Source organism: Streptomyces sp. RKND-216 (assembly GCF_004795255.1).
Classification (GTDB): Bacteria; Actinomycetota; Actinomycetes; order Streptomycetales; family Streptomycetaceae; genus Streptomyces; species Streptomyces hazeniae.
This window is the reverse complement of the sequence record NZ_SSBQ01000002.1, coordinates 3,064,254-3,178,332: the sequence shown is the minus strand read 5'-3', so window position 1 is coordinate 3,178,332 and position 114,079 is coordinate 3,064,254. Positions and strand designations below refer to the sequence as shown.

Below are 114,079 nucleotides of genomic sequence, written 5' to 3'. Positions count from 1 at the left end.
TCGACGATCATGCTGTTGCCGGTGTTGCGCGGGCCGCACTCGCCGCTGGCGGCGACCCAGCAGGTGTTCTCCATGGCGCGGGCGGCGATCATGACCTCCCAGTGGCGTTCCTTCGCGGGGCCGCGCACCCAGGCGGCCGGGAGCGCGAGCAGTTCGGCACCCTGGTCGACCAGCAGCCGGGCCAGTTCGGGGAAGCGGATGTCGTAGCAGGTCATCAGGCCGACGCGGGTGCCGGCCACGTCCAGCAGCACGGGCGCCTCATCAGCGGGCCGCACGTGGGCGGACTCCTGGTCGCCGAAGGCGTCGTACAGGTGCAGCTTGCGGTAGCGCGCGACAAGTCGTCCGTCCCGGAGGGCGACCAGGGTGTTGAAGACCCGGCCGTCCTCGGAGGGTTCGTGGACGCCGACGACGACAGTGGTCGTCCCGCCCTCGGTGGCTTCGGCGAGTGCGGAGACGAAGGGGCCGTCCAGCGACTGGGCGACCTCGCGGATACGGTGGCGGTCCTCGGTGAAGCGGGCGAGCACGCCCTCGGGAAGCACGAGCAGGTCCGCGTCCGCCCGCCGTGCTCCGGCGACGAGGTCCTGGCAGCTGGCCAGGTTCTCCTTCCAGTCCGGACTGGCGGTGAACTGTCCGACGGCTGTGCGCATGGGGATCTCCGTCCTCGGCCGTCCCGCCCCCCGAGGCGGGACGGACGCTTCAGTGGTCTGCGCCGACCGCGGACGCGGATACGGCGGGGGCGGCGAGCGCCGGGTCGGGGAAGAGGGCCGCCGGGTCGATCGGCTCGCGGCAGACGTCCTGGTCCCGGAGTTCTTCACAGAAGGCGCGGATCATGGCGGCGTTGTCCTCCACTCCGTACGGCATCCAGTCGTCGCCGAAGAGCAGGGCCGACTCGGTGAGCTCGCGCAGGAGCCAGGGCGTCGTGTCGGCCAGGACGCGGCGCCGCCGAACCCAGCGGCGCTTCGACTGCTCCAGCGCCGCCAGCAGCACCCCGGGCAGCTCGGGGTGGGCCTCGGCGACCTCCCGCCGCAGGGTGACCAGGTGGATGCCGGGCACGAAGCCGTGCCGGCTGAAGTACGCGCGTTCCGCGTCCGCGTGGTCGGCGAGCAGGTGGCGGAAGCGGCTGTCGTGGGTGAACAGTTCCGACGGCATGAAGGGGGTCAGCACGGCGTCGAGCCGGCCCGCGGCCAGTTCCTCCTGGAGGGAACGGCCTTCGTCCAGCACGGACACGTTCGGCGGCAGCGGGCGGCTGCCCAGCCGGTCCTTGCCGCTCTCGCCGGCGGTGAGTGGGCCGACCCGCCAGTCGACGGACCCGATGCCGACGCCTTCGGCGCGCAGGAGGGCGCGGGTCCAGGTGTTGCCGGAGTCCGGCCAGCCGGTGAGCCCGACCCGCTTGCCGTCGAGTTCGGACAGCTGCGTGAGCGGACTGCCGGAGCGCACGAGCACACAGCGGTGGCGGAAGCCCCGCATGACGAACGCCGGAATGCCGACGAGCCGGTCGTCCCCGGCGGCGCGGGCCTGCACGTAGCGGCTGAAGGACGTCTCGCCGCCGTCGAGGTCCGGCTCGGCGAGCACGTCGGGGGTGGTGTCCCGCGCCTCGACCCGGAGGGTGAACCCGGGGGCGGTGACCTGCCCGGAGGCGAGCGGCACCAGGTGGTCCCAGTCGCGCAGCCCGAGGCGGATGACGGGTGAGGACACACGCACTCCTTGTGTCGTCTTTCATGGGGCTTCGCGACGATGCGCCAGGAAGGCACCGAGGTATCCCCGGACGAACAGGAGGCTATTGTTCAGAGTCAGCGGCATACAAGACTCGTTTTGTTACCGGACAAAGGTTTTCCCGAGGGTGACCCCGCAGCTACGCTGCGGACGGCAGTTGGGGCACAGGGAGTGATGTGACGGAAACCCAGAACGCGGCTGGCGAGAAGGACGCCGCGGCGCACGACCGGATCTCCGCGGAGACCCTGGCCGCACGGCTCGACGATCCCAGCGCGCGCGGCATAGCCGGGACGATGACCGACCTCATCCGCGGCGGCGAACTGGCTCCCGGCCTGTCCCTCCCGACGGTACGCGCGCTGGCAGTACGCCTCGGGGTGAGTCCGGGCACGGTCGCCGACGCCTGGTCCGTCCTGCGCAGACACCGCATGATCACCACGCGGGGGCGGCGCGGCAGCGTGGTCAGCGGCCCTCCGGCGGTCATCCACCCCGTGCGCTACGAGCGGGTCGGCGACTTCGGCGACCACCTCACCCAGGACCTGGCCATCGCCGCACCCGACCCGGCCCTGCTGCCGCCGCTGGAGGCCGCCCTGGCCTCGGGAGCCCGCACCCCCCAGCTGCACCGCTACTCCCGGACCTCCCTCACCCCCGCGCTGCGGGAGGCCGTCGAGCCCTCCTGGCCGTTCCCGCCGGAAGCGTGGCTGGCGGTGGGCGGCGGCTACGAGGGCGTCCACCTGCTGTGCCAGGCGCTGCTGGTGCCCGGGGACCGGGTCGCCGTCGAGGACCCCACCGCACCCCGGCTGCTCGACATCCTGGACGCACAGGAGGTGCGCACTCTCCCGGTCGCCTGCGACGCCGACGGGCCGCTGCCGCACTCCCTCCGGCAGGCGCTCGCCGACCGGCCCGCGCTCTTCCTCTTCCAGCCGCGGGCCCAGACGCCGCGCGGCTGGTCGCTCACCGCCCGACGGGCCGCCGCGATCGCCTCGGTGCTGGAGTCCTCCCCCAACACCGTGGCCCTGGAGGACGACGGCATCGGACCGCTGGCCCGGGACCCCGCCGCCAGCGTCGGGACCCACCTGCCCGCCCGCACGGTCGTGGTGCGCTCCTACTCCAAGGCCTACGGGCCCGACCTGCGGACCGCGGTGATCGGAGGGCCGCAGGACGTCGTCGAACGGGTGCGCGTGCTGCGGACGTACGGCACCGGCTGGACAAGCCGCATCCTCCAGGACACCGTGGCCCACCTGCTCCGCGACCCGGCGACGGAGGACCGGGTGACCGAGGCGGCGCACCGGTACGCGCTGCGCCGCACCGGACTGGCGGAACGTCTGGCCGCACACGGCGTACTCACGGACAACCGGGACGGGCTCCAGCTGTGGATGCCCGTGGCCGACGAGACCTCCGCTCTGGTGACGCTGGCGGCCCGGGGCATCACGGTCTCGCCGGGAAGCCGGTTCTGCGTCGGGCCGCAGCTCCCGCACGTGCGGGTCGCGACCGCACGGCTGCCGGAGGACGGTGCGGCGCTGGACGCGACGGCCGGCCTGCTCGCCCTGGCGGCCCGCGCGGTCCGCACCCCCTAGCGCCGGGCAGGGCGTAGGCCCTGGCCTAGCCTTGCCGGTATGACCGACTGGGACTCCCTGGAGTGGGTCCGGGCCACCGACGACCCGGATCCGGACGCCGAATGCATCGAGATCGCCATGGGCGAGGACGACCTGGTGCACCTGCGGCAGAGCGACGACCCGCAGAACGTCGTCACCACCACCCGGGTCAAGTGGGACGCGTTCGTACTGGGCGTGCGCAACGACGAGTTCGACCACTTCGTGGAGGGCGTCGAGGGCTTCGTCCCCGGCCCCAACGCCCACAAGTACGGCCCGGACGCGGTCCGTTCACCCGAGGGCGAGGGCGCGTAGCGGCGTGCGGGCATGACGGCGACGCGCGCCGGCGCGGGGATCAGAGGTGGCCGTGCAGACAGCCCCAGGTCAGGAGGCCGATGGTGGTGTCCACGTCGATGCCGCAGGCCCTCTGCGCGCTCCTGACGGCGCTCGCGGTGCCGGGACCGAAGATGCCGTCGATGTCCACGTCGTAGCCCCGGACGTGCTTCAGGAGGCACTGGGCGTGGGACACGGCGGCGCCCGTGTCCCCCTGGAAGAGGTCCGGGTGGCTGCCGTTGGAGTTGCAGGCGTCGCGTTGAGCAGCGAGGCCGCGGGAGCGGGCCTCGCGTCGGCGGCCGGAGCCGCCGGAGCGGACAGCATCAGCGCGCCGGTGGCGGTGGGGGCGCTGGTGGCGAGAGCGACGGACTTCCGGAAACGCATGGTGATTCCCCCCCTGTTGTCCGGAACGGGTGCGAAGCGGCCGGGTCGGCTCGTGGACTTCGCGTCCGCTGCGTTCGGTTCGTTCAGCACGGAACGCTAGGCCGGGTCCCGGCCGCGGCAGGGCCTTTGCGACGTGGCGCACAGGCCCTGCGAGGTCGCGGACCGCCGCGCTCAGGTGTGCCGTGCACGAGCGCGGTGCCCAGCGCCGTGCGGGAGCGCAGAACGGCGCCGCCCCGCCGTTCGGTGTCGACGAGTCCCGCCCGGCGCAGGGTCGTCGCGTGGCGGCTGGCGGCTGAGGGGGAGACGCGCAGGGGGTCCGCGAGGGCGGTGGTGGTGCGTCCGGTGTCCAGGGAACGCAGCACGGCGGCCGGGTGGGCCCGAGCAGGCCGTCGAGGGCCGCGCCGGCGGCAGCGACGGGTCGGCCAGTGCGAGGGGATGGTCGTGCGGGAAGAAGCTGGGCACCAGGGTCAGGCTGCGGCCGTCCAGCCGCAGGTGCTGCGTGGTCGGGTGGTCGACCTCCAGGACCGGTGGTCTCCAGCGGGCGCTCGGCCCCGGGGCGCCCAGCACCGCTTCGCCGCCGTTGCGCAGCACACGCCGCGCGCGGTCGTTCCGGTCCCGGCGGACGTCGGCCGCGGCCCTGTCGGCGTGCGGAGCGAGGGCGACCGCGTGGTAGCGGCGCAGCGCGTCGCCGAGCCGGTGCAGCGCGCGGGGTCTGCCCGCGGCGAAGTCGTCGAGCCAGGTGGGCGGTCGCGGCATGCCGGACGCGAGCCGGCCGATCTCGGTGCGCAGTCTGCCCTTTCCGGTGGACAGCACCCTGTCGATGCCGGGCCCCACGTCGAGCGGATGGCCGTCGTCGTCCGAGGAGGTGAGGAAGTCGGGGAAGTAGAGCTGCGCGGAGCGAGTGTGGTGAGGAGCCGGAAGTCGGCCCCCGCCCCGGCTGCCGCGAGACCGGCGCCCGTGCGGCGGCGCCACGCGGCGAAGAACGGGTCCGGCCGGATCATCTGATGCAGGCCCAGAACCGTCCCCCAGAGCGGGTCAGCCCGCTCCGCCAGGCGCAGCCGGGCACGGTCGTCCGCTGTGAAGTGAATGTGCAGCACGTGTGTGTCCCCCCGTTGCTGTGCCGCTGACACTGCGTGAACGCGGCTCGCCCCACTGCCCCGCGTCACGGGGTGGCCCATCAGAGGATTCCGGATGTCGCGGACATCGCCGGGCTGGATGTTGAGGGGCTGGCGTCGAGGCACCTGAGTACGGGCTCAAGGGCCGGATCGGCCCTGGGCGTACACGGGGAGCGCGTCGAGCGGCAGTTCACCCCGAAGGGGTGGCGGGAGGGGTATCGTCCGGGCGCCGGGACGGGGCGAGACCGTCGCGCCGAACGTGCCGGTAAGGGTCGCCCAGTAGTGGCCGCCGACGGGTTCGGTGTGCAGCGCCCACGTTCCTGCGGCGGGGCCGGTGACCGGGCGCGGGTCCACGACCAGCAGGGCACGGACGCCTGCGCGTGCGTAACGGTCGACGGCGGCCGGGACGCCGGTGGTGAGGGTGGCGTGGCGCAGGACGACCTCGACGGCGAAATCCACATCCTGTGGATGAAGGGCCGGGTCGTCGGAACCGAGGAATCCCACAGGGCAGACCGCCAGGTCCGGGACGGCGATCGTCCCGGTGACGGACAGCGCGATCCCTGCCTGCTGGACGAGTGTCCGCCCCGGCGGAAGCAGGGGGCGCAACGACGTGTCCAGCACGCCGACGAGCGCAGCGTGCTTGCCGCACCGCGACGTGTCGGCGGCAGGACGTGCCACGTCCAGCTCGACGCGGATGCCGGTGAACCGTCGTACGAGGTCCGCCGCCCGCTGGAGACGGGGCGCGTCCAGCCGGACCGTACGGGCGCGTGCACGGGTCGTACGGGCAGCGGTCATGCGGCGGCGCCCGGGGCGTGCTCGAGCTGGAACCAGAACGACTTGCCGGGCCCGGGACCGTCCAGGCAGAAGCCGTAGCGGCTGGCCAGTGCGGCGATGAGCAGCATGCCGCGCCCGTGCTCGGACTCCTCGGCCGGCGTGTCGATGTACGGAACGCCGGGAGCGGCGTCCTGCACGTGGACGCGGAGCGCGCCGTGAGCCAGCCACTCGCCGCACAGGGTGACTGGCCGCGTGCACCCGGCCGTCACCGAGGCCGTGACCGCGTTCGTGGCCGCCTCCGACGTGAGGAGCACGGCCGTCTCCGCGAGTTCGCGGAGTGCTCCTCCGGCAGCCCGTCGCACGGTGTCGAACGATGTCCGCACCAGCTCCCGGCACGCCCTGACCCAGACCGGGTCCGGCGGGAACGTGAGCGCGAAGTCCGCCCCGACGGCGGTGAAACGCGCCCCTGTCGACGTGATCGTCGGACACATGGTGATGCCTCCTTCGTCCGGTTCGGCCGGTGACCTCGCCGCGCCAACTCGCGGTGCACTTCCGGCCCTCAGACATGAAGCTAGAGCAGATTGGGTTGCAGGCTGTACCCTCGAAGGGCTTCTTCGCTCCTTCGAGTGACAACGCTGTGACTCGTAATGCCGACTTGGCCAGAAGTGCTAGGAGGTGGCCATGGGACTTCGAACGCACCCCACCCAGCGACAGCGACGATTGGGCGCCGAACTGCGCCGCCTACGGCTGGAGAGCGGCCTCTCGGCCATCGAGGCCGGTGAGCATGTGCAGCTGGGTGGGCCACACTTGAGCCACATCGAAGCTGGTCGGACTGCAATCCCAGAGACGAAGCTCCGCAGCCTGGCGTCCTTGTACGGATGCAAGTCTGCAACCTATGTTGATGCTCTGGCAGAGATGGCCACGGCGAAAGCCGGTTGGTGGCGCACGTTCACCAGACATGTGGACGCCAGAGCAAGGGACTTGGCGGAACTCGAAGCCACTGCAGTCGGCGTTTACGGCTTCGAGACCGTGCATATGCCGGGGTTGCTGCAGACGCCCGAGTACGCGATGGCGCTCATCGGGTCTTTCACAGACGACGCAGATGCTGCTGAGCGCTTCTACGAGTTCCGCCTACGGCGGCAGGAGGTCCTGATCGGGCCATCCGCCCCCCACTACCACGCCGTGATCCACGAAGCCGCCCTACAGATGCGCTATGTGGACACCGACATTCTGCGGAGGCAGCTCACCCACCTGATTGAGGTCTCAGCGCTGCCACACGTGACAGTACAGATCGTGCCCTTCCGGTCGGGCCTACTCCCGGCCGTCGGCGGGCCGTTCGTCCTCTTTCGCGGCCCGGACCGCCGACTCGACACGGTGTACCTGGAGCACGATGTCGGCTCCGAATTCCTCCATGAACCCGAACACCTCGCGCGGTACGACGAAATCTTCGACAGCCTCTCCACGCTCGCCCTCCCTCCCCTCAGGCCAGCGGCCGAACGTGAGTTCACCTCCGAGCGCGACTCCCTTAGCCTCGTACAGCATCTGCTCTACGTACTGTGAGGCATCGTGACCATGAATCGCTGGCAGAAGTCGTCGTTCAGCAGCGGTGACGGGAACACCAACTGCGTCGAGGTCGGCAGGAGAGGCGAGAGTGTCCGTATTCGGGAGAGTGACGAGCCGGGCACTGTCCTCGCCCCGTCCACGGGCGCGCTGCACGCGCTGCTGAAGCACCTCAAGGCGGGCGACGCCCGCATCCGTTGAGGCGCCGGGTCAGTCCCGGCGGCGGACGTCCCAGAACTCGACCTTCTGGGCGCGCCAGCGTTCCCACAGGCGGGCCTGGCGGCCCGCCCCCACGTCGGCGGCGACCAGGAACCGCAGGTCGCCGTCCGTCAAGGGCAGCACAGTGAGGAACCGCAGGGCGACGCTGCCGTCCTCGCCGAGGAACGGCGACACCTCACGGAACACGGGGTGTGCCCCGAACAGCAGGCCGTGGATCGCCGTGCCCGGGATCAACGGCGCTTCACCACCCACCATGCGGTCCTGCCCGGTCGGCGGTCGTTCCTCGCCGCCCTCCCCCAGCACGTACTGCGCGGCGACGTTCACCAGCCGAACGGCCTCCGCCTCCTGGCCTGTCTGGAGGGTGCAGATGAGTTCGATCGGCTCGGACGCCTCGATCTCCTGAAGGTGGAGCCCGGCCGTCACGGCGGACACGATCGGCAGCGGCTGCCGCTCCGGGTAGTGGAGGGTGACGCCGTAGCCCCGGTCGTCCGGCGGCGTCCACCGCCGCTTCGCGGGCCCGAGGTGCCGTACGACGTGCGCGGCAAGGCCGCCGAACTCATCGCTGTCCGTCATGAACGCCGAGACTAGGCGATCTCCCGGTTACTGGTGGCGCCTGTGAGAGCCATGGGACGGATGTGCGGACACGAAGCGCAACTCTTCAGAAGAGATGACCGCCTCTGTGGAAACGCGGGACCCACACAGCCGATACGACCGCTAACGTCATGTGAGGAGACAATGTACTGACGGCGGTTGACCGGTTGAGGCTAGGGGGCACGTCCGGCATGAGCATCGGCGGCGACGAGTACGACGAGCAAGGTCGTACCAGCGGGGCAGGCACGTCCACGCGGCGTGCTCCGGCACGGGGCACCCGCACCCGCCTGCCCGGCGAGGACGGAGACGTCTACGGCGTCGGCAGACGACCCGCGGGGCGCCCGGGCCGCAGCCTTCTGATGGTCGTGAGCGTGGTGGTCCTGCTGATCGCGGCGATCGCGTTCGCCAACCGGAGTGGATCTTCCGGCTCAGAGGGCGAAGAGAACGACCCCGGCGGTGGTCCTGCCGCCCAACCCACCGCACCCAGCGGCCAGATGCCCGTCCAGACCGAGGACGGCACCACGGGCATCCCCTCCGGCTTCCCCCAGACCGAACAGGGCGCCCAGAGCGCCGCCGCGAACTACGCCGTGGCGCTCGGCGGCGACCGGATGTTCAACCGGGACAGCAGGCACCAGATCGTGAGCGCGATCTCCGCCCCGTCCGCCGTCGAGGAAATCCAGAGCGGCTTCGACGCAGACTACAACCAGGCACTCAACGACAGGATCGGCCTCGATACAGCAGGTCGAGCCCCTGAGGGGTCCACCTTCGTCAATCGGACGACACCCGTCGGCGCCAAGGTCACGTCCTACAACGGGAACGACGCCACGGTGGAGGTCTGGTGTTCCGGACTCTTCGGACTCGCCGGTGAGGATTCAACCAAGCCTGTCACCGCGAACTGGTTCACCGTCACCTTCAAACTCAGCTGGGCAGGTTCCGACTGGAAGGTAGCAGCCTCCAGCCAGGAGAGCGGCCCGACCCCGGTGAGTGGAGACAACCCGATCTCCACGGCGGACGAGATCGGTTCGGCGGCCGAGCAGTACGGAGGCTTCACCTATGCCCGCTAACCGCATCGGTCGCATCGGCTCCCTGGTCGTCGCGGTCCCAACCGTGCTGCTGGCTGCGCCGACCACGGCACTGGCAGCTCCGAGCCCTTCTCCCAGCGAAGACCCGTGTGAGCTCGTCGCCGGTCCTGCAAAGGACTACTGCTCCAGTGAAGGCGGGAACCGGGAGGCGCCCGGGGGTGGGGACACTCTCATGAGCCCCGACGGCGTACTCGACCCGCTCGCCTCGTTGGCGAACGGCTGCGCCGAGGCCGCCGCGTGGACGATCCGCCGGCTCTCCGACCTCGTCAACGAGACGACGAAGGTCGACTTCACGAACCCCGCCTTCCTCCGCCAGTACGCCATCGTGTTCGCCGCCTCGACGATCCTGACCCTCGTCCTGTGGCTGCTGGCCGTGGCCAAGCGGGCCGTCCGGGGCGTGCCCTTCGTGGAGGCGTTCACCGAGGCCGTCGGCTTCCTCTGGCTCGTCGTCCTCGCGTCCGCGTTCACGCCGCTGATCCTCTACACGGTGGTGACGGCGACCGACGCCGTGACGGAGGCCGTGTCGTCCGGAACCCGTGACGACACGAACGCGTTCTTCGGGACGTTCGCCGAAGCCCTGGAGAAGGGCAACGACATCGGCGGCGGCCCGATCATGCTCATCGTCGTGTCGCTGATCTCCATCCTCGCGGCGGGCGTCCTCTACCTCGAACTCGTCATCCGGGCCGCGCTGCTGTACATCGGCGCGCTGCTCGGCACCGCCGTCTACGCCGGGCTCGTCGACAAGAACCTGTGGGGCCATGTGCGCCGCTGGGCGGGCATCATGATCGCGGTGATCCTGGTGAAGCCCGTCATCATGATCGTGCTCAGCCTCGCCGGCGCACTCGCGGGCGAGAACGGGCCGAACGCGTTCTCCGCCATCGTCTCCGGGCTGGCCATCATCCTGCTGGCCATCTTCGCCTCCGCGATGATCTACCGCTTCGTGCCCGGCTTCGGCGACGAGATCGTCAACCACCGCAACGCCAGCCAGGACGCCGCCTCCCGGCAGGCCGCCGCGGTCGTCTCCTCGCCCGCGACGATGCTGCGACAGGGCATCACCACCCACGGCGCCCGCGGCGGTGGCGGCAGCTCCGCCGCGAGCGCGGACGAGGGCCGGGGCGGGGGCGGCTCCCGCCCGTCGAACCCCGCCTCCGGCGGCGTCGCCGCCCACAGCACCCGCGACAGCGACGGGGGGTCGTCCGCACCCGCGCCGCCCCCGCCGCGCAAGGGCGACCCGTCCCGCACCCCGCACAGCAGCCGCACCGCCCGCGCGGGCAGTTCGGGCCGCACCGGAGGTGAGCGCGGATGACCACCTCCACGCACCTCGCGGCGCCGCGCCGCACGTACATGATCGGCCGGGCCCGGCCGAACGCGATCGTCGGCAAGAACCGGGAGACCGGCGAGATCGCCCTGATCGTCGCCGGCGCGTTCCTCGGCATGATGAGCGGCCTGCTCATCCCCGTACTCTCCGCCCGCATCCCGGCGCTGGTCGGGTTCCCGATGCTCGCCCTCGCCGCCGTGTACGTGCCGTACCGGGGGCGCACGTTCTACAGGTGGTTCGAGATCGACCGTTCCTACCGCCGGCTGCTGCGCAGCGGCGCGACCTACCGTTCCGGCGCCGCCGAGGCCGGCGTTCGGCTCAACGGCCACGAGGTGGACGTCGTGCCGCCGCCCGGCGTCGGGCGCATCACATGGCTCAGCGCGCCCTTCGGGCCCGACGAGCTGGCCGTGCTGCTGCACGCCGACCGTCGCACGGTCACCGCCGCCATCGAGATCGAAGGGCCCGGCGTCGGCCTGCGGGACAGCGAGGATCAGGAGGCGCTGGTCGACCGCTTCGGCGTGCTGCTCAAGCACGTCGCCAACGGCGACGGCTTCGTGACCCGCCTCCAGATGCTCGCGCGCACGCTGCCCGCCGACCCCGACGCGCACGCCAAGGACGTCGCCGTGCGCGGCGACGACCGGGCCGCCGGATGGCTCCAGGAGTCCTACGACGAGCTCCAGTCGATGGTGTCCACCTCCAGCGAGCAGCATCGCGCCTACCTCGTCGCTTGCATGCACTACGGCCGTGAACTCGCAGCGGAGAGCGCCGCGATCGCCAGGGCGGCGCGCGCCTCGGCGGGCGGCGGCCGGCGCATGACCAAGGACGAGGGCCTGGCCGTGGTGATGGCCCGCGAGCTCACCGACATCTGCGCCCGTCTGGCCGAGGCCGACATCCGGGTGCGGCAGCCGCTCGGGCAGGCCCGCCTGGCATCGCTGGTCCACTCCATGTACGACCCGGACCACCCGATCGACCACATCCAGGCCATGTCCAAGCGGAACGCATGGCCGGCCGAACTCGACGCCCGCGAGGCGACGTACATGCAGGCGAAGACCCGGGAGTCGGCCACCCGCGCGCCCTGGTGCCACGCGACGGCCTGGGTCAAGGAGTGGCCGATGACCCCCGTCGGCGTCAACTTCCTCGCCCCGCTGCTCGTCCACACGCCCGACGTCATCCGCACGGTGGCGGTGGCGATGGACCTGGAGCCCACCGAGCTGGCCATCGAGCGGATGCTGACGGAGAAGACCAACGACGCCGCCGAGGCCAGCCGCGCCGCCAAGATGAACCGCACCGTCGACCCGCGCGACATCGCCGCGCACAGCCGCGTCGACCAGCGCGGCGACGACCTCGCCAGCGGCGCCGCCGGCGTCAACCTGGTCGGCTGGATCACCGTCTCCTCCCGCAACCCCGAGGCCCTGGCGCGGGATCGGCGCACCATCCGCGCCTCGGCCGGCAAGGCCTACCTGAAGCTGGAGTGGTGCGACCGGGAACACCACCGGGCCTTCGTCAACACGCTGCCGTTCGCGACCGGCATCCGGCGCTGAGAAGACGAGGGGACTCCCTGTGGCACTCGACCCGCTGAACGCCGTCACCGAAGCCTTCACCAGCTTCCTTTTCGGCAAGACGGAGACCACCCGCCTCCCGGTGCGCACCTCCACCGGCCAGGCGCAGGCCGTGTACCTGCCGACGGCCGCACCCGGCCTCGGCGACTCCGGCGTGATCATCGGCCGAGAGGTGTACAGCGGCAAGGGCTACATCTACGACCCGTTCCAGCTCTACGGCCAGCAACTGCCCGCCCCGCACTGGCTGGTGCTCGGCGAGTCCGGCAACGGCAAATCCGCGCTGGAGAAGACGTACGTGCTGCGGCAGCTCCGCTTCCGCGACCGGCAGGTCGTCGTGCTGGACGCCCAGGGCGAGGACGGCGTCGGCGAATGGAACCTCATCGCCGAGGAGATGGGCATCACCCCCATCCGCCTCGACCCGACGGCCGCCCTCGACCAGGGCATCCGCCTCAACCCGCTGGATCCGGCGATCACCACCACCGGGCAGCTAGCCCTGCTGCGCACCATCATCGAGGTGGCCATGGGCCACGGCCTCGACGAACGCTCCGGCTTCGCCCTCAAGGTCGCCCACGCCTACGTCAACGCCACCATCGCCGACCGGCAACCCGTCCTCACCGACATCGTCGAGCAGCTCCGCCACCCGGAACCCGAGTCCGCGAAGGCCATGAACGTGGCGCTGGACGACGTCCGCGCCTGGGGTCTGGACGTGGCGCTGGTCCTGGACCGCCTGGTCGACGGCGACCTGCGCGGCATGTTCGACGGCCCGACGACCGTCGGCATCGACCTGGACGCGCCGCTCACCGTCTTCGACCTGTCGCACATCGACCGCAACTCCATCGCCATGCCCATCCTCATGGCGATCGTCGGCGTGTGGCTGGAGCACACCTGGATCCGCCCCGACCGGCGCAAGCGCATCTTCCTCGTCGAGGAGGCGTGGCACATCATCAACAGCCCGTTCGTGGCCCAGCTATTCCAGCGTCTGCTGAAGTTCGGCCGTCGGCTGGGCCTGTCGTTCGTGGCGGTGGTCCACCACCTCTCCGATGTGGTCGACGGCGCAGCCGCCCGGGAGGCGGCTGCGATCCTCAAGATGGCCTCCACTCGTACCGTCTACGCCCAGAAGGCCGACGAGGCCCGCGCGACCGGCAAGGTCCTCGGTCTGCCCCGCTGGGCCGTGGAGATCATCCCCACCCTGTCGCCCGGCATAGCCGTGTGGGACGTCAACGGCAACGTCCAGGTCGTCAAACACCTCGTCACCGACACCGAACGGCCGCTGGTCTTCACCGACCGCGCGATGACGGAGGCCGCCGCCGCACCGCCCTCCCCCTCCGACGTCCTCGAAGCGGAGCTGGAGGCCGAGGCGGAGGCCCGCGCGCTCGCCATGGAGCACGTCCCCGGGCACGGCGGCCACGACCCGGCGTCCGGGGTGGCGTGAACGTGCCCGGCGGCCGTACCGGTCCGGGAGCGGCGGGTGCCGCCGTCGGCGGCGCCCGCGGCATCCCCGACGGACTGCTGCTGGGTCTCCTGGGGCTCCTCCTCGGCCTCGCGGCGCTCACCTGGACGGCGACCGGCCTGTCGGCCTGGCTCGCCCACGGCAGCTGGCCCGACGGTCTCGACTTCCCCCGCACCCCACTCGCGATACGCGAACTGGTCACCGACCCGAAGGACCTGGCAGCCGCCTGGCCCGGCGTTCCGGACGGAGCGCTCTCCGGCTACGGGCTCTTCTGGGGCCTCTTCATCGGCCAGCTGATGGTGCTCACCGTGCTCGCCGTCTTCCTCATCGGCACCGTCACCCGCTGGCGAGCGGTCCGCGCCACCCACCGTGAGGACGCCCGCGTGTCACGGCCCGGACCGGACCTGCGCAAGCACGCACCCGGCCCCGTGCCGGCACCACGCGCCGAACGCCCCGCCGACACGGCAGAACCGCCCGCAGCCACCGGGACCGTACCGGCCCCCGGCACCGCACCGCCCGCTGCGGCCTCGACGGGGACAGCCCCGCCTCCCGGGCGCGGCCCGTCGGTGCACGGCCTCCTCGTCGGCGCGGGACGGGACGAGGCGGCAGAAGCGGTCCGCGACGCCGAGGGCGCCCTCCTGGTCGTCACCGCGGATCCCGGACTGTGGGCGGAGGCCGCCGGAGCCCGCGCCAAACTCGGCCCCGTCCACGTCTACGACCCGGAGCAGTTCACCGACGCGCCCACCCGCCTGCGCTGGGCCCCGCACCACGGCTGCGAGGACATGACCGAGGCGCGCTCCCGCGCGGCCGCCCTGCTCGCCCCCGTCCGCAGCCCGGCCCGGAGCGACGCGGCGGTACACGACGCCGCGGAGACCCTGCTGCGCTGCTGGCTGCACGCGGCAGCCCTCGACCGGGAGCCGTTCCGCCAGGTGCACCGCTGGTCCCTCACGGGCTCCTCCCGGGACGCCCTGCGCATCCTCCGCACGAACCCGGCCGGGGCCTCCGGCGCCTCCGGAGAACTGGAAGCCGGCCTCACGGCCTACCCGGAACGACGCGAGGAGGCCACCAAGTTGATCCGCCGCGCGCTGAACTGCGTCTCACAACTCCATGTACGCAACGCCAGCACCCCGCCGCGAATCGATCGCCTCGCGTGGGAATCGTTCGTGTCCGAGGGGGGAAGCCTCTTCGTGGTGGGCGAGTCCCTGGAGGACCCGCACCGGGGAGACCCGGCAGCGATGCCCCTGCTGACGGCGCTCACCTCAGCCGTGGTCGGGCACGGCCGCCGCATGGCCGCACGGTCATCCGCCGGCCGGCTCGACCCACCAGTCACTCTGGTGCTCGACCACCCCGCGACGGTGGCGCCGCTGCCCGAGCTGCCGTGGCTCCTGTCCGACGGCGCGCCGGCGGGGCTGGTGACCCGTGCCCTGGTGCGCTCGGAGGAACAGCTCCGCACCTGGTGGCCCGAGTTGGCCCCTCATCGCCCCTGAGCCGCCGGCGGCGGACGTTCCAGCACCATCTCCCACTCCAGTGCCGAGGCGTCGTTCGGGTCCGGCTTCGACGCTCCCGTCCGGGCGAACCCGTAGCGCCGGTAGAACGCCTCGGCCCGCGGGTTGCCCTGGTGCACGTCGAGCCGCATCCGGACGACGTCCGTCCGCGCCCACGCCCACGCCTGAGCCGTGTCGAAGAGCCGCTCGGCGAGTCCGTCGCCGCGGTGCTCCGGACGCAGGTAGACGGCGACGACGTGCGCCTCGCCGTCCTCCACGAACACCACCAGCATGCCCGCCCACGAACCGTCGGGCAGCTCCGCGGCCAGCGTGGTGATCGGACGGCCGTTCCGCGCCTGCCCCGCCCGCCCCCGCCAGAACGAGGGCGGCTTGCCCGCCGCGACCTCGTAGCGCTCGTTGAAGGCGACCGGCGCCAACGGGTCCGCGAGCGCGGCGAGCCGCAGCTCCCGCAACCGCCGCCAGTCCTCGGCGTGCGCCTCCCGGATCCGGTACTCCATGCAGCCATCGTGCCCCCTGGCCCGCACCGGCGCCGCCCGGCGCGGTAACGGTACTGCCAAGATCACACATCTCGGCGAAGGCGCCTCTAGCGTCCGTGCCATGGGAGCCGTGGATCTGAGCACCCTGACCGGCCGCGCCCTCGAAGCGCGGATCAGCCGCGGGGTGGCAGACCGGTGGGAACACTCGACCGTGGACTTCGTGCGCTTCCGGCCGACCGATGTCACCCGCTACGTACTGCGGCCGGACCGGGTGCACCGCTGGGCACCGCTGGCTCCGAGCCTCTTCCACCTGGCTCTCGTTCACGTGCATTCCCGCACACCGGTCGAACGGGCGGAGGCGCAGGTCATCCGCCGGCTCTGAGAGCACGGGCCCACAAACACGTCGACCCCCCCAGACAGAGTCTGGGGGGTCGACGTTCAATGATTGTTCGGCGGCGTCCTACTCTCCCACGAGGTCCCCCTCGCAGTACCATCGGCGCAATAAGGCTTAGCTTCCGGGTTCGGAAAGTAACCGGGCGTTTCCCTCACGCTATGACCACCGAAACACTATGAAACACACAAACACCGGGAGAACAACCGCAACCCCCACACACCACCAAAGGCGGGCAAGGAATTACGGGTTCTCGACCTGGTTGTGGTCTCAGAACCCACACAGTGGACGCGAGCCTCTATGGACAAGCCCTCGGCCTATTAGTACCGGTCACCTCCACCCATTACTGGGCTTCCAGATCCGGCCTATCAACCCGGTCGTCTACCGGGAGCCTTAACCCCTCAACGGGGGTGGGAGTCCTCATCTCGAAGCAGGCTTCCCGCTTAGATGCTTTCAGCGGTTATCCCTCCCGAACGTAGCCAACCAGCCATGCCCTTGGCAGAACAACTGGCACACCAGAGGTCCGTCCGTCCCGGTCCTCTCGTACTAGGGACAGCCCTTCTCAAGACTCCTACGCGCGCAGCGGATAGGGACCGAACTGTCTCACGACGTTCTAAACCCAGCTCGCGTACCGCTTTAATGGGCGAACAGCCCAACCCTTGGGACCGACTCCAGCCCCAGGATGCGACGAGCCGACATCGAGGTGCCAAACCATCCCGTCGATATGGACTCTTGGGGAAGATCAGCCTGTTATCCCCGGGGTACCTTTTATCCGTTGAGCGACGGCGCTTCCACAAGCCACCGCCGGATCACTAGTCCCGACTTTCGTCCCTGCTCGACCCGTCAGTCTCACAGTCAAGCTCCCTTGTGCACTTACACTCACCACCTGATGACCAACCAGGCTGAGGGAACCTTTGGGCGCCTCCGTTACTCTTTAGGAGGCAACCGCCCCAGTTAAACTACCCACCAGACACTGTCCCTGATCCGGATCACGGACCCAGGTTAGACATCCAGCACGACCAGAGTGGTATTTCAACAACGACTCCACCCAAGCTGGCGCTTGAGCATCACAGTCTCCCACCTATCCTACACAAGCCGAACCGAACACCAATATCAAGCTATAGTAAAGGTCCCGGGGTCTTTCCGTCCTGCTGCGCGAAACGAGCATCTTTACTCGTAGTGCAATTTCACCGGGCCTATGGTTGAGACAGTCAAGAAGTCGTTACGCCATTCGTGCAGGTCGGAACTTACCCGACAAGGAATTTCGCTACCTTAGGATGGTTATAGTTACCACCGCCGTTTACTGGCGCTTAAGTTCTCAGCTTCGCCATCCCGAAGAATGACTAACCGGTCCCCTTAACGTTCCAGCACCGGGCAGGCGTCAGTCCGTATACATCGCCTTACGGCTTCGCACGGACCTGTGTTTTTAGTAAACAGTCGCTTCTCGCTGGTCTCTGCGGCCACCCCCAGCTCAAGGAGCAAGTCCCATCACCAGACGTGGCCCCCCTTCTCCCGAAGTTACGGGGGCATTTTGCCGAGTTCCTTAACCATAGTTCACCCGAACGCCTCGGTATTCTCTACCAGACCACCTGAGTCGGTTTAGGGTACGGGCCGCCATGAAACATCGCTAGAGGCTTTTCTCGACAGCATAGGATCATCCACTTCACCACAATCGGCTCGGCATCAGGTCTCAGACACAAGCCAGGCGGATTTACCTACCTGACGTCCTACACCCTTACCCCGGGACAACCACCGCCCGGGATGGACTACCTTCCTGCGTCACCCCATCACTCACCTACTACCAGCTCGGGCCACCGGCTCCACCACTCCGACTTCATCCGAAGAATCCACCGGCGGCTTCACGGGCTTAGCATCACTGGATTCGATGTGGGTCGCTTCACAGCGGGTACCGGAATATCAACCGGTTATCCATCGACTACGCCTGTCGGCCTCGCCTTAGGTCCCGACTTACCCTGGGCAGATCAGCTTGACCCAGGAACCCTTAGTCAATCGGCGCGCACGTTTCTCACGTACGTATCGCTACTCATGCCTGCATTCTCACTCGCATACCGTCCACAACTCGCTTCCACGGCTGCTTCACCCGGCACACGACGCTCCCCTACCCACCCACACGGTCGTTGGACCTATTGTGTGAGTGACACGACTTCGGCGGTGTGCTTGAGCCCCGCTACATTGTCGGCGCGGAATCACTTGACCAGTGAGCTATTACGCACTCTTTCAAGGATGGCTGCTTCTAAGCCAACCTCCTGGTTGTCTCTGCGACTCCACATCCTTTCCCACTTAGCACACGCTTAGGGGCCTTAGTCGATGCTCTGGGCTGTTTCCCTCTCGACCATGGAGCTTATCCCCCACAGTCTCACTGCCGCGCTCTCACTTACCGGCATTCGGAGTTTGGCTAAGGTCAGTAACCCGGTAGGGCCCATCGCCTATCCAGTGCTCTACCTCCGGCAAGAAACACACGACGCTGCACCTAAATGCATTTCGGGGAGAACCAGCTATCACGGAGTTTGATTGGCCTTTCACCCCTAACCACAGGTCATCCCCCAGGTTTTCAACCCTGGTGGGTTCGGGCCTCCACGAAGTCTTACCTCCGCTTCACCCTGCCCATGGCTAGATCACTCCGCTTCGGGTCTTGAACACGCTACTCAACGCCCTCTTCGGACTCGCTTTCGCTACGGCTCCCCCACACGGGTTAACCTCGCAACATGCCGCAAACTCGCAGGCTCATTCTTCAAAAGGCACGCAGTCACGACACAGCAAGCAAGCTTGCTGTGCGACGCTCCCACGGCTTGTAGGCACACGGTTTCAGGTACTCTTTCACTCCGCTCCCGCGGTACTTTTCACCATTCCCTCACGGTACTATCCGCTATCGGTCACCAGGGAATATTTAGGCTTAACGGGTGGTCCCGCCAGATTCACACAGGATTTCTCGGGCCCCATGCTACTTGGGTGCCGCACAAACGAGTTGCAGATGTTTCAGCTACGGGGGTCTTACCCTCTACGCCGGGCCTTTCGCATGCCCTTCGCCTACACCCACAATTTATGACTCGCCCAGCCGCCGGCAGACAACTGAAGTACGGTCCCACGACCCCGCATGCGCAACCCCTGCCGGGTATCACACACATACGGTTTAGCCTCATCCGGTTTCGCTCGCCACTACTCCCGGAATCACGGTTGTTTTCTCTTCCTGCGGGTACTGAGATGTTTCACTTCCCCGCGTTCCCTCCACACACCCTATACATTCAGGTGCGGGTGACAGCCCATGACGACTGCCGGGTTTCCCCATTCGGACACCCCCGGATCACAGCTCGGTTGACAGCTCCCCGGGGCCTATCGCGGCCTCCCACGTCCTTCATCGGTTCCTGGTGCCAAGGCATCCACCGTGCGCCCTTAAAAACTTGGCCACAGATGCTCGCGTCCACTGTGCAGTTCTCAAACAACAACCAGCCACCCATCACCCCGAGCAACAACCCGAGAACACTGGGACCGGCACCAGAGGAAGACGACCACACGGCCGCACCCTCAGACACCCAACAGCGCGCCCGACACCCACCCCGAACCCCTCTCGCTTTCCACGCCGAAGCAGTACTCACAAGAAAGACCCGAAGGCCGATGCCGAATAGTCAACGTTCCACCCATGAGCGACCACCGCCGGACACGCGCCGGCGTAATGGCTCTGGACCACCAGACCACAAAGGCCCGGCAGCCAGCTGCTCCTTAGAAAGGAGGTGATCCAGCCGCACCTTCCGGTACGGCTACCTTGTTACGACTTCGTCCCAATCGCCAGTCCCACCTTCGACGATTCCCTCCCCACAAGGGGGTTGGGCCACCGGCTTCGGGTGTTACCGACTTTCGTGACGTGACGGGCGGTGTGTACAAGGCCCGGGAACGTATTCACCGCAGCAATGCTGATCTGCGATTACTAGCGACTCCGACTTCATGGGGTCGAGTTGCAGACCCCAATCCGAACTGAGACCGGCTTTTTGAGATTCGCTCCACCTCACGGCATCGCAGCTCATTGTACCGGCCATTGTAGCACGTGTGCAGCCCAAGACATAAGGGGCATGATGACTTGACGTCGTCCCCACCTTCCTCCGAGTTGACCCCGGCAGTCTCCCGTGAGTCCCCAACCTCCGAAGAGTTGCTGGCAACACAGGATAAGGGTTGCGCTCGTTGCGGGACTTAACCCAACATCTCACGACACGAGCTGACGACAGCCATGCACCACCTGTACACCGACCACAAGGGGGCGACCATCTCTGGCCGTTTCCGGTGTATGTCAAGCCTTGGTAAGGTTCTTCGCGTTGCGTCGAATTAAGCCACATGCTCCGCCGCTTGTGCGGGCCCCCGTCAATTCCTTTGAGTTTTAGCCTTGCGGCCGTACTCCCCAGGCGGGGAACTTAATGCGTTAGCTGCGGCACGGACCACGTGGAATGTGGCCCACACCTAGTTCCCAACGTTTACGGCGTGGACTACCAGGGTATCTAATCCTGTTCGCTCCCCACGCTTTCGCTCCTCAGCGTCAGTATCGGCCCAGAGATCCGCCTTCGCCACCGGTGTTCCTCCTGATATCTGCGCATTTCACCGCTACACCAGGAATTCCGATCTCCCCTACCGAACTCTAGCCTGCCCGTATCGAATGCAGACCCGGGGTTAAGCCCCGGGCTTTCACATCCGACGCGACAAGCCGCCTACGAGCTCTTTACGCCCAATAATTCCGGACAACGCTCGCACCCTACGTATTACCGCGGCTGCTGGCACGTAGTTAGCCGGTGCTTCTTCTGCAGGTACCGTCACTTGCGCTTCTTCCCTGCTGAAAGAGGTTTACAACCCGAAGGCCGTCATCCCTCACGCGGCGTCGCTGCATCAGGCTTGCGCCCATTGTGCAATATTCCCCACTGCTGCCTCCCGTAGGAGTCTGGGCCGTGTCTCAGTCCCAGTGTGGCCGGTCGCCCTCTCAGGCCGGCTACCCGTCGTCGCCTTGGTAGGCCATCACCCCACCAACAAGCTGATAGGCCGCGGGCTCATCCTGCACCGCCGGAGCTTTCCACCACCAGACCATGCGGCCGGTGATCATATCCGGTATTAGACCCCGTTTCCAGGGCTTGTCCCAGAGTGCAGGGCAGATTGCCCACGTGTTACTCACCCGTTCGCCACTAATCCACCACCGAAGCGGCTTCATCGTTCGACTTGCATGTGTTAAGCACGCCGCCAGCGTTCGTCCTGAGCCAGGATCAAACTCTCCGTGAATGCTTCCCGGATATCCGGGTCGACACATCACGAGAGCGGAACCGCCGGAGGAATAACCCGACGATCCACAGCGTCCTCGCTGTTGTGTTTCAAAGGAACCACGCCCCCACAAAACAGGGGGACGGGGTATCAACATATCTGGCGTTGACTTTTGGCACGCTGTTGAGTTCTCAAGGAACGGACGCTTCCATCGGAACCCTTTCACAGGATCCTCCGGGCGCTTCCCTTCGGTGTTTCCGACTCTATCAGATCTTCTTTCCCGATCTGACCCCCTGTCGGCGGGGCACTGCTGGGTCCTGCTTTTCCGCCTTGCGGCGTGTCCACCACGTTAGAGGATTTACCCGCCGGCTCCAAATCGAGCCTTTCGAAAGAAATTCCGGCATGCCGAAATCGCTCCCGATGGGAGATCGCACTGCGTAGTGGATGCCGTCATACGACGGCGGAATCGGTCACCCGGAGGACCAAAGGCCCCCGTGGCAACCCGATGAACATTACGCATCCGGTTGGTCCGTGTCAAACGCCCTCGGCGGGGCGCGCGCTTCAGCCCAGGTCGGTCAGGCGGCCGCTCGCGTCCGGCTGTGCGTCCTCGACCCGGCGCAACAGACGGGTCAGGAGCTCACCGAGCACGGCGCGTTCGGCAGGAGAGAGGTCCTGGAGCAGTTCCTCCTCGAAGACAGAGGCGCTGCGCATGACCTCCAGCCACTTCTCCCGGCCCAGGTCGGTCAGTCCGATGATCACGCGGGTGCGGTTCTCCTCGTCGCGCTCGCGCGTGACGAGCCCGGTGGTGAGCATGCGGTCGATGCGGTGGGTCATGGCCGCCGCGGTGAGGCCGAGACGTTTGGCGATCGTGCCGGGCCAGAGCTGGTAGGGGTCGCCGGCCATGACCAGCTCCTTGAGCACCTCCCACTCGGCGCTGCCCAGCCCGAGGGTGCCGAGCTGCCGCCCGTAGGCCACGCTCATGCGCCGGTCCAGCCGGGAGAGCGCGTTGACCACCTTCTCGACCTGGGGGTCGAGGTCGCGGAACTCGCGCTGGTAGATGGCGATCTGCTCATCGAGGGGCGGCTGGTTGTCCGGCGGCATGGTGTCGAGTATCGCACGAACCCGATTAGCGTCGAAGACCTGCGATGTGTAGTGTTTAGCTTCGAACTTTAGCTCTGAAGTATCCGTCTTCGAAGCCCACCCGCACGTCCGGGAGCCGGACTGCGTCCTTCCGTGTCGCGGTCGTCTCCCCGCTGCGGGCACGGGCTTCGACCTGCCTGGGAAGGTGAGTGTGACTCTCGAGAAGGGCGCGAACCTGCGCCGCATCCAGCTCGGCAACGCACTGTCGGCGTTCGGCAGCGGCTTCACCGTGCCGTACCTGTTCCTCTATGTGGCTCAGGTACGCGCGCTCGGTTCCGGTACGGCCGGCGCCGTGCTCGCCGTTTTCGCCGCCGCTGCGCTGCTGGTTCTGCCCCTGGTGGGGCGGGTCATCGACCAGCGCGGGCCGCTGCCGGTGGCGCTGGTCGGTGTGGGCGCGACCTCCGTGGGTGCGCTCGGGGTGGGTGTGTCCGACACCGCGCCGTCCGTCCTGGCCGCCGCGGCGCTGATGGGCGGTGGCATCGCCGTCATCCAGCCCGCGCTGGCGACCATGATCGTCTGGTCTTCGACCACGGCCACCCGGTCACGGGCCTTCGCGACCCAGTTCCTCCTGCTCAATCTGGGCCTGGGGCTCGGAGGGCTGCTGGGCGGGCAGATCGTCGACGAGCACCAGCCCTCGTCGTTCACCCTGCTGTTCTCGATCGAGGCCGTGATGTACCTGGTGCTCGGCGGCGTGCTGCGGACCGTGCGGCTGCCCAAGCCGGGCGGTGCCACCACGGGGATGTCCACCACGGAGGCGGACCGGCCCGGCGGCGGATGGCGGCAGATGCTGTCGCACCGGGCGATGCTGCTGCTCTGCGTCATGGGCTTCGTGCTGTTCTTCACCTGCTACGGGCAGTTCGAGTCCGGCCTGGCCGCCTACGCGGTCGAGGTCACCGGCATCTCGACGTCCACCCTGGGCGTCGCGCTCTTCGCCAACACCTCGGTCATCGTGGTCGCCCAGTTCGTCGTGCTGCGGCTGGCCGAGGGCCGGCGCCGCAGCCGGATCGTCGCCCTGGTCGGTCTGGTGTGGACGGTGGCCTGGCTGGCGGCCGGCGTCTCCGGCCTCGTGCCGTCGGGCCAGGCGGTGGCGACCGCGCTGCTGATCTCCACCTACGCGCTGTTCGGTCTCGGCGAGGCGATGCTGTCGCCCACCGTCGCTCCGCTGGTCGCAGACCTGGCGCCGCAGCGCATGGTCGGGCAGTACAACTCGGCGTTCGCCCTGGTGAAACAGCTCGGTGTGGCGGTCGGCCCGGCCGTCGGCGGCCTCATGGCCGCTCAGGGCCTGCACGCCGCGTACATCGTGATGCTGGTGCTCTGCTCGCTGGGCATCTCGGTGCTGGCCCTGTGGATGGGGCGGCACCTGACCGCGGAGCAGGACAACCCTTCGGTGGCCGGCGGCTCGCGGATCATCCGCACGGGCGGCCCCTCCGTGCAGCCGGGGGCGGACACGACGGAGGGGCACGCGGCGCCCCCCGCCGGTGCGACCGCGGTGGTGCACACCGCGAGTTGACCCCGCCGCATCCGGGGCGGGGGCGCGCCGCGCGTACGGTCAGCTGCCGGCGGGCAGGGCGAATTCGCACCAGACGGCCTTGCCGCCGCCCTGGGTGCGTCGCGAACCCCACGACGAGGCGACCGTGGCGACGATGGAGATGCCGCGCCCCGCCTCGTCCACCGGGTCGGCGCGGCGGCGCCTCGGCAGATGGTCGTCCCCGTCCGTGACCTCCACGATGAGCCGCCGGTCGGTGCGCCGCAGCCGGAGCCGCATCGGCGGGGTGCCGTGCTGGAGAGAGTTGGCGACGAGTTCGCTCGCGGCCAGCACTCCCAGGTCCTGCACCTCGGTGGAGAACCGCCAGGAACTCAGCACGCCGGAGGCGAACGCGCGGGCGCGCGGCGCGGCTTCCTTACCGCCGAGCAGGTCGAGGGAGGCGCCGCGGAAGAGCTCCGCGTCGTGCCCGGTGCGTTCGGGGTGCTGGAGGACCAGCACGGCGACGTCGTCGTCGTGTTCGGCGGTGATGCGCAGGGCGCGCAGCATCCGGTCGCACACCACCTCCGGGGGCCCGGTGGCGCCCGCGAAGGCCCGCTCGAGGACGGCGAGCCCTTCGTCGATGTCCGCGTCGCGGCGTTCGACCAGGCCGTCGGTGTAAAGCAGGGCCGTGGCGCCCTCTTCGAGCGCGAGCGAGCCCGAGGTGTGCAGCCAGCCGCCGGTGCCCAGCGGCGGGCCGGTGGGGTCGCTGGCGGACTGCACCGAGCCGTCGGCCGCGCGGACCAGTATCGGGAGGTGTCCGGCGGAGGCGTAGTACAGCCGGCCCTCGCTGGGGTCGTGCACGGCGTAGACGCAGGTCGCGATCTGGCTGGCGTCGATCTCGGAGGCCAGACCGTCGAGCAGCTGCAGCACCTCGTGCGGCGGCAGGTCCAGTCGGGCGTAGGCCCGTACGGCTGTGCGGAGCTGGCCCATGACGGCGGCGGCCCGGACACCCCGCCCCATCACGTCGCCGATGACGACGGCCGTCCTGCCCGCGCCGAGGGTGATGACGTCGTACCAGTCGCCGCCGACGGCGGCGTCCGTCCCGCCCGGTTGGTAGGTGGCGGCGACGCGGAGTTCGTCGGGCTGCTCCAGTTCCTGCGGGAGCAGGCTGCGTTGCAGGGTGACGGCGGCCTCGCGCTGCCGTCGTTCGCTGCTGCGGACCCGCTCGGCCGACTCGACCTGGTCGGTGACGTCGGCAGCGAAGATGAGCACGCCGCCGCCGCCGGCCGCGGGGATGGGCGTGCAGGTGAAGGTGTAGTACGCGGTGCTGCGCGGCCCGTGCGCGGGCGCCACGCGGCGGGACTTCACCGTGCGAGGGCGCCCGCTGCGCAGGACCTGGTCCATCAGCGGCAGGAGTCCGAGCTCGTCGAGTTCGGGCAGTGCGGTGCGGGCGGGTTCACCGCCTCTGCGCGGGCCGAAGACCTCGGCATAGGCGTCGTTGACGTAGGCGATGCGGTGGTCCGGACCGTGCACCACGGCCACCAGGGCGGGGACCTGCCCGAGAAGGTGGTGCACGGTGAGCGCCTCGATGGCGCCGGGCAGCTCGGGGTCCGCGCCCTCCGGCCCGCCGCGCCGACTGCGCCCGGCCCGGCCCTGCTTGGGGCCGTTGCGCTCTCCCCGGCCCGTGTCACCTCCGTGCGGTTCGCCGTGGCCGGCGTCGGTGCGGCCGGATTCGCCGCGGGCGGCCGGGACCGTGCCGGAGGCACCGGTCTGCGAGCCGGACGGCTGCCGCACTTTCGTGCCCTTGGCGGCCTGCGCGGCGGCGGTGCGCCGCTGGGTGCCGGGCAGTCGGGCGCTCCAGCGCGTGAAATTCACGTCGTCCGAATCCTCGCATGTGTCCTGAGCGTCGCCGCGTCGCGCGGTGAGCGCCGGTGTCGTCGTTCTTGCAGCGGCCGACGTGTCCGTCACCGTGTGCCGGTGCCGCCTTCACCCATGGTCACACGTCCAGTGTGACCCACCGCGCTGACACCCCTGGCGGGCGCGGACGGGCGGCTCGTTCCCACCGCGGCGCCGGATGCGGACCGTTCAGCTCGCCTCGGGGTGGCGGCCCGTGCCCGCCGCCAGTTCGAACTCCGCCCTGGGGTGTTCGAGTGAACCGAGCGAGACGATCTCCCTCTTGAAGAGACCGGAGAGCGTCCACTCGGCGAGCACCCGGGCCTTCCGGTTGAAGGTCGGGACACGGCTCAGGTGGTACGCGCGGTGCATGAACCAGGCAGGGTAGCCCTTCAGCTTGCGTCCGTACACATGGGCAACGCCCTTGTGCAGACCGAGGGAGGCGACCGAACCCGCGTACGCGTGGCGGTAGTCGGCGACCTCGCCGCCGTTGAGGACGGCCGCGACGTTGTCGGCGAGTACCCGGGCCTGGCGTACGGCGTGCTGGGCGTTGGGGGCGCACTCGGGCTTCCGCTCGGAGCCGTCGGCGTTGCGGCCGCCGCCGTTGCCGTTGCCGTTGCGTTCGGCGGCCAGGTCGGGGACGGCGGCGGCGTCGCCGGCCGCCCAGACGTGGTCGGTTCCGTCGACGCGGAGCTGCGCCGTGCAGCGCAGCCGCCCGCGGTCGTTGAGGGGCAGCCCGGTGGCGGCGAGGATGGGGTGCGGCTTGACACCGGCGGTCCACACGAGCGTGCGGGAGGGGTGGCGGGAGCCGTCGCTCAGCACCGCGACGCGCTTCTCGCACGTCTCCAGGCGGGTCTCCAGGCGCACGTCGATGTTCCGGGCGCGCAGCTCGCGCAGGGCGTACCGGCCCATGTCCTCGCCCACTTCCGGCAGGATCCGGTCGCTGGCCTCGACCAGCAGGAACCGCAGGTCCTCGGGCTTGAGGTTGTGGTAGTAGCGGCAGGCATAGCGGGCCATGTCCTCCAGTTCGGCGAGCGCCTCGACGCCCGCGTAGCCGCCGCCGACGAACACGAAGGTGAGCGCGGCGTCGCGCACGTCCGGGTCGCGCGTGGAGGAGGCGATGTCGAGCTGCTCCAGGACGTGGTTGCGCAGCCCGATGGCCTCTTCGACGTTCTTGAAGCCGATGCCGTGCTCGGCGAGGCCGGGCACGGGGAGGGTGCGGGACACGGATCCGGGTGCGAGGACGAGTTCGGTCCAGGTCACCTCGAGCGGACCGGAGCCCTCCTCGGCGGTGGCGAGGGTCTCCACGGTCGCGACGCGGGCCTCGGGGTCGATCGTCTTGACCTCGCCGACGACGACCTGGCAGTCGGGCAACGTGCGGCGCAGCGGTACGACGACGTGCCGCGGCGAGATGGAGCCGGCCGCCGCTTCGGGAAGGAAGGGCTGGTACGTCATGTATGGCTCGGGGTCGACCACGACGATCTGGACGTCGCCCTTCCGGAGCCGCTGCCTGAGTTTCCGTTGCAGGCGCAGCGCGGTGTACATGCCGACGTATCCGCCGCCGACGACGAGAATGCGCTCAGGTTCGTTCGTCACTCGTCCATGACGCACCCCGAGCGCCATGTTTGTCCACAGGTCCGCGCGGATTGTGTGACAGATGGAGGCAGAAGTTCCGCTTGCTTGCGGCATTCGGGTGAGGTGGGATCTTCGCAGCTCAGAGACGAGATTCGATGATCGTCCGGAGGGCGCGGGGAGGGCGGTGAACGCGCCGGACGAGGTGGTGAAAGCGGCGCACGAAAATTGCCCCTTCTCTCTTGACGTGGGCTCAACTATGTTCGTAAGCGGACGGGGGCGGCTTCCTATGCGTTGTCCGTAGGGCAAGACCACACATGGGGCGGGGGTCTCCGGGGGGAGACACCATCACCGGGGGAAATACATGAGTTTTCAGGGGATTCAGGGCTCTTCTTCACGTTCCGCTCCGCTGCGGGTGGACGCCCAGCGCAATCTGGAGCATGTGCTGCGGGCGGCGCGTGAGGTGTTCGGCGAGCTGGGGTACGGCGCGCCGATGGAGGACGTCGCCCGCCGGGCGCGCGTCGGGGTGGGGACGGTCTACCGCCGGTTCCCCAGCAAGGAGGTGCTGGTCCGGCGGATCGCCGAGGAGGAGACCGCGCGGCTGACGGAGCAGGCGCAGACGGCTCTGGGGCAGGAGGACGAGCCCTGGTCGGCGCTCGCCCGCTTCCTGCGGACGTCGGCGGCTTCGGGAGCCGGGCGGCTGCTGCCGCCCCGCATACTGCGCGCCGGGGCCGCGCGCGACGCCGCGCGGGAACGGACCCTGGTGCCGTCCCCGCGCGACGCCCCGGAGCAGGACGGCGGCAGAGCGGGGCGGTCCGGGCAGCCGGACCTGCGGCTGGTCGAGCGGGTCCCTGCGGGGGGCGCCCCGGCCGGCCGCGAGGAGGCCGGACCCGACGGGCTCGGCCCGGACGAGACCGACCCGCTGGGCGTGGAACTCCTCGACGTCGTCGGACAGCTGGTTGAGCGCGCCCGCGCCACGGGCGGGCTGCGCGAGGACGTCTCCGTCGGTGACGTGCTGCTGGTGATAGCCACAGCGGCGCCCACGCTGCCGGATGCCGCGCAGCAGACCGCCGCTTCGGCCCGGCTGCTGGACATCCTGTTGGACGGACTGCGCGCCCGGGACTGACGTCGAACATGCCCCGGAAGGGTGAACGGCCCTTTCCCGAGCCCTACTCGGGGGCCTCCGCTGTGGCAGGCTGTGCCGGATCACCGGAGTTCGCGCGGCAGCAGCCGGTTCGGGGGCGTGCGGGATGGGCGTTGAGGGCGACGGGCAGCCGTCGGACGGCGAGCTGCGCCGGGGCGGGACGGGCGAGTCGACGGTCCCGCCCGTGCCCGGGCAGGGAGGCCCGGTCGACGCCGTTCCGCCGGGCCGCTCCGCACCGCCCGGCGGCGGGGACGCCACCACGGGAGGTGCAGGGCCCGACGGCGCGGAGGCGGACCAGGCACCGGCAGGGCGTTCCGTCCCGCAGCAGCGTGAGTGGCGCGGCGCGGGGCGTTCCGAGTCCGGCGGCAGCCCGGCGGAGTCCGACTCCGCGCTGCTCCGCCGGATGCGGGGCGGGGACACCACCGCGTACGAAACGCTCTACCACCGCCACGCTGCGGCCGTCCGCCGCTACGCGCGCACCTGCTGCCGGGACGCGCACACGGCGGAGGACCTGACCAACGAGGTGTTCGCCCGCACCCTCCAGGCCGTACGGGCGGGGGCGGGCCCCGACACGGCGGTGCGCGCGTACCTGCTCACCTCGGTGCGCCGGGTGGCCGCGGCCTGGGCACGGACCGCGAAGCGGGAGCACCTGGTGGAGGACTTCGCCGCCTTCGCCCAGTCGGCGGCCGGGGTCTCACGCACCGTGCCGGGGGGTTCGTCGCCGGACGAGGAGACGTTGTCGCTCGGCGCGGACGTGCGGGCGATGCAGGAAGCCGACCGGACCATGGCCGTGCGGGCGTTCCGCAGCCTGCCGGAGAAGTACCAGACCGTGCTGTGGCACACGACCGTGGAGGAGGAGTCGCCCAGGGACGTCGCCCCGCTGCTGGGACTTTCCGACAACGCGACGGCGGTGCTCGCCCACCGCGCACGGGAGAAGCTCAAGCAGGCCTACCTCCAGGCACACGTGAACCGGGCCAGGACAGAGGGCGGCGCATGTGCCAGGTACGCCGACCGGCTCGGGGCCTACGCGCGCGGCGGCCTGCGCATGCGCGCCGAACGCGGGCTGCGCAGGCACCTGGAGACGTGTGCGGCCTGCCGGACGGCGGCGCTCGAGGTCGTGGACCTCAACGCGCAGATCAGGCTGCTCGTGCCGGTGGCCTTCCTGGGCTGGTTCGGTGCGGCGGGTGGGGCGAAGGCGCTCGGCCTGCTCACGGGCGGCGGCGCGGTCGCCGGGGCCGCGGCGACCGGCGGTGCGGCGGGCGCGGGCGCCGCGGGTGGCGGCGCCGTCGCCGAAGGCGTGGGCGCACCCGTGAAGATCGGTGTCGCGGCGGGCGTCGTGACGGCGGCCGGGGTAGCCGTGGCCCTGACCCTGATCGGTGACGACCAGCCGGCCCCCGCACCGCAGGCCAAGCCCTCCGTCGCCCCCGCCGCCCCGTCGCCCCCACCCCGCTCGCCGCAGCCTGCGCCCGAGCCGGAACCGCCCCGGCCCGCCGCCCCCGTGGACCGGCCGGGGGCCGAGCCCCCGGCCGCCGCGCCGCGCCCGGCCCCGGGGCCGTCGTCCCGTCCACCGCGGCCCCAGCCCGCCCCCGAGCCCCCGGCGCCCTCTCCCCCTTCGCCCACCCCGACTCCGACGTCTCCGCCGCCCGCCCCGGAGACCTTCCGGCTGGAACGGCTCGGCTGGGACACCGCACGGCCCGGCCCTCGCGGAGACGCCCCCACCTTCCGCGCCGGAGAGAGCAGTTGGCTGTGGCAGCGCTACGGCGGCGTGCGCGTCCCTGCCCCCTCGTCGGTGACCGTCGACCTCAACCGCAGCTGCACCTCCTACGACGCCCTGGCCCGCGTCGATCGGCTCACGCTCACCGACCGTGCCGTGCGCTTCGCCGTCTTTGGTGACGGGTCACGCCTGTGGCAGTCGCAGCCGGTCCGGCGCGGCGCCACGCCGGTACCCGTCCGGGTACCGCTGACCGGGGTGCGGACGGTACGGCTGGTGGTGCAGCCCGTGAGCCCGCAGGGTCCGGCCGACCGCCTGCTGCTCGCCGACTGGGCGGACGCGCGGATCAGCTGCCGTTGACCGTACGGCCCGCCGGGCGCGGCTCGGAAGTGTGGTCGGGGGCCTCGGAGCCGCCGCCCGCGCCGGCGAGTGCGTCCAGCAGCCGTACGGCCTCGTGCACCTCCAGCGCCGGACTGCCGTGTCCGCCCCCCGTTCGCTGCGGCCGCCCGCGCCCGCACCCACGCGTCCTCACGCCGTTCGGGCACGCTCGCGGCCAGTGCTCCGCGCATCGCCCGCCCCGCGTCCGCGAGGCGCAGCGCCTGGGCGGGATGCCCTACCTGCACGGCGATCACCGCCGCGTCCAGCAGCACATGGGCCACCAGCGCGTCGGGGGCGGTGCCCCGCTCCACGAGCCGCAGCGCATTCCCCACCTGCGCCAGGGCCTGCCGGGCCCTCCCGGCGAGGGGGGTGATCCGTGCCCCGAGCGAACCGATGGCGATGGACAGCACGTCGGGCGGCGAGCCGTGGCAGGCGTACGCGCGGGTCTGCTCCCACAGCGCGCGCCCGCGCTCCGCATCGCCGCGCTCCAGGGCCGGCAGGGTGCGCACCAGCGAGGCGTACGTGCGGGCGTCGGCGACGCCGAGGCGTTCGCCCTCCTCCTCGGCGTCGCAGCGTCATTTTCTCCGCCTGCCCGCTGTCTCCCTGCCGGTACCCAGGTCTCGGCGATGCGGGCGAGCAGGAACGGCATCTCCAGGAAGGCGCCGAGTTCCTGCGCGTACCGCAGCGCGGTCTCGATCTCGGCGCGGGCCCGCTCGTAGTGCCCGCGCGCCGTCTCGATCTCGGCGCGGAGCCCGCAGACCTGCCCCAGCAGCCAGCGGTCGCCGGTCGTCCCGGACAGTGCGTCGATCTCGGCGAGGTCGGCGGCGGCGCGCTCGAACCCGCCGGGGGTGCCGAAGCGCAGGTGCGCCCGGAAGAGGAGCACGATCCCGAGCTCCCACGGCCCGGCCAGCGCACGGCAGTTGGCGACGCTCACGTCCATCAGCGGCAGCACGGCCTGCGGTCCGCCCTCCAGATACGCGGAGAACGACCACAGCAGGCCGGGGAACCGGGTGCTCTCGGGGGTGGGTGCGCTGAAGGTCTCCAGCCACCCGGTCCCGCGAGACGCTGCCGGGGCGGCTGGAGCGGGGTGAGGCGTCGTCCTCAGCCCCGGCCGGTGGCCGTGCCACGCCCGCCGGGCGGAACACCCCGGCGCCCGACCGGACTGCCGCGCCGCAGTGGGAAGAGCCGACACCTCGTCCTCGCCTCGCCGGCCACGCCCTTCGGGCCATGCCGAGGAGCCCGCACGGACAGCGCATGCCTCCACCGCGGCGGCGGGAGGACCCGAGGGCGGTACGCGGCCCCGGCCGCCGGCCGTCCGGTCCGACGACAACGGAAGGGCCGCGCAGCTCTCGCGGCCCCGGAGCGGGTCAGAGCATGGGGCGGTCGGGGGTGGGGGTGACGACGGCGGTGGCGGCGCGCTGGCGGGGGGCGTCGGCGCCGGTCCAGCAGGTGCCGCGGCGGGCGATCAGGCGCTGCAGCCAGATCTCCGTGGACACCAGGTCGGCCAGCCCGTCCAGCGGGACGCGCTCGCCGTCGGCGGCGGCCAGGAGTGCGCGGCGGACGACGCGGGCCTCGATGAGTCCGGCCTCGGCCAGCAGCGGGGCGGTGAAGAGGTCGGCGAGCGGGTCGGCGGCGGCGCGGAGACCGGCCCGCGCGGAGGCGTGCTGGCTGGCGTGCGAGGGGGCGCCCCACCCGGAGGGCACGTCGTGCACGCCGGCGCCCGCCAGCACCGCGCGCAGTACCGACGCGCGGGCGCCGGGCTTCACGCGGGCGGCCTCGGGAAGTTCGCGGCAGGCGCGCACGACCTGGTTGTCGTAGAAGGGCGCGTGCAGCCGCTGGTTGCGGATCTCGGCGGCCTGTTCGAGCACGCGGTGGTCGGCGGCCTGGCGGGCGAGTGCCGCGCGGGCGCGACGTTCGCCGGGGCGTTCGACGATGGGCCGGACACGCGCGGCGCCCTCCAGCAGCAAGGAGACCTCGGCGAGAGCTTCGCCGGTCATCCAGCGGGCGGCCGGTCCGGGACGGCACCAGGTGAGGGCTGCCAGCGAGAGGTCCAGGGTGCTGGTGCCGCCGGTGCCGCGCGTTCCGGCGGACGAAGGGCCGCCGCGGGCGCGGGGGATGCCGGCGGCGGCGCCGGTGACGCGTCCGTCGCGGAGCTGGGCGGCGGCGGCCTCGACGCCCTCGCGGTAGGGGGTGCGGGCGAGGCGGCGCGCGGCGCGGTAGACGGTGACGGGGACGAGTACGGAGCGGCCCGCCCCCGGGACGGCGCCGGTTGCGTGCGCCGCGTGGGCCGGGTCGGCGGCGTCCGCTCCGTCGGCCCGGTCGCGTTCGGCGGCGCGTTGCGCGGCGCGGAGACCGGCGCGTTCGGCGCCTTCGGCGCGGGCCAGCGCGGCGACGGGCCGCAGCAGGTGGCGGCGTCTGCGGTCGAGCAGCAGGTCGGCGAGGCGCGCGGGGTGGGCGTCGAGGACCTGGCGGGCGCCGAGACCGACGAAGTGGTCGGCGCTGCCGGCGGCCAGGCGTCTGCGGTGCCGTTCGGCGGCGACGAGGGAGGGCCCCGGCTCGTCGGTGAGAGGGCCGCTTTCCAGATCGGCGTACGGCAGGCACTCGTCGCCGCCGGTGACGACGATGTGGTGCAGGCGGGGGTTCTCGGCGAGGAGCCGGGCGCGTTCGATCTCGGCTGCGCGGCCTTCGGCCGCGCCGGCGGCGGTCAGGTCGTTGAACGTGACGGCCAGGAGGCGTTCCCCGGCCGACGCGGTGCCGGTGCCGTGGACGGTGCCGGGCATGCCGGGCAGCCCGGCGGCGAGCAGCGCGAGCGTGGCGGACGCGGGGCCGCCGGACAGGTCGGCGCCGATGCCGGGCTCGGGGGCGCCGCGCGCGGCCCGCCGGTCGGCGGGACCCATGCCGGGCACCGGGCCGGGGTCGCGTGGCCCCGGGGGCGTGAAGTCGTGTTCGGAGGCGTGCCGGGGTGCCGCGAGCCGGGCGCGTACGGCCGCGACCAGCGCGTCGCGCACACCGGCGACGGCGAGGTCGGGGTCGAGCGGCGGCGGGGCGGAGACGGCGAGCGAGGCGGTGGGTTCGTAGCCGACGATCTCGCGGCTGCTCTCGCGCAGGACCAGCGCGTGGCCGGGGGGCACGCGTCGCACGCCTGCGTACGGGGTGCCGTCGCCGAGTGCCTCGGGCGCGTCGGGGCAGGCGAGAAGCGCGGCGAGGTGGGAGATGTCGAGTTCGGCCTCGATGAGGTCGGCGAGCGGGAGGGCAGCGGTGGCGTAGGCGGTGCCGCCCGCCCAGGGGGCGTGGAAGACGGGCCGCGCGCCGGCCAGGTCGGCGGGGACGGTGGTGCGCCGTCCGATGCGGACGACCACGGTGTAGCTGCCGGGCCAGGCCGTCAGGTGGCGCAGCGCGCCGCCGCGCGCGGTGTACAGGCCGGCCCGCAGCTCCTCGTCACCGGCGCCACAACTACCCAGCACCGCGAGGCGGTTGCCACCGTCGCCGTGCACGACGCGGACCTCGTCGGGTCTCCAGTCGCCGACCGCCCACAGCGGATCGCTCTCGCCCGGTCCGCCCCACAGCAGTTGCCCGCCGACGGGGCGTACCGTTTCGCCGCTCACCTCGCCGGGGACACCGGCGAGCCCTCCGTACGCCCCGGCAGGGCCGTACGCGGTCCCCGTCCCGTGACCGCCGGAGCCGTACGACCCGCCTGGTCCGTAGCCGCCGGAGCCGTGGCCCGCGTGGCCGTAGCCGCCGGAGCCGTACGCTCCCGCTCCCGTGGGGCCCGGGACGCCCGCGGGACGCGCCGCAGGGCTGTTCCAGCCCACCAACCACCGCATGGCCGCCCGCCTCCGCCCGTCAGGTCCAAGCTCGAACAGGTCCGCAGGCTCGCAACGTTCAAGGTTCCGGTGCTGCTGCCAGCCGCTTGTAGCGACCATGCTGCCACGCCTCGGGCGCATCGGAGGGGGATAGGGGGCGCACGTTTGCGTGACGTGCACCGCTCGCGCGCCCACCGACGTGGGGGGCGGCGGGTGGAATATGCCGGGGGAGTCGACCGGTGTCATTTCGGCCAGATTGTCGGCCCGGGAGGCACCCACCGCCCCCCGGACCGCGCCGCCGCCCGCGGGGAATGGGGTCGGCGGTCTCCCCGGCCCGCCGGTGCAGAGCGGCGGGCCGACCCACGCGGGACCCATGGAAGCGCTTCCGGGCCTTCCACCCAAGGCGCACGGGCGGGCGCACGGCCACACTCCGGGGGCACGTGACGGGTACGTGCCCGGGGCCGTGCGCCACGGGCACGAATACGCCAACCGCCGCCGCTCCTCTTAACGGTAGGGATGCGGCGAACTACTGTGGGTGCAGTACTTTCCCGCGCCACGGCGTGGCGGGAGTCCCCGGCCCGCCCGGCGAACCGGTCGGCGCGGGCGGGGAGTTCCGCGTGTGCCGGATGCGCGGCCGTCGCTGTGTCAGGGGTGCCGCATGTCCAGGGAGCAACGCGGGCCGAACGATAAGCTCGGCACCGTACTCACCCTCGCCGGGATCAGCAACGCCGGACTCGCCCGCAGGGTCAACGACCTGGGCGCACAGCGGGGTCTGACGCTCCGCTACGACAAGACGTCGGTGGCGCGGTGGGTGTCGAAGGGCATGGTGCCTCAGGGCGTCGCGCCGCACCTCATCGCCGCGGCGATAGGCAGCAAGCTGGGCCGGCCGGTGCCGCTGCACGAGATCGGGCTCGCCGTGTCCGACCCGGCGCCCGAGGTCGGGCTGGCCTTCCCGCGCGACGTGCGCGACGCCGTGAAGTCCGCGACCGACCTGTACCGCCTCGACCTGGGCAATCGGCGCGGCGGCGGCATCTGGCAAACGCTCGCCGGTTCCTTCGCGGTGAGCGCGTACGCCACCCCCACCTCGCGGTGGCTGATCACGCCCGCCGACAGTTCGGTGGCACGTGAGCCCGCCCAACTCGCCGATGCGGCAGCAGACCGCGAGGACCCGTCCGCCCCACGGCAGGAGGCCGCGGGCCAGGGCGACGCGTCGGCAGCCGCGTCGCTCCGGGTCGGCCACACGGACGTCGCCAAGCTGCGCGAGGCCGCCGAAGAGGCACGTCGCTGGGACTCCAAGTACGGCGGCGGCGACTGGCGTTCGTCGATGGTCCCGGAGTGCCTGCGGGTGGACGCCGCCCCGCTGCTGCTCGGCGCCTACTCCGACGAGGTCGGCCGTGCGCTGTTCGGCGCCACCGCCGAACTCACCCGCCTCGCCGGGTGGATGGCCTTCGACACCGGACAGCAGGAAGCCGCCCAGCGCTACTACATCCAGGCGCTGCGCCTGGCCCGCGCCGCCGCGGACGTGCCGCTCGGCGGCTATGTGCTGGCCTCCATGTCGCTGCAGGCCACCTACCGGGGTTTCGCCGACGAGGGCGTGGATCTCGCGCAGGCCGCCGTCGAACGCAACCGCGGTCTGGCCACCGCGCGCACCATGAGCTTCTTCCGGCTGGTGGAGGCCCGCGCACTGGCCAAGTCCGGCGACGCGCAGGCGTGCGAGGCGGCGATCACCGCGGCGGAGGGCTGGCTGGAGCGCGCGCGTCCGGGCGACGCCGACCCCTCCTGGCTGGACTTCTACTCCTACGACCGGCTCGCCGCCGACGCCGCCGAGTGCTACCGCGACCTGAACGCCCCGCGCCAGGTCCGCCGTTTCACCGAGCAGGCGCTGTCCCGGCCGACGGAGGAGTTCGTGCGCTCGCACGGCTTACGGCTGGTGGTGTCCGCCGTCGCCGAGTTGGAGTCCGGCAACCTGGACGCGGCCTGCGCGGCGGGCACACTCGCCGTCGAGGTCGCGGGCCGCATCTCCTCCGCCCGCACCACCGAGTACGTGCGCGACCTGCTGCACCGCCTGGAGCCGTACGGCGACGAGCCCCGGGTCGCGGAGCTGCGCGAACGGGCGCGTCCCCTGCTCAAGACCCCGGCGTGACGGGGCCGAGGACCCCGCCGTGACGTCCGGGCGCCGCACCGCCGACCACCCCAGCCGCCACCGGGCGGACCCCCTCCGCCGCCGTCCGCCCCCCTGCCGCACGCATCAACCACGCCCCCACCGGTCATGATGAGAAGCGTGTCGTCCCCGGAGAACCTCGCGCCCGCCCACCCCCGCGGTGCCGCCCTGGACTGCGACGTGCTGGTCGTGGGCGCCGGCATCGTCGGCCTCTCGACCGCGTACGCCGTCACACGGGCCGCGCCCGGAACGCGCGTGGTCGTGCTGGAGAAGGAGGGCGCCCCGGCCCTGCACCAGACAGGCCGCAACAGCGGCGTGATCCACAGCGGGATCTACTACCGGCCCGGCTCGCTGAAGGCCCGCTACGCCACCGGGGGCGCGGCGGAGCTGGTGAAGTTCTGCGCCGCGCACGACGTGCCGCACGAGGTGACCGGCAAGCTGATCGTCGCCGTCGACCGGAGCGAGCTGCCGCGACTGCACGCGCTGGTGCAGCGCGGCCGTGAGAACGGCATCCCGGTGCGCGAGCTGGGCCCGGCGCAGCTCCGGGAGTACGAGCCGCACGTCCGCGGCGTGGCCGCCATCCACGTCGGCACCACCGGCGTCTGCGACTTCACCGCCGTCGCCCGTACCCTCGGCCGCCTGGCGGTGGAGGGCGGCGCGGCCCTCCGGTACGGCGCGGAGGTCGCCGCGGTCGACCGGCGCGCGGGACGCGGCGTGGCCGTGCGTACGGCCGACGGCTCGGTGCTGCGCGCGCGGGCGCTGGTCAACTGCGCGGGTCTGCACTGCGACCGCGTCGCCCGGCTCGCCGGCGACGACCCGGGCATGCGGATCGTCCCCTTCCGCGGCGAGTACTTCGAACTGGCCGAGGAGCGGGCGGGCCTGGTGCGCGGCCTGGTGTACCCGGTGCCGGACCCGGCGTTCCCGTTCCTGGGGGTGCACCTGACCCGCGGCATCGACGGCGGGGTGCACATCGGGCCCAACGCCGTACCGGCCCTCGCCCGCGAGGGCTACGCCCCCACGACGCTGCGGCCGCGCGAGCTGGCCGGCGTGCTGGCCTACCCGGGTGCCTGGCACCTCGCACGCCGGCACTGGCGGTACGGCGCGGGCGAGGTGCACCGTTCGCTGTCCCGCCACGCCTTCACGGCGGCGGTGCGGCGGCTGCTGCCCGAGGTGACGTCCGGCGACCTGCGCCCCGCGCCCGCCGGCGTACGGGCCCAGGCGGTGCTGCCGGACGGCACGCTCGTGGACGACTTCCTGTTCGCCGAGTCGCCGCATACGGTGCACGTGCTCAACGCGCCGTCCCCGGCGGCGACGGCCTCGCTGCCGATCGGGCGCGAGGTCGCCGCACGGGTGCTGGCCGCGATGGCCCGCTGACGCGTCAGTCGACCTCCCACTCGGTGGGCGCAGTGGTGAAGCCGCGGCTGAGCAGCGCGGTCTCCACCGCCTTGCCCTCCGGCACCAGGAAGACCTGGCAGACCGTGCCGCTCTGCCCGGAGGCCAGTTCGCCGATGTCACTGGATTCCTTGCAGTCCGCCGGCTTCGCGGACAGCTCACCCATGATCAGGATGAGCGGACGGCCGCGCTCGCCGCCCTCGACCGTCACGCCGAGGTCGTTGATCGTGGACAGCTCGATCGGGGAGTCGCCGCCGGCGTGCTCGTAAGTGGCGTACAGCCAGGCCGGGACCTTGCCCGCGTACTTCTTGGCGTCGTCCAGCTCGTCGAGGTCGCCCGGCTCGCCCATGACGACCTTCTCCATGGTCACGCGGAACTCGGCCGTCTTCTTCGCGGACGAAATCTCGGTCGGCTCGGCCGCGGTCTCCCCGAGCCGGAGCATGCCCCCATCGGTCTTCGCCTCCGACTTCCCGGACGAACCGGTGCCGGAGTCGCTGCCGGAGGACTCGCTGCCGGAGGACTCGCTCCCGCCCTTGCTCTTGTCGCCACCGGAGTCACCGGGCGTGCAGGCGGCCATCGACACCAGGGCGGTGGCGGTGGCCGCGAGCAGGGCGGTGTTGCGGAGCATTCTCGTCGTGCGCTGCATGTGTTTCCCCCGTGGGCGTTCGTGTGCAGACGCGCCCGATCCCCGCCGGGCACGTACGTGAGGGTACGGCGGCCCGTGCCGTCGTTGGCGCGCCCATGACCAACGGGCACAGGGCTGTGGCGCTGCTGGTACGGCCTTGGTACAGACGCGGCGTCCGGGCCCGCTCCCCCGTCGCATCCGCGTCGCACCGGCGCCTCCACCTGGCCCCGGGCCGGCCTCCGGGGCGCCCGTAGAATCGGACGCACTGTGTCCGACAACGCCTCCACCCCAGCTCAGCCCGACCGTCCGGCCGCCGAGGAGCGGTCCCGCGCACCCATGTTCGCGCCCGGCGCCGGCCCGGCCGCCGACCCCGCCGGGTCGCACCACGAGCGCCGCATCCGCAGCTTCCAGCCGCGCCGCAGCCGCGTCACCCACGGCCAGCGCAAGGCGCTGGAACGGATGTGGCCCCACTGGGGCGTCGACGTGGACGGCCTGTCCCGGCTCGACCTGGACGCCCTCTTCGACTCGCTGCCCGCCGGGTCCCCAGTGGTCTGCGAGATCGGCTTCGGCATGGGCGAGGCGACGGCTCAGATGGCCGCGGACGATCCGGCGACCGGCATCCTGGCGGTCGACGTGCACACCCCCGGCCAGGGCAACCTGCTGCGGCTGGCGGAGCGGAACGACCTCGTCAACGTCCGTGTGGCCAACGGCGACGCGATCATCCTGCTGCGCGAGATGCTGGCGCCTGACTCGCTGTCCGGACTCCGCCTGTACTTCCCGGACCCCTGGCCGAAGAAGCGGCACCACAAGCGGCGCATCGTGCAGACCGAGTTCCTCGACCTGGCCGCCGTGCCGCTGCGTCCCGGCGCGCTGGTGCACCTGGCGACGGACTGGGAGCCCTACGCGGAGCAGATGCTGGAGGTCCTCACCGCGCATCCGGCGTACGAGAACGCCTCGGCGGGCGGCGGTTTCGCCGAACCGCGCCCCCCGGTGCGGCCGATGACCCGCTTCGAGCGGCAGGGTCTGCACAAGGGCCACGGGGTGCGCGACCTCCTGTTCCGCCGCGTCTGACTCCTCCGGGGCGCCACGGTGGTTGCCGAGGCCACGCATACGCCGCCACCGACGTACGGACGTTCCCCGCCCCGCCCGCACCCCTATTACTGTCGTACACGTGCATGACGAGGCCGCGCCGCAGGCGCCACCGCAGACGGAAGCCCCTCCGGCGCCCGCCCCGACGGCGGCTCCAGAGGCGTGCGCGGCCCCGAAGCCCTACGCGGCGCCCGCCGACGACGGCGCGCAGCCGCGGTTCCCCGCGATGCCGGCGTCTGAGGCCGACTGGCGCTACCGCCCGCCGCGCACCCCGTCCTGGTGGCATCGCCACGCGCGGACGATACGGCTGCTCGCGGTCGCCGGCGTCCTGGTGCTGTGCGGGGTGGTGATCCTCGCGCTGGTGCGGGAGCAGACCGGCACGGACGGGCTGCTCGTCGGCCTGCTGCTGGCGCTGCTGCCGGTGCCGCTGCTGGTCGCGGCGTTCCGCTGGGTCGACGGGGTCGAGCCCAAGCCCTGGAGCCAGCACGTCTTCGTCTTCGGCTGGGGCGCCTGCGCGGCGACCCTCATCGCGCTGCTCGCGAACACCTTCACCACGGCCTGGCTGGCCGGGTCGATCGCCGGGTCGGCGTCCGAGGCGGACCTGCTGGGTGCCGCCGTCGTCGCGCCGGTCGTGGAGGAGGTCGCCAAGGCGATCCCCGTAATGCTCCTCTTCTTCTTCCGGCGGCGGTACTTCACGGGCGTGGTGTCCGGCATCGCCGTCGCCGGCCTGACCGCGGCCGGCTTCGCCTTCACCGAGAACGTGCTGTACCTGGGCCGCGCGTACGGCGGGGACGACACCGGCATGCCCTACGAGGCGGGCGCCTCGGCGACGGCCGCGACGTTCGTCGCGCGCATCCTGATGTCGCCGTTCGCGCATCCGCTGTTCACCGGCCTGACGGGGGTCGCGTTCGGCATCGCCGCCGCGCTGCCGCACCGGCGGCGGCGCTGGCGCGCGCCGGTCGCGCTCGCCGGACTGCTGACGGCGATCCTGCTGCACGCCATCTGGAACGGCGCGGCCTCGCAGGCCTCACTCACCTTCCTCTTCGTCTACGCCCTGTTCATGCTGCCCGTGCTGGGCACCCTGATCTGGCTGGCCGTGTGGTCGCGGCTCGGCGAACTGCGCACCGTACGCGAGTCGCTGCGGACGTACGTCGCCGCGGGCTGGCTCGCCCCCTCGGAAGCCTGGGCGCTGGGCACCGCGCGGGCCCGCAGCCTCGCCCGCGACGTGGCCCGCCAGGGCCGCGGCCCGGACGCGGCCCGGACGGTCGCCGAGTACCAGCACTTCGCCACGTCGCTGGCTCTGCTGCGCGCCCGCGCCGAACGCGGCATCGCCGTCAGCGACTTCCACGCGCGCGAGCAGGAGCTTCTCCACCACCTGTGGACCCGCCGGGCGACGGCCGCGCCGCCGACGCAGCGCGCCGCGGCGTCGCTGTCCCGCCCGGCGCCTCCGCCCCGGCTTCCGGGCCCGCCCGGCCCGTACGGCCCGCCGCCCGGTCCCCACCGGCCCCCGGGACCGTACGGGCCTGGGCCTGGGCCTGGGCCTGGGCCTGGTCCGTACGCGCCGGGGCCGGGCCCGTACGGACCCCGCTGACGCTCCCCCGGGCGGCGTGCCTGCCGCCGCCTCCTGGTCTCAACGGGCCCCGTCAGGATGGCCGTCCAGCCGTACCGGGAAGGACTGGAGGTCGTTCTGGGTGAGCACCGGCTGGTTGCGGATCTCCTCGACGGGGACGGCGAGCGCCAGGGCGGGGAAGCGGGCGAAGAGCGCCGGCAGGGCGATGACCGCCTCCAGACGGGAAAGGGCAGCGCCGGGGCAGATGTGCGGGCCGTGGCCGAAGGTCATGTGCCGGATCGGCGTGGGCCGGGTGATGTCGAACGCGTCGGCGTCCTCGCCGTGCTGCGCGGTGTCCCGCCCGATGGCCCGGTAGGAGATCACCACGCCGTCGCCCTCGGGGACGACCTGGTCGCCGACCTGGATGTCCTCGGTCGCGAAGCGCATCAGCAGGTGGGTGGTCGGGGTGTCCCAGCGCAGGGTCTCCTCGACGACCGTGTCCCAGCCGATCTCGCCGTCCAGGACCATGCGGAGCTGGTCGGGATGGGTGAGGAGGGCGCGGACGGCGTTGAGGATGAGGCCGATCGTGGTCTCGTGCCCGGCGGCGACCATGGCCTTGAGGTTGCCGACGACCTCCTCCTCCGTGAGGGGTTCGCCGCCCTCGTCGGCGAGGATCAGGGCGCTGGTCAGGTCGTCGGCCGGGCGGGCGGTCTTCTCCCGCACCATCTCGGCGAAGATGCCGTCCAGTTCGTCGATGGCGGCGAGGCGTTCGTCCTGCGGGGTGAGCATGGAGAAGAAGGCCGTGTAGAGCTCGCGCAGCCGCGGGTGCAGGTCCGGGTCGACGCCCATCAGGTGGCTGATCACCGACATCGGCAGCGGGTGGGCGAAGACCGCCTTGAGGTCGACGGTCCGCCCGTCGGCGCCCTGTTCGGCGAGGTCGTCCAGCAGGCGGGCGGTGATCTCCTCGATGGCCGGGCGGAGTTGCTCCAGCCGGCGCGGGGTGACGGCCTGCGCCGTCTTGGTGCGCAGCCTGCGGTGTTCGGCGCCGTCGACGGTGAACATGGAACGGCCCGCGTCGATCATGCCGATCAGCGGCCACTCGCGGGTGACCACCCCGGTGCGGAACAGCGTCCAGCGGTTGATGTCCTTGACCAGTCGCGGGTCGGTGAGCAGCCGCCGGGCCTCCGCGTGGTGCGTGACGGTCCAGGCCGGGACACCGAGCAACTCCATCCGGGTCAGCGGCCCTTCCTCCCGCAACCGCCGGGTCTCCCCGTCGAGGTCGCCGACCATCGGGTCGAGGGCGAGGGGGCAACGGCCCTCGGCCGCTTCGCGGCCGTCGGTCGCGGGAGTCCCGGTCGCGGGGGCCCCGGTCGTCGCCGGCGTCGTCTGGCTGCTCACGGTCTGCCTCCTACGGGCGGTGCGGGCGAGAAGTGGACGGGCAGTTCGGTCATGCCCCGCAGGAAGGCGGAGGGCCGGCGGGTCAGGGAGTCGACGGGGACGGACAGTTCGACGTCCGGCAGCCGGTCGAGCAGCACCTCGATGCCGCTCCGAGCGATGATCTCCGCGATCTCCCGTGCGGCAAACGGGCATTGGAACTCGCCGTGGCTGAAGGAGAAGTGGGCGCTGTTGCCGTTACGGAAGCCGTCGCCGCGGCCGTCCGCACCGCCGTATCCGTCGAGGTGCACCTTCGGGTCGAGGTTCGCCCCGGCGAGGCCGAGCAGCAGCATGTCCCCGGCGCCGATGTGGCGCCCGGCCAGCCAGGTGTCGCGGGCGGCCCAGCGCCCGGCGAGGATTTGGGTGGGGGTGTCCTCCCACAGCACCTCGTTCATGGCTTCGGCGACGCTGTGCCGGCCACCGGTGAGGGAGGCGCTGAACCGGTCGTCGGTGAGCATCAACCGCACCGAGTTGCCGATCCAGTCCGCGGTGGGCAGGTGACCGGCGGCAGTGAGGGCCGTCAGGTCGAGGGCGTACTCGTCGTCCGTGAACGGCTCGGGATGGGCCAGCATCCGGGACGCCACGTCGTCCCCGGGCACGGCCTGCTTGTCGGCGACCAGCTTGTACATCAGGCCGACGAACTCGCGATAGGCGTCGAGGGCTTCCGGCCCGCCGTCGGCGAGGTCGCTCATCGTGCGGGTCAGGGCAGGTCCTTCGGCGTCCGGGAAACCGAAGATGCGGGCCAGCGCCAGGACGGGCAGCGGCTTCGCGTACTCGGCGACCAGCTCGGCCTCCCCGCGCCCGCAGAAGCCGTCGATGAGCCTGTCCGCCATTTCCTCGCACCAGCCACGGAGTTCGACGTGCTCCACGCCCTCCAGCGCCGGGTTCACCATGCGCAGATGGCGCTGGTGCTCGGCACCGACGGTGTAGTAGACGGACGGCATCCGCTGCCCGATCATCGGCCGCAGCGGCCAGTCCTCGGGGAGCGTGTCCCACTGGTTCCACAGCCCAGAGTCCCGCGGGAACAGCAGCGGGTCAGCGGTGACCTGGTGCAGCTCGCGGTAACCGACAACGAGCCAGGCCGGCACGTCGCCGGGGAGCATCACAGGCACCACCGGGCCGTGGTCGCGCCGCATCTCGCGGTAGAGGGCCGCGGGGTCGGTGTGGAAGCGCGGCCCGCTGAGCGGCACCGCCTCCCCCGGCGTCGGCCCGTCGGTGCTCCCGCGGCCGGTCACCGGGCAGCCGCCCGGGGCGGTGCCGCCCCCGGCCCCCGCCGTTGCGTCGCGCACGTCGTCTCCCCGTTTCCGCGGACGGTCGTCGGGGCTCGTCTCCGGGCGTGCGCCCGGGGTGCGTGTTCCGTACCCCGCCGGCCCTCACGCCCCGTCACGGACCCCTTCATTCGGTCACCGAACACCCTAGCGAGCCCCGTGTCGCGGGTCAGCGGATTCGACTCAACTCTCCGGCCCGTAGGCCCTGTCTCCACCGCCAGGGTGCGCGTGCTCCTCCCCGCCCGGGCGGACGGGCCACCAGCAGGGCGTCGCACAGCGTCAGGAGGCGTCAGGAGGCGTCAGGAGGCGTCAAGCGAGGGAGATCAGCACGATGGCGGCGGCCGCCAGGGGCCAGGCCGAGGACCTGCGGCCGGGTCAGGCGCTCGCGCAGCACCGTGACTCCGAGCAGCACCGGGATCGCCGGGTACGTCGCGGTCAGCACCACCGTCAGCGACAGCGACTGCTTCCGGGGGGCGAGGGTGTAGAGGGTGATCGCGGACATGCCCAACACCCCGGCCCCCGAACACGCCCACACCATGCGGGCCGGCATCCGCAGCCGCTGCGGCCGCCGTACGAAGAGGGGAACGAGCACGAGGAGAGCCGCCGCGCGGTTCCCCAGCAGCGGCCAGAGGCCGGCCTCCGCGTCGATCTGCGCCAGCCCGATGAACTGCAGCGCGAAGCCGGCTCCCGCGAGGAGCCCGTCGGGAGCCCCGGCCGTGAATCCCCGGCACCCCTCCCCCGCCGCGCCCTCCCGCTCGGCATGGCGGGTGCGGCCGTGGTGGGTGCGGCCGTCGTGACCGGCGGGGTCGCCGCAGACGCGGCGGTAGCAGCCGCCACGGCGAACGCGGTGGGGCAGCAGCCTGTCGCCACCGCGCGGCTACGCGTCGGCCCGCCCTCGAGTCCGGTGCACGTACCGGCTCGCCCCGTCCGTGCGCGTGCACGGACGGGGCGAGCGGAGCAACGGTGGCATGCCGGGGCGCCGCCCCGCCCGTCAGCTCAGCCAGCCCGCTTCCCGTGCGGCCTGCCACGCCTGCTCCTCCGCCTGGTCCGCGGCGACGTTCAGGGCCATGTCCTGCCCGTCGCCCTGGTTCGCGGCCTTGCTGGCGGCCTTCCACGCCTCCCGGGCGGCCTGGCGGGCGGCCAGCTCCGCGTCCTTGCGGCCCGTGTCCTTCGTCTCGACGAGCAGGTCCAGGCCGTACACCTCCATCACCGGCTGTACCGCGCCACTCAGCACGGCGGCGTGCGCGGAGACCTCGCGGGCGTAGTCGGCCGCCTGCATCGGGTCGTCCGTGGTGGCGGCCCGCTCGGCGAAGTCCCGCGCGTGGTGGGGGTTCTCGCTGTGCCACTTCGCCGCGGGCGTGCCTCCGGGCGGGTCGCCGAGGATCATCTCGACCCGCTCGGCCGCCCGCGCCGCGCGACGGGCGTGGCACTCGGCGACGACCTGGTCGGCCTCGAACGCCCACAACCGCTCGTCCATCTGCGCGCAGGTCGCGGTCGGCTGCGTCGTGCGCGCCGGCTGCGCCGCCTGCACGCTGCTCGCCGTGCCGCCGAGCAGCAGCCCGCAGACCGCCACTGCCACAACCCCGCGGCCGATGCCCACCTTGCTCATGTCGTCCTCGCCTTCACCCGGAACTCCGCCCGTCCGGGCGGCGGCCCCGGCCACTCCGGGTGCCCGCCGACGACCTTCCGGGCCTCCGGCCCGAGGGCCAAGCAGCACCGCCGCCGGCCCACCCGATCGGCGCCCTGCCGTGAGTCGAATGCCCCCGCCCCGGCGGGCCGACGGACGCCGCGCGCCCTGACACACTGGACTCGACGGCCGGTGAACCCAGGAGGCGCGAAGTGACCGGTGACCCGTACGGGCTGCGGCCCCTCGGACGCGTCGAGTCGCCGCTGACGCAGCGGACGTCGGCACCCAAGCAGCCGGACGAGGGTGCGCCACCCGCGGTGCTCGCCTTCGATCCGCAGTACGCCGTGGCGCTGAGCGACCTCCGCCCCGGCACCGACGTGCTGCTGCTGACCTGGTTCGACCGCTCCGACCGCGACGTCCTGGCCGTCCATCCGCGCGGCGACCACGCACGCCCCGAGACCGGCGTGTTCAGCACCCGCTCCCCGGACCGCCCGAACCCGATCGGCCTGCACGAGGTGACCGTCACCGCCGTCGAGCCGAGCCCCGACGGACGCACCCGGGTCCACGTGGCAGCCCTGGAGGCCCTGGACGGCACGCCGATCCTCGACGTGAAGCCGCTCCTGGCCTGTCGCCCGTCGGACCGCTGACCTCCACCTCCCCTCCTCGGCCGGCCGCCTCCGTCACGGCCATCGGTCCCTAGAGCAGACCGACCCCGCCCACACCACCGAACAGCGCGGACACGGCCAGCACGATGCCCACGATCACCGCGAACACCAGCACCGGCCGCGCCCGCACACGTATCCGCTGCATCCGCGCACGCCGGGCCGCCGCCCGGCTGCCGCGACCGTACGGTGACCCGTACGACGGCCCGTACGACGGAACGTGACCGCTGCCGGGGCGCCGCCCCGCGCCCAGCAGGCGACGCTTCCAGTAGACGAGCCGGTAGAAGAACTTCACCGACGCCTTCACCCCCTTCGATCGCGCCGACCGACCACCTACCGAAAACCTTACTCTCCGTCACTGACAACGGCCCCTGACGCCCGTCCGCAACCCGGTGCGGCGCGGCCGTGGCGCGGTCGGCAGACTGATCGGCGGCACGTCACCACCCCTCGGAGGCACGCACCATGGCCAGCCAGAAGGAACGCATGCTCGCCGGAGAGCCGTACCTCGCGGACGACCCCGAGATCGCCGCCGACGCCCAGCGCGCCGCCGAGCTCGGCGAAGCGTTCAACGACTCCCGCGCCGCCGACCCCGAGGGCCGCCGCGCCGCACTCCGCGCGCTGATCAGCGAGGTGGGCGAGGACGTCGACGTACGACCGCCGCTCCACGTCGACTACGGCACCCACATCTCCATCGGCCCGCGCACCTTCGTCAACTACGGCTGCGTGTTCCTCGACGTCGCACGCATCACCATCGGCGCCGACGTGCAGATCGGCCCCGGCGTCCAGCTCCTCACCCCGACGCACCCCCTCGACCCCGAACCGCGCCGCGCCAAGTGGGAGGCCGCCGCGCCCATCACCCTCGGCGACAACGTGTGGCTCGGCGGCGGCGTCATCGTCTGCCCCGGCGTGACCATCGGCGAGAACACCGTCGTCGGTGCCGGCGCGGTGGTCACCAAGGACCTGCCGCCGAACGTCGTCGCCGTGGGCAACCCCGCCCGCGTCACGCGCCACCTCTGACCGCGCCCCGACCCCTCGGCCCGTCGGCCGTCACGCGCCCCGGCTGCGCGGCACGCCCCCTCCGGGCACCGCGCAGCCGTCCCCGCGACGGGCGGCGACTCGTTCGCCTCTCGCCTCCACCCGTGGCACACCCACCACGCTTCCCCGGCACCGTGCGCGGCGCCAAGCTGTACGACGAGGAGCGAAAGGCCACGCCGAGAGGTTTCGCGGAAGCACCCGATGCACGTACGACGGCTCGGCAGCCGCAGAAACCGCCCTGCGCGGAAGGGCCGGGACAGGTCAGGATGACCCCATGGAACCGGACTGGGAACTCCGCGGCGACAGAATCGTCCTCCGCCCCGTCATGGCCGACGACACCCCCACCCTTCACCGCATCGTCCGCGAACCCGAGGTCGCGGCCTGGTGGAGCACCCCCGAGGGCTTCGACGACATGCTCGCGGTCGTCCTCGACGGCGAGGTGATCGGAGCCGTCCAGTACGAGGAGGAGGACGACCCGGACTACCGGCACGCCGGCATCGACCTCTTCCTCTCCGCCCGCCACCACGGCCGCGGCCTGGGCGCCGAGACCGTCCGTACGCTGGCCCGCTGGCTCATCGACGCGCGCGGCCACCACCGCCTGACCATCGACCCCGCAGCCGCCAACACCACGGCCGTCCGCAGCTACACCCGCGTCGGCTTCCGTCCCGTCGGCGTCCTCCGCGCCTACGAACGCGACCCGCTGACCGGGGACTGGCGCGACGGCCTCCTCATGGATCTCCTCGCCGACGAACTCGCCTGATCACCGGGCCCCGGAGCCGCCGCGCCCCGCATCACCCGGGCGGCAGCGCCGCCGTCAGGTCCACCTCCACCAACTGCCCGCCGAATCCCAGCTGCGCCACCCCCAGCAGCGTGCTCGCCGTGCCGAAGGCACCCGCGATCACCGAGTCGTTCAGCCTCCGCCACGCCCCGGCCAGCACGCCCGTCTCGTCGCTGCGCACGTAGATCACCGAACGCACCACGTCCTCCGGCCGCGCGCCCACCGCCTCCAGGGCGACCAGCGCGTTGGCCGCGACCTGGTCGATCTGCGCGTCCAGGTCACCGCGCCCCGCCAACTCCCCCGCAGCGTCCAGCGGGCACTGCCCTGCCAGGTACGCCGTCCGCCCCGCCTCCACGACGGTGACGTGGGCGTAGCCCGGAGTCGCGTGCAGCGGCTCCGGATTGACCCGCTCGATCCGCGCGTTCACGTCCCCGTCCCTTCCCGACGGCCCTCCGGCCGCCACACACACCGCACGTCCGGCTCGTGCTCCTCGTTCCGGCCGCCGTCGGTACGGTCCGTCTCCGTGAACCCGTGGCGCTCGTAGAACCGTCGCGCCGGACCGTTCACCTGGAACGTCCACAGCGCGAGCCCGCCGGGCCGGCGACGCTTCGCCAGCGCGACCAGACGGTCCCCCACGCCCCGCCCGCGCCACGTCGGCTCCACGTACAGCTGCTCCAACTCGCCGCCGTCCAGCGCCAGCATCCCCACCACGGCACCGTCCGCCGTCGCCACCCACGTCTCCTGCTGCGGCAGCACGATCTCCCGTATCCACCAGCGCACGGCCTCGTCGTCGTGCGCCCGCCGCACGGTCGGCAGCGCCGCCGCGAACGACCGCAGCCACACCCCCGCCACCGCCTCGGCGTCCCCCGTACGTCCGTCTCCGCCCGTCCTGCGTCCCGCTCCCTGGTCTCCACCCCCCGCACCCTCCCAGCCCACCACCCCGGCCGCACAACGGATTTCCCCGCCGACCGGCGGCCCGAATCCAGCCGGTCGGCGGTACCGGCACCCCGAGCCCGTCCTCCAGGCTGGACGTCGGCGCCGCCACGACGACCGGTGGACGCGCGCCACCGGCCTCACGGCCGGAGCTGAGGGGGAACAACGAGCCCCGGTGCCTCCCACTCCTGCGCCGGGGCTCCTCCCTTGCCCGGATCGCCCGGCGCCCCTACCTGCACCAGATCGAGGTTCCCAAGACCTGGTCGCCGAGGACCTGGCGTACCCCGCGCCCCTCTCAAGAACTCGTGGAGAAAACCCTTCCCCACCAAACCTGGCCCGGCGTCCCTCGTCCGGGTGAGAATCTTGATCTCCGGCCGAAACATCCCCAACTCGGCCTTACGCTCGGGCTCGACAACACCCACACATGCGACGACCCCCGCCGGGACTGCCATCCCGAGCGAGGGTCTGACCACCGAGGAAGTAAGGCCCTTCCCCCATGGCTGTCCCGCAGCTTAACGCGCCCGCGCGCGCCCACCACGGCGTTCCGCAGGCCGGTGTCACCCACATCCGTCACCGGCACACCGAGCGCTTCACCGTCGTCGGCAACCACCTCGCCCAGCACGCCGAGTTGTCCGCCGTCGCCATCGGACTGGCCGTCTACATCCAGTCCAAGCCGGACGGCACTTCCGTCACCATCAAGGCCCTGGCCGCCCGCTTCCCCGAGGGCGAGGTCGTCATCGCCCGCGCGCTCCGCGAGCTGGAGACCGCCGGATACCTCCACCGCGCCCTCGTACGCCTCCCCAACGGCCGCCGCATCACCCGCACCTCCTTCCACGACCACCCCGCCGCCCTTACGGCTCCCCCTCCCGCGCCGCAAACGCCCTTTCGGAAGCCGCAACCGCGGCAGGACCAACCCTCGCCCGCGCCTTCCCCCGACGCCGACACCACCCCCAACAGCCGCGAAGCGCGCCACCTCCTGACCTCCCTCCGCGTCTACGACCCCCGCCTCGTCCTCGGTGCCCGGGACATCTCCCGCCTGATCCCCACCCTCACCACCTGGCTCGACCGCGGCATCGACCCCGCCGCAGCCGCCCGCACCCTCACCGCCGACCTCCCCGAGGGCGTCATCCACCGCCCCGCCGGTCTCCTCCACTACCGCCTCACGGAATCCCTCCCACCCGCGCTCCCCCTCGCACACCTCGCCCGCTCAACCCCAACACCGCCACCCCCGCGCCCCGACCCCCTCCAGAACTGCCCCTCCTGCGACCGCGCCCACCGCTCCCCCACCCCCGGCCTCTGCTCGGAGTGCGCCGAAGAAGCAGCCTGACCAGCAACCCGGCCGCTGGACTATGCGCTCCTCGCGGGACACAGCCCCTCATCTGGCGAACCGCAGCAGAGCGGACCGGGAACTGGCGGCTTCACGCGCCCGCACATCTAGCCTGGACGCGCCAGAAGGGCCTGTTTCGGGCCAAGATTTCGTCAGGGCCTTCCCCAGGGAGGGCTTCCGCGGGACGGGGTTTTCGTCGGAGTGACATGCTGAGGGTGCACACAGGGCGAGAAGGGAAGTCGGCTCATGCAGTGGACCGTGCATGGTGAGCGCCAGATCTACAGCAATCCGTGGGTCAACCTGTGGCTGGTGGACGTGCAGCAGCCGGACGGACGGCGGTGGGAGCACCACGTGGTCAAGCTGCGGCACCTGGCGGTGGCGGCGGTGGTGGACGAGCAGAAGCGGGTTCTGATGATGTGGCGCCACCGCTTCATCACCGACACCTGGGGCTGGGAACTCCCCATGGGCTTGATCGAGGCGGACGAGACGCCGGAGCAGGCCGCTGCCCGCGAGGTCGAGGAGGAGACGGGCTGGCGCGTGGACGGTCTGAAGCCGCTGGTGTACGCGCAGCCCGCGAACGGGATCACGGACTCCGAGCACTACGTCTTCCGCGCCGACGGCGCCACCTACGCCGGTCCGCCCACGGAGCTGAACGAGACCGACCGGATCGAGTGGGTCCCGATCTCCAAGGTCCGGGGGATGATCGACCGCAGGGAGGTCGTCAGCAGCGGCAGCCTGGTCGGCCTGCTGTACCTGCTGCTGGATGAGGCGTCCGGCGTCATCGGTTAAGCGAGTACCTCGCGCATCTGCTGCTCGAAGGCGATCACCGGCGCCTCCCTCGCGTAGGGGGCCAGGTGCTGGTGGAACTCGCGGACGTGTCCGGCCACTCGCGGCGAGTCGAGCGAGGCGGCGAATTCGAGTGCGAGACCGGCGCTCGCACACGCTGCGTCCAGTTTGCCTTGCTGGAGCTGGGTGGTGGCCAGCCAGAAGGCGTGGAAGGCCCTGCCACGTTGCTGAGCGGCGGATTCGCGGCGTAGCCCCTCGGCGATGAGGGGTTCAGCCCGCGCGTATTCGCCGATGCGGGCGAGAGCGATGCCGGTGTCGACGATGAGCTTGCTCTCGTCGAAGTAGCGGACCCAGGAGGGGGCTTCGGCTTCGCGATTGCGGGAGAGTTCGAAGGCATCCCGGGAGCGGTCGATGGCCTGGTGGCATGCCAACGGGTCGCGGAGTGTGGCCTGCGCGAACGCCTCCCGCATGTGGAGCATCGACATCACCAGGGGATGCCCTCCGGTGGCACGTGCGGCGTCCTGGGCCTTGCAGGCCAGGGCGACGGCATCGACGGGGTTGCCGTCGTAAGTTGCCTGAAGGCTCATGCAGGACAGCACGTTAGCCATGAACAGGTGATCGTCTTGGCAGTGCGCCAGCCGCAGAGCCTGGGTGAAGTGGGTGCGTGCGGTGCTGTACTGGCGGGCGTCGAAATAGGCCCAGCCCGCGAGCCGTGCGAGTTCAGCCGCGAGCGACCGCAGGTCATGCAGGAGTCCGCCGTCAGCGCCCTTCATCAGCTGTGAGACGTAGCGCAGGTGGCCGACGACGGCAGGGCGCAGCGAGGCTCCGCCGTGCTCGTCGTCTCGGCGCCAGTAGTCCTGAACCGACGACCGCAGGGCCATGAGTGTGGAGCGGGTGACCTTGCCGTCCGCGAGCGTCAAAAGGTCGTCTATACCGGCTGACTCCACCGTCTTCTCTGCCGAACTCGGCTCGTCGACAGGCGTGTGCGCTGCACCGGCTCCCTGCGGGGCCGCAGCCGGGGCTGCGGGGACTTCCCAGGGACGGTGGGCCAGGCCGAGGAGGGCTCCCGGGATGCGCAGTCCGTCGGCGACGCGTTCGATCACATCGATGTGGGCCAGACCCCGTCGGCCGGCCATGATCTCTCCGACACGGCTGGGGGTCATGCCGCACAGCGCCGCGATGCGCGAGGGGTACACGCCGGCCCTGCGCTTGACCAGCTGAAAGACCCGCGAGAAGTCGCGCTCCCGGCAGACACGCTGGAACTCAGGGCTCGCCAGCACCTCGGGCGGGAGCCCTGTGAAGGGCTGTGGTGCGCGCACGTGCGCTCCTCGACCGTCTCGGGGCTGCGGACAAGGCAGTTGATGAGCCTTCGCCGATGTTACCCACGTTGGGTAATCACCGTGGCCTGATTCCGTGATGGTCTTCTGCGGTGCAGTGGTCTCCTTCGACCGCCCGCGACGAGGGGACGCGATGTACGCGATGGCCACTCACGACCCGGAAACCGCCCAGACGTGGCGCATGCAGTTCACCTCCACCGCCAGGTGCGTCTCGCTTGTGCGCACCCAGGTGGAGAAGACGCTCTGCGACTGGGGCTTCGCCCACAGCGCCGTCACCACAGCCGTACTGGTGGCGAGCGAACTCGCCGCGAACGCCGTGGTGCACGGTCACGTGCCCGGGCACCTCTTCGAAGTCCAGCTCACCGGATCAGCCGAGACGTGCCTGATCGAGGTGTCCGACCGCAGCCCTCGCCTTCCCCGGGCGCTTGCCGCGAGCGCTGACGACGAGCACGGCCGCGGCCTTCAGCTGGCCGCGGCTCTGGCTATGGAACTCGGCCACGGGCCGCGCGATCCGGTCGGCAAGACCGTGTGGGCCAGACTCCCCATGACCCCCGAGAACCCCGCAACACCGCAGTCACGCCAGCGCCCGGACAGGGCCGAAGCTGCAGAAGGGCCCATGCCGTGATCCGCGCCCTCGGGCGCTTCGCCGGCCTGCTGTTCATCCTCGGCACCAGCGCCTCCTGCGGCCTCGTCATCGGCCTCGCCATGGCCTCCCGCCCCACCCCGTAACCGGTCCGCCCCGGGCGCGTACCCGCACACCGCGGGTCGGCTCCCTGTGCCCGCTCGGGGCGAACCTCTCCCGGCCATCGACGAGCCGAGCCCAACGGCCGGCCCCAGCCCAACGCTGCGCCGCGCCCCTCGCTTGTTCGCTCGCGACCAGCAACCCCCTCCAAGGAGACACCGATCATGATCGCGCACCCCGCTTTACAGAACATCGGCGCCGACGTTCCCGTAGTCGTCACCACGGACCGCACACTCCGCGTCAAAATCATCGACTCCTGCGGAATGACCTGCACCTTCTGCCACAACGAGGGCACACCGGTCACCACGGACAACCGCGCCCGCAAGATCGGCGTCTTCACTCCCAGCGGTCCTTCCGGGCGCGTGTCGATTTACGCGGCCTCGAACGGCGCCCGTTTCCTCAGCGCACCGGTCTTCCCGGACCAAGCCTTCCAGGAGGCGTTGGCCCAGCTCCGTCACGCTCTCGGCTTCAACGAAGTCCACCTGACCGGAGGCGAACCCACCCTGCACCGCCAGCTACCGCAGATCATCGCCGTAGCCAAGGAGAGCGGCTACAAGGTCAACGTCACCTCCAACGGAGAGAACGGTCACCGCGTCCTCGACGCCTGCGCCCGAGCGGGACTCGACCACGTCAACTTCTCCGTCTTCGGCACGACCCCCGAAGAACTCGCCGCAGTCCAGCACGCCCGTTACCGCACGGCCGCCCTCGCCCAACGCAAGATCGACGCACTCGACCAGTCCATCCGCCGCGCCACCGAAGCCGGGATCGGTGCCCGCGCGAACGTCGTACTCCCCAACCTCAGCCACGTCCCCCGCGTCCACCGCCTGCTCGACAAGTACTCCGACAGCCTCTCCGTCCGGGTGCTGTCCTCCCTCGCCGACGGCGCAGACTCCCTCCACGCGATTGACCAGCTGCTGCATGATCTCGACGCCGAACTGGAGGAGGTGCGCCTCATCGCCGGAACCTCCGGCTTCCGCATGGCCTACCGCCTCCCCAGTGGCCGAGAGCTGATCGTCAAACACATCCGCCCGCTACGGTTGCCCGACACCTGCACCACCTGCCGCTTCAACAGCACGACCGACTGCGAAGAGGGCTATTACGGCGTACGCCTCTACCGCGACACCGCCGGCGACTTCCACGTCGGCGTCTGCATCCAGCGCATGGACCTCTGCCAGCCCGTCCAGGAGTTCATCACCGGCGGAGCGTGCAGCGAAGTCGCCAGACTACGCGCAAGCGACTTCCGCGACCTGACCGCCTAGAAGACCCACCCCAGGGAGCCGAACCAGCGATGCCCCAGAACGAGTACGAAGCCAAGTTCCTCAACATCGACGTCGACGCTGTTCGCGAACAGCTCCGGGCCGTCGGCGCGCAACGGACCTTCGAGAAGACCCTCTTCACCAGGCTCATCTTCGAGAACAACGCCGTCCAAGGCGAACAGTGGCTGCGCCTCCGTAACGAAGGCGGCAAGACGACCCTCACTCTTAAGCAGGTCAGCGACGCCTTCACCATCCACGGCACCACCGAGATCGAGATCGAAGTCAACTCCCTCGACACCACGACCGAACTCCTCAAAGCCCTCGGACTCCGCCAAGTCCGATACCAGCAGAACTACCGCGAAGAGTGGCAGCTCGGTCACATCACCTACGACCTCGACACCTGGCCCGACCTGCCCACCTTCCTCGAGATCGAAGGCCCGTCCGAGGACGCCGTACGCACGGCCGTCGTCGACCTCGGCTACGACTACAACGAGGCCCGCTACGGCAGCATTGACCTCATCTACAAAAGCGAGGCAGCCCGCGACATCCTCGCCGAACCGACCCTTCTGTTCGGAGACGGCAAAGCTGCGAGCCCGCAGCGCAGCTAGCCTCCGACGCAGCATGCGCCGTGCGTACCGGCGAAGCGAGGCAGCCGCAAGGCGTTTCGGCCAGTTGCGCTCCTGGGCGGTCGGCTATGGCAACCGTGATTCCGAACTCAAGGAGTTGGCGGATGGCGTCGTCAACGCGTCCGCTAACGCTCTGTCCTTCGCCGGTGGACAGAAGGGGCGTTCGGCAACCGTTACGGGAGGCGTGACATGGCGGCAGCCTCCAGACCGCCTCCCCTACAGAGGGTTCTCGAGAAACCTACCCTTCCAACGGTTGCGGTGCTGTCGCACGAAGCACAGCTGAATGTGATGCTCCCGAAGGCGTGCTAGATCGTTCACTATCTTGAGCTGGAGTCCGTCCAACACTTCGTATCTGTCTGTCAATTGCAAGGCGCCACGATCGAATCGAACGTGACAAGTAGGGCACAGACACAAGAGGTTCTCCATGATGTCTGGCCCATTGTGAGGCTTGCCTACTGCTTGGATATGAGCAGCCTCGCTGTACGCGGACCCTTGTGGCGAAACGACGACTCGTTCTTGACACATCTGGCAGGTGTTATTGTACATCTCCTTAACCTGTAGCGCAGCCTTCGTATCTCTTACCAGCCGCTGCTGAAGAAGATAGCGTCGCGCTTCGCGTTCGAGTGCCGTCTCACCGTCAACGCGAGGAGCGAGAGGCTTGGGGGAAGGCTGCTCCCCGACACCTAGCTTGACGAGGCGAAACTGGCAGACTTGAAATCCGTCTATCCCGGGGGTCATCCAGTGGTCTTCCACACTGTAGAGCCCGCGGTACTTGTAACCTTTGGTGGCCCGCTTGCGCTTTCCTCCGCTGATGCCCAACCCTTCGATAACCCGCACGGGCCTTCCGAGAACACCTGAGACGACCAGCCCAGCATTACCAGGTTCCTCCAAGGACTGGTCAGCGATTTGGTTTCCTGAATCGCGATCCCGTCCACCTCTGCCCGTATAGATGATCTCATCCCCTTTGTCGAGGTCATCTACATATCCGCCTGAAAGTACGATGGAGTCAACGCCGGACTCCTCCGTTCCTGAGATGCCTTGCCCGGAGAAGCGGTGCACATCGGCTGCATAGAGCTCAGCGTGGCTGCGGAAGATGTCTCCTTCCTGCACGCCAGGCGGGTCACCGAAGAGCGGGGGCTTGGCAGAGTTAGGCATGCCGCAAGCTTGACAAGCTGAGGTAGTGCCGCGCCATCAGTTTCCAGCCATGGGCCGGAGTTGATGGCTGAGGTGCGCGAACACCGCAAGAGCGGGCGTCACGGGCGCAGGCAGTCCGCGTGCTCGGTCAGCCAGTGGACGGCAGGGAGGTCCTGGGGGAGCCAGGGGAGGGTGAGGGATTCGGCGGGGGTGAGCCATCGGAGGGCGTCGTGGTCCTGGAGGGGCTGCGGGGTGCCGGAGGTGAGGCGGGCGAGCCAGATGTGGAGGATCAGGTCCTCGCGGACGGGCCAGGCGCCGGGGATGCGTGCGGTGACGGTGGCCTCGACGCCCAGTTCCTCGTGGAGTTCGCGGATCAGGGCGGCCTGTTCGGTCTCGCCGGGTTCGACCTTGCCCCCGGGGAACTCCCAGCGCCCGGCGACGGCGGCCGGGGATGTGCGGCGGGCTGCGAGGAAGCGGCCGTCGGAGCACAGGGCGGCGCCGACGACGACGCGGGGCTGGGTGGGAGCCGGTGCCGGGGTCATCGGGTCGAGCCCAGACCCGCGAGGAAGCGGGCGGCGCGCTGCCAGGTGAGGGCGGCTGCGGCGGGGTCGTAGCCGGCGGAGGCGGGGTCGGTGAAGAAGTGGGCGAGCCCCGGGTGCGTGTGGACGTCGGTGGCGGACGGTTCAGGGGCGGCGGTGGAGGCGGCGTGCTGCCAGGCGGCGAGGTCGGCGGGTGGCACGAACGGGTCGGGGTCGGCCACGTGGATCTGCACCGGCAGGTCGTCGCGGACGGTCTCCGGGCGGCCGGGCAGGGCGTGGAGGGCGAGCACGCCGGCTGTGTGGGGGCGGTGCGGCAGAAGGGTGCGGACGACGGACGCGCCCATGGAGACCCCGGCGAGGACCGCGTCGTCGGGCTGCGTCGCCGCGGCGGACAGGGCGCGTTCGACCAGGGTGTCGCGGCCAGCGGCACGGTTGAGGGCGAAGCCGTCGTCGAGGGTTTCGGCGGTCCGGCCGTCGTACAGGTCGGGCGTGGTGACGTCGTGACCGTCGGCGCGGAGGCGTTCTGCGGCCTGGAGTTCGACGGGGCGCAACCCGAGGACGGAGTGGAAGAGGAGGACGGTGGCCATACGCCCAGTGTCCCGGGGGCGAGCGGGGGACGTGCGGCCGGGCGGGTGAAACACCGGGCCCCGGGGAACCGGGGCGGGGGGTGCGCGCGACCTGAGGGGTGTCCGGCTCCGGGAGTGCCCGCCTGCACTCCGGGAGTCGGGCGAGGGGCCGGGTCCGCGGGCGTCTTCCTGCCCGAGTGCGCCGCGGGCTCGGCCCTCTGCGGCGTTACGACGGTTCTGTCGCTGTTCGGTAACAGGGCCTCCAATCGGATGAGTTGACCATATTCTGTGACTCTGCCGAGCCCTGTGGGGTGCCCGGCCCGAGAATCACCGAGGACGCTCATGCGCCGATTCCGTACCGTCGCAGCCGGTGTGGCCGCTCTGGCGGCCGCCGCGACACTCGCCCCCTCCCAGGCCCACGCGGCCGGGAACGTGTACATCTACAAGATCCACTACGACAGCCCCGGCAGCGACCGGGGCGGCAATTCGAGCCTCAACGCGGAGTACGTGCAGATCAAGAACACCACCGGTGCGAAGTTCCAGATGCAGGGCTACACGGTCCGGGACACGGCCGGGCACACGTACACCTTCCCCTCCTACCGCATCAGCCCCGGGAAGACGGTCAAGGTGCACACGGGGAAGGGCACGAAGTCGCCGGGGCATCTGTACATGGGACGCGGTTGGTACGTGTGGAACAACGACAAGGACACGGCCACGCTCCGCAAGCCGGGCGGTTCGTTCCGCGACTCCTGCGCGTACAACTCGACGCGCGTCGACTACAAGATGTGCTGATCCACTGATCAAGTGATCCACTGAGCTGCTGAGAGATCTGTCGGCCGTCCCGGCCTCGCTGTGCACCGGGGCGGTTGGCGGCCGAGTGGGCCCGAGGGCCCGGACGGGGGTCTGAGGGCCGATGGCCGCGCTGTTCGTACTGTTCGTGCCCGCCCTGCTGGTGGGGCTGCCGCTCTTCGTCTGGGGGTGGGTGATGTACGACCGGCTCGGACGGCTGGAGCGGTCGGGCGTGCCCGTGCAGGGGCAGGTGGTCGACGTGCGGTACCGCCGGACCGACGACGGCCACCGCATCACCCACATCGTGCTGTGGCACACGGCGGAGGGGCAGCCGCGGCACCGGGCCGTACGGTTCCCCACGGCGGCGCTGCGCTGGCTGCACGTCGGTTCGCCGGTGACGGTGCGGTACGACCCGCGGCACCCGTCGCGGGCCCTGGTGGACGGTGCGCCGACGCCGAAGGGCACGGCCGTGACGCTGATGGTGTTCGGCGGAATCGTGCTGGCGGTCGCGTTGCTGCTGCTGACGTCCGCGGTCGTCGCGGCGATGTGAGCCCGGCGGGACGGGAGTTCGCCGGCGCCGGAAGACCTGGTTCCGCCCGGCGGGGGCACCGGGCGTGCGCAAGGTGCCGGGGGTAGGGACCCATACGAGGGGGAGGCGCCCCGCATAGCATTCCGCAAGTTCCTGAGCGCGCTCGGTGTGAACGCGCCGGAGGTCAGGACCGTGCTCGACCGGGACGCGTACCGGTCCGGGGAGCGGGTGAACGCGACGGTCACGCTGCGCGGTGGCGGGGCGGACATCGACGCGTACAGCAGGAGCCTGTGCCAGCGCTGAGCCCTGCGGACCGGGCCGGCGACAGGCGTCACGCGGCAGGCGTCAAGCGGGGGCCCGGTGCCCGGCGGCGAGGAGGGGCGGCCCGCCCGGCCCTGACGGGTGGGCGGTGACCGCGAGGGGCACATCGGCGAGGCAGTCGGGTGCACCGCACTCGCAGGCGAAGTCCACGACGGCGGCCGCCGGGTCGCCCGTGGACCAGGGGCGGGCGAAGAACGCCAGGTGCTGGTCGACGACGGCGCGGTTGGCGTCGCGGAGGAGCGCGCGCCGTTCGGCCGCGGTGGTGGCAGCGGGGCAGGCGGCGAGGGCGTCGGCGAAGATCTCCTCGACCGCCGCCACGGCCTGCGCCACCGTGGTCTTCTCGTGGATGCGGAGGACTGTGGCTCCGTGGGCGTTCGCGTCGGCCTCGATCTTGTCCGCGAGCAGCTCGTACAGGCGGAGGGTCCCGGCCGGGTGCGGCCCGCGCCGGGAGAGGCGCCGGCGCTGCAGGCCGGGTGCGGGCAGCAGCCACACGGAGGGTTCGTCCCGCCCGACGACCGCCGGGACGACGGGGGTGCCCTCGACGACGGTGGCAGGGCGGTCGGGCAGGGCGCGGACGTCGTCAGCGATCATCGGGCCGCGTTCGCGGTGGAGCGACATGGCGAGGAGCGCGTCGTCGGGTGCCGACCAGCGCTGCTCCGGGGAGAGTTGCTCGAAGCGGACGGCCTCGGGGTGCCGGGCGGCGAGCGCCCGGTCGCGGTGCTCCCAGGTACGCGTGTCCGCCTGGTACCAGCGCAGTCCGCGGCGCCGGGTGATCAGCCGGGCGACGGTGCTCTTCCCGGCCCCGGGCGGCCCGCCGATCCACAGCGGGGGCGAGCTCACGGGCGCCTCCTCAGGGGCTGCGGGCTGTTCCGGTGCGAGCGGCTCACGATACGGGCGCGGCGGGGGTGGTGACCGCGGGGGCCGAGTGGTCCAGCATGAGGGCTCGACGTGGTGATGGGGGTACGGGTGTGGCGGTGGGGGAAGAGGCAGCGGAGTGGTTCGAGGCGCTGGCCGCGTACTCCCCGGCCGCTGCCTTCGTGCGGGACGACCGCGGCCGCTACCTGTGGGTGAACGCCGCCTACGCGCACCTGTACGGGCGGGCGCCCGAGGCCGTGGTCGGGCGGACGGTCGAGGACGTCGACCCGCCCGAGGACGCGGCAACCGCACGCGAACTCGACCGCGAGGTGCTGACGTCGGGACGGCCGGTGCGGCACGTGATCCACTTCCTGCACGCGGGCGGCGCCCCCGGCCAGGCGGTCGGGCACCGGTTCGCGCTGAACGGGCTGCGCGGCCAGGCCTGCCGCGTCGGCGGCATCTACGTGGACGTGACCGACCACCACCGGGCCCTGGAGGAGATGGCGGCGGCCGGGGAGGAACTGCACGCGCTGCGGGAGCGTTCCGGGCTGGCGGTGGTGACGCTGGGGCTCGACGGGCGGGTGCGGCGGGTGAACGCGGCAGCGGCGGCGCTGCTGGGGCTGCCGCGTGGCGTCGTGGAGGGCGACCGCGTGGCCGAGCACGTCGAGGACGCGTCCGGCGCGTTGCCGGGCGGCGCGTGGCGGGCGTTGACGGAGGGGCGGCTCGCACGGTGCGGCGGCGTCCTGGTGCTGCGTACGGCCGGGGGCGGGCGGCCCGTACGGGCGGACCTGTCGCTGGTCCGGCGGGCCGGGGAGCCGGCCGCGGTGGTGGCCGTACTGGCGCCGGTGGGGGCGGAGTTCGCCGGGCGGCCACGGGTGAGCCCGGTGCAGCTGCGGGTGCTGGTGATGCTGGCCGCCGGGGAACCGAACACGGCGATCGCGGCGGCACTCGGGCTGTCCCGGCAGGCGCTGGACTACCACTTGCGGCGGCTGCGCAGCCTGCTGGACGCGCCGTCGCGGCCCGCGCTGGTGGCCCGCGCCTACTGCGCGGGCCTGCTGGACGCGACGGCCTGGCCGCCACGTCCCAGCGTCGTCCGGTACGCCTGACGGCGGCGGCCGTTTCGCGGGCCGGGCGCGGACGGGACGTTCTACTTCCGGCGGTCGGCCGGAGCATGCGGAGTGGAGTCGCCTGCGTCGGGGGCGCGCGGGGCGGCGTCGCGCGGAGCGGCGTCGCGCAGAGCGGCGTCGCGCGGGGCGGGGAGAGAAGCCCTTCCGGCGAGGCCGGGGGCTCCACGGCGGCGGAGGCGGCGCAGGACCAGGGCGACGGCGGCCAGCAGCACGCACGTGCCCAGAGCGGAGTGCACCAGCAGCGCGTCGAGGCGGTCGGCGGCGAGGTAGGCGCCCACCGCGACGGCGGCCAGCGCGCACACGCCTCGGTCCAGCATCGACTCCAGGGACAGCAGCGTCGCGCGGTGCCGGGAGTCGGGGATCGCGGAGTTGACCAGGTTGCGCTGGATGGGGAAGGCGAGGCCGGTCACGGCGGCGAACAGGCAGAGCCAGACGACGGTTCCGGCTCCCCCTGCCGTGGTGGTCGCGGCGAGGGTGAAGGCCAGGACCAGGCTCAGGACGGTGACGGAGGTGGTGTCGGCGAGTCGGCGCCGGAGCCACTCGGGGCGGGCGGAGGCGACCGCTTCGGCGATGGTCATGGCGGACAGGATCGCGCCGTGCTGGGTGAGCGGGACGTCCTTGTCGATCAGCAGCGGCTGGAACAGGTTGACCTGGCAGATGCGGGCGAGGGTGAAGAGGGCGACGCCCTGGAGCATGAGCGGGCCGAGTGCGGAGGAGCGGCGGAAGACGGCGAGGGCGCCGAACAGTGAGGTCAGCAGTCCGGTGCCCTTCCCGTCGCCGTCGCCGTCGGCGGGTCCGGTCGCCACGGCAGAGGCGGGAGCCGTGCGCGGAGATGTGGGCGCGGCGAGGCGTGGCAGGGCGACCGCGCACGCCAGCGCGCCGAGCGCGCACACGGCCGTGAGCACGTACGGCAGTTCCTGGCGCATCTGCATCAGCACGCCGACCAGCGGCCAGCAGCCGATCTTCGCCCACAGGCCGATGGAACGGGCGGTGCCCTCGGCCTGCACGTAGTGCTCGCCGGCGCCGCGGGCGTGCAGCGACTCGTACAGGTAGGCGCTCGCGGCGCCCGAGACGAGGGATCGCGCGGTGGCGATGGTGAGGAAGTGCAGCAGGAAGCCGGTCACGGACGGGGACGCGACGGGGATCAGGTTCGCGGCCACCATCACGGCCGCGCCGAGCTGGAGGGCACGCCGGTGCCCGATCCGGTCGGCGAGGAAGCCGGTGGGTATCTCCAGGACGCAGAAGGACACGTAGTACGCGCCCTGGATGGCGAAGATCTGGGCGTCGGAAAGGCCGGCGTCGCGCTGGTACTGGTAGAAGACCGGCATCCACCACAGGAGGTTGAAGAGCAGCTGGAAGCCGTTGTTGAGCCGGATCAGGCGCTTCGCCTGCGCCGGCGGCGCGGACTTCCAGGTGAAGCGGGGCTTGCTGGTGCGGGGCATGGGGGTACGGACCTGGCCTCGGGTTCGGTGGTGTGGTGGTGCGTGCGCGGGGGCGTCGGGCGTCGGGCGTCGGGAGACCGGCGCCACCCCGCCGCTCCCGCACGGGACCGGCCGGGCGCGGCCCGGCCCGGCGGTGCACGCCGTCAGGCGTCCCCCCCGCCGAACCGGGCGACGCGCTCCGTCCCGGGGGACCGTCGCCCCGGCGGGCCGGACTACGCGTTGTAGGGACGGAGTTGCAGGACGTGCAGCCGTCCCTCCGCCGTGAGGAGCCACTCGACGTCCAGCGGTGCCGCGAAGGTGTAGTCCGTCGCGAAGTGGGACTGGAGCAGGCGTCCCGCGAGCGCGAGCCGGGCCAGCCGTTCGCGGGTCTCCACGTCCAGGTCGGTGTCCGCCGCGCCCAGCGACAGCGTGCGGCCGCCGCCCTCGACCGTGTTGTAGAGGTACTGCATGGGCAGCGTCGACCCGTCCACCACCGCGGCCGTGGAGCCGTGGGCGCAGTTGAGGTAGACGTTGCGGAAGTCGGCGCGGTTGGTCGGGTTGCAGGTGACCATCACGCCGCCGAGCGGCGACGGCTCGTAGCGCTGCACGATGACGCCCATGTAGGTGTCGTCCAGCGAGATGCCGGCCTCGTGCCGCAGGCGCACGCTGCGCGGGGAGAGCAGTGAGGCCCACACCTGGCGGATCGCGTCCAGGGCGCCCGGCAGGTCGGTGACCTGGGTGTGCGACTCGTAGATACCGGCGGCGGAGAAGCCGGGCAGGTCTTCGGCGTTGGACGAGGACCGCACCGCGAAGCGCTGGGCTCCGGCCAGGTGGCGTACGAGGTGGGCGTCGAGCGTGCGGGCCATGTCGTCGGGGACGGGCGTGGTGCGCACCAGGTGCTGCAGCTGCACGCAGACGGCGTCCACGGCGTCCATGGCACCCAGTTCGAGGGCCATCTTCAGCTTGCCGATGCTCTGCTGGATGGCGGGCGAGGAGTCCAGGAAGCGCTGCTGCAGCGAGAACGGCACCGCGACGCCCTCGGGCGCCTTGACGTGGCGGGCGAGGAAGCCGTCCGCGGCTTCGGCGAGTTCCTCGCCCTGGCCGCTCGCGCCGAGCCGGGTGGCGAGGTGGCCGAGGAGGTCGGCGCGGGGCGGGCGCGGCACCGCGTAGTAGCCGGTGAGGCGTGCGGAGCCGTTCCGCAGTACGTGGTGCAGTTCGCCGAGGTTGGCGGCCTTGGTGCCGTACGCGTGCCGGTCGCCGGTCCGCAGCGCGGCCAGCGGCACGATCGGCAGGTCGTCGCGGCTGGGCGCGTCGATGCGGATGCGCTGGGTGTGCCAGGCGGGTTCGGTGAGGTCGGCGGGCTCCTCGGTGCGTTCCAGGCGGGCGCCCTCGGTGGTGACCTCGTAGGAGACCCAGGCGCCGTCGAGCTTCTCGTCGTCGATGCGGTCCAGGGCGTCGCGCACGATGGCGTTGGGCACGCCCCAGCCCGCGGCGAGCATGTTGGTGTGCGAGAGCGGCGTGGTGGGCTGCGCGTTGAGGAGGCCGGCGATGCGCGGGATGTCGTCGGGGACGACGGGCATGGCCACGATGTCGTACCAGGCGAGGCCGGCGCGGGCGGCCCGGTAGTCGTCCTCGTCGGCGAAGCGGCGCAGCCGCCCGGTCGCGGTGCCGAGGGTGAGCGGCACGAAGGGCGCGGCGGAGAACAGCTCGTGGCCCTGCGCACGCGGCAGGTCCGTCTCGGGGACGGCGGCGACGGCGTTCTCCTGGCCGTGGTTGGCGGGTTTAACGGCCAGGGCGAGCGCTTCGTCGAGGTGCGCGCGGACCTCGGTGTAGAACTCGGTGAGCAGGGCGGCTCCCATGGTGTCGGCCTCGGTGGTCTCCAGGACCATGAACGGCTGCGCGGCCCGGTCTTGCGGGACGGCGTCGCCGCCGGTGTGCAGGGACAGCACGCCGAGCAGGAAGCGCCGTTCGGGGTCGTGGTAGACGGAGTGGTTGAACCCGTCGAGGTCGGCGTCGAGTTCGTCCAGGGTCATGCCCAGGACTTCGGTGGCGATGTAGTTGACGTGGAAGGAGTGGACGGAGCTGTCGAGGACGTGCCAGACGCCCTCGTGCCGGTCCACGACGACCTTCACGTACGGGTGGCCACCGAGTACGCCGCACAGCTGCTCGAACAGCGGGAGCGTGAGCAGGCCGCCGAGGACGGCGCCGTGCCGGTGCTCGCCGGACGGACCGCCGCCCTGGGCGGGGACGGCCGCCGGGCCTGCGTTGTCGGGGGTCGCCGCCGTGCCGGTGCTGGTCCGGGTGCTCGGGGTGCTCATACGTCGGCCTCCGCGTCGTCGGTACGGTCCGTGCGGTCCGTCGTGCCCTGCCCCGGGAGCGCCTCGTCCTCACCCGTGCGGGCGGCGGCGTCGGCCAGGGCGCGGGGCAGGGCGGCGATCACGTGCTCGCAGTCGGCGAGCAGCGCCTGCTCGGAATCTGCGGTCAGGAAGCACAGAGCGGCCATCGCGTTGGCGCCGCCGGCCTCGGTGTACGCGGGCATCGGTGTGCCGTCGGGCAGGGCGGCCTCCCGCACCAGTTCGATGCGGGTGCCTTCGCTGAGCAGTTCGTGCCAGTCGACGGCGGCGAAGTTCCACGGCGGGAGGTCCTGCCACGGCCGGCCCTCCGGGTCGGCGGCCAGCACCACCAGGGAGCCGGCGGCGCCCGGCCCTTCGCCGGTGCCCCCGGTCAGCATCCGCTCCGGGTAGTTCACGGGCTCGCCGAGGAGTTGGCGGACCAGCATGCCCAGCATGTCCAGTCCGTGTACCGCCTCGACCTGGCGGGTGGTCATCACGCCGCCGAAGCGGGCGGCGGTCTCGATGACCCACATCTCACCGTCGGCGCCGAGCTTGATCTCGGTGTGGGTGGCGCAGGTGTCGAGGTTGAGGGCGTCGACGGCGGCCCGCGACACCTCCTCGATGCGGCGCTGAGCCGCCGGTGGCAGCGCCACCGGGGCGATCCCGGCGCGTTCGGTGAACGGCGGGATGGTCGGCATCCGGCCGGTGAGGCACAGCGGGTGGTAGACGCCGTCGGCGACGATGCCCTCGACGGACACGTAGTCGCCCCAGGCGTGCTTGCTGTCGGTGCCGAACCAGGCGTCGGCGCGGCCGGTGACGATCTCCTCCAGGAGGAAGTCGCTCACGCCGTCGCGGGCGGAGTGGAGTTCGGCGTACCCCTCGGTCGCGGACGCGGCCATGACATCGCGGCCGAGCTGCCAGGCGCGTTCGGCCTGCGTGCGGTCCTCGACCCGCACGTGGGCGGTGGAGCCCGCGCTCCAGGCGGCTTTGAGCAGCAGCGGCGGGCGCAGCCGGTCGAAGGCCGCGTCGATGTCGGCGGCTTCGCGGACCGGCTGGAAGCCGGGCACCGGGACGCCGGCCTGGTGCCAGCGGTGGCGCATCAGTCGCTTGTCGCGGGCGGCTTCGACGTTCCCGCCCGCACCGGCCAGGCCGAGGCGGCGGCAGGCGTGCGCGACGGCCACCACGGCGTACTCGGAGAGCGTCGTCACGGCGCCGGCCCCCACCAGCTCCGCGTGCTCGCAGATCAGCTCGACCAGTCCGTCCCCCTCGCGCGGCGCCTCCTCGGTGATCGAGGCGCAACTCGGCCGCCACGTCGGGGCGGTGACCTCGGGCAGCGGCGCGAGCGCCAGCACGTGCACCTCGGCGTGGGCGGCGATCCTCGGTATCGCGTACTCCAGCGGCGGGCCGCCCTTGGCGTAGACGAACAGGATGGGGGTCACGACTCTCCTCGGTCGATGGCGGGGGCTGGGCCTGTCCGGCCCGGAGGTCGGCACGGCTGCCGGTCGCGGGGGCCCGCCGTGGTCGGCGGCGGAGCCCGGGGCGCGTCCGCGACCGGAGCGTGCACAGAACCGTGAGCTACCACATCACATCGGAGAGTGATCGACGCACACAAGTGCGGTCCTCCGGTTAGGCGTTCGCCAAAGAGGCTGCCTCGGCGGACCGGTTTGGTCGAACGTCGAACGTCCCTCGCGTCCCCGGCGCCCTGCCAGCCCCACCCACCCCACACGTCTCGTGCCTGACGTCACAGATGCCGGTGATCCACGCGTCGGCGTAGCGGCGGACGGCCTCCCCGGACGGGCCGAGCCGCAGCGAACGGTGCGCCAACGGCCGCGGGTGCAGGCCGCGTCCGGGAACCCTCCCCCATAGGCCTCCGGCCATGGGAGGTGCCCCCGTCACCCGCGTCGGAGCGACCTTCGGCGCCTCGCGCCAGGCAGCCGGAAGCGCCCGTCCCGCGCCGCGGGCAGGCCCAGCTGTGGCGCGCACGCCTGGTAGGCGGTGACGGTCGTGTCGTCGCGCGCCGCGGATGCGGTACTTCGGCTCCCCATACGTACGGAGGGTGCCGCGCGGGCGGCACGGTCCGCGAGGGGTTTTCGGGCGCCGGGCCCGGCGACGCCTCAGAGGCGGGTGCGGGGGAGGAAAGGCACGAGGTCGTCCCAGCGGGCGGTCTCGCAGCCGGTGGCGCGACCGAAGTCCGCGTTCACCGGGCGCCCGGCCCACATGCCCTCGACGTGCGCGGTCGCCGGGCCGCCGTAGAGGCTGGTGCACAGGGTCCCCTCCGGAGCGGGGGCGAACGGGTCGCTGCCCCACACCGTCAGCTCGTCCAGCCGCGCGCAGGCCGCCTCCGCGCGCGGGTGGTCACCGCCCGCGGGGTGGCAGAACAGCTCGAACCGGCCGTCGCGCGCCGGGTGGCCGGAGTCGGAGACGGTGAGCAAGAGGTGGTCGCTGACCGGCGGCAGTACGGCCCCGGCTGGCGCCGGGGCGAGGATCGGCGCCGCCGTGACGACGGCGAGAGCGGCGAGGACGTGGGCGGCGGCTGCCCTGCGGCGGGGACGGCGGGCGCGGTGGACGTGCATGCGGTGCTCCAGGCGCGTACGTGCGTACGGTTCGCGGACCGGCGGCGACGCCGGTCCCCATGCTCAACGCGCCGACCCCGGCCGTGGTTGCGGTCTGCGACAAGGTGCACACGGATGGTTGCGGGATTCGACCCCAGGAATAGTTCGACTTTCAACCAGGTTGCCGGGAGGGACGTCGCTCCGGGGGCACCCGGAGTCCGTGGAAGGGAGCAACCATGCCCGCCGTGACCGCCGACACCCTGGCCCTGCCCCGCGTCGCCCGCCCCTCCGGGGCCGGCACCGCCTGGCGTCCGGTGGCGAAGACCGTCACCGCGCGACGGCACAAGGAGGGCGAGGGCTTCGAGGTCCGCCGCCCCTTCCCCGGGATCGACCTCTCGCTCGCCGACCCGTTCCTGCTCCTGGACCACCTCGGCGCCGTCGAATACGGCCCCGGCGAGGCCAAGGGCGCACCCTGGCATCCGCATCGCGGCTTCGAGACCGTCACCTACATGATGGACGGCGCCTTCGAGCACCAGGACTCCACCGGCGGAGGCGGCCTCATCACCGAGGGCGCCACCCAGTGGATGACCGCCGGCGCCGGAGTGCTGCACTCCGAGCTGCCGCCGCAGGACTTCGTCGCCACCGGCGGCCTCTTCCACGGCGTCCAGCTCTGGGTCAACCTGCCCAAGTCGCTGAAGTGGACGGACCCCAGCTACCAGGACATCAAGGCCGCCGAGACCGTGCTGCTCTCCAGCGACGACGGCGGGGCGCTGCTCCGCGTCATCGCCGGCGACCTGGGCGGACACCGCGGACCGGGCGTGACCCGGACACCCATCACCTACGTGCACGCCACCGTCAGCCCCGGCGCGCAGCTCGCGCTGCCCTGGCCCGACGACTTCAACGCCATGGCGTACGTCCTGGCCGGGCGCGGCACGGTCGGTTCGGAACGGCGCCCGCTGGAGGAGGGGCAGCTCGCGGTCTTCGGGCCCGGCTCCGCACTCACCCTCGAGGCGGCGCCCGGCCAGGACTACAACGGCAGCCGCACCGGCTGGGAGATCCTGCTGCTCGGCGGCCTGCCGATCCGCGAGCCGGTGGCCCGCTACGGACCGTTCGTCATGAACACCCGGGCCGAGATCGTCCAGGCCTTCGAGGACTTCCAGACCGGACGGCTGGGCACCACCTCTCCACAGGAGCTGCCGCACCGCACCACCGCCGACACCGGCACGGCGGAGCTTCGGGGCGGCTCCCCCGACCCCAGGACGGAGGGCGACCGCCGATGACACCCGAGACGCCCGCAACCCCCGACAGCCCGACGAGCCGGAGCACGCCCGCGCCCCCGGGCGGGACGCCGACGCCGACGCCGATGCAGGAGTACGAGCGCGCCGTGCTGTTCTACGAGGCCCGCGACTACGCCGGTGCGGCCCGCATCCTGCGGCCGCTCGTCGACGCGGAACCGCGGAAGCTCGGCACTCGGCTCCTCCTGGCCCGCGCGTACTACCACTCCGCGCAGCTCGGACGCGCCGAGGCCGAACTCCGCGCCGTGCTGGAACAGGACCCGGCGGAGGCGTACGCGCACCTGGTGCTCGGCCGCACCCTCGAACGCCAGAACCGCCCGGTCGAGGCCATCCGGCACCTGCGCCTCGCCGAAGCCATGACCGGCGGCGGCGCCCGCGAGTGATCCGTCCGGCACCGGCCACCGGCCGGTGCCGGACACGACTCCACCGCACGGACCTCGCCGCGCCGCAGCCCGAGGAGGCGGAGGAGCCGCAGCAGGCCGGGAACTCCTGACTTGCCGGGCCGGGCACCGCAGGCGACCCTGCGAGGGGAGACCGGCGACGCCGACCCGGGAGGCACGGCCGTGACGGACCGGACAGCAGCACGGGCGACCGCGGCATGGCCGCGGCTGCGGGTGGACGACTGGGCCGACACCCGCGACACCCTGCACATGTGGACGCAGATCGTGGGCAAGGTGCGCCTGGCCCACGCGCCGCTGGTCAACCACTGGTGGCAGGTCACCCTGTACGTCAGCGCGCGCGGACTGACCACCTCCGCCGTGCCGTACCGCGACGGGGCCTTCGACGTGGAGTTCGACTTCGTCGACCACCGGCTGGTGCTGCGCCGCGACTCCAGCGGCACGCGCCACGTACCGCTGGAGCCCATGTCGGTGGCCCGCTTCCACACCGAGACGATGCGCGCACTGGACGAACTGGGCGTCGAGGCCCCCATCCAGGGCCACCCGAACGAGGTCGAGCCGGCCATCCCGTTCGCCGAGGACGACCGGCACGCCTCCTACGACCCCGGCGCCGCGCAGCTGTTCTGGCGCCAACTCCTCCAGGCGCAGCGGGTGATGGGCGAGTTCCGCTCGCACTTCGTCGGCAAGGTCAGCCCCGTGCACTTCTTCTGGGGCGCGATGGACCTGGCCTGCACCCGCTTCTCCGGACGCCCCGCACCACCGCACCCCGGCGGCGCGCCCAACTGCGGTGACTGGGTGATGGTCGAGGGCTACTCCCGCGAACTGAGCAGCTGCGGCTTCTGGCCGGGCGGCGGCGAGGAGGGCGCGTTCTACGCGTACGCCTACCCCGAACCGGACGGCTTCGCGGACCACCCGGTACGGCCGGACGAGGCGTACTACAGCGCGCAGAACGGGCAGTTCCTGCTCCCCTACGAGGCGGTGCGGACGTCCCCGGACCCGGACGGCGCGCTCATGGCCTTCCTTCAGGACACCTACGCGGCGGCCGCCGAGCACGGGCGGTGGGCGCGAGCCTCGCTGGAGGACGACCCCGGCCGCTGGGACGCCCGGCGCTGATCCGTCTCCCGCAGCGGGCTTGGCCTGCGAGGACCGGGGGAAGGGGCGTGCCGGGGGCGCCGCCGCCCCTTCCCCGACGCGCGGAGGAGCGAGACATGGACGAGAAGGTGCCGCAGGAGGCGCTGCTGTCGCTGCTGACGGACCAGAACCGGGGCGTTCTGGTGACGCTGAAGCGGGACGGCCGACCGCAACTGTCCAACGTGCTGCACGCGTACGACCCGGAGCAGCGGATCGTCCGGGTGTCGGTCACCGCGGACCGTGCCAAGACCCGCAACCTCGCTCGCGATCCGCGCGCGAGCTACCACGTCACGACGGCCGACGGCTGGTCCTGGACGGTCGCCGAGGGCGACGCGGAGCTGACCGCCGTCGCGGCGGACCCGTACGACGCGACGGTGGAGGAACTGGTCGACGTCTACCGCGCGATCTCCGGCGAACACGGCGACTGGAACCAGTACCGCCGCTCGATGGTCACGGACCGCCGCCTCGTCGTCCGCCTCCACGTCCGCCACGCCTACGGTCAGCCCCGCCGCTGACCCCGCCCGGCGGAAACCCGGTGGAAGCACGGAGCGCCACGGGCTAACCTCGCCGGCATGTACTCCTTCCAGCAGATCTACGAGTGAGTCAGCGCGGCGCAGCGCGCCGCCAGCGTCACCCGTGCCCGGGCCTTTGCCACGGGCCGATGCCGTCACGCCCGTAGATCATCGAGGAGACTCATGAACCTGCCCCGCTCCCATCCGCGCGCCCACATCGCCATGGTCGGTGTGCCCGCCGTCAGCCACGTGCTGCCGAGCCTGGAGATCATCCGCGAACTGGTGGCGCGCGGCCACCGCGTGACCTACGCCAACGGGCACGCCGTCGCGGACCTCGTCACCGGCACCGGTGCCACGTTCGTGCCGTTCGACTCGACGCTCCCGGTGACGGACAACGACTGGCCGGAGGACCCGGTCGGCGCGATGAGCGTCTTCCTGGACGACGCGATGCACGTGCTCCCGCAGATCGAGGCGGTGTACGAGGACGATCCCGCCGACCTCTACCTCTACGACATCGGCGGCTACGCCGTCCGCGCCCTCGCCGAGCGGCAGGGCCGCCCCGCGGTGCAGCTCTCGCCGACGTATGTGGCCTGGCACGACGAGGAACAGGCCATCCTGAAGCAGATGCTGCAACTGCCCGGCGCGCAGGAGTACTTCGACCGCGTCTCCGCCTGGGCCGAGGCATCCGGCGCGACCACGACGGACGGCCCGTCCTTCGTCGGGCTGCCCGACCGCGCGCTGGCCATGATCCCCCGGGCGATGCAGCCGCACGCCGACCTCGTGGACCCCGATGTGGTGAGTTTCGTCGGGCCCTGCTTCGGGGACCGCGCCGACCAGGGTGCGTGGACCCGTCCGGCCGGGGCCGAGAACGTGCTGCTCGTGTCGCTCGGTTCGGCGTACACCCGGCAGCCGGAGTTCTACCGGCAGTGCCTGGCCGCCTTCGGCGGCCTTCCCGGCTGGCACGTGGTGCTGCAGATCGGCCGCTACGTCGACCCGTCCGAGTTGGGCGAGATCCCGGCGAACGTCGAAGTGCACTCCTGGGTACCGCAGTTGGCGATTCTGGGGCAGGCGGACGCGTTCGTCACGCACGCCGGGATGGGCGGCAGCAGCGAAGGGCTCTTCACGGGCGTGCCGATGATCGCGGTGCCGCAGGGCGCGGAGCAGTTCCAGAACGCGGACCGCCTCGTCGAACTGGGCGTGGCCCGCCGCCTCGACACCGCGGACGCGAACGCCGCGTCGCTGCGCGCGGCGCTGACCGCCCTCACCTCCGACCCCGAGGTGGCCCGGCGGTCCGCCCGGCTGCGCGAGGACGCCCGCGCGGAGGGCGGCACCACACGGGCCGCCGACCTCCTGGAAGCCCTGCTGAGCCGGCGCTAGAAAAGGGTCCGGCGGCCCTGGCGTCGGGGGGTGGTCCGCCAGGACCGCCGGAGTCTCGGTGGCCGCCCGCCCCGGTTCCCGGTCGCCGCCGCCTCGCCCCTCCTTGTCGCCGAGTACTGCGGTGGGGGGGAGGAGGTGTCACAGGCCTCGACGGGCACGAGGCGGCGGCACCGTCCCTGCTTCAGGGACGTGGAAGGGAATCCCGGGGCGGAAGGTGTCAGACGTTCAGGCCCTTCCCACGCAGCCAGGACAGCGGGTCGACGGGCGAACCGCCGCCCGGCCGGACCTCCAGGTGGAGGTGCGGTCCGGTGGAGTTGCCGGTGGAGCCGACGTTGCCGATGACGTCCTTGGTGTTGACCTCGGACCCGGCGGAGACGTTCATCGAGGACAGGTGGCAGTACCAGACCTCGGTGCCGTCGTCGAGTTCGAGTACGACGCGGTAGCCGTACGAGCCGGCCCAGCCGGCCTCCTTCACGGTGCCGCTGTGCACGGCCATCACCGGGGTGCCGGTCTGCGCGGCGAAGTCCTGGCCGGTGTGGTCGTTCTCCCACATGCTGCCGCCGGCGCCGTAGCTTGAACTGAGCGTGTACGAGGAGAGAGGCACGCTGTAGCTGCGGGCGAGTTCGGCGAGCCGTGCGGCCTCGGCCTTGCGGCGGGCCTCCTCGGCGGCTTCGCGCTTGCGCTCGGCCTCGGCCTCACGCTCGGCCTCCGCCTTCTTCGCGGCGGCCTCGGCGGCCTCCGCGCGCGCGGTGTCGGCGGCGTCCTCGCGGACGGTGGCGTCGGCGGCCGACTGCTGCTGGGCGGCCTGCGCCAGGATGCGGGTCCGCAGGGACTCCCCGGCGTCCCCCTCCGGAGCAGCGGTCTCGGTGCTGAATCCGGCCTGGGTGAGCGGCGCTTGAGCGGCGACCGTCGTGGTGTCCGCCGAGCCGTCGACGACGGGGACCAGGTCACCTATCTCGCTGGGCAGTTCGTCCGCCACCGTGCCGGCGAGGGAGGACATGTCGGCCATCGTGACGGAGGCCGGCTTGTCCTTGGCCGTGGCCATTCCGCCCGCGCCGACGGCCGCGATCATGCCGACCCCGAGCACCGCCCCGCTGCGAGCCATCCCGCCGCGCTGCTTCGCCACGCGATGACGGCCGCGCACCGGGCGCACCGATTCGGCGGTCGGGTTCCACCCGTCGTACGCCCCGTCCTGCTCCGGCCCGTAGACGGTCGGCACGGCGTAGGCGCCGGTGGCGTCGAAGGACTCCTCGAACTGGGGGAACTCGGTGGTGAGGTCGGTGTCGCCGAGGTGTCCGCTTCCGTAGAAGTCGCGGGCCTCGGGGGCATGCCTGGTGGACGCCACTGGGGGCGCTCTCCTTTCCTTCCTTCTCGCCTACCGGGTTAGCTGACGGGTTCGGAGCAGGAAGGTCTCCTACAGCGGTCCTTGGGCGGGACCGCCGATTCACCCCTGAAAGGTGGTTCCCCGGCTCCCTCGGTGTGCCGGCGCGAGTGGTGAGACTCGCGTGACCCACGTGCGGGATTAGGCGACGGCGCACGGTGCCGCCTGGAGTGACGGCAGTGACGACCGCGCTGCGTTATCGAACGTTAATAGACCCACAGCGGGGAAACCAAGCCGGGTCGCTGATTTTGCCTACGCTTTGGCAGGGACTTCCCGCCCATCGATGAGCAATACGGACGCGCCAACACGCCCCGTCAGCACGCCGGTTCCGTGGGTGATCACGAGTCGATCACGACGACCGGCACCGAACCTCCACCAACGGACCGTCGGCGCATCCACCCCAACCTCTCTCGGCGAACCGGCCTTTCGGTGCGCCTGGGACTTCCATCCGAGCGCATCCATCACCTGCCGGTGATCACGCCACCAGCGATGCCGCAGGGCAGGCGACGGGGTCCGAGGACCCCGACTGCGTGCCTGCCGGGACGGCGTGTCAGATCATGGAACCTTCACCCTGCTGACCGCCGCCCTCGCCTGAGCACGCGGGCCGACGCCGGGCGGGCGGCGCACGATCCTGCCGTCCACGACCCGGGCCTCCATGCCAGCCACCGCCCCACGGCACCGAACCGGCCCGGACGCATCAGAGAATCGCCACGCGCTCCCACGCGGGCGGACGCTCCTCCGCCTCCGCCCGATCGGCGGCCGCCGCCTCGGTCTCGCCGGCCGCACCCTCCGCCGGTCGCGCCTCCGCTGCACGGCCGCCCGCGTCGTCGCCCCCGTCCCCGTAGCCGGAGACGCCCACATAGGGCGCGATGCTTCGGTAGGGGGCGGCGGAGGTGCCGTATCCCTTCGTACCGGTGGCGTGCCGCTCCGCGGAGGAGCTGTACCGCTCGACCGAAGTGCCGTACACGTCACCGCCGTTGCCGCCGTGCAGGTCGCCCCCATTGCCGCCGTACACCCCGCCGCCGTACGCGGCAGGACCGGGCGCCACCGGCGAAGGGCCCCCGTAGGACGGCTGCGCCTCCTCCGTGCGCCACCACCGCCCGCCGGTCTCCACGGGCTCGGTGCGGCCGTGACGGCCTCCCTGACCCGGCACGGTGCGACCGGCCAGGGACCACTCGCGTACGAGCGTCTCGTAGATGGGCGTGGGTGCGGAGGCACCCGCCGGGGGCGGAAGAACAGGACGGGGAACCGTTTCCCCCGACCAGGGCACCGGCGACCACTGCGTGAGCATCACAGCCATGCCAGAGACAACGAGGCCCACCGTCCCGAAGTCACCCGCCCGGATCAGCCGTGTCACCCACAAGGGGGTACGGGCCCGGAGTTCACCCGTACGCCCCCCTGGCCCTGCCCGCCCGGCCCCGCCGCCGGGGCACCGTTGCGCCCACCGTCCGCCGCATGGAGCAACGTCCACGAGCCGCACCGCCCACCTGCGCCGACGACGCGGTGAACCGCCCGGAGCGCGGAGCCGGGGGGATGCGACTTGGCTCGGATGCGGACGCGGGGCGTCCCGGGAGTACGGCGGCGCAGCCGCGCGCCGCACACCCCGCCATCGTCGGAGGTTCGTTCATGCGTGCGTTTTCCACGCCGCGCCGGCCGAGAGCCGCTCGGCGGCTCTCCGGCGCGGCGCTGTCCGTGGCCGTCGTCGGCATAACCGCCACGACCGCCTTCGCCGCCGGCGACGACGGCGACATCAGGGTCGACCCGGGCACGGCACGCCCGGGCGGCACGGTCACGTTGTCGACGGACGCCTGCGGGCCCGGCGGGAGCGCCGGGGTGGACGCCAGTGCACTGGGCGCCGGAATCCTCGGGCTGGAGCCGAGGGACGCGGAGGCCCGGACGGCGAAGGGCGAGCTGCGCGTCACGCGCGACACCAAGCCGGGCCGGTACGCGATCGGCGGCTCCTGCACGGACGGGAGAAAACTCGCCGGCACGGTCGTGGTCGGGCCCGCGAAGCACACGGCCGGGGACGCGAAGCACCACCGTGCCGGTGAGCGGCAGCCCGCAACGGGCAGCGCCGAGGCGAAGGCCGGCGACGAGTGGCCGGAGGGCGAGGACTGGAAGGAGTGGTCCGACGAGGGCGCTCCGAAGGACGGCGCGCCGGAGGGCTCCGGTGCCGCGGACTCCTGGCCCGAGGGCGAGGGCTGGAAGGAGTGGCCTGGGGACGGCGGCGACCCGTCCGACAAGAACGGCGACCACCGCGGCGAGGGGGGCCACCACGGGGACGGCTGGGACAAGCACGACAAGGACGGCCACCACGACCGGCAGGACTGGCGACACGACCAGCAGGGGAAGATGCCGCACGGCCGCGTCCACACCGGAGTCGGCGGCGCAGGAGCGGGCGTGGACTCCGCCATGCTGACCGGCGGCTCCCTCGCCCTGGTGGCCGCGGCCGGCGGTGCGCTCTACCTGCGCCGTCGCCACCGCAGGCTGGACGGCTGACCCGGGCAGACCCACGGCATGCCGTTCCGGCGTGCGGGTGCGGACGTCGCCCGGCGATGTCCGCACCCGCACCGCCGTGACGCTCGCCCCGCCCCCGTACTCGTACGGGTACCCGCATGCGAGGAGGTCCGATGGCGGGTCCGACTGCGGCATCACGCCCACGTCGCCGCGGTCGCGGCGTGGAGACGTGCGTCTCGACACTCGTCGCCGCCTCCGCCTGTGCCGCCGTCTGGCTCTTCGACCACGGCACCGGCGGGCAGGCCCCACCGCAGCCGCCCGCCGAGGCGGGATTCGCCCGCGACGCCCCCCGCGCCCTCCCCGGCCCCGAGACGCCTGCCCCGACGCTGTCCGAAGCGGACACGAACGGACGGGACACGAACGGACGGGAGACCGGCGGACGGGAGAGCCTCCGCCCCGAGCGCTCCCGATCCGGCCCGCGCGCCTCCGACCCGCTGCGCGTCCGCATCCCGTCGATCGGCGTCTCCGCCCCGTTCACCCGCCTGGGCCTGCACGACGGCGGGAGTCTGGAGGCGCCGCCTCCGCGGGACGCGAACCTCGCCGGGTGGTATGCGGACGGCACGCCGCCGGGCGCCGTGGGCACCGCAATCGTCGCGGGGCACGTCGACACCGCCGACGGCCCGGCCGTCTTCTACGGCTTGGGCGCGCTGCGCAAGGGCGCGGAGGTGGAGGTCGAGCGGCGGGACGGCTTCACCGCCGTCTTCACCATCGACGCCGTGGAGGTCTACGACGGGGCGCACTTCCCCGACGCCGAGGTCTACGGCTCGTCCGCACGGCCGGAGTTGCGGCTGATCACCTGCGGCGGGAGGTTCGACGAGGAGGCCGGGGAGTACAGCGGCAACGTCGTGGTCTTCGCGCACCTCACCGACGTCCGAAGGACGGTCCACCAGAGCGAGTGAGAGCGCTCTCTTGACGCGGACATTCTCGACCGCTTCACTCGTGGCGTCAGAGGTACGGACCAATCCCGCCCGTACAGGGCCGAGTTCGCTCCCCCAAGCGACGAGGTGACCGCGATGCCGCACAGACACCCCCACCACCCGCACTCCACCACCCGGCGACGCCGCCGCAGCGCCCTGCTGGCGGTCGGCCTGGCCGCCACGCTGGGCTGGACGGCCGCCGTGCCCGGCGCCGCCGCACCCGCCCCCGACCACCCGGACCACACCGCCACCGCCCCGCAGGGACAGGCCGCGCAGGCCGACGCCCCCCGCGCGGTGCTGTTCGAGGACAACTTCGACGGACCCGCCGGTGCGGCCGTCGACGGGTCCCGGTGGCACATCGAGACCGGCGACAACGTCAACAACCACGAACGCCAGTGGTACACGCCCGGCAACGACAACGCCGCCCTGGACGGCAACGGCAACCTGGTCATCACCGCCCGCAAGGAGAACCCGGGCAACTACCAGTGCTGGTACGGGCGTTGCGAGTACACCTCGTCCCGCCTCAACACCTCGGGCAAGTTCACCACCACCTACGGCCACGTCGAGGCCCGGCTGAAGGTGCCGCGCGGCCAGGGCATGTGGCCGGCGTTCTGGATGCTCGGCAACGACATCGGCGACATCGGCTGGCCGGCCAGCGGCGAGATCGACGTCATGGAGAACGTCGGTTTCGAGCCCAGCACCGTGCACGGCACACTCCACGGCCCCGGCTACTCCGGTTCTGGCGGCATCGGCGCCGCGTACACCCTGCCCGGCGGGCAGCAGTTCGCCGACGCCTTCCACACCTTCGCCGTGGACTGGTCGCCGAACCGCATCACCTGGTCCGTGGACGGCAACGTCTACCAGACCCGTACGCCCGCCGACCTCGGCGGCCGGGACTGGGTGTTCGACAAGCCGTTCTTCCTCATCCTCAACCTCGCCGTGGGCGGCTACTGGCCCGGCGACCCCGACGGCAGCACCGTCTTCCCGCAGCAGCTCGTCGTCGACTACGTCCGGGTGACCTCCGGCGAGGGCGGTGGTACGGGCCCTAGCGGACAGATCACCGGGCTCGCCGGGAAGTGCGTGGACGTCGCCAACGCCGGCACCGCCGACGGCACACCCGTGCAGCTCCACGACTGCAACGGCAACGCCGCGCAGCACTGGACCGTCGCCTCCGACGGCACGATTCGTGCGCTCGGCAAGTGCCTGGACGTGGACTCCGGCAGCACCGCCGACGGCACGAGGGTCCAGCTGTGGACGTGCAACGGCAGCGCCGCGCAGCAATGGGTGGTGACCGGCGCGCGGGACATCGTCAACCCGCAGGCGGACAAGTGCCTGGACGTCACCGACAACAACTCCGCCAACGGCACCCGGCTCCAGATCTGGACGTGCACAGGCACGGCGAACCAGAAATGGAACGCACCCGTCTGACCCACCCGCCCCGGCCGTCGGACCGACCGCCGGCCGCCGATCCGGGGCGCGCCCCGACAGTGACCTCCCCGGGCCCCGGGGCGCGACCCGCCCCCTCTGCGCACCCGCACAGAGGGGGCACAACCGGGACCGACCGCCCGTCGCCGTGAACACGTCAACGTATCGGCACAGGACCCTCACAGAACCCCGGTTACACCTCGCGGTGCCTCCGCATAGCCTTCCGCACGCCATGGACTACTGCCCCACGTGCCGCAGGCACCTCAACGGCGCCCTGGCCTGTCCGGGATGCGGAGTCCCGGCCGGGTACCTCACCCCTGCACCCGGAACCCCCTACGTCGGCCATCCCGCACCCCACACGCCGCACCCCGGCCATGCTGCTCCCCGAGGCCACGCAGGCCCGTCGCAGCAGTACGGCCCCCCGCAGCGCGGCGGCCCGGCACCCACGGGCCAACCCGGACACGGGCACCCCGGGCCAGGTCACCACGTACAGGGGCACCCCCGGCCGGGCGGACCGGCGCCGGGCGGGCCCGGTCAATCGGCCTATCGCGCACAGGCGTTCCACCAGGAGCCGCCGCAGGACCTCAACGCCCCTTCCCGGCGCCGCCCGGAACGGGCAGAGCCCGTCCCCTCCGCCGCCCCCGCCGAAGAACGCGCCGAACCCGAGGCGCGCGACGCGGAAACCCCCGCCCCGGGCGGCCGCAGCGCACGCCGCTCCCGCGGTCGGCGCGCCCGCAAGGGCCACGGCAAGCGCCTGGTGGTCCTCGCCGCCTGCCTGGGCACGGTGCTGCTGGGCCTGGCCGTCACCGAGGTCGGCAACCCGTCGCTCCCCTGGAGCGCACCCACCGCCTCCAGCCCGGACCCGCAGGCCGTCGGCGCGAACGGCACCGAGACGCAGGAGCCCGACGACGAGGCGTCCCCCGACTCCTCCTCGGCGGACGCCTCCCGCAGCCCCGACTCGGACCCCTCAGCCTCCGCGAGCGCGGAGGAGAGCGACGAGCCGAAGGACGAGAAGGAGTCGAAGGAGCCGGAGGAGGAGCCGACCGAGGTGGTCGGCAGCGTCCAGCCGGAGCCGACCGACCCCGCCCCCACGACGCCCGCGGAGCCGGAACCCGAGCCCACCCAGCCGCAGCCGACCCCGCCGCAGGACGAGAACCCGGAACCCCCGGACGACGACTACGACGACTGCTGGTTCATCTTCTGCACCTGACCGCCCCCCACCGGGCAGGCGAGGAGTCCAGGGGAGTGCAGGGGAGTTCAGGAGCCGCGCACCGGCAACTCCTCGATCCCCAGCCGCGCCCCGCGCGAGGCGACGATCCGCAGCAGGTCGTGCACGCACTCCGCCAACCGCCGGGCCACGAACGCGTACTCGCCACCGGTCATGCGGACCCGTTCGTCCGCGAGCATCTCCCGGGCATGGGACAGCACGCGCCGCGCCGTGTCGATCTGGGAGTCCTCGATGCCGTCGGCAAGCAGCGAGAGCATCCCCTCGGGGGTCGTCGGTCACCAGGTAGGCGGGCTTGGCCTCCGGGGAGTCCCAAGGCAGCAGCCGGCATACCGCCCGCCGGGGTTCGCCGGTCACCACGCCACTCCCCGCGCGTGGATGTCGCGGGTGTCGAGGTCGAGACCGTAGTGCACGGCGAGCAGCAGCACGATGCGGCGCTGCCAGGCGCCGACCCGTACACCACGCCGGGCGTGGCGACCCCCGGGCCGCGGTTCCGCGATCCTCAGCCGGTGCCGTCCCGTGGGCGGATACACACGCGCCAACGCGTGCCGGGATAGTCTTCATACGTCGTTCGCTCCTCAGCAACGAAGGGCCACGCCCCGGGACCGCTTCCATCGGTCGCCGGGGTCCTTGCTGATCCTCACGGTACTGACTGTGCACACTGTGCACAGTCCGCACACTGTGCTCGTCAGTGCATGGGGTGCACACTGCGCACGTAGATTCGAACGATGGAGTATGCCTACCGCCGCATTGCCACCGAACTCACCGCGCAGATCCGGAGCGGCAGGATTCCACCCGGCGGGCGCCTGCCCAACGAGCGCGACCTCGCGGACGAGTACGGCGTGTCAGCCGGAACGGTACGTCGAGCCGTCCGCGAGCTGCGCGAGCAGGGCTTGGTCGAAACGTTGCCCGCACTCGGTACCTACGTCTCCGACCCGCTTCCTCCTGTCGGCGACTGACCCCCGACAGGGATCAGTGCACCAGGACGCCGGGGTTGAGGACGCCGTGCGGGTCGAGCGCGGACTTCGCGGCGCGCAGCGCCAGCGCGAAGGGGTCCGGGCGCTGGCGGTCGTAGGCCGGGCGGTGGTCGCGGCCGACCGCGTGGTGGTGGGTCACGGTCGCCCGGTGGCGGGCCAGAACCTCCAGGGAGGCCGTCTTCACCTCGTCCCACATGGCGACCTCCGAGCCGCGCCGGCCCGCGGCGATCACCGTGAAGTACATCGCCGGGCCGTCCGGATAGACGTGCGTGAAGCGACAGTTGACCGTGCCGGGCGCGCCGGTGACCTTCTCCACCGCCGCGCCCACCTCCGTGCGCACCGCCTCGTACAGCCCGGCAGCGCGGTCCCAGGTGCAGGAGGTCTCGAAGGTCTCCGTCAGCGCGCTCATCCGGGCGAGTCCGTCACGCAGGTACGGCATGCGCAGGAAGGCACTGCGCCAGGAGCCGACGGCGTCGTCCTCCGCCTGCGCCTCGTCGGCGGCGGGAGCGCCGCCGTGATCGCGGGCCAGGGCGACGAGTTCGGCGAGCCGGCCGTCCACCGGGTGGTGCGCGGACTCCACACCGAGCACCAGCACGCACTCCCCGCCCTTCCCGGCACCGGAGAGGGCCGCCTCGCCGGGGTCGAGCAGGCGGCAGTTGGCCGGGTGCAGTCCGGACTGCGCGACGGCGCGCACCGCCTCGCACGCGGCGGTGAACCCGGCGAACCGTACGGCGGTCGACGCCTTGTGGACGGGACGGGCCTGGAGCCGCAGCCACGCCTCGGTGATGACGCCGAGGGTGCCCTCGGAGCCGAGGAACAGGCGGTCGGGGGACGGCCCGGCTCCCGAACCCGGCAGCCGCCACGACTCGTTCACCCCGACGGGGGTGAGCACGCGCATCGACTCGACGAAGTCGTCGATGCGCGTGTGCAGCGTGGCGTAGTGGCCACCGGCGCGGGTGGCGAGCCAGCCGCCGAGGGTGGAGAACTCGAAGCTCTGCGGGAAGTGCCGCAACGTCAGCCCCGCGGGGCGCAGTTGTTCCTCCAGCGCCGGTCCGTACACGCCGGCCTGGACGCGGGCGGCGCGGGAGGCGCGGTCGATCTCCAGCACCCGGCCCAGCGCGGACAGGTCCAGCGACAGCACGCCCGCATGGTCGCCGTCTCCCGGCCGGTACTCCGTGCCGCCGACCACCGAGCTGCCCGCGCCGTACGGGACGACGGCGACGCGGTGCTGCCCCGCCCAGTCCAGCAGGTCGGCGATCTCCTGCTCGGTGCGCGGGTAGGCCACGAGGTCGGGCGCGGCGGCGAGGTCGCCGTGCAGGGCGCGCACGACGTCGCGGTACGCCTTGCCATAGGTGTGCCCGGCGCGGTCGGGCGGTGCGTCGGTCACCGCGTGGGCGAGTGCGGGCGGCGGCGCGACGCGGGGCGCCGGGAGGTCGAGGCCGGCCACGCGCGGCACCGGCAGGGGCGCGTCCGGCAGCCCCGGCAACTGCGCGCCCAGGGCGGTGCACTCCTCGTCGCTCAGGGCACGGTCGGCCCGTCCCCAACCCCACCACGAACGCTCCCGCACGTCTGTCATGCGTCGCCCTCCCCAGTCCTACCCGACGGTAACCTCCGGGCGGGTGCCCTGCCCACGGGTCGTCGGCTATGACTTTCGCAGCGGGGGCCGTCACCGCAGAGGGGAGCGGCGCGCTCCCCGGGACGGCCGCCACGGACCGCCTGTGAAGACCGACCTCCGCCGCACACTCGGCAAGCACGAGGGCGGCACCGTCACCGTGCACCTCCGGGAACGCCTGTAGCCCCCGGACGGGCGCGCACCGGTATCCCCCCGGCGGCGATCCCGTGGCCGGTCACCGTGCGAACGCGTACGAGGTGTAGTCGCCGCGGGGGCGGTAGCCGAGGCGCTGGTAGAGGGCGTTGCTGGTGGGGTTGGCGAGGTCGGTGAAGAGCAGGACCTCTCGCGCGCCCGCGTCGAGCGCGGCCTGCGAGAGGGCCGCAGTGACGGCACCGCCGTAGCCCCGGCCGCGCTGCGCCTTCGGCGTGTACACCGGTCCGACGCGTGCCGCGCCCGCGGCCGGTGCGCCCATGGCGGCCATGGCGACCGGGTCCGGCCCGGTCTCCCACAGCATCAACCGGCCGCCGCCGATCCGGTCGTCGATCATGCGCCCGTCGCCCGACGACGGAAGCCCGGCGTCGCGCCGGAACGCGGCCCACCAGGCGACGAGCAGGTCGCGGTCGGCGGCGGTGGCCGTGCGGGCGCGGCCGGCCGGCGCGGGCTGCGGCGGGCGCAGCGTCCCCAGCCGGAACAGCCGTTCGCGGCGCAGCACGCGCACGTCGCCGCCGTTGACCCGGCGGTACGCGGCGGCGAACACCTCGGCCACGGCTGCCGGGCCGTTCACGCCCGGGGGCGCCGGGTCGCGTCCGGCGAGCGCGGCGGGCAGTGCGGCGGCGGCTTCCTCGGGCATCGCGGACAGCGCCACCGGGTAGGGCGGAGTACGCAGGAACGCCCCGGCCACCTCCCCGTCCGCCGCGTGCCACCAGCCGAACACCGGCGGCCGGTCGCCGAACACGTCGATGCCGAGCGCGGCCAGCGTGCTGCTGACCGAGAGCGTCGTGGTGTTCACGTCCGGGCGGGCGCGCAGAAAGCCCCCGGCGTGCGCACGGAAGGCGTCGAGGTCGTCCGAGAGTGTCCAGGCCATGACCCAGGCTCTCGCTCCTCCAGCCGTCCCGCACCCGGATTTCCCTCAGGCCGCACCCTTCTCCGCCCTGTGCTGACGCTCGAAGCCTTCTTCGTCCCAGCCCCGGGCAGCACGGAAGTGTCGCAGGCGCGCCTCGGTGCGGCGGCGCCTCTCCGCATCTTCGCGCAGCGCGAGGTTGACGGTGTCCTTCCTGGTCTTGGCCTGAGACAGACGCATCGCGTCCGCGAGGGCATCGTCATCGATGTCGATCTGCGTCGCGCTCAAGCTGATCACCCGTTTCCCCATAGTGGCGGCATCGGCTGCATACATGTGTCGCGCACACTCCATGCATCGCGTGGGACGGAGAGCCCGCGCAGACGAGACGTCGCATCGCCAGTGCACTGCAGCCGCGACGGCGGCAGCCCGGCGCGGTGGTCAGTCCGCGATGGCGTCGAGGCCGAGGGCGTGTTCGACACGCATGCGGACCAGGAGTTCGCCGGGGACGCCGTTGCGCGCGCCGTACTCCTCGGCGCGGTCCTCACCCATGTAGCGGGCGGCGATGCGCGGCGCCCAGGCGCGGACCTCGGGCAGGTCCTCGCTCAGCTCGGCACGGCCGCGCAGCAGTGCGAAAGTGACGGGCCCGGGAAGCAGAAGACCACGGGTGGGCGAATCATCCCCAACCGGTGGATAACGCGGAGCGGGTGCCGTTGGTCCGACCTCTGACGCCCGACCCCCCTCGGCCGCCCGGACGCCTCACAGCCACACGTCGGGCCCGCCGCCGCGCCACTCGATCAGGTCCGGGTCGTCCAGCCGGATGCCGTCCGGGTCCAGGCCCGCACGGCGCAGGAACTCCAGCAGGTCGGCCTCGCTGTACGCGATGCCGAGAATCGTTCCGTCGGCACGCACACGGCGGCCGCCACCGCCGCCCTCCGCGGGCGGATACACGACGACGGGTGCACGGGCCATGCCTCCACGCTCGCTCTCCGCGCCGCCCGCCGCATCTCCTTTCGCCCATTCGGCTGGCCTCGGACGGATGCTCGCGGACGGAGGGCGGACGAACGGAAGGACGGAGAGCAGGGTCTCCGGCGCCGGCTCAGTGCGCGGACGCGGGCTTCGCGGGGCGCTCCAGCGGCACCTCGGCGCGCACGGCGTAGCCCCCTTCCGGTGTCGGCCCGACGGTGAGCCGGCCACCGAGCAGCACGGCGCGCTCCTGGAGGCCCACGATGCCGTGGCCGCCGCCGGGGATGTCCGGACGCGGCGCCGCCCCGTCCGGCGGCCCGTTGCGGATGCTCACCCGCAGCGCCTCGTCGTCGACGTCGACGGTGACCAGGGTGCGGGCGCCGGGCGCGTGCTTGCGGACGTTGGTCAGCGCCTCCTGCACGGTGCGATACGCGGTCCGTTCGACCGCCTCCGGAAGCCGGCGGCCGTCGGCGCCGTCCATGCGCAGTTCGGCGTCCAGCCCGGACCCCTCGACCAGTTCCGGCAAGTTGCCCAGCCGCGGCTGCGGAAGCAGTTCCGTCGGCCCGGCACCGGCCGCGCGCAGCACCACGATCATGCCGCGCAGCTCCTCCAGGGTGCCCGTCGCCAGCCGGCGCAGCGTGCCGGCGGCCTCCTTGACCTCCGGGTCGGCGGCGGTCACCTCCAGCGCCCCCGCCTGCACGGCCATCAGGCTGGCCTTGTGGGACACCACGTCGTGCATCTCCCGTGCCAGCCGGGCGTGTTCGCGCGCCAGCACCGTACGGGCGTGCAGCTCCCGCTCGTGGTCGCGTACGGTCGCCAGCTCCGCGACGCGGGCCGACAGGTCCTGCCGGGTCTGCACGAGGAGCCCTATGACGGCGGGACCGACGCCGAGCACCAGCGCGTAGATCAGGTTCTGCACGAGCAGTCCGGGCTCCGCCTCCGCGAACCGGCTCAGCGGCCACGGGATGAAGCTGCCCGTCACCACGGCCACCACCGCGAGCCGCACCTGCCAGGCGACCCGGCACCGGCTGGCCAGCGTGCCCAGCGCCACGATGGACGCCAGCAGCGCGACTCCCGCGTACAGGCCGGGCAACGCCAGAGCGAGCGTCAGCCGGGGCCAGCGGCGGCGCAGCAGCAGCGCCCCCGCGGCGACCCAGGACAGCACCGTCTGCCACAGGTGCGGGGTGGGCAGCGAGAAGTACACGTCGAGCGAGGCCAGCACGGCGACCACGGCGTCGGTCAGCCAGCCGCGGCGCATCCACCGCAGGGCGGTCAGCGGCGCGCGCACCGCCCGCCGCAGCCGGCCCCGGCCCTGCGCGGGCGCGTCGCCGGCCCGCCTCTCGTCGGCGGCGGTCCCGTCGCGTGCGTCGGAGTTCTCGCGGGTGCCGGGAGCCTCGCGGGTGCCGTGGAAACCGGCGGCGCCGTGGGAGTTCATCACGCGCCGTCGGCGCCGAGCAGGCCCGCGCGTTCCGCGATCACGGCCGCCTGCACCCGGTTGGCCACCCCGAGCTTGGTGAGCACCGCGCTCACGTCGTCCTTCGCGGTCGCGGTGGAGAAGCACATCCGGGCGCCGATCTCGCCGTTCGACAGCCCCTCCCCGATGAAGGTGAGCACCTGTTTCTCCCGCCCGGACAGCTCCGCGACGGCACGGTCGGCGGACACCGCCTCGCCGCCCCGGCCGCCGTCCCGCAGGCGCCGCACCACCGAGGACGACATGCAACCCGCGCCCGTGCCCAGGGCCCGCACCGACCGCACCAGCACCTCCGGGTCGGTGTCCTTCAGCAGGAACCCGCCCGCGCCCAGCGCCAGCGCCTCGCCGAGGTACTCGTCGGTGTCGAAGGTCGTCAGCATCGCCACGTGCGGCGGTTCCGGCAGGCGGCGGATGTGCCGCAGCAGGGTGATCCCGTCGACGTCCGGCATCCGGATGTCGAGCAGGACGACGTCGGGCCGGTGCTCCCGTACGGCGGTCAGCGCGTCCGCGCCCGCGCAGGAGCCGACGACCTCTATGTCCGGGGCGCTGCCGAGGATCACGGTCAGGCCCGACCGGATGAGCACCTCGTCGTCGACGATGAGAAGCCGCAGCGTGGCGGCGGTTTCCGCGGTGGAGGACACGGCGTACCTCGGGAACTCGTACCGGACCGTCAGGGATGTCCCGAACACACTGCGGGAGGGCGCTCCGGAGGACCAGCCGATGTGTCCGGTCTCACATCGCGTACGGGCCGCCGCGGGGAGGCAGTCTGACCCGTACGCCGGAGCGGGCCGTCGCCGCGGCGAGGCAGTACACGGGGACGAGGGCCGAACGCCGAGCGGGTCGCCCCGCCCGGCGCCCCCCCCGGGTGCTTCGGCCGCCGCCCAGTCTGACGCCCACACCCGTACGGCGTAACCACCGGACGGCTGCCGTCTCCAGCCGGTCGGCGGGCGCCCGCCAGCCAGTTGGCGGTCCGTCGCCCCCCTGATGGCCACACTTCGCCATGCACAAGTAAAGAAGCACGTCCGAGGCTTGTGCACACCCCTCGGTGGGGTTGAAGGATCAGCCCCACCTACCAGCGACACCCACCAGCAGCACCTGCCCGCAGACCCCACCTGCCGGCAGCGGCACCATCGCCGCCACCGCGGCGGAAACGCAAGGGGGAACGCCTTGACCGCCTTCACCACACCGAACGGCCGCATCAGACGCGGAACCACAGGCGGCACCGCCGGCACCGGCCCGGGCGGCGCCCGCACCCGGCGCGCCAGGGTCCTCGCCGCCGCGAGCACCCTGGCGACCACCGCCCTCATAGCCGGCGTCGTGGCCGTACCGTCGGCCGGCGCCGCCCCGGCGGCCGCGGCCGATGCCCCCACGGCCGCGGCCGACCGGGCCCAGCGGGACCACCGGGCCGAGGCCCGCGGCGTGCGCGTCGCCGCCGCCCGTGCCGCCGCCGAGGGCATCGACTGGGCGGCCTGCCCCGGCGACTGGGAACTGCCCGACCCTGTCCAGTGCGGCTGGGTCACCGTGCCCGTCGACTACGCCGAGCCGAACGGCGACACCGTGGAGCTCGCCGTCGACCGCGCCCCCGCGACCGGCGGGAAGGGCGCCCACCAGGGCTCGCTCCTCTACAACCCCGGCGGGCCCGGCGGTTCCGGCATGCCCTTCCCGCTGCGCTCCACCACGGGCAGCGAGGTGTGGAAGGGCCTCGCCGAGGCGTACGACTTCGTCGGGTTCGACCCGCGCGGCGTCGGCCGTTCCGCCCCCCTCTCCTGCATGGACCCGCAGGAGTTCGCCAAGGCCCCCAAGCCCGCGCCCGTCCCCGACGACGAGGCCGACAAGCGCGCCCACCGCAAGCTCGCCCGCGCGTACGCGGACGGCTGCGTCGAGCGCAGCGGCGACCTCCTCCGCCACATGAACACCCCGAACACCGCCCGCGACCTGGACGTGATCCGGGCCGCGCTGGGCGAGAAGAAGCTCAACTACCTCGGCGTCTCCTACGGCACCTACCTCGGCGCCGTCTACGCCGAGCTGTTCCCCGGCCACGTCCGCCGGATGGTGTTCGACAGCGTGGTCAACCCGTCCCGCGAGAAGATCTGGTACCGGGCCAACCTCGACCAGAACGTCGCCTTCCAGACGCGCTGGAACGACTGGACGGCATGGGTCGCCGAGCACGACGACGTGTACGGCATCGGTACCACCGCCGAGCAGGTCCAGGAGCGGTTCACCGCGCTGCGCGCTGCCGTTAAGAAAGAGCCCGTCGGCGGCGTCGTCGGCCCCGCCGAACTGCTCGGCTTCTTCCAGGGCGCCACCTACTCCGACCGTGCCTGGGCGCCCGTCGCCGCCGTCTGGTCCGCCTACGCCGAGGGCGACGAGCAGGCCCTCGTCGACGCCGCCGGCCCGGACCCCTCCGACACCGCGGGCAACGTCTCCTCGGAGAACGGCAACGCCGTCTACACCGCCGTCGAGTGCAACGACGCGCGCTGGCCGTCGAACTGGAAGCGCTGGGACCGGGACAGCACCCGCCTGCACCGCGACCACCCGTTCCTGACCTGGTCCAACACCTGGATGAATCTGCCCTGCGCCGACTGGCCGCTGGAGCAGCGCGAACCCGTCGAGGTCCGTCCGGGCCGGAAGCTGCCTCCCACGCTGATCCTCCAGGCCGAACGCGACGCAGCCACCCCGTACGAGGGCGCCGTCGAGCTGCACGAGCGGCTCAAGGGCTCCCGGCTCGTCACCGAACGGGACGCCGGTTCGCACGGCGTCTCCGGGCTCACCAACCCGTGCGTCAACAAGCGCGTCGACGCCTACCTGCTGGACGGCACCCTCGGCAAGCGGGACGTCACCTGCGCCCCGCACGCCGAACCGCAGCCCGAGTCACAGGCACCGGCGCAGGCTCCGGACACGGCGACCGTCTCCGCGCCCTGACCCGCGGCGCCGACACCGCGGACGCTCCCCACCGCCCACGGCATCGGCGCCGCACCGACCAGGCGGGGGCCGGAGGCCCCACACTCCGGCCCCCGCCCACCCCTCATACCGGTGAGGCCCCATACCGGTGAGGGGAGAGCGGTGCCCGACTTCCCCCGCCTCCCCTCACCACCCCAAGCCCCCGCGCCTCCCTCCCACAACGCCGCACCACCCGGCCCGTCCGCCTCCCCCGTCTGCGTCCCCGCGACCGGGGTAGAGGGAAGGGGACGGCCGGGGGGAGGCGGACGCCGGTCTGCGTCCCGGCCGGGGAAGGGGACACCATGAGCGGGTCACCCGTCGAGGACGACCTCCGGGCGGCGGAGAAGAAGCTCCTGCAAGGGCTGACCATCGACGACCGGCGCCCCGAGCAACCCGTCGTGCTGGACGCGGAGGGCCGACCGCTCTCGACGTGGCGCGAGAATCACCCCTACGACGAGAAGCTGCGCAGAAAGCCGTACGAGCGCACCAAGCGCCTGCTCCAGATCGAACTGCTGAAGGTGCAGCGGTGGGCCCGGGAGACCGGGCAGCGCATCGTCGTGGTCTGCGAGGGCCGGGACGCGGCGGGCAAAGGCGGCACGATCCAGCGCTTCACCGAACGCCTCAACCCCCGCGGCGCACGCGTCGTCGCGCTGGAGAAGCCGACCGAGCGGGAACGCGGCCAGTGGTACTTCCAGCGGTACGCCGCCCACCTCCCGTCCGCCGGGGAGATCGTCTTCTTCGACCGCTCCTGGTACAACCGGGCCGGCGTCGAGCGCGTTATGGGCTTCTGCACCCCGGAGGAGCACCGCCTCTTCCTCCAGCAGGCTCCGCTGTTCGAGCAGATGCTGACGGACGACGGCATCCTGCTCGTGAAGTTCTGGTTCTCCCTCTCCCGGGGCGAGCAACGCACCCGCTTCGCGATACGCCAGGTCGACCCGGTACGCCGGTGGAAGCTCTCACCCACCGACCTGGCGTCGCTCGACCTGTGGGACGCCTACACGACGGCGAAGGTCGACATGTTCCGCGCCACCGACACCCCGCACGCGCCGTGGACCGTGGTCAAGAGCAACGACAAGAAGCGGGCGCGGCTGGAGGCCATGCGCCACCTGCTGAGCCGCTGCGACTACCCCACCAAGGACCCGGACATCGTCGGGGACTGCGACCCGCTGATCGTCGGCCCTGCGGACACCCTCCTGGAGGCGGGCGAGGAACCGACCGACCTCTCCCCCACGCCCCTCGCCGACCACGACGCGGGCCCGGGCCGCCACCCCGGGCAGCCCACCTGTGACACGGCCGAGACGCGGTGAGACGCCGCCGGACGCCGCGGAGCCCGGGCCGGGACATCGCCCGGCCCGGGCTCCTTCGGTAGGTCGTGTGGGACTCGAACCCACAACCAATGGATTAAAAGTCCACTGCTCTGCCAATTGAGCTAACGACCCGCCCCCGCAGCATAGCCCGGAGGCGGGTCGATCATCGAAGCCATTCCCCCGTGAAGCGCCTACACCTCGGGCCTTCCCCCGGAGAGCACGGCGATCCCGTCCGTGGGCAGCACGCCGGCCGCGTCGTCAGCGGCACCGGTCCGCGCCACCGCGACGACAACAGCCCGGGACCCGAACGGAGTTCGGGTCCCGGGCTGGGGAGCGCTGCCGGGCGCCAGCCCATCGCCTCAGCCGTTGCGCTTCCAGCGCGGCTTGTCGGTGCGGCGGTCGGAGTGGCGCCCGCCCGCGTTGCCGCCGCCCCGGTGGAAGGAGCCGGCGCCGCTGCCGCGGTGGTCGTCGCGGCGGCCGTACGGACGGCGCTCGTCACGCCGGTCGCGGTTGTAGGGGCGCCGGTCCTCCCGCCGGTCGTCGCGGTTGAAGGGGCGGCCGCCGTCACGCCGCTCACGGTTGAACGGACGGTCCTCCCGCCGCTCACGGTTGAACGGACGGTCCTCCCGCCGGTCACGGTTGAACGGACGGTCCTCCCGCCGCTCACGGTTGAACGGACGGTCCTCCCGCCGGTCACGGTTGAACGGACGGTCCTCCCGCCGGTCACGGTTGTAGGGGCGCCGGTCGTCGCGCTTGAACGGACGGCCGCCGTCACGACGGTCACGGTTGAACGGACGGTCCTCCCGCCGGTCGTCACGGCCGCCGCCCTCGCGGCGGTCGTCGCGGCGGTCGAACGACCGCTCGTCGCGCTTGCGTTCGCGGCGCTCCTCGCGGCGGCGCTCCTCCGCGGCGCGGGCCTTCGCCTCGGCCTCGGCCTCCGCCGCCGCCTCGGCGGCGAGCGCCTCGGCGGCCGCGGCGACGGCCTCGTCCGGGTCGTCGCCCCGCTCGCGCGCGGCGCGCGCGGTGAGGCGGTCGGCCTCCTCGCGCAGCTCGGCGGCGCGGCGCTGCGCGCCTTCCAGGCGCCGGGCCAGGTCCTTGGCCTCGCGCTCCGCCTGCTTGGCGGCGTTCGCCGTGGACTCGGCCTGCACCTCGGTCAGTGAGCGGGCGCCGGTGATGCGGGCGACCTCGTCGTCGAAGACGTCGCCGCGGCCGATGATGTGGCGGGAGGCGTCGACGCCCGCGTCCTCCATCAGCCGGAAGATCTGCCGCCGCTGGTGCGGGAGGGCGAGGGAGACGACGGTGCCGGACTCGCCCGCGCGGGCGGTGCGGCCGGAGCGGTGCAGGTAGTCCTTGTGGTCGCCGGCCGGGTCCACGTTGAGGACCAGGTCGATGCCGTCGACGTGGATGCCGCGGGCGGCGACGTCCGTGGCGACGAGCGTGTTGACCTTGCCGTCCTTGAAGTCGGCGAGGGTGCGGGTGCGGGCGCCCTGGGTCATGCCGCCGTGCAGGGCGTCGGCTCGGACGCCGGCGTCGCGCAGCTGCTCGGCGACGCGGTCGGCGCCGAGCTGGGTGCGGACGAAGATGATGGTGCGGCCCTTGCGGGCGGCGATCGCCGCGGTGACGGGCTGCTTGTCACGCGGCTTCACCACCAGCACGTGGTGCGTCATGGTCGTGACGGCGCCCTGCGCGGCGTCGACCTGGTGGCTGACCGGGTCGACGAGGTAGCGGTCGACGAGGGTGCCGATCTCCTTCTCCATGGTGGCGGAGAACAGCATGCGCTGGCCGCCCTCCGGGATGAGGTCGAGGAGTTCGGTGACCTCGGGCAGGAAGCCCAGGTCCGACATCTGGTCGGCCTCGTCCAGGACGGTGATCTCAACGTCCTGCAGCGAGCAGGCGCCGCGGTTGATCAGGTCGCGCAGGCGGCCCGGGGTGGCGACGAGGATGTCGACTCCGCGCTCCAGGGCGTAGATCTGGTTGCCCATCGAGGTGCCGCCGCAGACGACCTTGAACTTGAGGCCGAGCACGTCGCCGTACGGCTGGAGCGCGTCGGAGACCTGCATCGCCAGTTCGCGGGTCGGGGTGAGGATGACGCCGCGCGGGCGCTTCTTCTCCGTGCGGCCACCGGTGAGGCGGCTGAGCAGCGGCAGGCCGAACGACAGCGTCTTGCCGGAGCCGGTACGGCCGCGGCCGAGGATGTCCTTGCCGGCCAGGGCGTCGGGGATGGTGGCGGCCTGGATGGGGAACGGCGTGGTGACGCCGTTCTGTGCGAGCTTGCGGACGACCTGCTCGGGAAGACCGAGGTCGCCGAAGGTGAGGGACTGTTCCGCGTCGGCGTCCTCGGTGAGGACGGCGTCAAGGGCGGAAACGGGCGCAGACATGCGTGAACAAACCTTCCGGAGTCATCGGCACGTGCCCATAACTCCGTGAAGCACACTGGACCGCCTCGATGCGGTCTGCCACGGCAGGGAAGGAACGCGCCACACGGCGCGCTTCAGTCGTGGCGCCGGGCGAGGGTGAATGGGATCAAGCGATCTACCACCATACGCACCCGGTGGGGTGGCACGCAAACCGGTGCAGCCGGCGGTGAGGGCCGTCACACACGCGTTCTCGGCGGGCGGTTCGGGATGTCCGGGTGTCACCGGTCGTGCGCCCAGGCCGGGGCTCCCGCTCCGCCCGCACCGCCACCCTCCGAGCCGCCGCCGCTGCTCCCCGCGGGCGGGCTGGCGCCACCGGACGCCCCCGAGGCACCGGACGTGCCGCCGGACGCGTCGCCTCCGCCGTTCTCGTCTCCGCCGCCCGTGCCGCCGGGCGTACCGCCACCCCCGGATCCGCCCGTGCCTCTGGACGGCGACGGACCGGGGTCGCCGCCACCCGTCGCGTCGCCCGGGGTGCCGCCGGTGGCCGGCGGCTGCGGGCCGCCGCCGGGGGTGCCCCCGTCGTCACCGTCGCCGTCCCTCCCGTCGCCGCGGCCGCCCTTCGCCCGGTCGTCGCCGTCGCGCTCGTCGTTCCCGTCCTTGCCGCCCTTCCCGTCCTTCCCGTCCTTGCCGCCGTCGTCGCCGTGGGAGTTGTCAGAGCCGCCCCCGGGCCGGTCGCCGGCCTCCTTGCCGTCTCCCCCCTCCGCGCCCGCGCGGCCCGGGCGGGCCCCTCCGTCACCGTGCCGGCCGTCCGCCTTCTCCCCGTCCCGGCCTCCGGCCTTCTCGTCCGCACCGGCCGACTTCCGGTCGCCGTCGCGGCCGTCCTTCGCGTCATCGGACGACCCGGCGGCCATGCAGCCGGTCGCGGCGGCCAGCAGCAGCGCACAGGCGACCGTACGGGCGGTCGCGCGGCCGACCCTGCGGGCGGCGGCACGGGTGGGGAGGCGGGCGGGGAAGCTGCGGGCGAGGGACGTTCTGGACACGGTGCCTCCGGGGATAGGAGATGCGGGCGCGGCGGGCGGGGAACCCAGCGTCCTGCTCAACTTCCCCGACCTCCCGCAGGACACGGCGCCGGGGGCCGCTGCGGGGCCGACGTTCCCTCCGTCGGCGCAGGCGAGCACCGCCGTTCGCCGCCGGTGACCTGCCGGCCCGTCAGCACGTCCTCTCCGTCCCGTGGTTCGCCACGCCGGGCGGTGAGCCGGCGCGGCAGTGCCGCTCGTCGCCGGGGGTCTCAGAACGCGCCGGTCAGTGCCAGGCCCGCGGCCGCCGCGCCCGTGCCCGCACACACCGACGCGGCCACGTTCGCCCCGGCGAGCACCCCACGGCCGCTTTCCGCGAGCCGCAGCGTCTCCCAGGAGAACGTCGAATACGTGGTCAGCGCCCCGCACAGCCCGGTTCCGAGGAGCACCTGCATGTCGTCCCACGCTCCGCCCCCGCCGAGAACCGCTCCCGTGAGCAGGCCCAGTGCCAGGCAGCCGGTGACGTTGACGGCGAAGGTCCCCCAGGGGAAGTCGGCGGCGTGGCGACTCTGCACCGCACGGTCCGCCAGGTACCTCAGCGGGGCCCCGAGCGCCCCGCCCAGTGCGACCCACAGCCACGTCACGGCCGTCGCCTCCCCACGACCCTGCGGGTCCCCAGCGCCCCCACGGCCACCGCGGCGACGGCCACCAGCGGCGTGGCGGTCACGGAGACGAGCGCCAGGCCGGGACGGCCGTCCGCCGCCCGCGCGACCGCCTCGACGGCGTACGTGGAGAAGGTGGTGAACCCGCCCAGCACGCCCACGCCGAGAAACGGCCGGGCGAGCGGGTGGGACCACGCCGCGCGCCACCGTCCCGGACCGGGCCGCGCGTCGCCGATCAGCACCATCAGCACGCCGATCAGCGCACAGCCGAGCCCGTTCACGGCGAACGTCCCCCACGGGAAGCCGTGGGGGCGTGCGGGGAGCGCGAGCGTCAGCGCGTGGCGCGCGAGCGCGCCCGACGCGCCCCCGCAGGCGATCGCGGCGAGCAGCGGCCACCGTCGCCGGCCCACGGTCTCCGCCCGGTGCCGCGCGAGGCGCAGGTCGACGTCCGAGTCGACGGGATCGGAGGACGGTCGCCGGGCGCCGGAGCGGGTCACCCGTAGCCCAGGGCGTGCAGGCGTTCGTCGTCGATGCCGAAGTGGTGCGCGATCTCGTGGACGACCGTGATCTCTACCTCCTCGACCACCAGGTCGCGGTCGCCGCCCTCGGACTCGACGAGCCGCAACGTGGGTCCGAGATAGATCGTGATGCGGTCCGGCAGCACGCCCGCGTACCACTCGCCGCGTTCGGTCAGCGGCGTGCCCTCGTACAGACCCAGCAGGTCGGGGTCGTGGGCCGGGGGCTCGTCCTCGACGAACACCGCCACGTTGTCCATGAGCCTGGTCAGCTCGGGCGGGATGCGGTCCAGGGCCTGGGCGACCAGTTCCTCGAAGTCCTCGCGCGTCATCTCCAGCACGCCGCCATTGTCGCCGCACCCGCCCCGGCGCACGAGGTGCCCCGCCCCACCGCGTCCCGTCTCCCGGTCCCCACCCGTCCCGGAACGCCCGCGAGGGCCTCGTTCCGGCGCGACGCGAGGCGGCGCATGTATCGCCCATGCCGCACCGGGTGGTGTTCAATGCCCCTGTTCTGCATGAATCTCCTGCGTCCAGGGCATAGGGGGCTCCATGGCCGCCCGTGAAGAACGGCACCGTCCGACCCTCCGTCCGTTCCGATCGCCGGGAGCCGCCCTCTCACGTGCCGGGCGCGCGGGACGCGCCACCGCAGCGCGCGTACGGCGGTGGGTGAGACGTCCGCGCAACGGCCCCACCGCCGGGGCCGCCGACGGGGCGGCGCAGCCCCCGCAAGGTGCGGAGCTGCCCCGGGAGGGGCGCCCCGCGCAGCGGTGGAAGCGTGCGGGCGGCCTGGTCGCCGTCACCCTCCTGGGAGCCTGGCTGGGCCTGCTGATCGTGGGAAACGTGCGCACCGGCATCGGGCCGATGGACACCACGATGACCCTGCGCCCCTCGCTCTCCGGCGGCACGAAGATCAACGTGTCGCCGCTCGGCTCCCTGGAGTTGGACAGCCATCACGCGCCGCTCCGCCTCGACGTGAACGTCGACCAGCTCGACCCCGTACGGTCCACCGCCCTCGTCAGCCACCCGGAACGGATCAACGGCCTCGAGAACGAGATCACCACCGACGTGCAGGACGGCGTGCTCGACGTCGCGGTACGCACGGTCGTCGCCGTGGTGCTCGGCTCCACGGTGCTGGGCCTGGCCGTCTACCGGCGCCCGCGTCGCGCCCTGGCCGCGGGCGGACTCGCTCTCGCGCTGCTCGCCACGTCCGGCGTCACGGCGTTCGCGACGTGGAACCCGAAGTCGGTGCTGGAGCCGAAGTTCTCCGGCCTGCTCGCCAGCGCGCCGTCCGTGGTGGGCAGCGCCCGCAGCATCGTCACGGACTTCGGCGTCTACCAGGAGGAACTGGCCCGGCTGGTCACCAACGTCACCAAGCTCTACGAGGCGACCTCCACCCTGCCCGCCTACCAGCCGTCGCCGAACACCACGCGCGTGCTGCACGTCTCCGACATCCATCTCAACCCGATCGCGTGGAGCGTCGTGCGCTCCCTGGTCGAGCAGTACGACATCGACGTCATCGTCGACGCCGGCGACACCATGGACCACGGCACCGCCGCCGAGAACTACTTCCTCGACCCCATCCCGGACCTCGGCGCCCCCTACGTGTGGGTGCGCGGCAACCACGACTCCATCGAGACGCAGGCGGCCATGGCCGAGCTGGGCGACGGCGTGTACGTGCTGGACAACGGCGTCGCCGTGACCGTCGCGGGCGTCCGCATCGCCGGCATGGGCGACCCGCAGTTCACCCCCGACCGTTCCGTCGTCCCCGAGGGTGACCCGGCGGAACGCGCCGCCGGGCGTGAGCTGGCGTTCGCGCTCCGCAAGCAGGCGGCACAGGACACCCCCGTGGACATCGCCGTGATGCACAACCCGGTCGCCGCCGCCGAGACCGACGGCGAGGTGCCGCTCGCCCTCGCGGGCCACACCCACAAGCGCAGCAACGAGATCCTCGAGGACGGCACCCGCCTGATGGTCGAGGGCACCACAGGCGGCGGCGGCCTCCGCGCCGTCGAGGACGACGACCCGCAGCAGGTGCAGGCCACCGTGCTCTACCTGGACGAGGAGACCGACCAGCTCCAGGCCTGGGACTCGATCACGCTCGGCGGGCTGGGGCTGTCCAAGGCCGAGGTCAGCCGGCATCTGCCCGGCGACGTGAACCCGCCGGAGCCCACGCCATCCCCCTCCTCCCCCTCGCCGTCACCTTCGGTGCCGGGCGAGCCGCCCGGCACGCCCAGCCCGGGCAGCCCCGCACCCGGCATCCCGCCCACCACCGGCGCCCCCACCCGGGAGGCGGCGCCGTGACCTGCGGCGTTCCACCGACCACGGTCGTACGGGAATCCGTTTTGGCGTTCCGTCCCGCCATCCCATATGCTTCTCACGTCCCCGACGCGCTGCGAAGCGCCCAGGTGGGTCATCAGCCCTCATCGTCTAGTGGCCCAGGACGCCGCCCTTTCAAGGCGGTAGCACGGGTTCGAATCCCGTTGGGGGCACGCACCACCCTGTGCGAGACTGGTTCGCGCACAGCACGAGCTTGGTCCTGTGGAGCAGTTTGGAGTGCTCGCCACCCTGTCAAGGTGGAGGCCGCGGGTTCAAATCCCGTCAGGACCGCTGTGGCTGGGTAGCTCAGTTGGTACGAGCGTCCGCCTGAAAAGCGGAAGGTCGCCGGTTCGACCCCGGCCCCAGCCACACCGCGTGAACAGGGGAAAGCCCCTGCCGGATACGTCCGGCAGGGGCTTTTCTCGTGAGGTGACGGCATCGGCCGACGACGACGGCAGGGGTGACCGCTCAGCAGGCCTGCTGCGGCCCGCTGTTCTCCGTGCCGACGCGGCCCACGGCCGTCTCGTCGCCCAGCCCCGTGCCCGCAGCGCGGGGGATGTAGCAGGCATAGCGGGTCTTGTTGATGACCTCCAGACCGATGCGCCAGCCGCCGTCGGCGAGGTTCCCGGTGGCCCAGCCTGGGGTGACAGTGACCACGCGGACAGACACCGGGCTGCCCGACGCCGTCTTGCTGCCGAACGGCGAGACGACCGTGGCTCCCGGACTCTGGTAGGTGTTCACCGACCAGTCGTTCAGGTAGCCCCAGTTGGAGAAGACCCGGTGGTGCGAGGACGGCGGGGTCTGGCCGAACCGGTTTCAGATGGACGGTCCCTGGATGGGCGGGTAGACGTTGATCGGGTCGCGGACAACGGTGATCCCCTGCCGGACGTGTCCGGCAGGGGATCACCGTTGCGGTTTCGGCCGCTCCCTGCGTGGAGGGGGCAGGGGGTCGCTGCCGCGCTCACGCGGACCGTGTCAGGACACATCGGTGATCTTCGGCATCTCGCCTTCCGTCGTGGTGATGTCGATGACGGAGAACGCCGCGCCCTGCGGGTCGCCGAGGGAGGCGAAGCGGCCGAACGGCGTGTCCACGGGGCCGAAGTGGAGCCTGCCGCCGCTCTCGGTCACCCTCGCGACGGCGTCGTCGCAGTCCGGCACGGTGAAGTAGACGTTGAGGTAGGACGGGACCTCGGGCGGGAAGTCCGCCGCGTTCATCTTCATCCGGCCGAGGACGGCGTCCTCACCGAGTGCGTAGACGTTGAAGTCCATGCCTCCGGTGTCCTCCACGTGCCGCACGCGGTACGGGAAGACGCGGGAGAAGAAGGTGTCGGCCGCCGGCGCCTCCCGGGTGTAGACCTCCGCCCAGCAGTACGCGCCGGGGACGGCCTCGGCGTCGAAGCCCTGATGCGTGCCGGCCCGCCAGACGCCGAAGACGACGCCGCCCGGGTCGCGGACGAGGAGCATCCCGCCGAAGTCGCCGACGTCCATCGGCCCCATCAACACCTCGCCACCCGCATCCCGCACCTTCTGCGCGGTCGCGTCGAGGTCGGGCGAGGCGAGGTAGAGGCACCAGGCGCCGGCGCCGCCTTCCATGCCGGGCATGGTGGGCGAGACGGCGGCGACGGCCTTGCCGTCGGCGTACGCCTGCGCGTAGTCGCCGAACCGCGGGTCGGGTTCGGCGAACGTCCAACCCAGCACGTCGCCGTAGAAGCGCTTCGCCGCATCGGCGTCGTCGAACATCGCGTCGGCCCAGCAGGGGGTGCCTTCCGGTCGTACGGCCATCACTCTGCCCTCTTTCCGTATCGAGGGGCTTCCCCTCCTTTCACGCTAGCCACGGCCCGGCGCCCTCGCACGCCGACGACCTCCCCTACGTCGGCGGACCTACGTCCGGGTGCCGGCGGAACCGGTCTCCGGGTCGATCCGGCGAGGGCGGGGGCTGCGTAGGTTCGGGGGCATGCGGATCGGGATTCTGGGGACGGGGAACGTCGCGCGGGCGCTGGGAGAGGGATGGGCGGCGGCCGGGCACGAGGTGGTGCTGGGGTCGCGGGCCCCGGCGGAACGGGGGGACGCCGGGCCGGACGTACGGTCGCTCGCCGAAGCCGCGGCACACGGTGAGGTGCTGGTGAACGCGACGCCCGGCACGGAGTCGGAAGCGGTGCTCGCGTCGCTCGGCGGGGAGGTGCGGGCCGGCACGGTGCTGCTGGACGTCGGCATCGGCTTCACGCAGGACGGTGCCCTCGCCCATCCCGGCGTGTCTCTGGGCGAACGGCTCCAGGCCGCGCATCCGGTGCTTCGGGTGGTCAAGACGCTGTGCACGGTGACCGCCTCGGTGATGCGCGATCCGGGCGGGCTGAGCGGACCGTCCACGGTGTTCCTGTCCGGCGACGACGCCGGCGCGAAAGCCGTCGTGGGCGGGCTGCTGCACGATCTCGGCTGGCCGGAGACGTCTCTCCTGGACCTCGGCGGCATCCGCACGGCACGTGGCCAGGAGCATTTCGCGCTGCTCTTCCTGGGCGTGGCCGGGGCGTTGGGCTCGCACGCCTTCAACGTCCGCGTGGTGCCTGAGGCGGACACGGCGACCGTGGCGGCGGCCCGAGCGGCGCGGCGCTCGCGCCGGTACGCGGAGGCGGTGGCGTTCTACCGCGACGTCGTCCGCCTTCCCGTGGTGCACCTGGCCGAGGACGGTCCGGACGGGCACGGGGTGGCGATCTTCGGGCTGCCGGGTACGGCGGCGACATTCGAACTGCTCCCGGAAGACGGATCGTTGCCGGGCGGCCGTCCGCACGAACAGCTGGTGCTGTACCTCCCCGGCCGTGCGGCCCGGGACGCCGTCGTCGGCCGGCTGACGGACGCCGGTCACGAGCCGGTCGGGCAGAACCGCTACTGGACCCTCAACGACGCCGTCACCTTCCGGGACCCCGACGGGGCCGAACTCGTCCTCGCCCCCTGGGTCTTCGGCGCGGAGCCGCCGCCCGCGCGCAGGCGGCGGGCGGGGGTCGTCACGCCGGCCACTGGACGAGGGCGCTGAAGACGAGGTACAGCACGACGACCGCGACCGGCGCCAGGACCGACACCAGCGCCCGGAGCGCGGCGAAACGCCGCTGCCGGGGCAGGGCCCAGCTCAGGACGAGCAGGCCGGCCGGGACGAGCAGGTTCCAGCAGAAGACGGCGAAGGCGGTGGCGAAGCTGTCCTCGAAACAGTCGGCCTCGCTGCCGAAGCACGAGTCGCAGGCCATCTGACAACCCGGCGATACCGAGGACGACGAAGCCCACCGGCAGCGTGACGAGAGCGCTGATCAGCGGGGCGATCCAGGACCTCGGAGCGGGGGTGTGCGGGCGGTCGTCTCGGTCATGCGCCCGTCCAACGCCGTTCGGCGCCCCGGGGCCTGAGTCGCCGTACTCACCCGCACTCCGCCGGGGTACGGAGCCGCGGAGACCGGGGAGGGAGACCTCGCGGCACCCCTCCGATGTCAGTGGTCCGTGCGAGCGTGGTGGCATGACGACGATGCCGGACGGACGTGCCGTCCCGCCGCCGCGGGCCGACGAACGGACCACGGACGAAGGCGGTACGCCGCACGCCCGGGTCGGCCTCGCCGACGACGGGCCCACCAGCCGCACGGGCCCGACCGTGCCCCCGGCGTTCCCGCTGCCTCCACTGCCTCCACTGCCTCCGGCGCACCAGCACCGTCCGGCTCCTCCGGTGTCCCGGCCGCGTCCCGCTCCTCGTCGCTCACCCGGATCACCGCAAAGGGGATCTACAGGATGTTCCGGCAGCGGCAGGGAGCGGTTCGGCGGGGACTCGGCAGCGCCGGGCAGGGGGGCCGTGGCCCGGAATTGATTCGCCACCCGAATCCGTGAGGTGCGATCCTGGGGTCCGTATGTCCAGACCTCCTGCCGCCGCCCCGACGCTCCCCGCCCTGCTGGAGCGCCTGCCCGAGCTGATGCTGCGCGACCAGCAGCGGCTGGGGCGCCGTCTCGACGGCGCGCGCCGCATCCGCAAGCCGGAGGCGCGGGACGCCGTGCTCCGCGAGATCGCGGACGCGATGGACGTCTCCGAGCTGCGGGTCGCCTCCCGCCGGGACGCGGTTCCGGCGATCACCTACCCCGAGCAGCTCCCGGTCAGCCAGAAGAAGGACGCGATCCTGGAGGCGATCCGCGACCACCAGGTCGTGATCGTCGCCGGTGAGACGGGTTCCGGCAAGACCACGCAGATCCCGAAGATCTGCATGGAGCTGGGCCGCGGCCTGCGCGGCACCATCGGCCACACCCAGCCCCGCCGCATCGCGGCCCGCACGGTCGCGGAGCGCGTGGCGGAGGAGCTGAATTCGCCGCTGGGCGAGACGGTGGGCTGGAAGGTCCGCTTCACCGACCAGGTGAAGGACCACACGCTGGTCAAGCTGATGACGGACGGCATCCTGCTGGCCGAGATCCAGACCGACGGCGAGCTGCGCCAGTACGACACTCTGATCATCGACGAGGCGCACGAACGCAGCCTCAACATCGACTTCCTCCTCGGCTACCTCGCGCAGCTCCTGCCCCGCCGCCCCGATCTCAAGGTCGTGATCACCTCCGCGACGATCGACCCCGAGCGGTTCTCCCGCCACTTCGGCGACGCCCCGATCGTCGAGGTCAGCGGCCGCACGTACCCGGTGGAGGTGCGGTACCGGCCGTTGCTGGAGGAGGACTCCGACGAGAAGGACCGCGACCAGGTCACCGCGATCTGCGACGCGGTCGACGAACTCCAGGCCGAGGGCCCCGGCGACGTGCTGGTCTTCCTCTCCGGCGAACGTGAGATCCGCGACACCGCCGACGCGCTGAACAAGAGGAAACTGAGACAGACCGAGGTGCTGCCGCTGTACGCGCGCCTCTCGCACGCCGAGCAGCACCGCGTCTTCCAGCGCCACTCCGGACGCCGCATCGTCCTCGCCACCAACGTCGCGGAGACGTCGCTGACCGTCCCCGGCATCAAGTACGTGATCGACCCGGGCACCGCCCGCATCTCGCGCTACAGCCACCGCACCAAGGTGCAGCGCCTTCCCATCGAAGCCGTCTCGCAGGCCAGCGCCAACCAGCGCAAGGGCCGCTGCGGCCGTACGTCGGACGGCATCTGCATCCGGCTGTACTCGGAGGACGACTTCCTCTCCCGCCCCGAGTTCACCGACGCCGAGATCCTGCGGACCAACCTGGCCTCCGTCATCCTCCAGATGACCGCGGCCGGTCTGGGCGATATCGAGAAGTTCCCCTTCATCGACCCGCCGGACCACCGCAGCATCAAGGCCGGTGTGCAGCTGCTGGAGGAACTGCACGCGCTGGACACGCGGCAGAAGGACCCGCGCAAGCGCCTGACGAGGACCGGCCGGCAGCTCGCCCAGCTCCCGGTCGACCCGCGGCTGGCGCGCATGGTGCTGGAGGCGGACCGCAACGGGTGTGTCCGCGAGGTCATGGTCATCGCGGCCGCGCTGTCCCTCCAGGACCCGCGCGAGCGCCCGTCGGACAAGCAGCAGCAGGCCGACCAGCAACACGCGCGCTTCAAGGACGAGGGCAGCGACTTCCTCGCGTTCCTCAATCTGTGGCGCTACGTGCGCGAACAGCAGAAGGCGCTGTCGTCGTCCGCGTTCCGCCGGATGTGCAGGTCGGAATACCTCAACTACCTGCGCATACGCGAGTGGCAGGACATCTACGCCCAGCTCCGCCAGGTGGTGAAGCAGCTCGGCATCCAGATCGGCGAGCCGAAGGACGAGGTGGACGCGACGGCCGTGCACCAGTCGCTGCTGGCCGGCCTGCTGTCGCATGTGGGGCTCAAGGAGACCGAGAAGAACGAGTACCTGGGCGCGCGGAGCGCGAAGTTCGCGATATTCCCCGGGTCCGCGCTATTCCGGAAGCCGCCGCGCTGGGTGATGTCGGCGGAGCTGGTGGAGACTTCGCGGCTGTGGGCACGGGTCAACGCGAAGATCGAGCCGGAGTGGGTCGAACCGCTCGCGCAGCACCTCGTCAAGCGCACCTACAGCGAGCCGCACTGGGAGCAGAAGCAGGCCGCGGTCATGGCGTACGAGCGGGTCACGCTGTACGGCGTGCCGCTCGTCGCGCAGCGCAAGGTCAACTACGGGCGCATCGACCCCGAGACCTGCCGCGACCTGTTCATCCGGAACGCGCTGGTGGAGGGCGACTGGCGCACCCACCACCAGTTCTTCGGCGAGAACCGGAAGCTGCTGGAGGAGGTCGAGGAGCTCGAGCACCGGGCGCGACGCCGCGACATCCTGGTCGACGATGAGACGCTCTACGACTTCTACGACCAACGGGTGCCCGATCACGTCGTGTCGGGGGCGCACTTCGACTCCTGGTGGAAGACGAAGCGCCGTGACGAGCCGGACCTGCTGAACTTCGAGAAGTCCATGCTCATCAACGAGCAGGCGGAGCAGGTCACCGAGGCCGACTACCCGGACGTGTGGCACCAGGGGCGGCTGCGCTTCCCCGTGACGTACCAGTTCGAGCCGGGGACGGACGCCGACGGCGTGACCGTGCACGTGCCGCTGCACGTGCTGAACCAGGTGACGTCCGAGGGGTTCGACTGGCAGATCCCCGGCCTGCGCGAGCAGTTGGTCACCGAGCTGATCCGGTCGCTGCCCAAGCCGATCCGCCGCAACTACGTGCCGGCGCCGAACTTCGCGCAGCGCTTCCTCGGCCTGTGGGGGCCGGACGGCGCGTACGGGCCGGACGGCGGACCGCCCCTGGAGCGGTCGCTGACGGCGGTGCTGGCGCAGGAGCTGCAGCGCATGGTGGGTGTGCGGATCGCCCAGGAGGACTTCGACCGTGCGAAGGTCCCCGACCACCTGAAGATCACCTTCCGGGTGACCGACGAGCGCCGCCGCAAGCTGGCCGAGGACAAGGACCTGGAGGCGCTGCGGCTGCGACTGAAGGGGAAGACGAAGGCGGCGCTGTCCAAGGCGTTCGACTCCTCCGCACGGGGGCGCGGACGGGGTGACGGGCGCGACGGGCGCCGCGGAGGCGCCGGGCGGCGGGACGGTGACGAGGCGGGCCTGGCTGCGGCCGCCGGGCCGGCCACCGAGCCGGGGCTCGGACGGCGCAGCGGCCTGACGACGTGGACGCTGGGCACGCTGCCCCGCACCTTCGAGACCCGACGCGCCGGCCAGCCGGTCCGGGCGTACCCGGCCCTGGTGGACGACGGGGACTCGGTGTCCGTGCAGCTCTTCGACACCGTGTACGAGCAGCAGGCCGCGATGTGGCGCGGGACGCGGCGGCTGATCCTGCTCAACCTGCCCTCCGACCCGGCGAAGTTCGCCCAGTCACAGCTCGACAACCGGCAGAAGCTCGCCCTGTCCCGGTCCCCGCACGGCAGCGTGCAAGCGCTCTTCGAGGACTGCGTACGGGCTTCCGCGGACCGGCTGGTCGCCGTGCACGGTGGTCCGGCCTGGGACGAGGACGCGTGGCGCAAGCTGTTCGACGCGGTGCGCGCCGACCTGGTCGAGGCGACGCTGCGGACCGTCCAGCAGGTGCAGCAGGTGCTGGCCGCGTGGCACTCGTGCGAGCAGCGGCTCCGGTCGATCACGAGCCCGGTGCTGGTGGCCTCGCTGACCGACGTGCGGGAGCAGTTGGCCGCGCTGGTCTGCGACGGCTTCGTCACGCAGCACGGGGCGGGCCGGCTGCCCGACCTGATGCGGTACCTCGTCGCGGCGGACCGCCGGCTCCAGCAGCTTCCGCAGCACGCGGAACGCGACCGGGCGCGGATGGCGAAGGTCCAGGAGATGCGGGACGAGTACCTGTGGCTGCTGGAGCAGTTCCCGGCGGGGAAGCCGGTGCCGAAGGAGGCCCGCGACATCCGCTGGATGCTCGAGGAACTGCGCGTCAGTTACTTCGCGCACGCCCTGGGCACGGCGTATCCGGTGTCCGACAAGCGGATCATGAAGGCGGTGGACGCGGCGGTGCCGCAGGCGCGTTAGGCCCCCCGCGGCGGGCCTGGTGGGTGTCGTCCGAACGGATTCGCGTGGCGGGGCTGAGCTGGGGTAGAGTCTGGCTCGCGCCGCACGGACCCCGGGTCCGGATCGGCGAACATCCAGGTCCTGTGGAGCAGTTTGGAGTGCTCGCCACCCTGTCAAGGTGGAGGCCGCGGGTTCAAATCCCGTCAGGACCGCGTTGTAGGCAGTGGCCCGCTCCCCTTGTGGGGGCGGGCCTTTGTCGTGCGTGTCCGGCGCATGCGGGGCGGCACTGCGGCCGGCGAGAGGATGAGGGCTTGACGGGGTGCGACCGGGGCGGTACGTAACGTGGCAGGGAGGTGTGCGCCATGACGACAGCTCCGGACGGCGACTCCGGTCCCCGCCGCGCGCGACACGAGACGCGGGCGCTGCTGCGCGCCCACCTGGCGGCCGCGAGCCGCTACCGGCACTCCACCCGCCAGTGCCCGGTCTGCCACCGGCTGCTGCGCCTCGCGCTGGAGGGTGCAGAGGACCGAAGTCCCTTCACCAAGTGACGGAAGAACCCCCGCCCGACGCGTCCTTCCCTCTATCGTGGAGTGCGGACGGGGACAAGACCCCGGCGGTGTGACGGGACTCACCGAGAATGTTGGCCGCGAGGTGCAACTGACGCACCCCTGGCGGGTCGTCGATTTTATATGTGCAATTGCACTGCACCGGGAAGGCGGTGGCGTGTACCGTCAACTGCCCCTGGAGAGGCCGGAGTCGGGTTCCCCCGAAGGCCAAACGCAATCGCGCTGAGCCCGGCGGAGCCCAGCGCGATGTCGTCGCACTGCATGGCGTCCGGCGGGTGGGGGACCCGAAAGACGCCCGATTATGCGGTTATTTCGCTTACCGTCCTGAAGATTCAGGCCTCGCTGCGCTGCTGCGGGATGCCCGCGAGCAGAGCGCGGACCTCCGCCTCGCGGTAGCGGCGGTGCCCTCCGAGCGTGCGGATCGACGTGAGCTTGCCGGCCTTGGCCCAGCGCGTGACCGTCTTCGGGTCCACGCGGAACATGGTGGCGACCTCAGCCGGGGTCAGCAGCGGCTCGGCATCAGGGGTGCGAGCGGTCATGAGCGGCCTCCTCGGGAGAACCGAACCATACGGTTCTTTCCTCTAAATTCTGCACCTTGACCCGCGTTGCCCGAAATGGCGCGCGCGGGTCGAGTCGGTTATAGGACGAACGGCTTGTCCTCGGCACTACAACTACACCATCTGTCCAGCCACGTCGGCCAAACCGATGGAATTGCCCTCTCAGGCGTGCAACCTCGGCGGATGCCGATGGACCGTGCCATAGCGGACAGTTACGCCCCTGTGACGATGGGTCACAAGGCGGTCAGGTGTCATAAGGCCTACCAAGGAGTGCAACTCTGATCTTTCTACCCCTAGCGGGACAGAAGGACCCCCTCCGGACTCGTTGTCCTATTTTGACACGAGGAGTGGGCCTGAGAGCAAGACCCGGAAAACGTGCTTTCCATCACCTTGTGCCGATAGCCCGGTTCAGGACATTGGTCCCGGTCAGTGTCAGTTCGCGAACTGGAGGTCGCGGACCGCCCGCCAGCGCTCCGTCAGCCGCTCGTACGCCTCGTTGGCCGCCTCCGCGTCCCCCTCGCGCAGCGCCGCGACGCCTGCCGCCACGTCCGCCGCAGAGTGATCCTCGGCGAGCTGCTCCTCCGGGATCACGTGCGCGAGACCGCCGTAATCCAGTTCGACGAGTGACCTCGGATGGAACTCCTCCAGCCAGCTGCCCACCTCGACCAGACCCTCGACGAGCGGACCGTCCTCCAGCTCCTCGCGGAGCACCTTCAGGCCGCGGGCGAGGCGACGCCGCGCCTCCACCATGGGCGTCCGGTACCGGAGAACGGACTGCTGACTTCCGCTCTCCTCACCGCTTTCCGGCTTCGCAAACTCCCTTTCTTCGTCCGTGAAGAGTGCGAACCACCGCACGGGCACGTGCCACAGCGCGGAACGGATCCACGGCCGGGCGTCCGGGTTCCGCTCCCGCCACCGGTCGTAGTCGGCCATCGCCTGCCGGCGTACGACGGGCGGGACGGCGGCATCCAGCACCGGGCCGGGCATCTGCGGCACCAGCGGACCCGGCGAGGCGGCGAGGCCGCCCAGGGCCTGCCAGCCCCGCAGCCGCGTCCGCCAGGGGCAGACGCAGGTGACGCCGTCGACGTCGGTGACGAATGCCTCCGCGCTCTCCCGGACGGGCACCACCACCGGCGGCACCGGCAGCAGGTCGGCGAGCGCGCGCCGCAGCTCGTCCTGGGCCGTGGGCAGCCTCTTCCGGCGCGCGTAGCGCGCCCAGTGCGCGCGCTCGGCCTCCGGGAACGCGGCCAGCGGCTCGTACACCCGCAGGTAGGCCGCGTACGGAATCACTGCCGCGGGGCTCTGCCGCACGCTCACTCCTCCACGTCTTTCGTTCCACCGCCGGACCGGGCGGACGACTTCCTCACACGATCGTGTCACCGTCGGCGGTCCCCCGTGCCCCGACAAGTCGTACCCTGCTGCCGAAAGATGACAGCATCGCCCTCCTCCCACCCCTCAGGAGGGCGACCCCTCCGCGACTACAGGAGTCACCACCGTGACTGACGTACGTCCTCACTCCGCCAACGACGACGGAGTGCTGCACACCCTCTTCCGCTCCGAACAGGGCGGACACGAGCAGGTCGTGCTGTGCCAGGACCGGGACAGCGGCCTCCGCGCCGTGATCGCCGTGCACTCGACCGCCCTGGGCCCCGCCCTCGGCGGCACCCGCTTCCACGCCTACGCCTCCGACGCGGACGCCGTCAGCGACGCGCTGAACCTGTCGCGCGGCATGTCGTACAAGAACGCCCTCGCCGGCCTGGAGCACGGCGGCGGCAAGGCCGTCATCATCGGCGACCCGGAGAAGCTGAAGTCCGAGGCGCTGCTCGAGGCCTACGGCCGCTTCGTCGCCTCGCTCGGCGGCCGGTACGTCACCGCCTGCGATGTCGGCACCTACGTGCAGGACATGGACGTCGTCGCCCGCACCAGCCAGTGGACGACCGGCCGCTCCCCCGAGAACGGCGGCGCCGGCGACTCCTCCGTGCTCACCGCGTTCGGCGTATTCCAGGGCATGCGCGCCAGCGCCCAGCACCTGTGGGGCGAGCCCACGCTGCGCGGCCGCAGGGTCGGTATCGCCGGCGTCGGCAAGGTCGGCCGCCACCTGGTGGGGCACCTGGTCGAGGACGGCGCCGAGGTCCTCGTCACGGACGTCCGCGAGGAGTCGGTCGAGCGGATCCGCGCCGCGCACCCCGGCATCACCGTGGTCGCCGACACCGCCACCCTGATCCACACCGAGGGCCTCGACGTGTACGCGCCGTGCGCGCTGGGCGGCGCCCTCAACGACGCCACCGTCCCGGCGCTCACCGCGAAGATCGTCTGCGGTGCCGCCAACAACCAGCTCGCCCACCCGGGCGTGGAGAAGGACCTCGCCCAGCGCGGCATCCTCTACGCCCCCGACTACGTGGTGAACGCCGGTGGCGTGATCCAGGTCGCGGACGAGCTGCACGGCTTCGACTTCGCACGTGCCAAGGCAAAGGCCACGGGCATTCTGGACACCACCCTGGCGATCTTCGAGCGGGCCGCGCGGGACGACGTGCCCCCGGCCGTCGCCGCCGACCGGATCGCGGAGCAGCGCATGGCGGAGGCGCGCTGACGCTCCGCGACCGCCCGCACCGGCTCCCCGCGGGTGGGTGCCGGGCGGTCGCGGCCGGTGCCCGCCGGGCGGCGGGGAGCCGCCCGGCGGCCCGGCGAGAGCCTTCTCACGCACCCCTGGGCGGGTCGTGCGATGTGCAGAAGGTAAAATCCCCGTTGACCAGTGGGAAACGGGTCACCAGGCGAGGCGGCGAGCGGCCGCGCCGTGCGGGCGACGTACCGTACGGCAGCGGAAGCAGGTACCGTTGAAGCCACACGGACCGGTCTCTCCCTCGAGAGACCGCACGTCCGCTGTCGAATGATGAACGCGTGTCAAGACTCTGGGGCCGTCGAGCCCCGTCGTTGAGGGGGTCGAGCCATGGGGCGCGGCCGGGCCAAGGCCAAGCAGACGAAGGTCGCCCGCCAGCTGAAGTACAACAGCGGTGGGACCGACCTCACGCGTCTGGCCGAGGAGCTGGGCGCATCGACGTCGAACCAGGAGCCGCCGAACGGCGAGCGGTTCGAGGACGATGAGCTGGACGACGACCCGTACGCACAGTACGCGGATCTGTACAACGACGACGAGGACGACGAGGACGACGAGTCCTCCCGCTCCGAGTCGCAGCGGCGTCGCGCCTGAGCACGAAGCGCGCGGCAAGCGGCGCCCGGTGTCCTCCCGGAGCGTCACGGCCCTGAGCCACACGCCCGGTCCGGCCTCCGCCGGACCGGGTTCTGTGCTGCCCGCCGTCGTGCGGCGCACCGCTGGCGACAGGCCCGCCGGGGCGTCAGGCTCCGGGGTGGTCGCCGGTCAGCGTGACGGCCTCGGTGCGGTCGCCGCGCTCGGTCACCTCGCCGGCCACCCAGGCGTCGACACCCCGCGCGGACAGCGTGCTCAACGTGGCACCGACCGCGGACTGCGGGACGACGGCGACCATACCGACGCCCATGTTCAGCGTCTTCTCCAGCTCCGCGCGCGCGACTCCGCCCAGTGCGCCGACCAGGCCGAACACCGGGCCCGGCGTCCAGGTCGCGCGGTCGACGCGGGCGTGCAGCCCGTCCGGGATCACGCGGGCCAGGTTGGCGGCCAGCCCGCCTCCGGTGACGTGCGAGAACGCATGCACCTCGGTGGTGCGGGCCAGCGCCAGGCAGTCCAGCGAGTAGATCTTGGTGGGCTCCAGCAGCTCCTCGCCGAGGGTGCGCCCGAAGTCCTCGACCTGCCGGTCGAGGGACCAGCCGGCACGGTCGAAAAGCACATGGCGGACGAGCGAGTACCCGTTCGAGTGAAGACCGGACGACGCCATGGCGATGACGGCGTCCCCCGAACGGATGCGATCGGCTCCCAGTAGGGCGTCCGCCTCGACCACGCCGGTGCCCGCGCCCGCGACGTCGTACGCGTCCTCGGCCAGCAGGCCCGGGTGCTCTGCGGTCTCCCCGCCGACCAGCGCGCAGCCGGCCAGCACACAGCCCTCCGCGATGCCCTTGACGATCTGCGAGACCCGGTGCGGGTCCACCTTGCCGACGCAGATGTAGTCGGTCATGAACAGCGGCTCGGCGCCGCACACGACGAGATCGTCCACCACCATCGCCACCAGGTCGTGGCCGATCGAGTCGTGGATGTCCATGCGCCGGGCGATGTCGACCTTGGTGCCCACGCCGTCGGTGGCGGACGCGAGCAGCGGCCGCTCGTACCGCTTGAGGACGGAGGCGTCGAAGAGCCCGGCGAAGCCGCCTAGGCCGCCCAGCGACTCCGGACGCTGCGCCTTCTTCACCCACTCCTTCATCAGGTCGACGGCGCGGTCGCCCGCTTCGATGTCGACGCCGGCGGCGGCGTAGCTGGCGCCTTCGGCGCCGGCGGCACCGGTGGACTCGGCGGTCATGACGGGTTCTCCCGGCTCGTTTCGGGTGAGGGGTGCGGAGTCTGGAAGGGTCGCGGGCCGACGGGGGCGGCGTTCACGGGCGGCGCAGCGCGTCGGCGCCGCCGACCCCGGCGGTCATCGAGTTCACGCCGTCCGAGTCGGTACGCGCGGGGGCCGCGGCGCTGTCGGACTCCAGCAGGTGCTTGCCCAGCAGCTCGGGGTCGGGCAGGTCCATCGGGTACTCGCCGTCGAAGCAGGCCCGGCACAGGTTCGGCTTGGCGATCGTCGTCGCCTCGGTCATGCCGTCGATGGAGATGTACGCGAGCGAGTCGGCGCCCAGCGAGGTGCCGATCTCATCGACGGTGAGCCCGTTGGCGATCAGCTCCGCGCGGTTGGCGAAGTCGATGCCGAAGAAGCACGGCCACTTGATGGGCGGGCTGCTGATCCGTACGTGGACCTCGGCGGCGCCCGCCTCGCGCAGCATCCGCACCAGCGCCCGCTGCGTGTTCCCGCGGACGATCGAGTCGTCCACGACGACCAGGCGCTTGCCGCGGATGACTTCCTTCAGCGGGTTCAGCTTGAGTCGGATGCCCAGCTGCCGGATGGTCTGCGAGGGCTGGATGAACGTGCGGCCGACGTAGGAGTTCTTGACCAGGCCGCGGCCGTAGGGGATGCCGCTCGCCTCGGCGTAGCCGATGGCGGCCGGAATGCCGGACTCCGGGGTCGCTATGACCAGGTCGGCGTCGGCCGGTGCCTCCTTGGCGAGTCGACGGCCCATCTCCACGCGGGAGAGGTGAACGTTGCGGCCGGCGATGTCGGTGTCGGGGCGGGCCAGGTACACGTACTCGAAGACACAGCCCTTCGGCTTCGCATCCGCGAAGCGTGTGGAGCGCAATCCGTCCTCATCCACGGCGATCATCTCGCCGGGCTCGACCTCGCGGATGAACGAGGCGCCGCAGATGTCCAGAGCGGCCGTCTCGGAGGCGACCACCCAGCCCCGCTCCAGCCGCCCGAGGACCAGCGGGCGGATGCCCTGCGGGTCGCGGGCGGCGTAAAGGGTGTGCTCGTCCATGAAGCAGAACGAGAACGCGCCCTGGACCTTGGGCAGCACCAGCCCGGCGGCCTGCTCGACCGTGAGGGGGTCGCCGTTGTCATCGGTCTGGCCCGCGAGCAGCGCGGTGACCAGGTCGGTGTCGTTGGTGGCGGCGACCTGGGTGGCGCGGCCGCCCGTTCGGCCGTCGGCCAGCTTCGCGACCAACTCCGCCAGTTCGGCGGTGTTGACCAGGTTCCCGTTGTGGCCGAGCGCGATGGAGCCGTGCGCGGTGGCACGGAACGTCGGCTGGGCGTTCTCCCACACGGACGCGCCGGTCGTCGAGTACCGGGCGTGGCCCACGGCGATATGCCCTCTGAGGGAGCCGAGGGAGGTCTCGTCGAAGACCTGCGAGACCAGTCCCATGTCCTTGAAGACGAGGATCTGGGAGCCGTTGCTCACCGCGATGCCCGCGGACTCCTGTCCACGGTGCTGGAGCGCGTACAGCCCGTAATAGGTCAGCTTCGCGACCTCCTCACCCGGAGCCCAGACCCCGAAGACGCCGCATGCGTCCTGTGGGCCCTTCTCGCCGGGAAGCAGGTCGTGGTTGAGTCGTCCGTCACCACGTGGCACGTCCACGAGTCTAGGCCAGGCGGGGGAGCGGGCCGAATCCGGCGGGTGTGGGTCCGCCCACACCCGGGCGCGCGCGGTCCCGTCCGGCCCGGGTCCCGTCCGAAGCTAGCCGAGCACCGGAAGGTGGGGCGAGAGGTCGGCGCGCTCGCCGCTCGCCTGCACCACGCGGCGGGCCCGCGCCGCCTCCCACGTGGTGCGGCCGGTCGCCAGCCGCAGGAACGTCAGCGGATCGGTCTCCACCACGTTGGACGGCGTGCCCCGGGTGTGCCGGGGGCCCTCCACGCACTGCGTCACCGCGAACGGCGGCACCCGTACCTCCACCGCCCGGCCCGGCGCCTTCGCGGCGAGCGCGTCCGCCAGCAGACGGACCGTCGCGGCCAGGGCGTGCCGGTCCAGCGGCACCCGGTGGCCGGTCGCGCGAACCAGGTCGTCGGTGTGCACCACCAGCTCGACGAGGCGGGTCACCGTGAAGTCCAGCGCGCGCATCGCGCCGAACCCGTGCGGGAGGAGCAGGTCCGGGCGCACGGCGGACTCCAGCACGGGTTCGAGCTGCTCGACAGCTTCGTCGACGCGGGCGGCGGCGTCCCGCGACGCGGCGGCGGCGGCGCGGGTCGCCTCGTCCAGGTCCTTCGCCCGGGTGGCGGTGGACAGCGCCCAGGTGGACAGGTCCACCTGGGGCGCGGCGACATCCGGTTCCGGTTCCGCGAGGAGGCGCGGGAGCGCGTCGATCTCCCCGGCGATGTGCACGACCAGGTGGTGCACGTCCCAGCCGGGGAGCCCGGAGGGCTGCGCGTACTGCTCCGTGGTGAGGGCGTGCGCGGCGGCGGCGACGGACTCGACCTGGGCTGTGAGGGCCTTGCGGACGCGGAGGGGGTCGTAGCTGCGGAGCTTCGGGGGCGCCATGCGATCGAGCTTACGCGGCGCGCTGCCCTCTTCGCGGCGGGTCACGGAGCCCCGGCCTCCGGCCGTGCCCCTCCCCGGTAGTGGGTGCCGGACGAGGGGAAGTCGGGGGCCTCAGGGACGGGTGAACGTGTCGGGGGCCGGGAAACGGACCTGCTCGCAGCCACGGCGCTCGGCCACGGAGTCCACGTAGGCGCGGAAGACCGCGCCGTAGTGCCGTTGCGCGGCCAGGGTGTAAGGCCAGCTGAGCGTCAGCGTGTGCATCGCGGGCTCGCCGTCGCACACCGACGTGGCCCACCAGATGTGGCCACGGGTGTGCCCGGCCGTTCCGGGTTCCGGGCGGACGACCCCGTCGGCCGAGTTGTCGAGCTCCACGTGCCGTGCCGGCTCGCCGAAGAAGCTCTCGGTGCGCGCCCAGAGGACGTCGTCCACCTCCACCGAGCCGTAGAAGCTCTCCAGGTCCGGATCGTCGCTGTGCCGGGAGACGGCCTCGCGCGCGGCCTCCGGGCTGAGGCGCAACAGGCACTCCTCGTTCCAGACCTCCCCCGCGATACGGCTCTCGTACGCCTGGTCGGGGAGCCAGTCCCGGCCCTGGCCCGGGAGGTCCGCGCGGGCGAACCATGCGCACGTGCCCTCGGCCCGCCCGGCGGCCACCGGTTCCAGCCGCACGCCGGGCACGTGCTCCGGCGGTTCGGGCAGCCGTTCCCGGCAGCCGAGCCTCTCAGCGAGGTTGTTCGCCGTGTCGACGGCGATCCGCACGAGCGTGTCGCGGTCGCCCTGGGGCATCTGGCGGAGCTGCTCGCGGGCGTCGGACGAGGAGTGGTTCCGCAGGACGGCCTTCGCAGTGATCGTCTCGACGCCTTCGCCCCGACCACTGCCGCCGGTGCAGGCGAGCCGGACGTAGGCGTCGTGCTCACCGATCGTGCCGTCGATGCCGTCGCCCACTGGCTGGCGGGCGTAGGCGTCCTCTCCGATTCCCGAGAACGAGCCGGCGGCGTCGACCTCCCAGATCTGCTCCGCCGACGGGCCGACCGGCTCTACCGTCACCTCGGCGGTGAAGAAGAGCAGGTGATCCGCCTCCGACCCGGCCGAATCGGCCGACTCGCCGCTGAACACGTCGCAGCCCTGGGGAAAGCCCTCGGCAAGGTCGATGCGCGCTTCCTCGTGCCGACCGCCGGCAATGTCCCCGCCGGAGAGCGACAGGTCGAGCACCTCGTCGGCGGGGACGAGGCCGGCACAGGCCTCGTCGATCGTGTGGCGGCGGTCCCAGAAGTCCCACAGCGCCCACAGGCTGAGCAGGATCGCGCCCACGGCGACCCAGACGGTTCCGGTGCGCAGGCGCTCGGACCATCGGGTGGGGTAACAGTTGTCTGCCACCTCGGCAACGTACAACGAGGGCCCGGAACACCGGAGTTCGGGTGTCCCGGGCCCTCGCCCGCACGCCGGTGGC

The 114,079-nt window shown here is 72.1% G+C and carries 101 protein-coding genes, 5 tRNA genes, 3 rRNA genes, 1 pseudogene and 1 riboswitch (1 of these 111 running past the window's edge); of the genes and pseudogenes, 51 read left to right on the top strand and 59 right to left on the bottom strand.

Annotation, left to right across the window (positions count from 1 at the left end):
* Together E4198_RS14215 and E4198_RS14210 are read right to left on the bottom strand one after the other, a co-directional pair.
* Positions 1-647 carry the 5' portion of a deaminated glutathione amidase gene (locus E4198_RS14215; protein WP_136183467.1) on the bottom strand. 163 nt of this gene lie to the left of the window's left edge, so the window shows 647 of its 810 coding nt (coding positions 1-647); the start codon lies at positions 645-647; the stop codon falls past the left edge of the window.
* A 49-nt stretch (positions 648-696) separates the two neighbouring features.
* Positions 697-1,695: a hypothetical protein gene (locus tag E4198_RS14210; protein ID WP_136183466.1), complete on the bottom strand. Its 999-nt coding sequence runs from the start codon at positions 1,693-1,695 to the stop codon at positions 697-699.
* Positions 1,696-1,889: 194 nt separating this feature from the next.
* Between E4198_RS14210 and E4198_RS14205 the strand changes: the two genes are divergently transcribed.
* Positions 1,890-3,287: an aminotransferase class I/II-fold pyridoxal phosphate-dependent enzyme gene (locus E4198_RS14205; protein ID WP_247597685.1), complete on the top strand. Its 1,398-nt coding sequence runs from the start codon at positions 1,890-1,892 to the stop codon at positions 3,285-3,287.
* A gap of 39 nt (positions 3,288-3,326) precedes the next feature.
* A complete protein-coding gene (locus E4198_RS14200) occupies positions 3,327-3,617 on the top strand; it encodes a DUF397 domain-containing protein (RefSeq protein WP_051308731.1) in 291 nt (96 codons plus the stop codon).
* Between the two features lie 40 nt (positions 3,618-3,657).
* Here the strand turns inward: E4198_RS14200 and E4198_RS24900 are convergent, their stop codons facing one another.
* The 4 genes from E4198_RS24900 to E4198_RS14180 form a co-directional block, all read right to left on the bottom strand.
* A complete protein-coding gene (locus tag E4198_RS24900; protein WP_168711434.1) occupies positions 3,658-3,831 on the bottom strand; it encodes a peptidoglycan-binding protein in 174 nt (57 codons plus the stop codon).
* Positions 3,832-4,190: 359 nt separating this feature from the next.
* Entirely contained in the window at positions 4,191-4,991 is an 801-nt protein-coding gene (locus E4198_RS25455; RefSeq protein ID WP_247597684.1) for a hypothetical protein, read from the bottom strand.
* A 281-nt stretch (positions 4,992-5,272) separates the two neighbouring features.
* Positions 5,273-5,929 carry a Uma2 family endonuclease gene (locus E4198_RS14185; protein ID WP_136183464.1) on the bottom strand — a complete coding sequence of 219 codons (657 nt, stop codon included), beginning with the start codon at positions 5,927-5,929 and terminating at the stop codon, positions 5,273-5,275.
* The gene (locus tag E4198_RS14180) at positions 5,926-6,399 is read right to left on the bottom strand and encodes an ATP-binding protein (protein WP_136183463.1); all 474 of its coding nucleotides are present in this window, start codon (positions 6,397-6,399) and stop codon (positions 5,926-5,928) included. Before E4198_RS14180 ends, E4198_RS14185 begins: the two co-directional genes overlap by 4 nt.
* A gap of 190 nt (positions 6,400-6,589) precedes the next feature.
* Here E4198_RS14180 and E4198_RS14175 point away from each other — a divergent pair, with 190 nt between their 5' ends.
* Positions 6,590-7,468 (top strand): helix-turn-helix transcriptional regulator, encoded by an 879-nt coding sequence (locus tag E4198_RS14175; protein ID WP_136183462.1) that lies wholly within the window; start codon positions 6,590-6,592, stop codon positions 7,466-7,468.
* A 12-nt stretch (positions 7,469-7,480) separates the two neighbouring features.
* A complete protein-coding gene (locus tag E4198_RS14170; RefSeq protein ID WP_168711515.1) occupies positions 7,481-7,669 on the top strand; it encodes a DUF397 domain-containing protein in 189 nt (62 codons plus the stop codon).
* Positions 7,670-7,678: 9 nt separating this feature from the next.
* On the opposite strand, the gene E4198_RS14165 is transcribed toward E4198_RS14170, so the two are convergent.
* Entirely contained in the window at positions 7,679-8,260 is a 582-nt protein-coding gene (locus tag E4198_RS14165; protein ID WP_136183460.1) for a suppressor of fused domain protein, read from the bottom strand.
* A gap of 209 nt (positions 8,261-8,469) precedes the next feature.
* Here E4198_RS14165 and E4198_RS14160 point away from each other — a divergent pair, with 209 nt between their 5' ends.
* From E4198_RS14160 to E4198_RS14140, 5 genes are read left to right on the top strand one after another with little or no spacing between them, the layout of a single operon-like run.
* Positions 8,470-9,342: a hypothetical protein gene (locus tag E4198_RS14160; protein WP_136183459.1), complete on the top strand. Its 873-nt coding sequence runs from the start codon at positions 8,470-8,472 to the stop codon at positions 9,340-9,342.
* The gene (locus tag E4198_RS14155; RefSeq protein ID WP_247597683.1) at positions 9,332-10,666 is read left to right on the top strand and encodes a hypothetical protein; all 1,335 of its coding nucleotides are present in this window, start codon (positions 9,332-9,334) and stop codon (positions 10,664-10,666) included. The genes E4198_RS14160 and E4198_RS14155 overlap by 11 nt, the downstream gene beginning before the upstream one ends.
* Positions 10,663-12,219, top strand: coding sequence for an SCO6880 family protein (locus E4198_RS14150; RefSeq protein ID WP_136183458.1), 1,557 nt, complete (start codon positions 10,663-10,665; stop codon positions 12,217-12,219). The genes E4198_RS14155 and E4198_RS14150 overlap by 4 nt, the downstream gene beginning before the upstream one ends.
* Before the next feature lie 19 nt (positions 12,220-12,238).
* Positions 12,239-13,669 carry an ATP-binding protein gene (locus tag E4198_RS14145; RefSeq protein WP_136183457.1) on the top strand — a complete coding sequence of 477 codons (1,431 nt, stop codon included), beginning with the start codon at positions 12,239-12,241 and terminating at the stop codon, positions 13,667-13,669.
* Between the two features lie 2 nt (positions 13,670-13,671).
* Positions 13,672-15,174, top strand: coding sequence for a type VI secretion protein (locus tag E4198_RS14140; protein ID WP_136185381.1), 1,503 nt, complete (start codon positions 13,672-13,674; stop codon positions 15,172-15,174).
* Here the strand turns inward: E4198_RS14140 and E4198_RS14135 are convergent.
* Positions 15,162-15,689: a GNAT family N-acetyltransferase gene (locus E4198_RS14135; RefSeq protein WP_136183456.1), complete on the bottom strand. Its 528-nt coding sequence runs from the start codon at positions 15,687-15,689 to the stop codon at positions 15,162-15,164. The genes E4198_RS14140 and E4198_RS14135 overlap by 13 nt on opposite strands.
* Before the next feature lie 100 nt (positions 15,690-15,789).
* Here E4198_RS14135 and E4198_RS14130 point away from each other — a divergent pair, with 100 nt between their 5' ends.
* Positions 15,790-16,050 carry a hypothetical protein gene (locus E4198_RS14130; RefSeq protein ID WP_247597682.1) on the top strand — a complete coding sequence of 87 codons (261 nt, stop codon included), beginning with the start codon at positions 15,790-15,792 and terminating at the stop codon, positions 16,048-16,050.
* A gap of 65 nt (positions 16,051-16,115) precedes the next feature.
* Here the strand turns inward: E4198_RS14130 and rrf are convergent.
* From rrf to E4198_RS14105, 4 genes are all read right to left on the bottom strand, one after another.
* Positions 16,116-16,232, bottom strand: a 5S ribosomal RNA gene (gene rrf, locus E4198_RS14125).
* A 127-nt stretch (positions 16,233-16,359) separates the two neighbouring features.
* Positions 16,360-19,484, bottom strand: a 23S ribosomal RNA gene (locus E4198_RS14120).
* Positions 19,485-19,801: 317 nt separating this feature from the next.
* Positions 19,802-21,330: ribosomal RNA gene (locus E4198_RS14115) — 16S ribosomal RNA — on the bottom strand.
* The 16S, 23S and 5S rRNA genes sit together here, the layout of an rRNA operon.
* A gap of 540 nt (positions 21,331-21,870) precedes the next feature.
* Positions 21,871-22,410: a MarR family transcriptional regulator gene (locus E4198_RS14105; protein WP_136183455.1), complete on the bottom strand. Its 540-nt coding sequence runs from the start codon at positions 22,408-22,410 to the stop codon at positions 21,871-21,873.
* 190 nt (positions 22,411-22,600) lie between these two features.
* On the opposite strand from E4198_RS14105, the gene E4198_RS14100 reads away from it, so the two are divergent.
* Complete coding sequence (locus E4198_RS14100) at positions 22,601-23,959, top strand: MFS transporter (RefSeq protein ID WP_136183454.1); 1,359 nt, start codon at positions 22,601-22,603, stop codon at positions 23,957-23,959.
* Positions 23,960-23,998: 39 nt separating this feature from the next.
* On the opposite strand, the gene E4198_RS14095 is transcribed toward E4198_RS14100, so the two are convergent.
* Both E4198_RS14095 and E4198_RS14090 read right to left on the bottom strand, forming a co-directional pair.
* Positions 23,999-25,789: a SpoIIE family protein phosphatase gene (locus tag E4198_RS14095; RefSeq protein ID WP_210732825.1), complete on the bottom strand. Its 1,791-nt coding sequence runs from the start codon at positions 25,787-25,789 to the stop codon at positions 23,999-24,001.
* Between the two features lie 210 nt (positions 25,790-25,999).
* Complete coding sequence (locus E4198_RS14090; protein ID WP_348771302.1) at positions 26,000-27,403, bottom strand: NAD(P)/FAD-dependent oxidoreductase; 1,404 nt, start codon at positions 27,401-27,403, stop codon at positions 26,000-26,002.
* A 340-nt stretch (positions 27,404-27,743) separates the two neighbouring features.
* Here E4198_RS14090 and E4198_RS14085 point away from each other — a divergent pair, with 340 nt between their 5' ends.
* Positions 27,744-28,505, top strand: a complete 762-nt coding sequence (locus tag E4198_RS14085; protein ID WP_136183452.1) for a helix-turn-helix domain-containing protein — start codon at positions 27,744-27,746, stop codon at positions 28,503-28,505.
* Positions 28,506-28,629: 124 nt separating this feature from the next.
* Positions 28,630-30,594 carry a sigma-70 family RNA polymerase sigma factor gene (locus E4198_RS14080; RefSeq protein ID WP_136183451.1) on the top strand — a complete coding sequence of 655 codons (1,965 nt, stop codon included), beginning with the start codon at positions 28,630-28,632 and terminating at the stop codon, positions 30,592-30,594.
* 268 nt (positions 30,595-30,862) lie between these two features.
* On the opposite strand, the gene E4198_RS14075 is transcribed toward E4198_RS14080, so the two are convergent.
* Both E4198_RS14075 and E4198_RS14070 read right to left on the bottom strand, forming a co-directional pair.
* Positions 30,863-31,552, bottom strand: coding sequence for a hypothetical protein (locus tag E4198_RS14075; RefSeq protein ID WP_136183450.1), 690 nt, complete (start codon positions 31,550-31,552; stop codon positions 30,863-30,865).
* Between the two features lie 427 nt (positions 31,553-31,979).
* Positions 31,980-34,436, bottom strand: coding sequence for an asparagine synthase-related protein (locus E4198_RS14070; protein ID WP_136183449.1), 2,457 nt, complete (start codon positions 34,434-34,436; stop codon positions 31,980-31,982).
* Between the two features lie 637 nt (positions 34,437-35,073).
* On the opposite strand from E4198_RS14070, the gene E4198_RS14065 reads away from it, so the two are divergent.
* Both E4198_RS14065 and lhgO read left to right on the top strand, forming a co-directional pair.
* A complete protein-coding gene (locus tag E4198_RS14065) occupies positions 35,074-36,558 on the top strand; it encodes an MFS transporter (RefSeq protein WP_136183448.1) in 1,485 nt (494 codons plus the stop codon).
* A gap of 138 nt (positions 36,559-36,696) precedes the next feature.
* The gene (gene lhgO, locus E4198_RS14060; RefSeq protein WP_247597681.1) at positions 36,697-37,950 is read left to right on the top strand and encodes an L-2-hydroxyglutarate oxidase; all 1,254 of its coding nucleotides are present in this window, start codon (positions 36,697-36,699) and stop codon (positions 37,948-37,950) included.
* Positions 37,951-37,954: 4 nt separating this feature from the next.
* Here lhgO and E4198_RS14055 read toward each other — a convergent pair whose 3' ends face one another.
* Complete coding sequence (locus E4198_RS14055; protein ID WP_136183447.1) at positions 37,955-38,614, bottom strand: hypothetical protein; 660 nt, start codon at positions 38,612-38,614, stop codon at positions 37,955-37,957.
* Positions 38,615-38,848: 234 nt separating this feature from the next.
* Between E4198_RS14055 and trmB the strand changes: the two genes are divergently transcribed.
* Both trmB and E4198_RS25710 read left to right on the top strand, forming a co-directional pair.
* The gene (trmB, locus tag E4198_RS14050; protein WP_247597924.1) at positions 38,849-39,664 is read left to right on the top strand and encodes a tRNA (guanosine(46)-N7)-methyltransferase TrmB; all 816 of its coding nucleotides are present in this window, start codon (positions 38,849-38,851) and stop codon (positions 39,662-39,664) included.
* Positions 39,665-39,764: 100 nt separating this feature from the next.
* Positions 39,765-41,273 carry a PrsW family intramembrane metalloprotease gene (locus tag E4198_RS25710; protein ID WP_281727985.1) on the top strand — a complete coding sequence of 503 codons (1,509 nt, stop codon included), beginning with the start codon at positions 39,765-39,767 and terminating at the stop codon, positions 41,271-41,273.
* 39 nt (positions 41,274-41,312) lie between these two features.
* Here the strand turns inward: E4198_RS25710 and E4198_RS14040 are convergent, their stop codons facing one another.
* The 4 genes from E4198_RS14040 to E4198_RS14025 all read right to left on the bottom strand — a co-directional run bounded on the left by E4198_RS14040 (position 41,313) and on the right by E4198_RS14025 (position 45,542).
* Positions 41,313-42,521: a cytochrome P450 gene (locus E4198_RS14040; RefSeq protein ID WP_136185376.1), complete on the bottom strand. Its 1,209-nt coding sequence runs from the start codon at positions 42,519-42,521 to the stop codon at positions 41,313-41,315.
* Positions 42,522-42,625: 104 nt separating this feature from the next.
* Complete coding sequence (locus tag E4198_RS14035; RefSeq protein WP_247597923.1) at positions 42,626-43,801, bottom strand: cytochrome P450; 1,176 nt, start codon at positions 43,799-43,801, stop codon at positions 42,626-42,628.
* Positions 43,802-44,222: 421 nt separating this feature from the next.
* Entirely contained in the window at positions 44,223-44,582 is a 360-nt protein-coding gene (locus E4198_RS24895) for an EamA family transporter (protein WP_348771324.1), read from the bottom strand.
* A 342-nt stretch (positions 44,583-44,924) separates the two neighbouring features.
* Positions 44,925-45,542, bottom strand: coding sequence for a hypothetical protein (locus E4198_RS14025; protein ID WP_136183444.1), 618 nt, complete (start codon positions 45,540-45,542; stop codon positions 44,925-44,927).
* 230 nt (positions 45,543-45,772) lie between these two features.
* Between E4198_RS14025 and tsaA the strand changes: the two genes are divergently transcribed.
* A complete protein-coding gene (tsaA, locus tag E4198_RS14020) occupies positions 45,773-46,207 on the top strand; it encodes a tRNA (N6-threonylcarbamoyladenosine(37)-N6)-methyltransferase TrmO (protein WP_210732824.1) in 435 nt (144 codons plus the stop codon).
* Between the two features lie 49 nt (positions 46,208-46,256).
* On the opposite strand, the gene E4198_RS14015 is transcribed toward tsaA, so the two are convergent.
* Positions 46,257-46,517: a hypothetical protein gene (locus tag E4198_RS14015; RefSeq protein WP_247597680.1), complete on the bottom strand. Its 261-nt coding sequence runs from the start codon at positions 46,515-46,517 to the stop codon at positions 46,257-46,259.
* A gap of 167 nt (positions 46,518-46,684) precedes the next feature.
* Between E4198_RS14015 and E4198_RS14010 the strand changes: the two genes are divergently transcribed.
* Together E4198_RS14010 and aac(6') are read left to right on the top strand one after the other, a co-directional pair.
* Positions 46,685-47,239, top strand: a complete 555-nt coding sequence (locus E4198_RS14010) for a sugar O-acetyltransferase (RefSeq protein ID WP_136183442.1) — start codon at positions 46,685-46,687, stop codon at positions 47,237-47,239.
* Between the two features lie 292 nt (positions 47,240-47,531).
* Complete coding sequence (aac(6'), locus tag E4198_RS14005; protein WP_136183441.1) at positions 47,532-48,017, top strand: aminoglycoside 6'-N-acetyltransferase; 486 nt, start codon at positions 47,532-47,534, stop codon at positions 48,015-48,017.
* 31 nt (positions 48,018-48,048) lie between these two features.
* On the opposite strand, the gene E4198_RS14000 is transcribed toward aac(6'), so the two are convergent.
* Complete coding sequence (locus E4198_RS14000; RefSeq protein WP_106965615.1) at positions 48,049-48,462, bottom strand: RidA family protein; 414 nt, start codon at positions 48,460-48,462, stop codon at positions 48,049-48,051.
* The gene (locus tag E4198_RS13995; protein WP_136183440.1) at positions 48,459-48,887 is read right to left on the bottom strand and encodes a GNAT family N-acetyltransferase; all 429 of its coding nucleotides are present in this window, start codon (positions 48,885-48,887) and stop codon (positions 48,459-48,461) included. Before E4198_RS13995 ends, E4198_RS14000 begins: the two co-directional genes overlap by 4 nt.
* 577 nt (positions 48,888-49,464) lie before the next feature.
* On the opposite strand from E4198_RS13995, the gene E4198_RS13990 reads away from it, so the two are divergent.
* Positions 49,465-50,295 (top strand): Rrf2 family transcriptional regulator, encoded by an 831-nt coding sequence (locus E4198_RS13990; RefSeq protein WP_136183439.1) that lies wholly within the window; start codon positions 49,465-49,467, stop codon positions 50,293-50,295.
* 246 nt (positions 50,296-50,541) lie between these two features.
* Positions 50,542-51,084, top strand: coding sequence for an NUDIX hydrolase (locus E4198_RS13985; RefSeq protein ID WP_136183438.1), 543 nt, complete (start codon positions 50,542-50,544; stop codon positions 51,082-51,084).
* Here the strand turns inward: E4198_RS13985 and E4198_RS13980 are convergent.
* Positions 51,081-52,400, bottom strand: coding sequence for a helix-turn-helix transcriptional regulator (locus E4198_RS13980; protein ID WP_168711431.1), 1,320 nt, complete (start codon positions 52,398-52,400; stop codon positions 51,081-51,083). The genes E4198_RS13985 and E4198_RS13980 overlap by 4 nt on opposite strands.
* Positions 52,401-52,560: 160 nt before the next feature.
* On the opposite strand from E4198_RS13980, the gene E4198_RS13975 reads away from it, so the two are divergent.
* From E4198_RS13975 to E4198_RS13965, 3 genes are all read left to right on the top strand, one after another.
* Entirely contained in the window at positions 52,561-53,043 is a 483-nt protein-coding gene (locus E4198_RS13975; RefSeq protein WP_247597679.1) for an ATP-binding protein, read from the top strand.
* Positions 53,044-53,324: 281 nt separating this feature from the next.
* Complete coding sequence (locus tag E4198_RS13970) at positions 53,325-54,419, top strand: radical SAM protein (RefSeq protein WP_136183436.1); 1,095 nt, start codon at positions 53,325-53,327, stop codon at positions 54,417-54,419.
* Positions 54,420-54,448: 29 nt separating this feature from the next.
* The gene (locus E4198_RS13965) at positions 54,449-55,024 is read left to right on the top strand and encodes a class IV adenylate cyclase (RefSeq protein ID WP_136183435.1); all 576 of its coding nucleotides are present in this window, start codon (positions 54,449-54,451) and stop codon (positions 55,022-55,024) included.
* A gap of 234 nt (positions 55,025-55,258) precedes the next feature.
* On the opposite strand, the gene E4198_RS13960 is transcribed toward E4198_RS13965, so the two are convergent.
* The 3 genes from E4198_RS13960 to E4198_RS13950 all read right to left on the bottom strand — a co-directional run bounded on the left by E4198_RS13960 (position 55,259) and on the right by E4198_RS13950 (position 57,356).
* Positions 55,259-56,197 carry a YDG/SRA domain-containing protein gene (locus E4198_RS13960; RefSeq protein WP_136183434.1) on the bottom strand — a complete coding sequence of 313 codons (939 nt, stop codon included), beginning with the start codon at positions 56,195-56,197 and terminating at the stop codon, positions 55,259-55,261.
* Between the two features lie 98 nt (positions 56,198-56,295).
* Positions 56,296-56,718: a (deoxy)nucleoside triphosphate pyrophosphohydrolase gene (locus E4198_RS13955; protein WP_136183433.1), complete on the bottom strand. Its 423-nt coding sequence runs from the start codon at positions 56,716-56,718 to the stop codon at positions 56,296-56,298.
* The gene (locus E4198_RS13950) at positions 56,715-57,356 is read right to left on the bottom strand and encodes a dienelactone hydrolase family protein (protein WP_281727984.1); all 642 of its coding nucleotides are present in this window, start codon (positions 57,354-57,356) and stop codon (positions 56,715-56,717) included. Before E4198_RS13950 ends, E4198_RS13955 begins: the two co-directional genes overlap by 4 nt.
* 267 nt (positions 57,357-57,623) lie before the next feature.
* Here E4198_RS13950 and E4198_RS13945 point away from each other — a divergent pair, with 267 nt between their 5' ends.
* The 3 genes from E4198_RS13945 (at position 57,624) to E4198_RS25810 (ending at position 58,902) form a co-directional block, all read left to right on the top strand.
* Positions 57,624-58,073, top strand: a complete 450-nt coding sequence (locus tag E4198_RS13945; RefSeq protein ID WP_136183431.1) for a lamin tail domain-containing protein — start codon at positions 57,624-57,626, stop codon at positions 58,071-58,073.
* Positions 58,074-58,194: 121 nt separating this feature from the next.
* Positions 58,195-58,620, top strand: coding sequence for a DUF3592 domain-containing protein (locus E4198_RS13940; RefSeq protein ID WP_136183430.1), 426 nt, complete (start codon positions 58,195-58,197; stop codon positions 58,618-58,620).
* 36 nt (positions 58,621-58,656) lie between these two features.
* The gene (locus E4198_RS25810; protein WP_136183429.1) at positions 58,657-58,902 is read left to right on the top strand and encodes a sporulation protein; all 246 of its coding nucleotides are present in this window, start codon (positions 58,657-58,659) and stop codon (positions 58,900-58,902) included.
* Positions 58,903-58,944: 42 nt separating this feature from the next.
* Here the strand turns inward: E4198_RS25810 and E4198_RS13930 are convergent, their stop codons facing one another.
* Positions 58,945-59,760: a hypothetical protein gene (locus E4198_RS13930; protein WP_247597678.1), complete on the bottom strand. Its 816-nt coding sequence runs from the start codon at positions 59,758-59,760 to the stop codon at positions 58,945-58,947.
* 134 nt (positions 59,761-59,894) lie between these two features.
* Between E4198_RS13930 and E4198_RS13925 the strand changes: the two genes are divergently transcribed.
* The gene (locus E4198_RS13925; RefSeq protein ID WP_168711429.1) at positions 59,895-60,881 is read left to right on the top strand and encodes a PAS domain-containing protein; all 987 of its coding nucleotides are present in this window, start codon (positions 59,895-59,897) and stop codon (positions 60,879-60,881) included.
* A gap of 41 nt (positions 60,882-60,922) precedes the next feature.
* Here the strand turns inward: E4198_RS13925 and E4198_RS13920 are convergent, their stop codons facing one another.
* From E4198_RS13920 to E4198_RS13900, 4 genes are all read right to left on the bottom strand, one after another.
* Positions 60,923-62,344: an MFS transporter gene (locus tag E4198_RS13920; protein ID WP_136183427.1), complete on the bottom strand. Its 1,422-nt coding sequence runs from the start codon at positions 62,342-62,344 to the stop codon at positions 60,923-60,925.
* 212 nt (positions 62,345-62,556) lie between these two features.
* The gene (locus E4198_RS13915; RefSeq protein ID WP_168711428.1) at positions 62,557-64,641 is read right to left on the bottom strand and encodes a PEP/pyruvate-binding domain-containing protein; all 2,085 of its coding nucleotides are present in this window, start codon (positions 64,639-64,641) and stop codon (positions 62,557-62,559) included.
* Positions 64,638-66,095, bottom strand: coding sequence for an ATP-grasp domain-containing protein (locus E4198_RS13910; protein WP_247597677.1), 1,458 nt, complete (start codon positions 66,093-66,095; stop codon positions 64,638-64,640). The genes E4198_RS13915 and E4198_RS13910 overlap by 4 nt, the downstream gene beginning before the upstream one ends.
* 675 nt (positions 66,096-66,770) lie before the next feature.
* Positions 66,771-67,229, bottom strand: a complete 459-nt coding sequence (locus E4198_RS13900) for an SSI family serine proteinase inhibitor (protein ID WP_136183426.1) — start codon at positions 67,227-67,229, stop codon at positions 66,771-66,773.
* Positions 67,230-67,444: 215 nt separating this feature from the next.
* On the opposite strand from E4198_RS13900, the gene E4198_RS13895 reads away from it, so the two are divergent.
* The 5 genes from E4198_RS13895 (at position 67,445) to E4198_RS13875 (ending at position 71,921) form a co-directional block, all read left to right on the top strand.
* Positions 67,445-68,488 carry a pirin family protein gene (locus E4198_RS13895; RefSeq protein ID WP_136183425.1) on the top strand — a complete coding sequence of 348 codons (1,044 nt, stop codon included), beginning with the start codon at positions 67,445-67,447 and terminating at the stop codon, positions 68,486-68,488.
* Between the two features lie 83 nt (positions 68,489-68,571).
* A complete protein-coding gene (locus tag E4198_RS13890) occupies positions 68,572-68,886 on the top strand; it encodes a tetratricopeptide repeat protein (protein ID WP_136185371.1) in 315 nt (104 codons plus the stop codon).
* Positions 68,887-69,066: 180 nt separating this feature from the next.
* The gene (locus E4198_RS13885; protein ID WP_136183424.1) at positions 69,067-70,014 is read left to right on the top strand and encodes a DUF5996 family protein; all 948 of its coding nucleotides are present in this window, start codon (positions 69,067-69,069) and stop codon (positions 70,012-70,014) included.
* A gap of 95 nt (positions 70,015-70,109) precedes the next feature.
* Positions 70,110-70,547 (top strand): PPOX class F420-dependent oxidoreductase, encoded by a 438-nt coding sequence (locus E4198_RS13880; protein WP_136183423.1) that lies wholly within the window; start codon positions 70,110-70,112, stop codon positions 70,545-70,547.
* 180 nt (positions 70,548-70,727) lie between these two features.
* Entirely contained in the window at positions 70,728-71,921 is a 1,194-nt protein-coding gene (locus E4198_RS13875; protein WP_136183422.1) for a macrolide family glycosyltransferase, read from the top strand.
* A gap of 217 nt (positions 71,922-72,138) precedes the next feature.
* Here the strand turns inward: E4198_RS13875 and E4198_RS13870 are convergent, their stop codons facing one another.
* Positions 72,139-73,140 carry a M23 family metallopeptidase gene (locus E4198_RS13870; RefSeq protein WP_136185370.1) on the bottom strand — a complete coding sequence of 334 codons (1,002 nt, stop codon included), beginning with the start codon at positions 73,138-73,140 and terminating at the stop codon, positions 72,139-72,141.
* 138 nt (positions 73,141-73,278) lie between these two features.
* A riboswitch (cyclic di-AMP (ydaO/yuaA leader) is annotated at positions 73,279-73,419 on the bottom strand.
* A 580-nt stretch (positions 73,420-73,999) separates the two neighbouring features.
* Positions 74,000-74,602, bottom strand: a complete 603-nt coding sequence (locus E4198_RS13865; protein ID WP_136183421.1) for a hypothetical protein — start codon at positions 74,600-74,602, stop codon at positions 74,000-74,002.
* A gap of 326 nt (positions 74,603-74,928) precedes the next feature.
* On the opposite strand from E4198_RS13865, the gene E4198_RS13860 reads away from it, so the two are divergent.
* The 4 genes from E4198_RS13860 to E4198_RS13845 all read left to right on the top strand — a co-directional run bounded on the left by E4198_RS13860 (position 74,929) and on the right by E4198_RS13845 (position 79,371).
* A complete protein-coding gene (locus E4198_RS13860; protein ID WP_136183420.1) occupies positions 74,929-75,801 on the top strand; it encodes a hypothetical protein in 873 nt (290 codons plus the stop codon).
* A 179-nt stretch (positions 75,802-75,980) separates the two neighbouring features.
* A complete protein-coding gene (locus E4198_RS13855; RefSeq protein ID WP_247597676.1) occupies positions 75,981-76,718 on the top strand; it encodes a class F sortase in 738 nt (245 codons plus the stop codon).
* A gap of 114 nt (positions 76,719-76,832) precedes the next feature.
* Complete coding sequence (locus E4198_RS13850; RefSeq protein WP_136183418.1) at positions 76,833-78,164, top strand: glycoside hydrolase family 16 protein; 1,332 nt, start codon at positions 76,833-76,835, stop codon at positions 78,162-78,164.
* Between the two features lie 229 nt (positions 78,165-78,393).
* Positions 78,394-79,371 carry a hypothetical protein gene (locus tag E4198_RS13845; RefSeq protein ID WP_136183417.1) on the top strand — a complete coding sequence of 326 codons (978 nt, stop codon included), beginning with the start codon at positions 78,394-78,396 and terminating at the stop codon, positions 79,369-79,371.
* A 47-nt stretch (positions 79,372-79,418) separates the two neighbouring features.
* Here the strand turns inward: E4198_RS13845 and E4198_RS13840 are convergent, their stop codons facing one another.
* A complete protein-coding gene (locus E4198_RS13840; protein ID WP_247597675.1) occupies positions 79,419-79,646 on the bottom strand; it encodes a hypothetical protein in 228 nt (75 codons plus the stop codon).
* Positions 79,647-79,739: 93 nt separating this feature from the next.
* The gene (locus E4198_RS13835; RefSeq protein WP_136183416.1) at positions 79,740-79,919 is read right to left on the bottom strand and encodes a hypothetical protein; all 180 of its coding nucleotides are present in this window, start codon (positions 79,917-79,919) and stop codon (positions 79,740-79,742) included.
* Positions 79,920-80,114: 195 nt separating this feature from the next.
* Between E4198_RS13835 and E4198_RS13830 the strand changes: the two genes are divergently transcribed.
* On the top strand, positions 80,115-80,345 hold the full coding sequence (locus E4198_RS13830) for a winged helix-turn-helix domain-containing protein (protein ID WP_136183415.1): 231 nt from the start codon (positions 80,115-80,117) through the stop codon (positions 80,343-80,345).
* Positions 80,346-80,358: 13 nt separating this feature from the next.
* Here the strand turns inward: E4198_RS13830 and E4198_RS13825 are convergent, their stop codons facing one another.
* The 7 genes and pseudogenes from E4198_RS13825 to E4198_RS25440 all read right to left on the bottom strand — a co-directional run bounded on the left by E4198_RS13825 (position 80,359) and on the right by E4198_RS25440 (position 86,110).
* The gene (locus E4198_RS13825; protein ID WP_136183414.1) at positions 80,359-81,939 is read right to left on the bottom strand and encodes an FAD-binding oxidoreductase; all 1,581 of its coding nucleotides are present in this window, start codon (positions 81,937-81,939) and stop codon (positions 80,359-80,361) included.
* Between the two features lie 271 nt (positions 81,940-82,210).
* A complete protein-coding gene (locus E4198_RS13820) occupies positions 82,211-83,059 on the bottom strand; it encodes a GNAT family N-acetyltransferase (RefSeq protein WP_136183413.1) in 849 nt (282 codons plus the stop codon).
* A 45-nt stretch (positions 83,060-83,104) separates the two neighbouring features.
* A complete protein-coding gene (locus E4198_RS13815; RefSeq protein ID WP_136185369.1) occupies positions 83,105-83,323 on the bottom strand; it encodes a type II toxin-antitoxin system VapB family antitoxin in 219 nt (72 codons plus the stop codon).
* Between the two features lie 150 nt (positions 83,324-83,473).
* Positions 83,474-83,668, bottom strand: a pseudogene (locus E4198_RS13810) (PPOX class F420-dependent enzyme); the annotation flags it as partial.
* A 123-nt stretch (positions 83,669-83,791) separates the two neighbouring features.
* Positions 83,792-84,004, bottom strand: a complete 213-nt coding sequence (locus E4198_RS13805) for a hypothetical protein (protein ID WP_027764175.1) — start codon at positions 84,002-84,004, stop codon at positions 83,792-83,794.
* 127 nt (positions 84,005-84,131) lie between these two features.
* Complete coding sequence (locus E4198_RS13800) at positions 84,132-85,433, bottom strand: histidine kinase (protein WP_136183412.1); 1,302 nt, start codon at positions 85,431-85,433, stop codon at positions 84,132-84,134.
* Positions 85,433-86,110, bottom strand: coding sequence for a response regulator transcription factor (locus tag E4198_RS25440; protein WP_247597674.1), 678 nt, complete (start codon positions 86,108-86,110; stop codon positions 85,433-85,435). The genes E4198_RS13800 and E4198_RS25440 overlap by 1 nt, the downstream gene beginning before the upstream one ends.
* A 646-nt stretch (positions 86,111-86,756) precedes the next feature.
* On the opposite strand from E4198_RS25440, the gene E4198_RS13790 reads away from it, so the two are divergent.
* Entirely contained in the window at positions 86,757-88,391 is a 1,635-nt protein-coding gene (locus E4198_RS13790; RefSeq protein WP_247597922.1) for an alpha/beta hydrolase, read from the top strand.
* Between the two features lie 320 nt (positions 88,392-88,711).
* The gene (gene ppk2 / locus E4198_RS13785) at positions 88,712-89,716 is read left to right on the top strand and encodes a polyphosphate kinase 2 (protein ID WP_136183409.1); all 1,005 of its coding nucleotides are present in this window, start codon (positions 88,712-88,714) and stop codon (positions 89,714-89,716) included.
* Positions 89,717-89,775: 59 nt separating this feature from the next.
* Here ppk2 and E4198_RS13780 read toward each other — a convergent pair.
* The 6 genes from E4198_RS13780 to E4198_RS13755 all read right to left on the bottom strand — a co-directional run bounded on the left by E4198_RS13780 (position 89,776) and on the right by E4198_RS13755 (position 94,607).
* Positions 89,776-89,848, bottom strand: a tRNA-Lys gene (locus E4198_RS13780).
* Positions 89,849-90,075: 227 nt separating this feature from the next.
* Positions 90,076-92,094, bottom strand: a complete 2,019-nt coding sequence (locus tag E4198_RS13775; protein WP_136183408.1) for a DEAD/DEAH box helicase — start codon at positions 92,092-92,094, stop codon at positions 90,076-90,078.
* 257 nt (positions 92,095-92,351) lie between these two features.
* Positions 92,352-93,113: a hypothetical protein gene (locus tag E4198_RS13770; protein WP_136183407.1), complete on the bottom strand. Its 762-nt coding sequence runs from the start codon at positions 93,111-93,113 to the stop codon at positions 92,352-92,354.
* A 248-nt stretch (positions 93,114-93,361) separates the two neighbouring features.
* Positions 93,362-93,733 carry a fluoride efflux transporter CrcB gene (gene crcB, locus E4198_RS13765; RefSeq protein WP_136183406.1) on the bottom strand — a complete coding sequence of 124 codons (372 nt, stop codon included), beginning with the start codon at positions 93,731-93,733 and terminating at the stop codon, positions 93,362-93,364.
* Positions 93,730-94,248: a CrcB family protein gene (locus E4198_RS13760; RefSeq protein ID WP_136183405.1), complete on the bottom strand. Its 519-nt coding sequence runs from the start codon at positions 94,246-94,248 to the stop codon at positions 93,730-93,732. The genes crcB and E4198_RS13760 overlap by 4 nt, the downstream gene beginning before the upstream one ends.
* Positions 94,245-94,607, bottom strand: a complete 363-nt coding sequence (locus tag E4198_RS13755; RefSeq protein ID WP_210732822.1) for a metallopeptidase family protein — start codon at positions 94,605-94,607, stop codon at positions 94,245-94,247. Before E4198_RS13755 ends, E4198_RS13760 begins: the two co-directional genes overlap by 4 nt.
* 208 nt (positions 94,608-94,815) lie before the next feature.
* On the opposite strand from E4198_RS13755, the gene E4198_RS13750 reads away from it, so the two are divergent.
* The 4 genes from E4198_RS13750 to E4198_RS13735 all read left to right on the top strand — a co-directional run bounded on the left by E4198_RS13750 (position 94,816) and on the right by E4198_RS13735 (position 96,951).
* Positions 94,816-96,567 (top strand): metallophosphoesterase, encoded by a 1,752-nt coding sequence (locus E4198_RS13750; protein WP_136183404.1) that lies wholly within the window; start codon positions 94,816-94,818, stop codon positions 96,565-96,567.
* 115 nt (positions 96,568-96,682) lie between these two features.
* Positions 96,683-96,755, top strand: a tRNA-Glu gene (locus tag E4198_RS13745).
* Between the two features lie 43 nt (positions 96,756-96,798).
* A tRNA-Asp gene (locus tag E4198_RS13740) sits at positions 96,799-96,873 on the top strand.
* Between the two features lie 4 nt (positions 96,874-96,877).
* Positions 96,878-96,951, top strand: a tRNA-Phe gene (locus E4198_RS13735).
* A 99-nt stretch (positions 96,952-97,050) separates the two neighbouring features.
* Here the strand turns inward: E4198_RS13735 and E4198_RS13730 are convergent.
* Together E4198_RS13730 and E4198_RS13725 are read right to left on the bottom strand one after the other, a co-directional pair.
* On the bottom strand, positions 97,051-97,323 hold the full coding sequence (locus tag E4198_RS13730; protein ID WP_247597673.1) for a hypothetical protein: 273 nt from the start codon (positions 97,321-97,323) through the stop codon (positions 97,051-97,053).
* Between the two features lie 234 nt (positions 97,324-97,557).
* The gene (locus tag E4198_RS13725) at positions 97,558-98,364 is read right to left on the bottom strand and encodes a VOC family protein (protein WP_136183403.1); all 807 of its coding nucleotides are present in this window, start codon (positions 98,362-98,364) and stop codon (positions 97,558-97,560) included.
* Between the two features lie 172 nt (positions 98,365-98,536).
* On the opposite strand from E4198_RS13725, the gene E4198_RS25805 reads away from it, so the two are divergent.
* Positions 98,537-99,610: an NAD(P)-binding domain-containing protein gene (locus E4198_RS25805; RefSeq protein WP_210732821.1), complete on the top strand. Its 1,074-nt coding sequence runs from the start codon at positions 98,537-98,539 to the stop codon at positions 99,608-99,610.
* Here E4198_RS25805 and E4198_RS13715 read toward each other — a convergent pair.
* A complete protein-coding gene (locus E4198_RS13715; protein ID WP_247597672.1) occupies positions 99,582-99,818 on the bottom strand; it encodes a hypothetical protein in 237 nt (78 codons plus the stop codon). The genes E4198_RS25805 and E4198_RS13715 overlap by 29 nt on opposite strands.
* 642 nt (positions 99,819-100,460) lie before the next feature.
* On the opposite strand from E4198_RS13715, the gene hrpA reads away from it, so the two are divergent.
* From hrpA to E4198_RS13700, 3 genes are all read left to right on the top strand, one after another.
* On the top strand, positions 100,461-104,540 hold the full coding sequence (gene hrpA / locus E4198_RS13710) for an ATP-dependent RNA helicase HrpA (RefSeq protein ID WP_136183402.1): 4,080 nt from the start codon (positions 100,461-100,463) through the stop codon (positions 104,538-104,540).
* 116 nt (positions 104,541-104,656) lie between these two features.
* A tRNA-Asp gene (locus tag E4198_RS13705) sits at positions 104,657-104,731 on the top strand.
* Between the two features lie 150 nt (positions 104,732-104,881).
* Positions 104,882-105,067, top strand: a complete 186-nt coding sequence (locus tag E4198_RS13700; protein ID WP_037790357.1) for a DUF6274 family protein — start codon at positions 104,882-104,884, stop codon at positions 105,065-105,067.
* A gap of 350 nt (positions 105,068-105,417) precedes the next feature.
* Here E4198_RS13700 and bldC read toward each other — a convergent pair whose 3' ends face one another.
* Positions 105,418-105,624 (bottom strand): developmental transcriptional regulator BldC, encoded by a 207-nt coding sequence (bldC, locus tag E4198_RS13695; protein WP_003949541.1) that lies wholly within the window; start codon positions 105,622-105,624, stop codon positions 105,418-105,420.
* 450 nt (positions 105,625-106,074) lie between these two features.
* A complete protein-coding gene (locus tag E4198_RS13690) occupies positions 106,075-106,953 on the bottom strand; it encodes a hypothetical protein (protein ID WP_136183401.1) in 879 nt (292 codons plus the stop codon).
* Between the two features lie 184 nt (positions 106,954-107,137).
* Here E4198_RS13690 and E4198_RS13685 point away from each other — a divergent pair, with 184 nt between their 5' ends.
* Together E4198_RS13685 and E4198_RS13680 are read left to right on the top strand one after the other, a co-directional pair.
* Positions 107,138-108,232: a Glu/Leu/Phe/Val dehydrogenase dimerization domain-containing protein gene (locus E4198_RS13685; RefSeq protein ID WP_136183400.1), complete on the top strand. Its 1,095-nt coding sequence runs from the start codon at positions 107,138-107,140 to the stop codon at positions 108,230-108,232.
* Between the two features lie 357 nt (positions 108,233-108,589).
* Positions 108,590-108,850: a DUF3073 domain-containing protein gene (locus tag E4198_RS13680; RefSeq protein WP_136183399.1), complete on the top strand. Its 261-nt coding sequence runs from the start codon at positions 108,590-108,592 to the stop codon at positions 108,848-108,850.
* Positions 108,851-108,995: 145 nt separating this feature from the next.
* Here E4198_RS13680 and purM read toward each other — a convergent pair whose 3' ends face one another.
* The 4 genes from purM to E4198_RS13660 all read right to left on the bottom strand — a co-directional run bounded on the left by purM (position 108,996) and on the right by E4198_RS13660 (position 114,006).
* Positions 108,996-110,087 (bottom strand): phosphoribosylformylglycinamidine cyclo-ligase, encoded by a 1,092-nt coding sequence (gene purM, locus E4198_RS13675; RefSeq protein ID WP_136183398.1) that lies wholly within the window; start codon positions 110,085-110,087, stop codon positions 108,996-108,998.
* 73 nt (positions 110,088-110,160) lie between these two features.
* Positions 110,161-111,729, bottom strand: a complete 1,569-nt coding sequence (purF, locus tag E4198_RS13670) for an amidophosphoribosyltransferase (protein ID WP_136183397.1) — start codon at positions 111,727-111,729, stop codon at positions 110,161-110,163.
* A gap of 105 nt (positions 111,730-111,834) precedes the next feature.
* Positions 111,835-112,632, bottom strand: coding sequence for a maleylpyruvate isomerase family mycothiol-dependent enzyme (locus E4198_RS13665; RefSeq protein ID WP_136183396.1), 798 nt, complete (start codon positions 112,630-112,632; stop codon positions 111,835-111,837).
* 111 nt (positions 112,633-112,743) lie between these two features.
* A complete protein-coding gene (locus tag E4198_RS13660) occupies positions 112,744-114,006 on the bottom strand; it encodes a hypothetical protein (RefSeq protein ID WP_136183395.1) in 1,263 nt (420 codons plus the stop codon).
* Positions 114,007-114,079: the final 73 nt, after the last annotated feature.

What these genes read in the sequence shown, in the direction of transcription:
- E4198_RS14155 (WP_247597683.1), top strand. Translation starts at nt 9,332, where the DNA reads ATGCCCGCTAACCGCATCGGTCGCATCGGCTCCCTGGTCGTCGCGGTC.
- E4198_RS13890 (WP_136185371.1), top strand. Translation starts at nt 68,572, where the DNA reads ATGCAGGAGTACGAGCGCGCCGTGCTGTTCTACGAGGCCCGCGACTAC.
- E4198_RS13955 (WP_136183433.1), bottom strand. Translation starts at nt 56,718, where the DNA reads ATGACCCCGGCACCGGCTCCCACCCAGCCCCGCGTCGTCGTCGGCGCC.
- E4198_RS13940 (WP_136183430.1), top strand. Translation starts at nt 58,195, where the DNA reads ATGGCCGCGCTGTTCGTACTGTTCGTGCCCGCCCTGCTGGTGGGGCTG.
- E4198_RS14160 (WP_136183459.1), top strand. Translation starts at nt 8,470, where the DNA reads ATGAGCATCGGCGGCGACGAGTACGACGAGCAAGGTCGTACCAGCGGG.
- E4198_RS13700 (WP_037790357.1), top strand. Translation starts at nt 104,882, where the DNA reads ATGACGACAGCTCCGGACGGCGACTCCGGTCCCCGCCGCGCGCGACAC.
- E4198_RS14130 (WP_247597682.1), top strand. Translation starts at nt 15,790, where the DNA reads ATGGGAGCCGTGGATCTGAGCACCCTGACCGGCCGCGCCCTCGAAGCG.
- E4198_RS14040 (WP_136185376.1), bottom strand. Translation starts at nt 42,521, where the DNA reads ATGGTCGGCGACCTCGACGGGGAGACCCGGCGGTTGCGGGAGGAAGGG.
- E4198_RS14055 (WP_136183447.1), bottom strand. Translation starts at nt 38,614, where the DNA reads ATGCAGCGCACGACGAGAATGCTCCGCAACACCGCCCTGCTCGCGGCC.
- E4198_RS14035 (WP_247597923.1), bottom strand. Translation starts at nt 43,801, where the DNA reads ATGCGGCGCGACCACGGCCCGGTGGTGCCTGTGATGCTCCCCGGCGAC.
- E4198_RS13945 (WP_136183431.1), top strand. Translation starts at nt 57,624, where the DNA reads ATGCGCCGATTCCGTACCGTCGCAGCCGGTGTGGCCGCTCTGGCGGCC.
- E4198_RS14085 (WP_136183452.1), top strand. Translation starts at nt 27,744, where the DNA reads ATGAGTTTTCAGGGGATTCAGGGCTCTTCTTCACGTTCCGCTCCGCTG.
- hrpA (WP_136183402.1), top strand. Translation starts at nt 100,461, where the DNA reads ATGTCCAGACCTCCTGCCGCCGCCCCGACGCTCCCCGCCCTGCTGGAG.
- bldC (WP_003949541.1), bottom strand. Translation starts at nt 105,624, where the DNA reads ATGACCGCTCGCACCCCTGATGCCGAGCCGCTGCTGACCCCGGCTGAG.
- E4198_RS14105 (WP_136183455.1), bottom strand. Translation starts at nt 22,410, where the DNA reads ATGCCGCCGGACAACCAGCCGCCCCTCGATGAGCAGATCGCCATCTAC.
- E4198_RS13680 (WP_136183399.1), top strand. Translation starts at nt 108,590, where the DNA reads ATGGGGCGCGGCCGGGCCAAGGCCAAGCAGACGAAGGTCGCCCGCCAG.
- E4198_RS13985 (WP_136183438.1), top strand. Translation starts at nt 50,542, where the DNA reads ATGCAGTGGACCGTGCATGGTGAGCGCCAGATCTACAGCAATCCGTGG.
- E4198_RS13830 (WP_136183415.1), top strand. Translation starts at nt 80,115, where the DNA reads ATGGAGTATGCCTACCGCCGCATTGCCACCGAACTCACCGCGCAGATC.
- E4198_RS14070 (WP_136183449.1), bottom strand. Translation starts at nt 34,436, where the DNA reads ATGCGGTGGTTGGTGGGCTGGAACAGCCCTGCGGCGCGTCCCGCGGGC.
- E4198_RS14170 (WP_168711515.1), top strand. Translation starts at nt 7,481, where the DNA reads ATGAATCGCTGGCAGAAGTCGTCGTTCAGCAGCGGTGACGGGAACACC.
- E4198_RS13850 (WP_136183418.1), top strand. Translation starts at nt 76,833, where the DNA reads ATGCCGCACAGACACCCCCACCACCCGCACTCCACCACCCGGCGACGC.
- E4198_RS13880 (WP_136183423.1), top strand. Translation starts at nt 70,110, where the DNA reads ATGGACGAGAAGGTGCCGCAGGAGGCGCTGCTGTCGCTGCTGACGGAC.
- E4198_RS13825 (WP_136183414.1), bottom strand. Translation starts at nt 81,939, where the DNA reads ATGACAGACGTGCGGGAGCGTTCGTGGTGGGGTTGGGGACGGGCCGAC.
- E4198_RS14075 (WP_136183450.1), bottom strand. Translation starts at nt 31,552, where the DNA reads ATGGACGTGAGCGTCGCCAACTGCCGTGCGCTGGCCGGGCCGTGGGAG.
- E4198_RS14080 (WP_136183451.1), top strand. Translation starts at nt 28,630, where the DNA reads ATGGGCGTTGAGGGCGACGGGCAGCCGTCGGACGGCGAGCTGCGCCGG.
- E4198_RS13960 (WP_136183434.1), bottom strand. Translation starts at nt 56,197, where the DNA reads ATGCCTAACTCTGCCAAGCCCCCGCTCTTCGGTGACCCGCCTGGCGTG.
- E4198_RS14010 (WP_136183442.1), top strand. Translation starts at nt 46,685, where the DNA reads ATGGCCAGCCAGAAGGAACGCATGCTCGCCGGAGAGCCGTACCTCGCG.
- E4198_RS13865 (WP_136183421.1), bottom strand. Translation starts at nt 74,602, where the DNA reads ATGGCTGTGATGCTCACGCAGTGGTCGCCGGTGCCCTGGTCGGGGGAA.
- E4198_RS13990 (WP_136183439.1), top strand. Translation starts at nt 49,465, where the DNA reads ATGGCTGTCCCGCAGCTTAACGCGCCCGCGCGCGCCCACCACGGCGTT.
- E4198_RS13900 (WP_136183426.1), bottom strand. Translation starts at nt 67,229, where the DNA reads ATGCACGTCCACCGCGCCCGCCGTCCCCGCCGCAGGGCAGCCGCCGCC.
- E4198_RS13840 (WP_247597675.1), bottom strand. Translation starts at nt 79,646, where the DNA reads ATGCTCTCGCTGCTTGCCGACGGCATCGAGGACTCCCAGATCGACACG.
- E4198_RS13970 (WP_136183436.1), top strand. Translation starts at nt 53,325, where the DNA reads ATGATCGCGCACCCCGCTTTACAGAACATCGGCGCCGACGTTCCCGTA.
- E4198_RS13725 (WP_136183403.1), bottom strand. Translation starts at nt 98,364, where the DNA reads ATGGCCGTACGACCGGAAGGCACCCCCTGCTGGGCCGACGCGATGTTC.
- E4198_RS25805 (WP_210732821.1), top strand. Translation starts at nt 98,537, where the DNA reads ATGCGGATCGGGATTCTGGGGACGGGGAACGTCGCGCGGGCGCTGGGA.
- E4198_RS13895 (WP_136183425.1), top strand. Translation starts at nt 67,445, where the DNA reads ATGCCCGCCGTGACCGCCGACACCCTGGCCCTGCCCCGCGTCGCCCGC.
- E4198_RS14025 (WP_136183444.1), bottom strand. Translation starts at nt 45,542, where the DNA reads ATGAGCAAGGTGGGCATCGGCCGCGGGGTTGTGGCAGTGGCGGTCTGC.
- E4198_RS14175 (WP_136183462.1), top strand. Translation starts at nt 6,590, where the DNA reads ATGGGACTTCGAACGCACCCCACCCAGCGACAGCGACGATTGGGCGCC.
- E4198_RS13805 (WP_027764175.1), bottom strand. Translation starts at nt 84,004, where the DNA reads ATGGCCCGTGCACCCGTCGTCGTGTATCCGCCCGCGGAGGGCGGCGGT.
- E4198_RS13665 (WP_136183396.1), bottom strand. Translation starts at nt 112,632, where the DNA reads ATGGCGCCCCCGAAGCTCCGCAGCTACGACCCCCTCCGCGTCCGCAAG.
- E4198_RS13800 (WP_136183412.1), bottom strand. Translation starts at nt 85,433, where the DNA reads ATGAACTCCCACGGCGCCGCCGGTTTCCACGGCACCCGCGAGGCTCCC.
- E4198_RS13750 (WP_136183404.1), top strand. Translation starts at nt 94,816, where the DNA reads ATGGCCGCCCGTGAAGAACGGCACCGTCCGACCCTCCGTCCGTTCCGA.
- E4198_RS13775 (WP_136183408.1), bottom strand. Translation starts at nt 92,094, where the DNA reads ATGTCTGCGCCCGTTTCCGCCCTTGACGCCGTCCTCACCGAGGACGCC.
- ppk2 (WP_136183409.1), top strand. Translation starts at nt 88,712, where the DNA reads ATGAGCGGGTCACCCGTCGAGGACGACCTCCGGGCGGCGGAGAAGAAG.
- E4198_RS14165 (WP_136183460.1), bottom strand. Translation starts at nt 8,260, where the DNA reads ATGACGGACAGCGATGAGTTCGGCGGCCTTGCCGCGCACGTCGTACGG.
- E4198_RS14135 (WP_136183456.1), bottom strand. Translation starts at nt 15,689, where the DNA reads ATGGAGTACCGGATCCGGGAGGCGCACGCCGAGGACTGGCGGCGGTTG.
- E4198_RS14150 (WP_136183458.1), top strand. Translation starts at nt 10,663, where the DNA reads ATGACCACCTCCACGCACCTCGCGGCGCCGCGCCGCACGTACATGATC.
- E4198_RS13860 (WP_136183420.1), top strand. Translation starts at nt 74,929, where the DNA reads ATGCGTGCGTTTTCCACGCCGCGCCGGCCGAGAGCCGCTCGGCGGCTC.
- E4198_RS13965 (WP_136183435.1), top strand. Translation starts at nt 54,449, where the DNA reads ATGCCCCAGAACGAGTACGAAGCCAAGTTCCTCAACATCGACGTCGAC.
- E4198_RS13845 (WP_136183417.1), top strand. Translation starts at nt 78,394, where the DNA reads ATGGACTACTGCCCCACGTGCCGCAGGCACCTCAACGGCGCCCTGGCC.
- E4198_RS13820 (WP_136183413.1), bottom strand. Translation starts at nt 83,059, where the DNA reads ATGGCCTGGACACTCTCGGACGACCTCGACGCCTTCCGTGCGCACGCC.
- E4198_RS14185 (WP_136183464.1), bottom strand. Translation starts at nt 5,929, where the DNA reads ATGACCGCTGCCCGTACGACCCGTGCACGCGCCCGTACGGTCCGGCTG.
- E4198_RS13875 (WP_136183422.1), top strand. Translation starts at nt 70,728, where the DNA reads ATGAACCTGCCCCGCTCCCATCCGCGCGCCCACATCGCCATGGTCGGT.
- E4198_RS13920 (WP_136183427.1), bottom strand. Translation starts at nt 62,344, where the DNA reads ATGCCCCGCACCAGCAAGCCCCGCTTCACCTGGAAGTCCGCGCCGCCG.
- E4198_RS13915 (WP_168711428.1), bottom strand. Translation starts at nt 64,641, where the DNA reads ATGAGCACCCCGAGCACCCGGACCAGCACCGGCACGGCGGCGACCCCC.
- E4198_RS13715 (WP_247597672.1), bottom strand. Translation starts at nt 99,818, where the DNA reads ATGGCCTGCGACTCGTGCTTCGGCAGCGAGGCCGACTGTTTCGAGGAC.
- E4198_RS14200 (WP_051308731.1), top strand. Translation starts at nt 3,327, where the DNA reads ATGACCGACTGGGACTCCCTGGAGTGGGTCCGGGCCACCGACGACCCG.
- E4198_RS13975 (WP_247597679.1), top strand. Translation starts at nt 52,561, where the DNA reads ATGGCCACTCACGACCCGGAAACCGCCCAGACGTGGCGCATGCAGTTC.
- E4198_RS14180 (WP_136183463.1), bottom strand. Translation starts at nt 6,399, where the DNA reads ATGTGTCCGACGATCACGTCGACAGGGGCGCGTTTCACCGCCGTCGGG.
- E4198_RS14065 (WP_136183448.1), top strand. Translation starts at nt 35,074, where the DNA reads ATGTCCAGGGAGCAACGCGGGCCGAACGATAAGCTCGGCACCGTACTC.
- purM (WP_136183398.1), bottom strand. Translation starts at nt 110,087, where the DNA reads ATGACCGCCGAGTCCACCGGTGCCGCCGGCGCCGAAGGCGCCAGCTAC.